The sequence below is a fragment of the Pedobacter sp. NJ-S-72 genome, assembly GCF_053890575.1.
In genome coordinates, this window is record NZ_CM132681.1 from 2688430 (window position 1) to 2799660 (window position 111231).

The window sequence follows — 111231 nt, forward strand, 5'->3', positions numbered from 1 at the left end:
CCTCTGTGCTTTAAGTGCAGAGGTTATTTTTTTTTGTTTGAATCGTCTACATTCAGACGTTTCTCTATCTTTGCAGCAATATGAGTGATAACAGGTACAACCAGCGTGGCGTTTCGGCTTCGAAAGAAGATGTGCATCAAGCCATCAAAAACATAGAGACAAGGGTATTTTCCCACAAGCATTTTGTAAAATCATTCCGGATATACTGGGTAATGATGATGCCTTTTGTAATATAATGCACGCTGATGGTGCAGGTACAAAATCCTCTTTAGCTTACGTTTACTGGAAAGAAACCGGTGATCTTTCCGTATGGAAAGGTATTGCACAGGATGCTATCATTATGAATCTTGATGATTTAATCTGCGTAGGTGCTACTGATCATATTTTACTATCATCTACTATCGGTAGAAATAAAAACCTGATCACAGGAGAAGTTATCGCTGCCATTATCAACGGAACAGAAGAAATTCTTGCTGAACTGAGAGAAATGGGTATTTCTATTTATTCTACTGGTGGTGAAACTGCTGACGTAGGTGATCTGGTACGTACAATTATTGTGGATTCAACTGTTACCTGCCGTATCAAACGCGACGAAGTAATCAGCAATCACAATATTCAAAAAGGCGACGTTATTGTTGGTCTGTCGTCATCAGGTCAGTCAGGCAACTTATGAAACAGAATATAATGGCGGAATGGGCTCTAACGGCTTAACTTCGGCACGCCATGATGTATTTGATAAATCTGTAGCAGACAGTTATCCGGAAAGCTTTGATCCGGCAGTACCTTACGATCTTGTTTTCTCAGGCGGAAAAAAACTAACTGATAAAATCAGTATCGATGAGCATACTGAAATTACTATTGGAAAATTAGTACTCTCTCCTACCCGTACCTATGCACCGGTAATCAAAAAAGTATTAGAGAAACACAGAAGCCAGATTCATGGATTAGTACATTGCAGTGGTGGTGCACAGACTAAAGTACTTCACTTTATCAATGATAACATCCATGTTATTAAAGATAACCTATTCCCTGTTCCCCCTCTTTTCGAATTGATTCAGGAACAATCAGGAACAGCCTGGAAAGAAATGTACAAAGTATTCAATATGGGGCATAGAATGGAATTATATGTACCTCAGGAAATCGCTAATGATATCATTGCGCGATCTCTAAAAGCTTCAATATCGACGCACAGATTATTGGTCGTGTTGAAGAATCGGCTCATAAACAAGTAACCATTACCAGTGAAAAAGGGCAGTTTAATTACGAATAGACCTTGAAAAAATATCTACGAAAAGGAGCTTGTAAAACAAGCTCTTTTTTTATGCCTTTTAAATCATCATCAAACCCATAATAAAACTGAAAATGTCAGTGACGCTGTATTCCTCAAAGATGATGGAGAGAAGCTGAATTTTTTCTTAAAAGCAGCAGAAAAATGGTTTCCGCAGCTGTAACCTACCACAGCAGCAATCTGCTTCAGGCTATATCCCGGCTTATTAATCAATAGTGTTTTGGCTTTCTGCATTTTCAATTCAGAAGTATAGCTATTAATCGTCAGTCCTATTATTTCCTTAAAACCTGCCTGGAGTTTTGTACGGTTCATCCCGGCTCTTTCAGCTAATCCAGCTATAGAAATACTCTTAGAGAGATTCTGACTGATCTTTTTTTGATATCATTTCAAATACGGCAATATCATTTTTACTCCACTTATTTACATCTTCAACAGCCTTTTCTTTCGCTTCAATGATTATAACCATCAGCTCACAGATCTTAATTTTAGTATAAAAGTTAGCATATTTACCCAGGCTCCTTCCGGTCAGTTCATCCAAAATTTTCCGGGTATCATAAGCAATCTTATACAACTGCTGCCCACTAAGTTCAAGAGGTAAATTCGCAGAGAAATTTGTATCAAAAGTAGTATCCGGAAGGAACAACACCACTCCTGAATCTATTGATTTGATACCAGCTTTATTAACGGCATAATTCGCACGTCTTATAACACTTATAGATTCAATAAGAATCTCTTCCCCCTTTTTAATATAAATTTCTACCATCCAGATTGCTGATTCCGTATACTTTGCTGCAAAACTCGTAGTTCCAATACGCTATTTTTGCACTCAATTAATAACAAGTCTAAATAAACACAAAAGAAATAACACATGCAAATTTTTACCAAACAACCTTTTGCTTTTTTTATTTTGCTCTTACTTACCTTATCCAGTTTCAATACTATCGCCCAACAAAAACACAGCTTTGAAGGAACAGTAAAAGACATTAATGGCCGGCCACTTGAGGGCGCAGGTATTACAGCAATAGAGGTTAACAAATCATCAGTTACCAATGCATCGGGAGAATTTAGCTTTAAAGACCTTCCTGCAGGCATCTACAAAATACGCGTCAGACATATGGGATATAAAGAGCAGACTATTAAAATTACCCTCCCTTTACCTGAGACAAAAAAAAAAAACACTATTTACTTTACAAACAGATGAGAACAATCTTTCAGAAGTAGCAGTAATTGGCCGTACAGCTAATCAGGAAGTAAACAGACAGGCTTTTAATGTAACTTCTATAGATGCCAAAAAAAACTACACAACTCTACGCTTGATATTTCACATGCATTAGACCGGGTTTCGGGCATAAGAGTGCGCGAAGCTGGCGTGTGGTTCCCAGATCTGAACTTTCCCTAAATGGGTTTTCAGGTAAACAGGTGAAGTTTTTTTTAGATGGCGTACCGATGGATAATTTCGGATCATCGTTTCAGCTCAATAATATCCCAATCAATCTGGCACAAAGAGTCGAAGTATATAAAGGTGTAGTGCCTGTATGGCTAGGTTCAGATGCACTGGGCGGAGCGATTAATATTGTGACTGCCAATGATCTTAAAAGCTATGCAGATGTTTCCTATTCTTACGGATCGTTTAATACCCACAAAACTTCGATCAATACAGGATACACCACGGCATCTGGCTTTAAGTTTCAATTAAATGCCTTCCAGAATTATTCAGACAATGATTACACCATAACAACAGATGTTGCATCCTTTTCAGGAAAGTACTACCGAAACCAAAAAGTTAAAAGATTCAACGATACTTATCATAATGAAACTATTATTGCCAGTGCCGGTATCGTTAACAAATCTTATGCTGATCAGCTGATGTTTGGAATTACAATGGGCCAGAATTATGCAGAAATACAGACAGGTGCACGCATGGCTACCGTTTTTGGTAAACTGCATAAAAGAGGTAGTACAATAATGCCAACAGTCGTTTACTCCAAGAAAGACCTGTTCACTAAAGGCCTTGATCTGAGAGTTAACGGAAATTTCAATCTTGGATACGAGCAAAATATCGATACTGTTTATCGCCGCTACAATTGGTTTCAGGAATACAAACAATATGAAGGTGCAGGAAGCGAACGTTCACGCTCTATGTATAAATTCAACGATAACAATGGTATGGGTGCAATAAACCTGACTTACACTTTGAATGACAAACATTCATTTGCATTGAATAATGTTTACAATACATTTAACAGAAAAGGATCAGATGAGCTTTATCCGGAGAGTAATGACTATGAGCAACCTCGTAAAAACATTAAAAACATTTTAGGATTTGGGTATAAATATAGTCCATCTGAAAAGTGGAACACATCTTTTTTCACCAAATACTTTTCTCAGCACACTACCTATTCTCAAAGTTACAATCCAAGTGGTAACTGGGGAGATATAGCTTATCTGGTCGAAAAAAGAGGATTCAATACGCTTGGATATGGCTTTGCAACAACCTACTTTCTAAACTCAAATCTGCAGCTTAAAGGTTCTTATGAAAAAAGTTACAGATTACCTGAAAGTGACGAATTGTTTGGCGATATATTGACCTACGAAGCAAACATAGGGCTAAAACCCGAACATAGTCACAACTTTAATCTGGGTATAAACTATCAGACCCAGATCAACCAAATACATAAGTTCAGTTTTGATGGAACTTTACTTTACCGGAATGCAAAGGATTTTATTCGTGCCAGACCTAACAATAATCAAACTAAACTCGTCATGGATAATGTCCCTGGGGTGACTAACACTGGTATAGAAGGAGAAATCAGATACTCATTTAAACAGTTATTTACCACTGGAGTAAATTTCACTTACCAGAATCTGCGTAATAATAGTACCAGGTTTGAACCAAACCAAATGATAGAGAGCCCGCTATACAAAGACAGAATTCCAAATATCCCTTATATGTTCGGTAATGCCGACGCTTCACTTTTTTTTAAGAACGTAGGCAAAAAGGGGAATAACCTAACAATGGGCTATAATGTTCTATATGTTCACCATTCCTATTTATCATGGCCAAGTCAGGGTACTACTGAAACCAAATCTATTATTCCAAGACAGTGGATGCAAGACGTAAATATTGTATATACCCTTGGAAACGGCAAATATAACATTGCATTAGAGTGTAAAAACCTAACTGATAACAGAATTTACGACAATTTTTCACTGCAAAAGCCAGGAAGAGCATTCTACGCCAAAGTGAGATATTTCATCAGCAATAACAGATAATCCGAACAGATATGAAACCATCATGATTTATTCAAACCACACAGTGGGATGAATAAATCTGATAGCTTCATCACAAATAAAAAACAAATTATAAACAGATGAAAAATATATACTTACTACTTACTTTAGGAATAATCAGCCTTTTAACAGCCTGCGATCCGCCATTGGATTTTTCAGAGGTAAAAGATACAGATACTGAGTTAACCGGTGCAACGAAATATATTATCACCGCCACGCCAGTAGGCACAACAGGCATCGCCGATTATCTTTTAACTGCGAATAACCTGGACGAAGGAATGATTACCACAAAAGGCAACGGAATTGAACAAGATGGATCATACAGGTATTACGTCACCAATAAAAACAGGTTCTTCAGTTTACTGTATGGCCAGGGTAATCCCGGAGCAGTAACTACTTACCGTTTGGATGGTACTGGTAAGCTAACTAAGCTGACTAACTTCCAAACTGAAACTGTGCAGGTTTCTGCTGCTGTAAAAGATGATATTTTCCTGATCAAGGTACCAAGATCCGGAAATGAATCGGCCAGTATGTTTCGTGTTGATGCGCGTAAATATGAGATTGTCGGTGAACAACAGGTAAACATAGTAAGCTTGCGGGAAATGGAGAACGTGCTCACATTAATGGGGCAACACAAGTTGGTGACAAAGTATTTTTGCCTTACATGAGTATCAAAGGTGCGCAACCCGATGTATTTGGAACCGCATACCCGGATAGTACATGGGTAGCAGTATTCTCTTATCCAGAACTTAAACTTGAAAAGATCATCAGAGATAACCGCACCAGTTTTATTGGTGCATATTTCAATAACGGTTTAGTAGAAATCGAAAATGGGGATACTTACGGCTTTTCAGGAGCATCTGCCACCAGAAATAGCCAACCAGTATCTACAAACCCTTCCGCTATCGTCCGTATTAATAAAGGAACAACAGAATTCGATAAAAGCTACTTCTTCAACATAGAAAAAGAATCAGGAGGGCATCATATTTCCAATCAAACCTATGTTGGTCAGGGCAATTTCATTGTACGACTTTACACAACTCCTGATACATCAACGGGGCTGGCCGGGAAATTTGCTATTGTAAAAGTAGTAAATAAGACATTTAGATGGGTAACGGGTCTTCCTGCTGATATTACCCAGGTTACCAGTACAAATTATTCTCCTAAAGATGGCACAAAAGGATACATCGGAATTACAACTGCCAGCGAAGGAAGTTACGTCTATGTATTTGATGCAAATCTTGCTATCGCCAAACGCGGACTAAAGGTAGAAGGCGGAACTATTACTGCTATTAGCGCACTGAGCTACTAAATTGGAAAAAGAGTATCATAACAAAACACAGAATACAATGATCACCGGAACAAAACAAACCCTGCAAAAAAAGAAAAAAACTGACTCCCTTTTCACAAGGATAAACAAGTGGCTGCATCTTTGGTTGGGGCTTGTTTCTGGCGTCGTTGTTTTAATCGTCTGTATCACAGCCTGCATATGGGTATTTAACGAAGAAATAACAGGTCTGTTAGAGCCAGAAACTAAAGTAGAAAAACAAGATAAAGCCGTTTTTACCCCTTCTCAACTGAGTATAATCGGTAAACATCTCTATCCCGGCAAGGTGGTTTCATACGCTACCTATCAGCAAGGACGCGTAATAAGCCTGGGTTTAAAAGATCCTAATGAGAAAGAGCGCAGAAGCGGTGGAGTAACCTTAAAGATAAACCCTTACACTGGGAAAGTTATCAGCGCGGTAGAACGAAAAAAAGGAGAAACAGATTTTTTTTTTTAGATTTATACTCAACGGACACAGATTTCTGTGGATGCCTTATAAAATCGGAAGACCTATTGTAAACTATGGTACAATGGTATTTGTTGTATTGCTGATTACCGGACTGATCTGGTGGTACCCTAAAAAATGGAATAAATCTACACGGGATAAAAGCTTCAAAATTAAATGGGGAGCATCCTTTAAAAGACTGAATCTCGATCTTCATAATGTATTAGGTTTTTACTCTTTGCTCTTTCTGCTGGCAATTGCGCTTACAGGAATGGTATATGGCATTAACTGGTACAGTGAAGGTCTATACTGGGTGACTACCGGAGGAGATAAAATCACAGAGTCCAAACGACTTGAGTCTGATTCCCTGCAGGCTAAAAAATTCTATACGCCAGAACAGGCCATAGATGCAGCATGGCAGAAAGTTATCGTCAGACATCAAAAATCAGTGGGATTCTATTATAGCTTTCCTGACACTTCTGAGGCGAAGTCAACCATAAACATCAGAGTATATCCCAGTCAGGGCCAATTTTACAATAGCCTGAGTTATACCTTTGACCAGCACACCTTAAAAGAACTAAAATCGAAAGACATCTATTCCACTTCTTATGAGGAGGCCGGAGTTGGTGGTAAAATCCGCAAAATGAATTATGACATTCATGTCGGAAGTATTCTTGGTTTCCCCGGCAAAGTCCTGGCATTCCTTGCTTCATTAATAGGAGCCTCTCTCCCTATCACAGGATTTCTTATTTGGTATGGCCGTAAATTCAAGAAGAAAGGTACTAAGAATACTAAACCAGAACAATCAGGTCCCATTAAAGCCCCAAAGTCCACTCAAACACAAAAAACCGAATTGCAGGAAGTCCTGCATTAATATGAATTATCAGAAAGACTAAATAAACACTAAATCAAAAATAATGAAGAAACTAGCATTTTTAACACTGAGCATCTTATTTTGCTTTATCACAACTAACCTGTCTGCACATGCGCTTTGGATAGAAACTGGTACTACCGGAAAAATTGGTCAGCAGCAAACCGTAAAAGTCTATTACGGTGAATATGCTGCGAATGAAAGAGAAAATATCTCTAAATGGTATTCTGATGTAAAAGAGTTCACCTTATGGCTTGTTGGTCCGGATCAGCAAAGAACACAGCTGAAGTTAACTTCAGATAGCAACGCATTTACAAGTAGCTTTACCCCGGATAAAAATGGCTTATATGCATTGGAAGTAAGTCACGAGGCAAAAGAACTTGGCGGTACGACAAAGTATCATTTTCTGGCCAGTACAAATGTTACTGTAGGAAAATCTATTTCAACTGCAACAACAACCAATGTCTTGAATTTAAAACTTGATAATACTTCACCATTAAAAGTTAATCAAACAGTTAAGTTAACTGCTTCCTTAAATAAAGAGGCCGCTAAAGCTAAAACAGTTTCAATATTTTCTCCTTCAGGATGGGCTAAAGAAACCAAAACAGATGAAAACGGCTTGGTTCAGTTTACTCCGATCTGGCCAGGAATATATGTAATCGAAGTAGCCGAATTCCAAAAAGTAAAAGGTGAACATCAGGGTAAAGCCTATGAAGCCATCTGGCAAGGTGCTACTTACAGCTTTGAGGTAAAATAAAGAAAGCTATCTTCTTAAAAAAAGGCTGTGCCATAAGTCGGGATTCTCAAATAATTTCAACTTATGGTACAACCTCTTTTTTGTATTTAAAGCCTTTCTATTTCTTCAATTGAAAGTGCAGTAAACGCGGAAATTTTAACAAGGTCAAAATTCTCTTCTTTCATTTTTCTGGCTATGGCTAAAGAAGTTTCATATTTTTCCCTTGCTCTAAGCCTTGTTCTAAACCTTGCTCTAAACCTTGCTCTAAACCTTGCTCTAAACCTTGTTTCATCCCCTGCTCTAATCCTTTTTCCGCTGCTCTGTTTTTTGCATATTCCATGATGCTTTCATCGTCAGCTTGCTTCTGTAAATACGATTCGTATAAAAATTGTTGTTCTGGTGATAGTCTGCCCATTTCAGCGATATTAAATATTTTTTGAAAAATACGTTTATCCAGATATTTAGGAATCTGATTCAAACTGTGCATGTGTTTAAGCATATAAACCCATTTATCCAGCTCATTTTCCAGTTCATCTTCTTTTTTATCAAATTTAGGCAGTTCCAAAAATTTAAATCCCAGTCCATTGTGGAATTTTTCACCAGTACCCGTATTCACCAGTGAAATACTTTGCAAATAGTGATCACTTAAACAGTTTTTCATATTAAAATCCAGAATTGCAATCAGGAAAACCTCTTTTAGTTTAACTCTCCAGCTACCCTTGCCCATTAATTTTTGCTGGTGAATAAGCCTGCTCAGGTAAAAGATGCACCGGTCTTCAAAATTATCATGCGCTGCGCGCTGCATCTCCACGATAAACTGCTCGCCCTGGTCTCCCGTACACAATAAATCGAAGCAGACCTTTTTATGATCCTTGTCGTCACCAGCAAATTCAGTTGGGTTGTACACAATATCAATAATTTGTTTTTCTCCCTCAAACAGCGCGTTTAAAAAGTCAATCATCACCTCTTTATTAGGTTCACCCCCAAAAAGATGTTTAAAACCGAAATCTGATAATGGATCAATGTATTTATTTGTTCTAGCTGACATAATTCAAATGATTTATCCCAAGCTACTCCTGTTTTATATTTAAAAGGTAATAAATATCTCTATTATTAAATAACAGTTCAATATAGCAAAATATTGCAAAAAAAAAAAAAGCCGTCTCGCAATGAAGATGAGACGGCTTTTTTATGATTATAATTAACGCTTAATCTGCATGCAGCGTATCAGTATGTTCTTCTGGTTTATAATTCGCTTCTAACTCAGCCAGCTTTTTCTTACCATAAGCCAGTTTAGTGATCAGTACAAAAAGTACCGGAACAATAAACAAGGCAAGGATAGTCGCTGAAAGCATACCCGCAGCTACTGTCCATCCAATAGTCATACGGGAAACTGCACCTGCACCTGAAGAGATAATTAAAGGAATAACTCCCAGAATAAACGCTAAAGATGTCATAATGATCGGACGTAACCTTAATTTAACCGCTTCAATAGTTGCTGCAATTAACTCCATCCCCCAGTCAACACGCTCTTTCGCAAACTCGACAATCAGAATCGCATTCTTGGCAGATAGACCAATCAGTGTAATCAAACCAACCTGTGCGTAAATATTATTATCCAGTTTCGGCAGGAATATCAAGGCAAGAATCGCCCCAAACAAACCAAGCGGAACCGCTAATAAGATAGAGAAAGGAACAGACCAGCTTTCATATAATGCAGCCAGTAACAAGAATACAAAGACAATGATCAAACCGAAGATCAATGTTGTACTGCTTCCAGCCTCCGTTTCTTCCAAACTCAAACCAGAGAAGTTATAAGTATAACCCTGTGGTAACGTCTGCGCGGCAACTTCTCTTAAAGCCTGTAGCGCATCCCCAGAACTTCTTCCAGGTCTCGCAGCCCCCCACCGATCTCAATTGACCTGAACATATTATAGTGATTAATAATAGAAGCATTTTCAGTCATCTTATAAGTAACAAATGAACTTAACGGAACAGGTGTTCCCACACTATTATTTACATAAATCTGGTTCAGATTTTCGATGCTGCTTCTGAAATTCGTATCAGCCTGTGAAACTACACGGAAACTACGTCCGTATTTAGTGAAATCATTGATATAGCTACTACCAAGATAAGCAGAAATTGTGCTATATACAGCTCCAATAGAAACACCCATCCTCTTCACTTTATCACGATCTACATGAAGTTGATAATTTGGTGTTCTTGCATTGCATTAAACAAAGTATAGGCAAATCCGATTTCAGGCCGCTGATTTGCAGCTGCAAGAAACTTACCAACTATACCTTCAAACTTCTTGATATCACCAGCCTGTTTTTCCTGGATCTGCATCGAGAAACCACCACTGATACCTAATCCCGGAATTGGCGGCGGTGTAACTGCTAACACACTTCCATCCTTATCACCCGCAAACGTTTTAGATACACTCGCTAAAACTGTAGCCACATCCTTTTTACGGTCATCCCAGTTCTTTAACTGTACGAAGAACGTACCTGCATTAGACTTGAATGATCTGTTCAGAATATTAATACCACTTACCGAAGTGATATTTTCCACTTCAGGAATATTTTTCTGTATCGAATCCGTAATACGTTTAATAAACGCATTGGTACGAACTGCGGATGCACCTTCTGGTAAGGTTACCCCCATAATAAAGATACCAGCATCCTCATTCGGAATAAACCCTGATGGTTTTTTCGCAAAAATAAACCAACCGTACCTACATAAATACAGGCAAGAATAATCATTACTAAAGGCGCTTTTTTCAATGCCCATCTCACTCCATTAGAATATCCAAGAGTTACCCTAGCAAACCAGCCATTGAATTTATAGAAGAACTTATTCAATCCTTTTGAATCTTTTGTCAGATTCATTGGCGTTAATAACAATGAACATAATGCCGGAGTAAGTGATAAAGCGATAAATGCCGAGATCAATACCGATACAGCAATTGTAATCGCAAACTGCTGATACAACTGACCAACCATACCCGGTATAAACCCTACTGGTATAAATACCGCAGCAAGGATCAATGCAATCGCAATTACAGGAGCAGTAATATCCTTCATCGCTTTGCGGGTAGCATCAGGTGCTGAAAGCCCCTCATGGTCCATATAATGCTGGACCGCTTCCACGACCACAATCGCATCATCCACCACAATACCGATGGCGAGGACAAATCCAAACATCGTCAATACGTTGATAGAGATCCTAATAACGTAAAAAAGATAAAAGTACCAATAATAGAAACCGGAATCGCTAATACAGGAATCAATGTCGCTCTCCAGCTCTGTAAGAAGAAGAATACCACGATTGTTACCAGGATAAGCGCTTCAACAAGCGTATGGATTACCTCACTGATAGAAACTTTAATAATAGAAACCGTTTCATAACTGATTTTAAAATCTAAATCTTTAGGAAATGATTTTTTTAATTCAGCCATTGTTTGATCAATACCGGCAGCAGTTTGAACCGCGTTTCCACCCGGAGTCTGATTGACAGCCATTAACGAAGCAACTTTACCATTAACCTTTGCAGTAGTAGAATAAGCAAACTCACCTAATTCTACACGTGCCACATCTTTAAGATACACCGGAGAACCATCCTGACCAGTCTTAACAACAATATTTTTAAACTGCTCTACAGAGTTCAAATCACCATCCATTACTACAGAGAATTCAAAAGTCTGTGAATTTTGCTGCGGTGGCCCACCTACACACTACCACCGGGAGCACGTGTATTCTGTTCAGCAATTGCAGCAGAAACCTGTGCTGGTGTTAAACCTAACCTTGCCAGTTTACCTGCATCAAGCCAAACCCTCATACTAAATGGCTGACTGAATACCTGTACATCCCCTACACCTTTGATACGCAATAACGCATCTTTTACGTATAGGTTGACATAGTTAGAGATAAATTTCTGGTCATAAGTCCCATTCGGAGAATAAAGACCAATAACCATCAGGATATCATTATTCGCTTTTTTAGTGGTAATACCTAAACGCTGAACAGCCTCAGGTAATCCAGGTTGTGCGATACCTACCCTATTCTGCACATCAAGTGCAGCAATATCGATATTCGTACCTACATCAAAAGTTACAGTAATCGCCGAACGACCATCTGATGTACTATTTGATGACAAGTACTTCATTCCTGGCGTACCGTTAATCTGACTCTCAATTTGCGTAGTTACCGTTTGTTCTACCGTTTGCGCATCAGCTCCGGTATAGGTACCAGTAACGGTAACTGTAGGCGGGGCAATACTCGGATACTGACTGATCGGCAATGTGGTGATCACAATCGCTCCTATCAGTACAATTAATATGGAAATGACGATCGCCGTGACCGGTCGTTTTATAAATACTTCTGATATCATATTCTTGAAATTCTTATAATAACTATTTCTTTGGTGCACCCGCCGCCGGCTGCTGTCCATTTGCTTCTGCTGCCGATCCTGCGTGTACTACTGCACCTGGTCTCACGTTCTGAACACCATCAACTACAATAACTTCACCTTTTTTCAGACCGCTTTTCACTACGATATTCTGATCTACCTGTGTACCCACCTTAATTACTCTTGGCGCGGCTTTACTGCTGTCACCAACAACATACACGTTGAATTCACCCAATTGCTCTGTAACCGCTTTATAAGGGATCACTAATTGGTTACCAACCGCTTTGTTTAACACCTGCAGATTAACGTTCATACAGAAAATAAGTCTGCCGCCTTCATTAGGATAGCTGATCCTTACTTTGATTGTACCTGTTTGAGGATCAACCGCACGGTCAATCGCTATAATTCTACCCTGACGTTTGTAGATACTGTTATCCTGCAATTGAATACTGAATAAAGAATCTTTAACCGCAGCTGTATTTTTCTCTAACTGGATAAAACGAGGGATTTCAGCCTGGTTAACAGGAATGTCTACAGCGATCGGATCGTTCGTAGAAACAGTATTCAAAAGTGTAGTACCCGGAGATGCTAAAGCACCCAGTTTTACCTGTGAAATACCAATTGTTCCGGTCAAAGGAGAAACAATAATTGAACGCTGTAAATCATTCGCAGCAGAAGCAAGATTTGCCTTTGCAGCAGCAATTTGTGATTCAGCGTTAGCTAAGTCAGTCAATGCATAATCTACACGTTGCTTAGCGATAGCTTCCTGCTGCGCTAACTTAGTATAACGATCAGCATCTTTCTTTGCTTTATCACAGTTCGCTTTCGCAACCGCCACATTAGCCTGAGCTGAGTTATAGGCCGCCTGATATTTTGTGCGGTCAATTTCATATAATTTCTGTCCCTTGGTTACACGCTGACCATCCTTTACATAGATCGCAGTAATATAACCGCCAACCTGTGCACGAAGTTCAACTTCGTTCAACGCGATAACCACACCAGGATAAGTATCCACCGTAATTACAGGTTGTTCATCAACCGTATAAGTTGTTACCGGAGTAGCCGGAGGAGGTCCTTGCGCAGGTGCAGGTTTACCACCGCAAGATGCTAATGTTACTGAACCAAGGATTAAGATGCCTAATTTTATGTATTTAATGTCCATGTCTTTTATTGGTTTACGGTGATTATTCCTAATGCTTGTTTTACGTCTAATTTTGACGAAAGGAGGTTATATAATGAATTCAGATAATTAATTTGTGCAGTACGAAGGTCAGTTTCTGAAGTAGTCAGATCCAGGTAAGTTTTAATTCCTTCATCATTGAGCTTATTGAAGCTTAATCGTATTGTAAACCTGTTTTGAGATGTCAACATTCGATTTATTCGTATGCAAATCATTCAGATTAGCTTTATAAGTAGCGATGGCCTGTTCGTATTGCGTGTTGATCTTGTTTTTAGTATTGATTAAATCAAGATCAATCTTTCTCTCCTGCAACTGAGATTTTTTAATTTCCTGTGTACGTTTTCCTCCAAGGAAGATCGGCATCGTCAATTTCAATCCTACTACAGAACTTGGGAAAGTCTGGTCATATAAATTGCTCAGCGTATTATTCTGATAATTCCATCCGTAATTGATAAAACCAGAAAGTGTAGGTGAATAACTCCATTTGTTATAACTGGTTGTAATTTTCTGCAATTGTTTCTGCGTTTCCAGTAAACGGTATTCAATACGGTTCTGATAGTTTAACAATTGAGCAGTATCAATCATGACATCTTTCTCCATATCACTTGAAGTAAAAGACAGACCAAATGGCTTTTCCGCACTGTACCAATTAACTCTCTCTCAGATAAGCATATTTATACTTTAATAATTCATCAGTTCTTTTTCTATCTGCCTGAGAATTGCTCAAACTGATCTGTGCTCTTTGATAATCTGTTTTGTCAACAAGGCCGGCATCATACTGAGCTTTCGCATCTTTCAATTGTTTTTCCTGTCTGGCGATATTTTCTGCAATGATATTCAATTGCTCTTTGCTGGTCAGGACATCATAAAAGGCCTTACTAACATCAACTATAGTATTGATTTTGGTATTCTCTGTACTTTGTTTATACTGCTGTCTGTAAAACTTTGCCGATTTAGATGCCTGGATCAATCCTGCATTTAAGAACTGCTGATCTGCCTGTAAAACAAAAGAAGAAGTATTCTTACCACCAAAGGTCAGTAAAGAAGACTGCCCGTTTGTAGTCAGAATCTGTGATTGCTGCTTAAAGTTATGGTTCACTGTTCCTGTACCATTAATTTGAGGCAGCCAGCCTGACAGTGCTGATTTGATATCTCTTTCACCTATCTCTTCGTCAATCAGTGATTGTTGTACCCCAGGCTTATTGCCTAAAGCGTAATCAATACATTCCTGCAAGGTAGCATTGCTTAGCGTAGGCTGTTCTCTAACTGTCGTCTGGGCATATAAGAATCCCGGCAGAAGGGCGGGTATGCTGACGAGCATAATTAAAATCAATTTGTGAGGTTTCATATATATATTAAGGGTATTTGTTTTACAAATCATATTATTGCCTTTTAATTCCATCCCATATTATACTCACTACTTCAAGAATATCCTCCTTAGAGAACACGATTTGCTCAGATAACTGGAATGTTGCAGCAGCAACAAGTGTCCCTTTTATAGTAGGGGCCAGTAGTCTTGAGTCAATATTTCTGAAGTGAGCATTTTCTATGCCATACTGAAACAATGTAATTACCTTGTCTGCAAATAGTTGACTATCCTTCTCAGGGAAATTCTTCGCAAAAGGAGAGCTCATATATTGTTCAAGAAAAACAGTGAGTTTTCGTTTTCCACATAGAAATTAAACTGGTTGATCATAAAGTTAAAAAAACGGTCTTTATATGGCTTTTCAGGGTCATCCCCTGCTGATATAGCCAATGCCAGTTTATCTTTCACATGAACATAAAGCTCTAGTATGAGAGTTTCTTTAGAATCGAAATAGTGGTATATAGTGCCTGCTGCAACGCCGGCATGTTTTGCAATGAGACTCATGGGCGCACCATGAAATCCGTGCTCTTTAATCAAAGCAAGTGTGCTGTTTAGGACAGCTACACGTTTTCCTGTATTATCTTCTAATTGAACGTTCATTCGGTTGCAAATAAACAGAAAATTAAAACAAGAAAATATCGTTTAACCTAAAATGACAGAAAAGTGATAGGGTTATGTAAAGATCATAGTTGCAAAAAACATCAAAGAAATACCAACAATTATAGATCTTGGTCAATAAATCTAAATAGTATATATGCAATATAACTCTCCTCAGAATTATCAATTCCAATTCTATTATTATTCATATGAATCAGGCTTTTAAATATAGACAGATTAAGAAATTCCTTCGGCGAATCCATTTTTTCCTTAAATAACTTTTTCTGATTAATTTCTAACATACAAAGCTTTTCTAAGATTATCTTATTATTCACAAACCATTTATTGTAAACATTATTAATTTTTAATCTGTTATATTGAATATCATCGGAAACCATCCTAAGAGCAGCAATAATTGAATCACTGTCACGATTATAAGATTTCGAGAATAATTCAATACAATATTTTCCATCCTCTGAATTACACAAACTTCTTAAGTTAGTAAAAGAACCGACTTTTTTCAGAGTTGCAAAAATCCAATCGTTAATAATATTTAACAAAATTCCTTTTAAAATCTCCTTATCATTACTCCAAGAATAAAGAGCTAATAGTTGCAATTGTAATATTAAGAGAATTTTAGACGAATAATTTTTAAAATCATAAATTTTAGCTAAATCTGCTTGTGTCTGAGAAGATAAATAAAAATAATCTTCAGCGATTGAAATACACTTGTCTCCTCCGTATCTTTCAACTTCAGGTTCATAATCCGTATATCTAATTATATTATTAAAATTTGAATACTTTACGCCTAAGAATCTTTTAAGAAAGTCTATATATTCATTCTCTATATTTGGTTTTATGATACGCTCAATTTTTTTGCCCTCTACAAACATTCTTAGACGTACATGATCCCCGTATTCATCATTATACCTAATAAAAAAATATTTGCTGAAATTGTATTTTTTTTTAAAAATTCTAATCTTCTTAAAAAGAAAAAGGATCAAAACATCGTCCACTGATACCTCAGAGCAGTATAAATAAACAAAAAAACCATCTTCTATCCGACATAAACTAATTATCAAATTGAACATAGTATTCACTCACATAACGAGAGTTTCTGATTTTCAATAACTTATCCTTATCAGGTAACATTTCATCGATTTGAAAATAATCACCGGCTTTTAATAATAAGGTTCTCAAAAAGTATAACTAATAATAAAGAATTAAGGTTTACAAACTGAGGCTTGTAGTCATCTTTCCCGACAGACTTGGGATATTCAAAATTTATTTGTACTGATCTCACTACTAAACGGACAAAAAAATGATCTGGAATAAGAAATGTATTTTTCCATTCTGTAATTCTGAAAAAATAAGATACCTCATCTTCATCGACCTTTCTAATAGGAACACATTTCTTTGAAATAATCCATGTTTTTCGCTGAAAACAAATATCGTTCCCATACATTATCCTTGGAAGGATTATCACATTTCTGGCCCCCTTATGTTTATATATTTTATTGCTAATATAGTTCACCAGGGAAATTGGGGAATTAAAATCTGCATAAGTGAATACATTCATCAATTTAAATAATTCAGATCTCCCAGCACTTCCTTGAAACCCTAGGTCAAAAGGATATATAATTTTACCCGTCTTATTATGAATCAATTTCAGTGATTTTTCTGACCTATTAATCAACACATTGATATCCGATAACAAAATCTGTTTATCTCCAGCTAGTGATTTATGTCCCCCAGGTATTCTTATTTCATAATCTAATAAATTGGGATGCAAGTTTGCATTATGAAATGATGAATCCTGTAACTCAGCAAACACAGAGTTTTTAGGCTGAATTCTAATATTATTTTCCTTTAATTTCCTAGTTACTGATTTTGGGAAAAGATGTAAGAATCTAGAATACATTTTTCCATATCCAGAAAACAAAGAATTAACAACTATTAATTTTTCATTACTATCCTTTGAATAATCTATTGAGATTTGAATGTACCCAGCAATAGATCTTTTCTTCTTTAAATCTGGCTTAAAATTAATATCTTGATTAGCCTTTTTTACAAATTCCAGGTCAATAATAATATCTTTATCTGATTCGAGATCCAGATTTAGATTTTTTTCATAAATATATCTTTCCATCTACACAATACCTTATTATATATACTTTCGTTGATAAACATATTATTCTGATCAATCTCTGTGTGATCAAAATGTCCCGAATTTTCATGAGTGTCACTATCAGATCTATCTAAGATTTTTTTTTTTTTTTTCCCTATAATAATCTTCATAAAAATCAATAATTGATATTCTATCAACTCCTATATATTTCTTATCAAAAAACTCAAAAAAACTTGCCTTTTTATGATTATTAAGATCTAAAATATCTAGGTTCTGACTAAATTCAAATAATTTTTCGCCTGCTCTAAATAAGTTATCTTTCGAGATTTCAATGTTTATTTGGGCTTTTGAATCTTCATAAAAAACATTTCCTAATTTCGTCGGGTCTGAGACATCAATTTCGTGAAATGTATCATCTTTTAATTGTTCATTATTAGTTTTATGATCATTAAATGAGGTAATCGTCTGACTAATCTGTTTTTGGATAATTGATAATATTTCAGATCGCTGTTGAAAATTCTTCTTCCCATAATGAAGAATTGATTTATCCAGCAAAAGAAGTGTTTTTATCATTTGCTCAATACTTTCAGAAGCATTATCTTTGAAGTTCTCACATAGATAATTAGACATTGACAAAATCCAATCCGGATCAATTCCGGAAACACCTAACTCTACTTCTAAAAGACCGGAACTAATACAATCACTCAAATAACGACCTAATAGGTTTATATCAGAATCAATAAAGTTCCTCATTTTCTCAATTAAGCATTCAAATTTAATAGAGTTTTCGTTTTTAAAAAAAGAAATCAATAGATCAATAACGTCATCGGTTTGTACAACCTGGAAAGATTCAACGTTATTTCTATTTATCAGAAACGATAATGATCCCTCATTATATCTACACGTAGAATTAAGTGTTATATTAAAATTCCCAATAATTGTTAAATCCGTTAATAATAATCGTTTAAAAAGTTGTTGAATAGAGTTATTAACCCTAAATACACTTATAGGTTCTCGATTACCTTTACATTTAACTTTTATGAAAGGGCTTTCTAAATTTCTATTATTTAAAGCCGCAATAGATAGACTTGTAAGTGTACTAAAGGGCGAAGTTTTGGCGGCTGTTCTAGATAAATATTTGAGTATGCTTTTTTCAATTTTAAAATGTTTTTTATTAAACTCGCTAATATCAGCTTCGTGATATTTAATTGTAGAATTTAACAATGACTGACTAGCCATGAATAAACCATTTAGCAAAATATCGTTTCTAGAGTGGTTTTGAAGTGCCCTTCTTTCTGAATTAAGGAGAATCAGGTATTCATTTTTGAATTCTAAAAACAATTCGTTGCTAACAATTTCTTTTTTTTTCATCAATGAAACATTATCCTGAATTTCTTTCGGAAGAAACTTCATGAATACAACATCATCTCCTATACCTTTATTATTAAATAATAAACGCCTGTAGTTTTGAATCTCTATTTGTAATGCCTTATTCTCTGCTACTTGATTAAAAACATGAAGTTGATTAAGAATTTCATCAATTAACTCTTTTTGATCAGACTTTGGAGAGTAAGTATATTTTTTAATTTTGTAATTGATATATTTTCAATATTGATTAGATCAAAGGATAATCCTGCGGTGCGTGCTAGTACGTTTTTATGTATTTTCATTTTATTTATTCAAGAAAACAGACCTAATTCCATTAAAGATCCGATCGATAAGTTTTAAATCGGACGTCACTATATTTGCGGTTCCATTCATCTCCTGCTGACCAGTAATTTTCTTATTATAAGTACTAAGCAGCCCATCTGGCATATTAATTTTAATTAAATAAGCTCCTTTATACTGCACGGATGATATCGAACTTACTTTACCTACTACGGAGCCAAATTCATTTTGTGGGTATCCATCAAATGTGATAAATACCTTCTGACCTTTTTTAACTTTTCCAATTCCCGTGGAAGGCATTGTAGCAATGCCATAATTACCTGAGAAATCAGGTATTATACTCATCAGCTCATCCCCTGAATTAATATTATCACCATTTTGCCAAACTCTACTAAACTCACCTCCCCTTTTATATTCGATTTAAACAGATTTCGGTCTTCCCACGCCAATATATTTCCTATTAACACATTTGACTTTATTAAAATATCTGTTTTTAAATTTTCATTATCCTTATTCTTATTAATAAATAAATCATTGATCTGTTTCATTAACTGAGCTATAGACAATTCATTTTGGAAAGCATTTTGTTTAACCTGTGTTATTGCTTTTTCATAAGGGACGATATCTTGACGAGATTTATCATATTCTGAACTGGATATAATTTTTTTATTAAATAGAATGGAATCAGTATTCAATTTTTTCCTCTTATAGTTGTACTCAATTCCTGACAACTCCTCCTGAACAATCAATTTGCTACTAACTTTCTTTAATAAAACAACCTGTTTTTCTAAAAATGAAATCTGCGATTCTCCTTCTTTTAATGAACTCAGTAATCTATATGAATTCAAACTCTTTAATAGATCCTCATAAGAAGGTTGTAATTCACCCCCAATATATATGCATTATTTATATCACTTAATTTAACATAATCAGTTGTCCTTTTACCTAAATCATTAAGTAATAATTTAACTTTCTTTTTCACCTCAAACACATCATTTAGATTAGCTGAGCTACTCAATGCCCCAAGAATATCGCCACTATTTATCGTTTGCCCATTGCGAACAAATAATTTTAATTTACCAGATGTATTTACGACAATTCTTTGCGGAGTTTGATTCGATGACAGGATAAATTGTCCCTTAACTAAATCAGGGTATTTTACAATAAAACTAAAGGCAATTAATAATCCGACAATCAATGTCATTATTATTACACCATATTTTATAAGCCAAGAAGGCTGCTCTCCCAACATCTGGTACATGGCAAAACTTCTTTCATTACTTTTAATATACTTAGTATCATACACTTCCATAATCACTTAACCTGCTGCGTGTTAACTAAATCAAAATAATACCCTCTTTTATTCATTAATTCAGCATGATTTCCGATTTCAGTAATCCTGCCTTTATCTAAAACAATTATACTATCCGAATTTTTAATTGTGCTTAGTTTATGAGCCACTATTACAACTGTTCGATTTTTAAAAAATGTATCCAGATTATTTAGTATTACATTCTCATTCAAAGAATCCAAAGAATTGGTTGCCTCATCCAAAAATAAAATTTTAGGCAATTTATAAACTGCTCTTGCTATTAAAATTCTTTGTTTCTGTCCTTGGCTAAGACCATGTCCTTCATGACCAATTTTGGTTTCGTATCTTAGAGGCAAGGAATCTACAAAATCTCTTATATTCGCAATTTCTAATGCTTGAAAGAATCTATGATGATCAATATTATGCTTATCAAAAACAATATTATTAATTATAGTTTCTGAAAATATATAGCTGTCTTGCAATACTGCACCACATTCACTTCGCCAAGTTTTGGGGCTAATATTATTCAAATTCGAATTACCAATTCTTATCTCACCAGAATTAATATCATAAAATTTAAAATTTCAATAGTAATTTTATGATTGTAGTTTTACCACTACCACTAGCTCCTACTATTGAAGTAATTTTTCCTTCAGAAATTTTAAAATTCAGATTACTTAAGGTAGCATGAGATGAATCAGCATACGTGAAATTGACATTCTTAAATTCAATATCCATTGCAGTCTGAATTTCATAAATTTTAGCTTCTACAAGCTCATCTTCCTGAGAGTGTATTTCCGTGAGCCTTTCTAAGCTAATCTTCGCGTCTTGATATGAATTCGACAATGCCAATATCTGTCCAATAGGAGAACTTAATTGACCAATCATATACTGAACTGCAAGCATCATACCTAGAGTCATTTCACCATTTATAACGGCTTTTGCAGATAAATATGAAATAATTATATTTTTAACCTGATCAATAACCTGAGAACCTATTGATTGAATTTGATTTACTCTAACCTGGGCTATACTGATCTGATAAGTTTCGGCTTGTAAATCCTCCCAATCCCATCTTTTTTCCTTTTCAGCATTATTTAATTTGATATCTTTTATTCCCGTTATAATCTGGATCAAAAGAGATTGATTCCTTGAGTTACGAGCAAAGGATTTGTAATCCAACTCTTTTCTTTTATAAAGAAAAATTGTAATCCATCCAAAATACAAACTACTTCCTACAAAAAAAAAAACGACTAAAATAGTAAGATTATACCACGCCAATACTATTGAATATATCACTAATGAAACGAGGGAAAATAAAGCTCCAAATGTTGATGAGGATATAAATGTTTGAATTCTGCTATGATCTCCTATTCTTTGAATAAGATCTCCAATTAGCCTATTTTCAAAAAATGACATCTTAAGTCTCATAAGTTTATTCAAGAAATCGGATACAATATAAATATTGACTCTGGTACTAATACTTAAGAAAATCCAGGTTCTAATTACCTCAATAGACATTTTGCTAAAGAATAACATAAGCTGAGCTAGCAATATAACATTAACAAATCCAATATTCTGGTTAGCAATGCAATATTCTGGTTAGCAATGCCATAATCTCTACAATTGACTGTGTTAATACAGGAAATATCATCTGTAAGACACTGCCTAAAAGTAAACTCAAAAACAATTGAAAGTAATACTTCTTATATGGGTACAAGTACTGCAGAAAGAAAGAAAAGGACAGTTTTTTTCTTTCAGTTGCTAGATGGTCATGTTTGAGATTAAATGAAGAATTTGGCTCTAAAAGTATAGCTATACCTTTTCCATCTAAGTCGTTGCGACTAGTCCAGCCAATCATAAATTCAGCAATAGAATATTTTAATTTACCAAATGCAGGGTCGGATACGTGTACTTTGCCCGATTTCACCTTATAGATTACTACAAAATGACCTTGTTTCCAATGTATGATACATGGAAGGGGAGCTAAATTGGATAGTGTATGAAAATTAATATTACCAGTAATAACATTAAATCCCAATTTAATACCCGCATCTTCTATATTCTTCACACTCACACCCTCTCTGCTATTTGGCATAATACTATCTACGTATTGAGGATGATGAATCTCTTTACCATGAAATTTACAAATCATCCTTAAGCAGGATGAACCACAGTCAGTTAAATTCAACTGTTTATAAAAAGGGAAGTTATTGAATAATTTCATTGAAGATAAAAAGATACTATGTTATTTTTACTTATTCAAAGCTAGATCAGCCCTGCTTTTATGAAAATTTTAATGATTTTGTATCATTATTTATAAATGCATATGTGTAGTTTATACCTCCGATGAAACATCTAACAAATTATATAGAAATTAAAGGCAGCATCTAATTAAACACTAAAAATGCTGCCTTAATTTCATGTTAACACCCATTTAAGCCAGGGGTACATGTTGCTGTACCATCATTTGTACATGATTGGATTTGAGTTGCACAATGGACAGTATCACAAGTTGAATCCGTGCCACACTCATAGGCATTATAAGTGTTCTGACAACACTCAGCCGTTATAGAGGTATTATTACCCTGGGTACAACGCATATCGGCGACCCACGTGCCCTGACCTTTTTCCTGTCCTCCATTTTCCACAGAAGTAATAAAACTCTGTATTTTCAACTCACTCAGTTTCAATTTTTCATTTGCCATAGCTCATTTTTTTAAAAAAAAATTTAAATAATAATAAAATTAAACATAAAAAAAAAACTATATATTTATTAAAAAAAAAAAAAACATATAATTCAAAAAAAATACCAATTAATTCTATTAATTAAAATATACTTAACAATAAGATTACATTAAAAAAATGAGGCAGAATATAATTGATGAAATTGATCTTATCTATAATAAAATATTAAAAGACTCTAAACTGGATAGTAATGGCATCTATTGGGAAATACTTAATTATGATAATTTAAAAAAGGAATATTACCCCATGATTTCAGAAAACTTATACAGCGGAAATGCAGGTGTTCTGTTGTTTCTTATAGAGTATTATAGGATATTCAAAAAACCAGAGACTCTTCCAATTATAAAGAAGTCATGTGATTGGCTAATTAATCATTGTGAAGAAAATGTAAAATGTAACAAATAATTATGGCTTCTATATAGGAAGGGGTGGCGTCAGCTATACCTTAGCTAAGGCATCAAAAGTACTCAACCATGATTATTACTTATTTAAGGCTATTTCGTTAATGGATAATTGCCCAGACACAGTTACTAAAGATTCAAACTTTGATTTATTAGGCGGAACCGCAGGAATAATTTTATCATTTCTACACCTTTTATCTCACCATGATGATCATAAGATAATTACAAAAATTAATAATCTTACAAACATTCTTATAAAGAACTTCAAATTCAGCAGAAATAGTGGGATCTCATGGGGAAGGTCGGCACGTTCAAAAAAAATAGTTTATGTGGCCTCTCCCATGGTGCTTCAGGCATCGCTTGGATATTATATGAAATTGCTGTTTTCTTTTCCAATAAGGATCTAATGAGCATTGCTAAACAGGCCTTCTTATATGAAACATCTCATTATAATACAAAAATTAAGAATTGGCCAGATTTTAGAGCCAGTATCCAAGATAATGAAAGTGATACATTAAAGTATCCTGAAGAGGATGTTCCATCGTATTCATCTGCTTGGTGCCATGGCGCTCCTGGTATTGGAATATCAAGACTAAGAATGTATGAATTGACACAAGATAAAGTTTTTCTAAACGAGGCTAGAGCAGCACTTCGAACTACCATTGATTTTCAACCTAATACATCTACAAACTTTTCTTTATGCCACGGCACCGGAGGAAATTCTTATATAATTTCTTATTTTAACAAATTAGAAAACAATAAAGATCTAACAAAAATAATCGATTCCAATTTAAGACTTGCTTTGGAACAAAAAGAAATAAATGGTAAATACAGATCAAGTTTACATATAAAAACGGATCAAGAAGACCTGAGTCTTTTTAATGGATTTACTGGAGTAGCCTATTTCTATCTTACAAGCATTAATGAAAATGCAGAAACATTAGATATATTATGTCCTGGAATTCGCAAACCATCTACAATAAATAAAAACGCTTTCAAAATAGCCAACATATATAAGGCTATCTATGAGAATAAGTATCCCATGACGATGAAGGTCATCGAAAATTTAGATCTAAAACTATATCATCACATCACCTCTATTCAAATAGATTTAGAACAATCAAAATTAAAATCTGCAATAAAAACAAATATTGAACTAAACATAAAAAAAAGCACTTTCAGGACAGAGTTAATTGATGTTTTCAACTTTGAAAATACTACAATAAAATATGATAATGCTTCAAGAGGAGATTCATTTACTTATAGACAGGATTCATATAACAAGAAAAACAATCAACTAAATAAACTTAATCCAACAACAATAATTCAATTTAATAAAGATTATCTCATCACTAAGTCCAAGTGGCCATGGAGTGACAAAACTTTAGCAAACGGCTCTAATTTTAATGAAATCATAAAAAAAAAAGGGGAACATTACACACTAATAAGGCGCATACCTGGTGGAACAGAACAATTCCTTTTAACAAAATTAAATATGGTTATTATTAGAAACCTAAAGATACCTAAGACACTGAATAAAATAATCAATATAATATCAGAGCATTTTGATGAGCAAGATGTGGTAAACCTATTAACAACCCAAATTAATATATTATACAATACAAATATCTTAATACGTGGAAGAGAACAATGAATATAAATAACTTAACACTTAATATTCGAATAGTAAGTTTAGGAAATAATAAGGGTATCGACCATATTCATAAGAGGCTTAGAAATACTTTAAATAATAATCAAGAAAAATGTAGTTTATTCACATTTAGAAGGGATTATGACTGTTTAATCATTGTTATTACTACTCAAAACCATAATTACCTTGATGGTCTTTTTGATATCATTACAACATACTACAAAAAAATATTAAAATCACTCTACAATAGCACAAAAGAGCTATTTTTTTATGAAGAGTACTCTTTATCAATAGAAATACCTACATTTTTAACGGAAAGACATCTTTTTATCAGTTTAATGAGAATTAACAATATCGGATATTCATTTGAATTTGAACCTAGCTATATAAAATCGTATACCCATAACCTCATTAAGGTTACTCAACACAACAGGCTTCACGTTTTTTTATTAAATAACTCATTTAATCTCCTTTTACTAATAATAGGAGTATCAAGCCCACATCATGTAAGGCATCAGATGGTAATATTGGAACTAAAAATGCACGAATGTCAAGAAATTATCGATATAGGATGTGGAAATGGGTCTTTCCTTTTTAATTGTGCGCTAAATTTCCCAAAAGCTAAATTAACAGGAATAGATAGTGACACTAATGAAATTAATACTGCAAAAAAAGCAACAAAAAAAAATCACAAAAACGCAAACATTCTTTTTAAGGATAATGATATTCTTGACACAAGAAATATAAAAAGCGATATCGTAACATTAATCGAAGTAATTGAGCATTTCAATTTGAATGAAGTAGATATGCTTTTTGAGACAATATTCAAAACAATTAAAGCACAAATACTTGTATTAACAACACCAAACTACGAATACAATGATTATTTAAAAACTAATTTAAACTCCTTTCGTCATGAAGATCATAAATTTGAATTTACTAATCAAGAACTCATAAGTTTCACAAATACAATAGGTAAAAAGTACAATTTAAAAACACTGGTTTTACCAATAGGATTTATCAAGGGTAATGGATCTTCAATTTCACAAATGGCCATATTCTATAAAAGTACAACATGAAAAGAACCTTTTGAAAACATGAATAAAATCCCTTTACTTTTCAATCAACTGACATTATCGACTTTGACCAATTGAAAATCTCTGTGGAGAAATACCTCTATTCCTTTTAAGAATTAAATATCAATCCAATTATAATAGCATAAATATCACCCAACAATAGCCTTAAGATATGATAATCGATGACTTCGTATTACAAATAATTGAGAATTATTTTAACGGTGCTGACTCCGTAATGATATTCGGTAGTCAAGCTAATAGAGAAAATATATAGACAGCTCTAAAGACATAGATATAATAGTTATTAAAGATGTAGCAGTTCAAAAAGGGTTCCAAAATTTGATACTCGAGGGTATAAGAATAGATATTATAATGATTCCGTCCTCTAATTTTGATTATTTTCTAATCAAAGAAATTTGTGTAGATGGTATAAGTCCAACAATCCATGCTCTTTCTCACGGCAAAAAATTATAAAAGATAAGTATGGACAATTAGCCTATTATAAAGACTTTGCCAGATTCCTATATTCAAATAAAAACTACTTCCAAGTATATTCAACATCTAAATTTGTTTATTCAATACAAGTTTTAAATAAGCTATCCTCAAATTATCATGATTCAACATATGACTCACTAGAAGCTTTTATGATTCTATCACAAATAATTAACACTATAATTGATTTAGAATTGGTGTTTAATTTAGGCTATTCTATTAATGGCACTAACAGTAAATTAAAAACCAGAATACTAAAAAAAATTAATCCTGAGTTGTCAGATGAGTTAGAACTATTGTTTAAAAAAAAAACCATACAGCCGAAGCTAAAAAAAAATCACAGAAAACATAATCTCAAATATCCTAACAAAGAGGTATAATGAAATTAACTTAAACAACAAGTTTCCATCATTAAAATACAATTACTTCTGGAATAAAAAAATCGCAATTAAAATCAACGAAAAACAAAAACTTTCAGATTTAGTACAGTTACTGATCCCATATATTAGAGCAGGAAAGTGTCACATCTATTTCCAATATTCACCATTCATTAAATACAAGGATTTCCTTCATTTATTGATAATTAAAGGAGAATATGATTTTTTAACAAAATCAATAATTCCATTATTAAAAATAGATCGTTTGAAAGATGCACTAATTGAAGCCTCCAACTTCCCTCTTTTGGAGATATTTAATGGCGGTCCAGATGTTCTTAACTTTAGTGAAGTCTTTTATGCTTATTTAACTGAATCAATATTAAATATTTCAGGAAAGGATCGTTGCCAGAAATTACATCATATTGAGAAGAATAACCTCATGATTAGTATTATATTAATTTATTCAAATATATCAATAGTAGATCCCATTCAATTAAATACTTTTTTCCATTACTTATTCGATCAATGGCTCCCCTATTCTTATCATAAAGAGGATCATAGTTTTGATGAAATAAAGGGTTCAAAAGCAAATGCTATTCAAAATTTCAATAGACTATATACGTTGCAAAAAGAACAATTACAGTTAATATTGAAAGAGGTTAAATTAACTTCAAAACAGAAGAAAAATAGTGAGAGTAAATACCTTCAGCATTTATTTATCAAACTTAGTAAACTACATGCAGAAACTCTTTCTTGTAAAAATTACATACCAGAGTTTGAGTGCGAAATTATAAAGTTATATTCAACTTCAGAATCATCACGCCTTTGGTATATTTATAGAAAACAACTTGAATCAGTGTTATCTTTACTTGATATTGAAACGATTAATTGGGGTTACTTAGCCTTCTTATCGAAAAACGTTGTACATGATTGCAGTTTGGTCTTATAATTTACATTCTATTTAGGATTAAAAAAGATGGACTTATCATGAACATTGTAAAATTGAAAAACCCACTTTGAGCAATCAAAGCGGGTTTTTCAATTAAAAATTAAAAAGCTTAGTTGAAGCTATATCTTGCACCAATCATAATCTGGTATCTTGAAGCAATACTTAAGTTGTCTCTGAATGTTGAAGCTGGTATATTTTTGTCAACTGTATAAGAAGGAACCCCTGCAGAATTAATAGAACGATATTGCAGGAAGTTATTCTGCGCAGGAACTTGAGTAGTACCCCAGCTCTTGTTTAACATATTACCAATGTTCACAAAATCAACAGAAAGTTGGAAACGACTCTTGTCTTTATCACCAAATCTAGTAAAAATGTCTTGAGTAATCTTTACATCAAAACGGTTAGCCCATGGGTACTGAGCACCATTTCTTTCAGTTACTTTACCTCTCATTGATTTAAATACTTATCCTGACTAATATAAGCATCTAATCTTGCCCATTGAGAATCAGCACTCTCTGCTGCAAATAGGATTTTTCCCTTACTATCCTTAATATCATTAACTACAAAATTGATATCATTTTTATCTTTTGGAACATACATCAAATCATTTGACGTACTGTTATCACCATTCAGGTTACCAGAAGTTATATAAGAAAAACGAGTATCACCAAAGGCATCACCATAAGGAGAACCTTCATAAATAACGCCAATTGTAGTAGGTAGTTTTGCTGATAATGCAAAGTTGAAGTTAACTGCTGCAACGATGCGGTTTTTAACAACGTAACTGCTGTAAGCGAGAACTGGTTTGTTTGGATCATTAACAATCTGGTTTCCAGTAAAAGCAGAGTTAGCCTGAGAACCTGGAGTCGAAGTAATGTCGCGTGCATCGCTATAAGTATAAGCAATCATTGCATCCAGATGTTTTCCAAAACGTTTCTGTAATTGAGCAGTTAGGTTATATGCATAACCTTTATTTGTATTATCTAATATAACAGCGTTCGTAAGGAATGGATTTATGCGGTTAGCACTACCGCCTGGGAATAGATCACGTGTATCACCAGTACCAGTTAACGTCTTTGTGGGCGTAACTAAATTCGCATCACGGTGATAGATTTCATTAATTGATTTTGTATAAATACCTTCTAATGTTGCTGTAATACCACCTGGTAAAACAAAATCAGCAGCTAAGTTAGATCTCCAGATTTGTGGGATTTTGAAATCCTGTGAAGTAGCGTTGATTGCATAAGTAGCAGGAACGCCACCGTTTGCTGGAACATAAGTCGAAGGATCACCACTAAATGGGCGATTAGTTGGATTATTTGAAAATTCATTTCCAAACATTAATCCTGTCTGACCCGCCTGGTTCACTAAATAAACACCCGGCATACCACCTGTAAAGATTCCGGTTCCACCTCTGATTTGAAGCGTCTGGTTACCATTCACGTCCCAGTTAACCTACACGTGGAGAAAGTAAAATTTGTGTTTTAGGTAATTTACCTACATCTAATTTCTCTCCATCACGGAAATTAGCAGCAGTTATTGCTGGATTAGAAGGGATTTTTGAAGTATAAATTGGAATATCTGCGCGGATGCCATAAGTCAGTTTAAAGTTATCTTTAACTGCCCATTCATCCTGTAAATAAACAGCAATTGGCGCTAAAGATAATTTCGCCATTGGATTTGCTTCTCCATTAATTGGATAGGTTAACTGATATAAGCTAGGGTTAGCTGGTTTAACACCAGGTACTTGGGTACCGGCAGCGCTCATAAAGTCAGACAAAGAATTGTAACGGAACTGACCATAATAAAATTGCGCAAATCCATTAGCATATTTTTGATATTGTCCCGAAGCACCAATAGTAATATTGTGGTTTCCTGCGTAAATATTAAAGTTATCAGTGAAGGAGTAAATATCCTGATTCAATACGTTTAGTCCACTAAATGGTTCAGTCAAACCAAATGAAATATAATTTGAACCAGCTCCATTTTCGATATCAACAACTGGGAATGGGTTTCCATAAGTTTTTCTATAATCGCGGAAAGCTGAATAACTTACCTGTAGATTATTTGAGAATTTATTTCCAAATCTAGAGTTCAATTCGGCAGCTATCGATTTTGTATTGTTATAGAAGCGATAACGCATGTTAGAGAAAATAGCAGAATTGATATTCGGTCCGCGAGAAGGATTTGAATTTGAACCACTTGGGTTAATGTCCTTAAATGAATTTAAATAGTTATAACGAACAGTCAGTTTATTGCTTGAATTAATATTCCAGTCTAAACGAGCTGTTAAGTTATTTGCCTGCTGATCATTTGAAAACCCCTCATAAACACCAGGGTCATATCCGTATTTAGAAACTAATAAGTTCTTTACTGCATCCAGATCTGAAGCAAGTACGTTAGAATAAGAACCACCTTTAATACCTCTGTTAGCATTTAAAGTAGTACTAGGGGCAACACTTCTGTTAATTTCCCCATTCACAAAGAAGAATAATTTATCCTTTATCAATGCACCACCTAAACGTACACCGAATGTTTTTGTAGTAAAAGCATTTGCAGGAGTTTTATCTAATTTAGTATCCCCAACATTGTAACCTTGCAAATTCTGATCTTTATAGAAGGTATAAGCAGATCCTGAAAACTGATTTGTACCACTTTTAGTTACCGCATTTACACTACCACCAGTAAAACCACCTTGTTTAACATCATAAGGAGCAATATTTACTGTAATTTGATCCAAAGCATCTAAAGATATAGGTTGTGCACCTGTACCACCACCTGGCATTGCAGTTAAACCGAATGAGTTATTGAACTGTGATCCATCGATGGTAAATGAGTTAAATTTATTGTTACGACCAGCAAAAGAGAAACCATCACCAGCAGAGTTAGACTGTGGGGTAAGTTTAGTTAAGTCAGTAATACTTCTGTTAAAAGTAGGTGCTCTCTCTAATTGTTCACGAGAAATACTCGTTTGCGCTCCTGTACGGGAACTATTAATGATTTTATTCTGCTTTGAAACAATAGTAACCTCAGAAAGAGATTGAGAAGACTCTTCTAAAGTAAAGTTTGCTTTAAAATTCTGACCAAGACCTAATGTTACATCAGAAATAACAGATGGCTTATAACCGATCATTGTAGCAGTGATCGTATAAGGACCACCAACAGTAATGTTTGAAAAGTTAAAACGCCCGTCAGCTCTCGTAATTGTCTTGTAAGTAGATCCAGTTGGCTTATGAATAGCCACGACAGTTGCTCCTGGTAATGCACCTTTGATATCTTTTACAAGACCATTCATTGATGAGGTAGTTACCTGTGCATTTGCAGAGAACATTGTTCCCACAAAAGCTAACATAATAACTACAATTTTAAATAGTAAAGATTTCTTCATACTTTCTTTTTTAATGAATTTAATTTTTTGAAACGCAGGGCGCTCAGGTAAGAAAACGTTTATAATGTTTACAGCTACAAAAGTATGGATAAAAAATACAACGTTTTAGCTTTCAATGTTAATAAATCATTAATTATATATGTTTTTTATCCACATTTAACATTTATAATACATGCTTAACCCACAGCTTATCAGTGAATTATTTGGAATAACACTAAATAACAGTATTTCCTGAAAAGCGGATATGGACAAGAGACACTTACGAATTCATGTCACAAAAATCAAACCCGCTGTTTAACGAACAATTTTTTTTAATTTTGGGCCTTTACTATTAAAGTCCCCTATTAAAAGATATGAACTACGATGTAATTATAATAGGTAGCGGTCCCGGCGGATACGTTGCTGCAATCAGAGCGTCACAATTAGGTTTAAAAACTGCAATTGTAGAACGTGAATCCTTAGGTGGAATTTGCCTTAACTGGGGCTGTATTCCAACTAAAGCTTTATTAAAAAGTGCGCAGGTATTTGAATATATCAATCATGCAGCAGAATACGGTATCAAAACTGCCGAAGCTGAAGCTGATTTCGCAGCTGTTATTAAACGTAGCCGTGGTGTAGCTGAAGGAATGAGCAAAGGCGTTCAGTTTTTAATGAAAAAGAACAAAATTGACGTAGTAATGGGTACCGGTAAAGTTAAACCGGGTAATAAGGTTGAAGTTAAAGGAGCAGATGGTTCTACAACAGAATTAACTGCAAAAAATATTATCCTTGCTACAGGCGGACGTTCAAAAGAATTGCCAAGTGTAAAACAAGATGGTAAAAAAATCATCGGCTACAGACAAGCAATGGTTTTACCTGAAATGCCTAAATCAATGGTTATCGTTGGTTCTGGAGCTATCGGAGTAGAATTTGCTTATTTCTATGCAACAATGGGAACGAAAGTAACTGTAGTTGAATTCATGGAAAACATTGTTCCTGTAGAAGACGAAGATGTTTCAAAACAATTACTACGCAGCTTCAAAAAAGCAGGTATCGAAGTAATGACTTCATCAAGCGTTGAATCAGTTGATACACAACTGGTGCAGGCTGTAAAGTTCAGGTTAAAACTGCTGCTGGTATGCAAACTATTGAATGTGATATCGTTCTTTCTGCTGCTGGTGTTGTTGCCAACCTTGAAAATATAGGTCTGGAAGAAACAGGTATTAAAACTGAAAAAGGTAAAGTAGTGGTGGACGAATTCTATAATACTTCTGTAAAAGGATATTATGCAATTGGTGATATCGTTGGCGGACAGGCTTTAGCACACGTTGCTTCAGCAGAAGGAATTATTTGTGTAGAGAAAATCGCTGGTCAGTCTCCTGAGCCTTTAGATTACAATAACATTCCTGGATGTACTTACTGCTCACCAGAAATCGCCTCTGTAGGTTATACTGAAAAAGCAGCTAAAGCAGCAGGTTATGAACTAAAAATCGGTAAATTCCCATTCTCTGCTTCAGGTAAAGCTAGTGCTGCAGGTGCAAAAGATGGTTTCATCAAAATGATCTATGACGCAAAATACGGTGAACTATTAGGCGCGCACATGATTGGTGCAAATGTAACTGAACTAATCGCAGAAATCGTTGTTGCCCGTAAGTTAGAAACTACTGGTCACGAAATGTTAAAAGCTGTCCACCCTCACCCAACAATGAGTGAAGCAATTATGGAAGCTACTGCTGATGCTTACGGTGAGGTAATTCACTTAAAAAAAAGCATCATATATATTACATTAAGAAACCTGCTGATAACTCAGCGGGTTTCTTAATTTTACGGCATACCAAATTTTCATATCATGAACTTACATACTATAGATACCGGATTATTTAAATTGGATGGCGGCGCAATGTTTGGCGTTGTCCCAAAATCTATCTGGCAGAAAAGCAATCCGGCAGATGCAAATAATATGTGTACCTGGGCTATGCGCTGCTTATTAATAGAAGACGGCAACCGCCTGATTTTAATTGATACTGGTATCGGTAATAAACAGGATGAAAAGTTTCTAAGCCATTATTATTTGCATGGCGATGATACCATGGAGAAATCACTGGCAGCAAAGGGGTTCAGTAAAGATGACATTACAGATGTGTTTCTTACCCATCTGCACTTTGACCATTGTGGAGGTGCAATTGTCCGCGAAGGTGAAAAGCTAGTCCCTGCATTTAAACAGGCAACTTACTGGAGCAACGAAAAGCACTGGAACTGGGCGGTTCATCCAAATGACCGGGAAAAAGCATCTTTTCTAAAAGATAATATTCTTCCATTACAAGAAAGTGGTCAGCTGAAATTCATTGACGATCAGGAAGGAATCGAATTCCAGCCAGGCTTTAACGTACGCTTTGCATTTGGACATACCGATGCAATGATGTTACCTCAACTAACCTATAAAGATCATACAATCATTTACGCAGCAGATTTACTGCCATCAACAGGCCATATTCCCCTACCCTATGTCATGGCTTATGACATGTTTCCGTTACAGACCTTAAAAGAAAAGAAAGCATTCCTGGAAGAAGCAGCATCAAAAAACTACATTCTGTATTTAGAGCATGATGCCGTTAATGAGTGCTGCACAGTACAGCAAACGGAAAAAGGGATCAGGCTGAAAGATACTTTGAAACTGACAGATTTATAAGACACTGATTTTTAAGGGATATATTCTAAGATATCACCCGGCTGACAGTCCAGCGCCTTGCAAATGGCTTCTAAAGTTTCCAGCCGGATAGCTTTTGCTTTACCGGTTTTTAGGATAGAAAGATTAGATAGGGTGATATCAACCTTCAGACTCAATTCAGTAAGAGATACTTTGCGTTTCGCGAGCATTACATCCAGATTTATAACTATAGGCATATGCAGATCTTTTATGAAAAATAAGAAAACCATAAATTCATATCCTGAATTCAGAATTATAAAAATCGGTAAAATTGTCGGCTTTTATAGACATCTTTTTCCAAAATAAAAGAATTTTAAGAAAAAATAATAAAATATGATGACGGCAATATTAAATAATGACATGTGACATATGTAAATTAAGAAACATATTTTTTTCATTTAATTATCATATAAATTCAATAAAACACCCTTATTTGCACCTGAATAATTGATACTCCTAAAAGATGAATTATTAAAAAGCAAGCATTTATCATTGAAACACGATAAATAATGTACATTTATCAATATAAGACAACCCGACTGTCAAAAGTACTTTGGAATAATTTTTGCTACTAAATTATCGTATATAATAAGCGGTGCAAAAGTAACATTTTCAGGAATTTAAGTTTTTAAATTGCCTTTTAATCCTTACTTTTGCACGTTCTAACACATAAAGAGCACCAAAGCACATAAATGAGACAACTCAAAATCACCCAATCCATAACCAATCGCGAGAGTCAATCTCTAGACAAATATCTTCATGAGATTGGTAAAGTAGATTTAATCACCGCAGAAGAAGAAGTAATACTAGCAAGAAAGATACGTGAGGGTGATCAGGCCGCTCTGGAGCGTCTGACAAAGACAAATTTACGTTTCGTAGTTTTTGTAGCTAAACAGTATCAGAATCAGGGATTAACTTTAGGTGATTTAATTAATGAGGGTAACCTTGGACTGATCAAAGCAGCTAAGCGTTTTGATGAGACTAAAGGTTTCAAATTCATCTCTTATGCTGTATGGTGGATCCGTCAGTCAATTTTACAGGCTATTGCTGAACAAAGTCGTATTGTTCGTCTTCCGTTAAACCAGGTTGGTTCATTGAGCAAGATCAGTAAAGCATTCTCTAAATTAGAGCAGGAATTTGAGCGCGAGCCATCTCCTGAAGAATTAGCTGATATCCTTGAAACAACTGTTGATAAGATCTCTGATACGCTAAGTAACTCCGGAAGACACGTGTCTATGGATGCTCCTTTTGTTCAGGGTGAAGAAAATACATTGCTGGATGTTTTAGAAAATCACGAACCGAATACTGACAGTAGTTTAATTAATGAATCACTTTCTGAAGAAATCAAACGTTCTCTTTCTACGTTAACTGAGCGTGAACGTGAAATCATCGTTCTTTTCTTTGGTTTAAGTACTAACCACCCTCTTTCTCTGGAAGAAATCGGTGAGAAATTTAACTTAACCCGTGAGCGTGTACGTCAGATTAAAGACAAAGCATTACAACGCCTGCGTCATACTTCACGTAGTAAAATATTAAAATCATACTTAGGTTAATCTCTTAAAGTCTATTTAAAATTTAAATAGACTCTTAAATAAATAATCGGATAGAAAAAGATTGGGTTTCCCCCAATCTTTTTTACTTTTGTGGCACTCTAACCAAATAACCCCGATATGTTTAATAAATACCAATCCGAATTTCAGAACTGGATTGAAAAAGAGAAAAAAGCAGTTGAATTACTAAATGTTGTTGGCCAGCTCTGGTTTGACAGATCTATTGAATTAGTGCTTTTTCGCAAACCATTATTCGATGTAGGTAGCAGTGAAATCCTTGCTCACCACCAATACGCTAAAGAAATTTCAGGCAAAGACATCAACATCTATGAAACGCTGGAATTAGCAAATGAACTTGCAAAATGTAATCTTGCCCCTTCTCGTGTTGATATAGGAAGACTTGCAGCAGAGTGGCTGGATGAAAACAATGATTTTGCAACCATGCATGATTTTGTGATCAGCAAACTGAGCCGTCATATCGGCAAAGACAAAATCAGCCTGTTACCAAAGGATGTAGTTTTGTTTGGATTTGGAAGAATTGGAAGACTAGCTGCCAGAGAATTAATTCTTCAGGCCGGTAAAGGTGAACAGCTCAGACTGCGCGCTATTGTGACCAGAACTTACAGTGATGAGGAACTGATCAAACGTGCAGAATTATTACGTACAGACTCCGTTCATGGTACTTTTAATGGAATTATTATTGAAGATTTCATCAATAAAGCATTAATTATCAATGGACAAACAATCTATTTCATTGTAGCAAACAACCCCGAAGACGTAGACTATACGGCCTATGGTATTGAAGATGCATTATTAATTGACAATACAGGCGTATTCCGTGACCGTGAAGGCCTTAGCCGTCACCTTGCAGCTAATGGTATCGCTAAAGTATTATTAACAGCACCCGCTAAAGGAGACATTCCTAATGTAGTTGCCGGAATCAATGATACCGACTTTGATTTTAATAAAGAGACAATCGTTTCAAATGCTTCCTGTACAACGAATGCTATTGTTCCTGTATTGAAAGTCATGGATGATGCTTTCGGTATAGAGAAAGGTCATATAGAAACTATTCACTCTTATACAAACGATCAGAACTTATTAGATAATTACCATAAAAAATATCGTCGTGGCAGATCTGCAGCTTTAAACATGGTTATTACTGAAACTGGCGCTGATAAAGCAGTAGCAAAAGTTATCCCTCATCTTGGTGGAAAACTAACAGGAAACGCAGTACGTGTTCCCACACCTAATGTTTCACTGGCTATTCTGAATTTATCATTGAACAAAGTTACTTCAAGAGATGAAGTAATTGATATCATCAAACAAGCCTCACTTTTCGGTAATTTATCTGAGCAGATAGAATTCTCGATATCAAATGAGTTGGTTAGCTCTGATTTAATTGGAAACAGTCATGCTTCTATTATTGACGGCCCCGCTACAATTATGGCAAAAGATAACAAATCAGTAGTCATCTATACCTGGTATGATAACGAATATGGCTATACAAGACAGGTAATCCGTCTGGCTAAAAAACTAGCTGGTGTAGTACGTCTTACTTACTATTAAACTTATCTGAATCAGATAAAAAAATTGGGAATTAATCCCTGTTATGGCCGGAAGAAATTCCGGCCATTTTTGATTCAGGTAAAGTCCCGATTTCCCATTCACCTGCATTCCTAACCTTTTTATTTTACTGTATTCATTGCCAGGCTTAATTCTCCGGATAAATTATCAGTTTTCAGCGCAGCTAACTTTTTCATGTTCAAACTCCCTATTCCTGAATTCCTGATGGTATGATGCTCAGTTGTTCCTGCTAAATCCAGATCTGTCCCCCATCCATATCTGTATAAATACTCTCTGTTTTAGCATTAATATGAGCAGCTGCATGATCTCTTAGAATTACCTGAAGATATGGTAAGCTAAATTTACCAGCGGTTCTGACATCTGCATTATTTAAAGCAGAGATCCTGTACAAATTCTTCACATAGATTGTTACTGTCACGGGTACATCTTCTTTCGAGCTCACAGTCAGGACATCTCCCATCTGCTCAACCGATACCTTATCCATCCTGCCTTCCTCAATCGAAACCCGATCGTTATTACTTTGTACAAGGAGTACCTGAGTATTACCCAGTACTACAACTTTTTTAATATCTGCTTTTGCAGGTCTTTTTTCAGTTGGCACTATGGTTTCAGCAGCGATTGAGCTAAATACTGTGGCCGACAAAACGATGGCAGTCATTGCCGATGCTACTAATGTTTTCAATGAATTTTTCATGTCTTTATTTTTAATATTTTTCTAAAAATCTGTCTTCTGGTTGTTTGTAATTAAGACACAAACCTCCATCGGATGTTGCAAAGTTTTTCGCCTTTTATACCATGTATCTTTCAAATCCGACAAACGCCATTAATTTCCCGACAAACACAGGGATTAATTCCAGCTTTTCTATTGAAACCCATTTTTAAACAGCCGAAAAACGATCAAAAAAACATCCTCCACAAGCAACTGATAATAAGGCAGGTAGCCCTACCTTGTTCAGACATCATTCACAGCTCCTGTACAGGTTCTTCAAAGCTCATTTGATTCTTATCAAACAACATTTGAACTACTTGTAAATTATTTTTCTAAAATAAATTACAAACGACACTTATTCTTATTAATTTAACTATATTAGTAAGAGTAACCAACCAGATATAATTATGGCAATTTTACAGGAAGGCACCGTATTAGCAGGTATCAGAGGAAAAATCGGAAACATTGTGATTTATCAGTGGAAGAATAAGGTATGTGCCCGTTCTAAGCCCAAAAAAGGACGTAAAAAAGCAGTCAGAACTGTTGCACAGCAAGCTCAATCCAATAAAATGAAGGTTTTGAGTCCCTTTTTAAACCCCATTTCCGAGTTCCTTCAAATAGGTTTTAAGCAAATAGCCACGGATCAGGATATCTCTGCCAACAATGCTGCTAAGTCCTTCAATATGAAAAATGCCATTAAAGGAGAATTCCCTCAGCAGGAGATCAACTGGGATAAGATATTGGTTGCAGACGGAGAACTGGTTAAACCCGAAAACGTGGTGGTCACACTATCAGAAGACACTTTTAATTTCGTATGGGACGAAGATCAAACAGGCATAGGGTCTCCAAACGACCGTGCTATTATTCTATTATATGATAAAACTTTCGGGAATGTACATGCCAATTATAGTGGCGCGCGCAGAGACGAATTAAAAGATACTTTCCGCCTTAATCCCCTTTATAGTAAACAGAGGACTTATGAAGTATTTATAGCCTTTAAAGATGTGATGAGTGATCAGGTTTCCAGAAGCGTATATTTGCGGAAGGTTTATAAATTAATTTCATGAAAATCATTTACAAGGCATGCCATTTTATTCAACATCACATTCTCGTTTTTAATTTCGTATTTATCCTTCTAATGATCACCAATATGCAGCCAGGTGTTGCACAATCACGAAATGCTATAGGATTTAGATATGGTGTAAATAAACCCTATGCAGATGCTTACAAGTTTGGTACTGGCGGAGCTGTACAGCTCAATTTAGCCTTCAACAAAAAATGGGGATTTGATGCATCATTTAATTTCGACAGAATCAACGGTGATCAGTCAACTTTTTATTCGCCAGTAGAAGGAGGACTAATAACGCTTAATGAGGCTAAATCATGGGATCTGTTTCACCTGGATTTAGCTGCCAGATATTACATCATTCCCAATTTTTTCGCTAAGCTTGGTCCGACACTTTACTATGCCGGTGGTAATAATGATCTGGGGGGCTTAGGAATCGGGGGGACAGCGGCATTAGGTTATCAGTTAATATTAGAGACAAACGTAATAAACTGGAATTTGTGTTCAATACTGATCTGATCAGTATACAGCGTAATGCTGGCTCTCCAAATGACATGACTCCAATTGCGGGTTTAAAAGTAGCATATGCGTTTAACTTCGGAAGGCGTTAAATATGAAAAAAGAGCCGGAATTTCTTCCGGCCCTGAGGCACTAAAGCCAATTCTTTATTTTAATGTAATTTCGCGTTAAAACTGAGGCAATACAGGTTTAGTTTGCATAATTCCTTCAATATTCCCCATTACTTCATCAGTCAATAAAGGCAATACATCCAAAGTAGTCAGGTTTTCTTTCAATTGTTCTGTTTTTGAAGCACCCAATATTACTGTACTTACATTTGGATTTTTCAAGCACCATGCTAATGAGAGTTTAGCCAATGGCACATTCAATTCATCAGCAAGCGATTGCAAATTCTTAACTTTTGCCAATTTTTCTTCTGCCAGTGCGGATTCTTTCAGCCATTCCATCCCTTTCATGTCCAGACGTGTATTTTTAGCTTCGCCTGCTGTATATTTACCCGAAAGCAGTCCTGATGCTAAAGGTGACCAGATGGTAGTTCCCAAACCATATTCTTTGAACAGCAACAGATATTCATTTTCAAGCTTATTTCGCTCGATCAGGTTATATTGAGGCTGCTCCATTGTCGGGCCAATTAAATTGTACTGACGCGCTACACGAATAGCTTCCATAATTTCTGCTGCACTCCACTCTGAAGTTCCCCAGTATAAGATTTTACCTTGCTGCAATAAAGTATTCATTGCCCAAACCGTTTCTTCAACAGGCGTTTGTTTATCAGGGCGGTGACAAAAATATAGATCCAGATAGTCAACCTGTAATCTTTTTAAAGCTGCGTGACAGGCTTCGATTACATGTTTTCTTGACAACCCAATCCGGTTAGGTCCTTTATTTTCTGTACCAAAAAAAACTTTACTGGAAACTACGTATGATTCACGCTCCCACTGATGTGCTTTAATGATCTTACCCTTACCCATTACTTCTTCTGACTTTCCTTCGGCATAACCTTCTGCATTATCAAAAAAGTTTACACCAGCATCGTAAGCAATACCCATCAGTTCATCCGCAACTTTATCACTGATTTGCTGACCAAATGTTAACCAGCTTCCCAAAGAAAGTGCACTAAGTTGTAATCCTGATTTCCCTAAACGTCTGTATTCCATTTTTATATGATTTTGTTTTATTATAATCGCTTGTTTTAGCCATCAGCAAAATTGCTGCTTGATCAATTATCTCCGTAATTAATAAGCTAAATGTATTAAATAAGAACATGAGCGCTTTACTTAAGTTTTTCGGATAGCGCATTGATGTGTCACTATTTTGTAATATATTAGGGATATTCAACACCATAATCTATTCACAAAAAGCTAGCGCTATGAAATTATATTTGCTATTACCCCTGGCATTTACTCTGGGCTGCAATGCAGTAAAAACATCAAATCAACCAGCACACGCTGATCAATTAATAAATGACGTAAAAATTCTTTCTTCAGACGCCTATGAAGGCCGGAAGACAGGAACCAAAGGTGCCGAATTAGCCAGGACATATCTGTCAAAACGATTCAAGGAAATCGGTCTTAGATCTTATCCATCATGCAGTGGCTATCAGCAATCATTTAATTTTTCGGGCATAGATGATCCTAAGATCAATGGCAAAAACATGATTGGCTATATCAAAGGTACAACCAGTAAGGTTATTGTGATTTCTGCGCATTATGATCATTTGGGAATAATTAACGGAAAACTTTATAATGGTGCAGATGATAATGCTTCAGGGGTCGCCGGACTTCTAAAAATAGCGACACATTACGCAAGAAACAAACCAATGTACACCATGATCTTTGCTGCTTTTGATGCAGAAGAATTTGGGAGAAAAGGCTCTGAATACTTTGTTAATCACCCTCCGGTTGATCTTAAAAAAATAAAACTCAATCTAAACCTAGATATGATCAGTCATAACGACAAGGGGTGAATTATACGCCGCTGGTACTTACAAGTATCCTCAGCTTAAAAACTACATTGCAACAACCAATCCTGATTTAAAGATTCTTTTTGGACATGATAATTCAAAATTAGCCGCTGATGACTGGACAAACCAAAGTGATCAGTCGGCATTTAATGCTAAGAATATCCCTTTTATCTATTTTGGAGTAGAAGATCACAAAGATTATCACAAGGCTTCTGATAAATTTGAGAATATCAACCAGACATTCTTTATTAATGCTGCAAATGGTATCCTGGAGATCACAGATAATTTTGATAAAGAGCGTACCGTAGAGAAAGTGTTACGCGACAGGCTGCAATCCAAAAGAAGATAATTCCCTGATACAGCGATCAGCCAAAGAAATAAACATAAAAAAAACACGCTTTGCAGCGTTTTTTTTTTTATGTTTATTTCTTTGGTAAACGTCTTCGTTCAATCATTCCGACAAATTCACTATTTGGATTAACCGGCCTGATCTGCTGGTTTTAAAACTCTCTGTACTCGCTCTTCTCATACCGGTACTCGCTACCCCCTGGGTAGCAGTGGCACCCGGAGCCAATACATTCAATGCTCTTGACAGGTAGTTCTCTCTTTCATCACCAAAAACGTATTCAGGGTCATCGTATTCATCCAATACATCCGGTACTATACCAGTATAATATCCACCTTCGTTTCTTGCATTTCTGGTTTCAAATATTGGCATAAAAACTTCATATCTGTTTTCGAGCGTGACAGGAAAAAACCCAACTGGTTTTCCATAAGTCGTATCCCCTACCAGCTTGACATTCATATAGGGTTTAAGACTGTTAATCACAATCTCACTTGCAGAAGCTGTATTTCTTGAAACAATGAATACTATATTACTTACTCCGGCAAGGCTCCCTTTTTTGCTGAATGCAGTTTTATTTGCAGCTGTTGTATAATTATCATCTGCAGCAGTCAGCATTCTGCCGTTTTGATATAAGATCTTTCCATCAACTCCTCAATGGCTGATTTGCAAGAATTGTTGCCTTACCGGCCTGCATTGTTGCATTATAAATCTCAGTAAACATGACTTGTCCTGAAGTACTGGATGGAGCAATCAAATTGGTCAGATAGGCTGCTGAATTCACGTATCCGCCACCATTATATCTTAAATCTATAACCAGATCAGTAACGCCCTGTGCACTAAAATCAGCAAATACGGGATCCAGGTAGGAATCACTTCCTCCGTCCCTGCCAGTTAGTGAAGAAAATCTTGCAAATGCTAAATAACCTATTTTTTTACCACCTCTGGAAATAACTTTAGCCGCATAAACAGGACTGCTTTTATAAGAGGTTCTGTTTAATGTTACACTAAACGGAACCTTATCAACAGCATTGAAACCTTCTATTTTTATAGAAGCCGCCGAGAATGAATTAAATACCGATTCAGACTCTTTGGTATAGCTCGCACCTACGGTACTTCCATTAACTTTTGTAATTAACCAGCCCCTTTTTACACCAGCAGCAGTTTCGGCCGGTGATCCCGGATAAACGGCGGTTACAAATAATTCATACTTATCAGAATTAGTGAATGTGTAAAAAACTGGCCTGATGCCTACGTCATAACCATTATTATCTATATCAACATTGGCAGACTTTAATGCAGCACTGGCGCTCGGATTAGCTTGAGTAAGATCATCTATCCTTGAATACTTTGGATAGCCAAGACCGTTATATTCATAAGATTTACCAGTTAGAGGATTTTCATTCTTATGATTTTCATTAGCCTGAGTGATTGCAAACAGCTCATCATCATAGTTATCTATTGATTGTGATTTACCCGAAAACTGTCTTGGATTAAACTTACTATATTCAGGAAGTGCATCATTCCAGTAGTAAATCTGTGCAGCATACAGATATAGAGAATCAAGGGTCAGCTGGGTTCTTGTCCCGCCTGGTGCTCCTCCTCTGGATGTGCTGTTAGTATTATCAGTAATTTCTGGTTTAGGGCTCTTTTTGCATGAACTGAAAATCACAACAAAAAGAAACAGCGCACAAACCGTTAAACGATTGCTTAGCAAATGAATCCTCATAAATAGGTAATATGAATTATGCCGTTAAGGTAAATAAAGAATGTGGATCAAAGTTGATCCACAGACAAAAATTCAATTTTATCTACACTGTCATACAGACTTTTACCAATTACTAAAACTTCTTTCTTTTTTAAATCATGCTTCAGAATAATCATATCAAGCGTCTGTTCAAAGGTTCCTGTTTCAGCACTAAAATAGACGATCAGGAATTTCTCCAGCCCATTCCATTCCATTTGCCTGATTTTATTTAACTGTTGTACAGGATCTCCATCTACCAATAGAAAGATAGGTTTCCCTGCTGCATGGACTTCTTTTAAAAAGTCAAGTACAGGAGCAAAAAGCAATAGTTTTAAAGGCAGCTTCGCATTTTGCTGCAACAAATCAAAATTGATTATATATTTCTGTGGCAAATCAAATTTCACAGCAGTTTTTTAGCAAAGATATCTTCAGTACCATCTGCTAAATAGGTTTCATTCATAAAACGAATGATCTCCTGCGCATCAATCTGCTCTCCATACTCTATAAACTGTGCAAACAGATAGTAAACCTGCAACTGGTAATCCTTTACGGGATATAAAACATCATCCAGACCAAAAACAAAAGCCTGTTTAGTATTAATATGTTCCTGATACTTCATTATGCAATAGTAAATAAGGATTGTTCGTCTGAGGCTTCATTCATATAGAATACGCCATTCAATACTTTTTCTTTTCCCAAAACAGCAAAATTGCCAGCTGGCATAGTTGCGTAAAGCAGTTCACCTTTATCAAATACAGCCCAGTTCTGTTTGTCACTAACCGTTTCAGACAAATAAAGCGGAAAACCGGTTAAATCAGGCAATAAAACATGGATATTGAATTCTTCGAATAAGATAGCAGACCTCATTACAGCTTCCAGTTCAAATTGGTAAAGAGGCAATAAACGGTCAGCATCCCTAAGCTAAGCAAGCATTAAGCAGCGTATGCGCAATAGTCTCCTCATTTTTATCCCCAAGACTTACAAACTGATATTGAGCTGAGGCAAAAGAAGGCATATCGCCATAATCTCCTAATAGAACCTGGTCGTTAGTAAATGCCTTTAATATTTTTAATGCCTGGGCAGATTTGCCTCCGGTAATTAGTGTTTTCAAATTTTATACAATTAAACCATCTTTCATGGTGACAACCCTATCGCTGATCTCAGCCAGGTCTTTATTATGGGTAACAATTACGAATGTCTGCTTAAAGTTATCACGCAGTGTGATAAAAAACTGGTGTAATGACTCAGCATTTGCTGAATCGAGGTTTCCGGAAGGCTCATCGGCCAATATAATAGCAGGATTATTAATCAAGGCCCTTGCCACTGCTATACGCTGCTGCTCACCGCCCGAAAGTTGATTAGGCTTATGCCATGCACGCTCTTCCAAACCAAGGAGATCTAAAAGCTCCCACGCACGGCTTTCTGCTTCCTTCTTGCTTTTTTTAGCAATAAAAGCAGGAATACATATATTTTCGAGTGCTGTAAATTCAGGCAGCAAATGGTGGAACTGAAAAATAAAACCAATATTCTGATTTCTGAAAATACTCATAGGCTCACCTGAGAGCTGGGCTAGTTTAGTCCCATTTAATTCAACAGTACCTTCATCTGGTTTATCCAGTGTACCTAAAATATGCAATAGTGTACTCTTACCTGCACCAGAGGCCCCAATGATACTGACAATTTCTCCTTTGGCAACTTCAAAATCTACTCCTTTTAAGATCGGCAGATTCCCATAAGCTTTTCTGATACCCGTGGCTTTTAGCATGGAGCAAACTTACAAAATTTGAGATTAATTTCATTTAACGTTAAAATTGAGGTATAAGAAAATGCTGCTGCTACAAGATTTGCCATCTTTCATTCAAGAATAAGGTAAAAACAAGGTTATTTTATAAATTTAAACTGGCTCTAAGTTTTTAAAACCAATATGAAATTGTAGATTTGGATCAAATTTTTTCAGCAAATGAATATACACGAATATCAAGGTAAAGAAATACTTAAAAGTTTTGGTGTTGCCGTACAAGAAGGCATAGTTGCCGAAACTGTTGAGCAAGCTGTAGAAGCTGCTAAAAAAATGAAAGCAGACTACAACTCTGACTGGGTAGTAATTAAAGCACAAGTGCATGCTGGTGGAAGAGGTAAAGGTGGTGGTGTTAAGTTAGCTAAAAACCTTGACGAGGTTAAACAAAGAGCTACCGATATTTTAGGTATGCAATTGATCACACCTCAAACTAGTGCAGAAGGTAAAAAAGTTCATAAAATTCTTGTTGCTCAGGATGTATACTATCCAGGAGCTTCTGAAACAAAAGAATTCTATGTAAGCGTTTTATTAAACCGTGCTAACGGAAGAAACATCATCATGTATTCTACCGAAGGTGGTATGGATATCGAAGAAGTTGCAGAACACACTCCTCATAATTTTCAAAGAAGAGATTGACCCAAAAGTTGGTCTTCAAGGATTCCAGGCACGTAAAATTGCTTTCAACCTTGGATTAAGCGGTGGTGCTTTTAAAGAAATGGTGAAATTTGTTACTGCGCTTTACAAAGCTTATGACAACACTGATTCTGCAATGTTTGAAATCAACCCGGTTTTAAAAACATCAGACGATAAAATTATTGCTGTTGATGCGAAAGTAGATTTAGACGAGAATGCTTTATTCCGTCATCCTGATTATGCAGCAATGCGTGATAAACTGGAAGAAGATCCAACTGACGTTGAAGCTAGTGAATCAAACTTAAACTATGTAAAATTAGACGGAAACGTTGGTTGCATGGTTAACGGTGCTGGTTTAGCGATGGCAACTATGGATATTATCAAAATTGCAGGTGGTGAGCCAGCTAACTTCCTTGATGTAGGTGGAACAGCTAACGCACAAACTGTAAAAGCTGGTTTTAACATCATCTTAAAAAAGATCCTAATGTTAAAGCTATCTTAATTAACATTTTCGGTGGTATCGTTCGTTGTGACCGTGTTGCTCAAGGTGTTATTGACGCTTATAAAGAAATAGGTGATATACCTGTTCCAATTATCTGCCGTCTACAAGGTACAAACGCTGTTGAAGCGAAAAAACTAATTGATGAGTCTGGTTTGAAAGTATTCTCAGCAATTGCTTTGAAAGATGCTGCTGCCTTAGTTACTAAAGTTTTAGCTTAATCAATACAGAAAGAGGAAAACTTAGAGATTTTAAATTTTTCTAAAATATAAGGAATGCCAATTGTGTAAAAGCAGTTGGCATTTTTTTGTGCCTTTAAGATTTCAAGTTGTTTAAACTCAAATTTTTCTTAAAATAAAAAAACCTCCAGCAATTACGCCAGAGGTTTTTAACCAAATATAATTTAAACGAGCAATACAAACATAGGGTATATTTTGATTAAAAAAAAGTTTTATCAATTTATTTTATCATTTAATTAAAAAAAAAAAAAAAAACAAAAAAACAAATCAAAATAAAAAAAAACAGATAAATAATAATACATAAATTAAAATTAACTCAACAAAAATACACAAAAATACCATAACAAAAACAACAAAAACATTAAAAATGACAATAAAATAAATTATCAACCCAATTAATCAAATTAAATACACATAAATAACAAAAATCAAGAAAAATAAATATAAAATAATCAAAATAAAAGATCAAAACAGAGTATTAATCAATTTCAGATTATGCTCTTCAAAAACAATTCTCATTCTCTTCTTTAAAAAAACAAATCTCCCTCCCCTAACCCTGTTATTTCTAAATGGAAATCATTATTTTTGAGCGCTCCACAGAAAAATCATGATTAAAAGAGAAAAAATAAAAAGCCTGTTAGAAACAACTGATTTTAACAGAGAAGTGACCGTAATGGGTTGGGTAAGAACGTTCCGTAACAACCAGTTTATTGCCATCAATGATGGTTCCTGCATGGGAAATATTCAGATAGTTGTTGATTTTGAAAATACAGCGGAAGAATTATTAAAAAGAATCACCACAGGCGCGGCAATTGCTGTAACTGGCCAATTAGTAGAGTCTTTAGGTAAAGGTCAGCGTGTTGACGTAAAAGCTACCTCTATTGAGATTCTTGGAGACAGTGATGCAGAAAAATTTCCTTTGCAACCAAAAAAACACAGTCTTGAGTTCCTTAGAGAAATTGCTCACCTGCGTTTCCGTACCAATACTTTTAATGCCGTTTTTAAAGTGCGTCATGCATTGGCATTTGCTATACACCAATTTTATAATGAAAGAGGGTTTGTTTATATGCACACGCCTGTAATCACAGCTTCTGATGCTGAGGGTGCAGGAGAAATGTTTAAGGTAACAACTCTTGATTTTGATAATACACCGAGAACTGAAGATGGAAAAGTAGATTTTTCAGAAGATTTCTTTGGCCGTGCAACCAATCTTACAGTTTCTGGTCAGCTGGAAGGTGAATTAGCAGCTATGGCTTTCGGTCAGATTTATACATTCGGCCCTACTTTCAGAGCTGAAAATTCAAATACTACACGTCACCTTGCAGAGTTCTGGATGGTTGAACCAGAAATCGCTTTTGCTGACCTGGAAGATAACATGCAGCTTGCTGAAGATATGATGAAATATATCATCACTTATGCACTGGAAAACTGTAAAGAAGAAATTGATTTCTTAAATAACCGTTTATTAGAGGACGAAAAAACTAAGCCGCAGCAAGAACGCAGTGAATTATCACTGATAGAGAAACTAAACTTCTGTGTAGGCAACGACTTTGTACGCTTAACTTATACAGAAGCAATTGCTATTCTGCGTTCGTCGAAGCCTAACCAGAAAAAACAGTTTAAATACCTGATCAATGAATGGGGTGCTGACCTGCAATCGGAACATGAACGATTTTTAGTAGAAAAACACTTTAAAAAACCAGTAATCCTTACAGATTACCCGGCAGATATTAAATCTTTCTACATGCGTCAGAATGAGCCGGATGCTGAAGGCAGAAAAACTGTTGCAGCGATGGATGTTTTATTCCCTGGAATTGGCGAAATGATCGGTGGTTCACAAAGAGAAGAAAGATTAGACAAGCTAACACAGCGTATGCACGAAATGAATATCCCTCAGGAAGAGTTATGGTGGTATTTAGACACCAGAAGATTCGGTTCTGCTCCTCATGCTGGTTTCGGATTAGGTTTTGAGCGTTTAGTATTATTTGTGACAGGTATGACTAACATCAGAGACGTCATTGCTTTCCCTCGTTTCCCAAAAAATGCAGAGTTTTAAGCAACATAAATTATAAAAAAAGAGGATGCCAGAAATGACATCCTCTTTTTTTATACCGCAATATTTAATTATACCTGCCTATTTTCTTAGTTTTAGATATATATTTCAAATATGAAAGCAAAAATAATTTTACCATTAGCAGGATTGGCACTGCTTGCTGCTTGTCAGAATAAAGACAAAGGCAGCACCGCTAATAAAGAAGTCCGGACAGAATTCTTTGATAAGTCTGGGATGGATACCACAGTTACACCGGGAGATAACTTCTTCCAGTACGCCAATGGTAAATGGATGAAAAACACAGAGATCCCGAAGACAGAAACTGGCTGGGGTTCTTTCTATACCTTATATAATGATAATATAAAAAATCTGGAACAGATCCTGACTAATGCTGCTAAAGAAGAGCATAGCAAAGGTAGTCTGGAACAAAAAGTGGGTGATTTCTATGCAAGTGGAATGGACACTGTTACCATTGAAAAATTAGGCTACGCACCATTGAAGCCATTACTTGCACAGATTGATGGGCTTAAAGATTATAAAGAAGTAATCAATTTTATTGCCGACGGTTATAAAAATGGTAACGGAGATTTATTAGATTTCCATGTAGGACCTGATGACAAAATCAGTAATAAAAATGCAGTTAACTTTGGTCAGTCAGGCATTACATTACCTGAGCGCAGTTACTACTACTAATAACGATGCAGAAACCAAAAAAATCAGAGCAGGTTTTTTTTAAACTACATCACACAGCTTTTTATCCTAACTGGTTCAAAAAAAGAAAATGCAGCAAAATCTGCTGACCACATCCTTAAACTGGAAACAAGTATTGCAAATTCACACTCTACTCCTGTTGAGTTACGTGATATCCCTAAAAACTACAACAAGTATTACCTGGCCGACTTTCAGAAACTGACTCCGGACATCGACTGGAAATCAGTATTAGGTAAATTAGAGCTTAAAACTGATACAATCATAGTAGGTCAGCCAAAATATTATCAGGCGCTGAATAACTTATTAAAATCAGAGCCAATTGCTATCTGGAAAGAAAAATTAAAGTTTGACGCGATCAATAATGCGACAGGTGCATTAAGCAAAGATTTCCGTACCGCCAAATTTGATTTCTTTGGTAAAACTATACAAGGATTAAAAGAACCAAAAGAGCGCTGGAAAGCTATTGTAAGCAGCACAGACGGAAACAACATCGGTGAATTGCTTGGACAATTGTATGTAAAGGAGCATTTCACCCCGGAATCAAAGAAAAGAATGCTTGAACTGGTAGATAATCTTCAAAAGGTTTATAAATCAAGAATCGAGAAATTGGACTGGATGTCTCCAGTTACTAAACAAAAAGCACTGGAGAAACTAAATGCCTTCATTAAAAAGATCGGTTATCCTGATAAATGGAAAAAATATGATGACGTAGAGATCTCAAAAAATACCTATTTCGCAAACCTTCAGTCGGCAGATAAACATGCTTATAAGGAAATGATAGAAAAAATGGGTAAACCTGTAGACAAAACTGAATGGGAAATGACCCCGCCAACGGTAAATGCATACTACAACCCATCCATTAATGAGATTGTTTTTCCAGCCGGAATTCTGCAGTTCCCTTTCTTTGATTCTGGTGCGGATGACGCGATCAATTACGGTGCTATTGGTGCTGTTATTGGCCATGAAATGACTCATGGTTTTGACATCAGGGCAAACAATATGATAAAGATGGAAATCTTAGAGATTGGTGGACTGCTACAGATGCTACCAAATTTAAAGAGAAAGCGAAAAAGGTTGTAGACTTATATAATGGCTTTACGCTACTTGACAATCAACATGTAAATGGTGAATTGACTTTAGGTGAAAACCTTGCAGACATTGGTGGTTTAGCAATCGCTTACCAGGCATTCAAATTAACTCCTGGTGGCAAAAGCGACAAGAAAATTGATGGATTCACTCCCGATCAGCGTTTCTTTTTAAGCTTTGCGCAGGTTTGGCGTATCAAAAGCAGAGATGAGTCTATGCGCGTACGTTTAAAAACTGATCCGCATTCTCCTGAGATGTTCAGGGTTAATGGTGCTGTTTACAGCATGGAGGCTTTCTACAAAGCTTTTAATGTACCAGCTACTGCAAAGATGTATGTTGCTCCTGCTAATCGTGTAGGCGTTTGGTAGCACACAAATTTTAATACAGGAAAAGGGGATGTATCTGTAAAGACACATCCCCTTTTTATATTCAGAGCCTGCTTAGAATTAAAGCCAGCTGATTAGTTATTTGATTGCTGTGTATCAGTGAATGAATTTGCATGTGCATAATCAATCGCAGTCACTCTGTAATCTGTAGGTGCAAAACTAGAAGAAGTGCTTAAAGCCATTCCTAATTCAAATCTCAACGGATACGGAGTCTTCAACAAACATCCTTCCGGGATGTATGGGAAAGTTTCCATATAAGACTGCATCACATTTGGTGCGATCCTTCTATTGATATAAGCCCGGGTTAATTGATAAGTGTGACGTAAACCAGCTGCACCCAAAAGCTCAACCGCGCTCGCCACTGTCAAACGGTGATAATTGAAAACACGCACTTTTTTATCATCCACAACCAAACCTTTCATCAAACTAGGATCTTGTGTAGCTACACCTGTAGGACAGGTATTACTGTTACATTCCAATGCCTGGATACAGCCTAAGGCAAACATCATTCTCTTGCAGAATTACATAAATCAGCACCAAGTGCAATGTTTTTAACCAGGTCAAAACCCGAGGAAACTTTACCTGAAGCAATAATTTTAATATGTTTCTTTAAGTCGAAACCTGAAAGCACATCATAAACAAAAGCTACGCCCTCTCTTAACGGCATACCTACTGCGTTAGAGAATTCCTGTGGTGCTGCTCCTGTACCACCCTCACCACCATCAACGGTAATAAAGTCTACATATATACCTGTTTCTACCATCGCCTTGCAAATAGCGAAGAATTCACTCTTACGGCCAATACATAGTTTAAAACCAATAGGTTTTCCACCCGATAATTCTCTTAATCTTTTCACGAAAGCAAGCATTTCCAAAGGTGTTGAGAATGCAGAGTGTGCAGGTGGAGAAATGACATCAAAGCCTTCTTTCACTAACCTGATTCTTGCAATTTCAGGTGTTACCTTTTTTGCAGGTAAAATACCACCATGACCAGGTTTTGCACCTTGAGAAAGTTTAATCTCAATCATTTTAACCTGTTCAGTTTTTGATCGTACGCCAAAAGCATCATAGTTAAATGTGCCATCATCGTTACGGCAACCGAAATAACCGGTTCCGATTTGCCAGATCAAATCTCCTTTTGGAGCAGCATGGTAATCACTAATCCCTCCTTCGCCGGTGTTATGTGCAAAATTGCCCATAAAAGCACCTCCGTTTAAAGCAAGAATGGCATTCTGGCTCAATGAACCAAAACTCATTGCCGAGATATTTAATACGCTGGCAGAATAAGGTTGTGCACAATCAGGGCCTCCTACCAATACTCTTGGATCTTCATTTAATTCATGGTGACTGATCGCAGCGATACTATGGCTTAACCACTCATATCCGTTTTCATAAACGTCAAGCTGCGTACCAAATGGGATCGTATCATTATCTTTCTTAGCACGCTGATAAATCAGGGAACGGTTTAACCTGCTGAAAGGTTTTCCGTTGGTATCGCTCTCTACAAAATACTGGTATACTTTAGGGCGCAAATCTTCTGCAAGATACCTTAAGCGACCTAAAACCGGGTAGTTTCGAACAATACTATGTTTTGGCTGGTAAAGGTCATAAATGCCCAATAAAATGACAGGACCTATAAAAATAAATGCCCAATAAAACGGTGGCCAAGCCAGGCTAATCATCAAAGTTGCCGTGACTAAAAATGCGGCAATCGCAATAAATGCTTTTCTCATACTGTTGTAATTACTAAATCAGGGGCAATACTACGAACATTTATCAACGACTCAACAAAATTATCCGTAAATTTACATATGTTAATCAAAATATACCCGGAAAATCCGAATCCGAAGGCGATTGAACAAGTGGTTGAAGTCCTTAAAAAGGGCGGAATTATCATATATCCCACTGATACTGTGTATGGATTAGGATGCGATATCACCAACCAGAAGGCGATTGAGCGAATTTGTCAAATCAGAGGCATAAAACCTGAGAAAGCTAACTTTTCATTTACTGTTTCTGATCTGAGACACATCTCTGATTTTGTAAAGCCAATTGATACGACTGTTTTCCGTCTGTTAAAGAAAGCTCTTCCAGGCCCTTTCACATTTATATTTAATGCGAACAATAATGTTCCGAAATTACTGAGCTCAAACAAAAAAACGGTAGGAATCAGGGTACCGGATAATAGCATTGCCAGGGAAATTGTTGAAATGTTAGGGAACCCGATTTTATCAACGTCCATTAAAGATGATGATGAACTGGTTGAATATTCTACAGATCCTGAATTGATCTATGAGAAATATGAAGCGCTGGTTGATGCAGTGATTGATGGTGGCTACGGAGATAATGAACCTTCTACAGTAGTAGATTGTACACAGGGCGACTTTGAAATCATCCGTCAGGGAAAAGGAATACTGGAAAACTATCTGTAGTTAACCAGTATCCTTATGAGGTAATTGTCAGGTATTATTACCTGAAACCTGCCATAAATGCTTCTATGTTCTCTTCGGGTTACCTGATGCAATAGATTTCACAAATGCAGTACCGATAATCCCTCCGTTTGCATATTTACATGCTTTGTCAAAAGTTTCTTTACTGCTGATTCCAAATCCAATCATCGTTGGGTTGTTTAACTCCATGGCAGCAAGTCTGGAGAAATAAGCCTCTGTGGTATCAGATACCTGTAAGTTCTGCCCTGTAGTTGCCGATGAAGACAATAAGTAGATAAATCCATTGCTCAATGAGTCAATTTTATGGATACGCTCAACAGAAGTCTGTGGCGTAACTAAAAATATATTACTCAATCCGTATTTCAGAAACGTGTCTTTGTAGAACTCTTCATATTCTACCATTGGTAAATCGGGTACAATACAACCGTCAACACCAACCTCAGCACAAGCTTTACAAAAACGCTCCACTCCGTACTGTAATACCGGATTCACATAACCCATCAGTAAAACCGGAATGGTTACCGTCTTACGCAGTTCTTTCAACTGTTCAAACAACAGTAAATAAATCCATTCCCTGATCTAATGAGAGTTTACTGCTGGCTTGTATGACCGGGCCGTCTGCTACCGGATCTGAGTAAGGAAATCCAATTTCCAGCATATCCGCCCCTGCTTTTTCCAGCGCAGCTGCAATAGTAACCGTATCTCCTAGTCCCGGATAACCTGCTGTATAATATATAGATAGTATATTGTTCTTTTTTTCTTTGAATACTTTATTAATCCTGTTCATTTGATCTGTATGCTATAATATGTACTAAAAACCGAAATGCTTCATGTAAGTATCCATGTCTTTATCTCCCCTTCCGGACAAACAAACCACTACGTTTTCTCCACCTGTAAATTTCATTTTCTCTAAATAAGCCAGTGCATGTGCACTTTCAATAGCAGGAATAATCCCTTCCATTTGTGTACAAAGTAATCCTGCATCCAATGCTTCATCATCAGTGATGGAAACATATTCTGCCCTTGTTGTTTTGAAAAGATGTGCATGCTGAGGGCCAATTCCAGGATAATCCAATCCCGCAGAAACTGAATGCGGCTCCACCACTTGTCCATCTGCTGTTTGCATCAGGATACTTCTGCTTCCATGCAATACACCTTCTTTACCGAGAAAAGTAGTCGCTGCTGAGAATCCGGTATCTACGCCTTTACCCCCTGCTTCTATCGCTATCAGTTTTACATTTTCATCATTGAAAAAATGATAAAACATACCCATTGCGTTACTTCCGCCACCCACACAAGCTAATACATAATCAGGCTGGTCGTTCCCGGTTTGTTCTATTAATTGCTTTTTAGTTTCTTCTGAAATAATGGATTGAAAGATCGATACCATATCAGGATATGGATGCGGGCCAACTACAGATCCTATAATATAATGTGTGTCTACAGGATTATTAATCCAGTCACGCATAGCTTCATTGGTTGCGTCTTTCAGTGTTTTACTCCCTGAAACTGCCGAAACTACTTTAGCACCCAGCATTTTCATCCTGGCTACATTTGGTGCCTGACGCGCTGAATATCAATCTCACCCATATAAACTACACATTCCAGGCCACGCAGTGCGCATACAGTTGCTGTAGCTACACCATGCTGGCCTGCACCGGTTTCAGCGATAATTCTCTTTTTACCTAATTTTTCAGCTAATAAGATCTGACCAATAGTGTTGTTTATTTTATGCGCCCCGGTATGGTTCAGGTCTTCTCTTTTAAGGAAGATATTCGCATTATATTTTTTTGATAACCGCTGAGCAAGGTAAAGCGGGGATGGCCTGCCTACATAATCCTTCAGCAAATGATGAAATTCCTTTTGAAAATCTGCATCACCAATGATTTTTAGATAATTTTGTCTCAGTTCTTCGACATTCGGGTAAAGCATTTCTGGAATGTATGCACCTCCAAAATCTCCGTAATAACCTTTTTCATTTACAAAATAATTCATAGTCTTATCTTTTAACAGCCTGCCTCATCAGCTGGCCTGACATTTTTAAATTTTAGCAAGTGTTAGTTACAGGCACTAAGCAGGGCGATATCTTTTAAACCGGGTGAAATCTCAAACCGGCTATTGACATCTATGGCGTATAAACGTTCATCTTTAATATTTTCCAGACCAGCAAGCTGCTCTATTCCTATTCCCCCGCTTAAGAAATATGGTGTCTTATTTTTATAGTGCTCCAGGAGTTGCCAGCTAAAAGTTTTGCCCGAGCCTCCATAGTCTGGGGTTTGCGTATCAAAAAGGAAATAGTCTACATGTGGCACATACTCATCTAAAGTATTGAAATCAAAACCGGCATCAATACCAAAAGCTTTAATCACTTCTGCAAGCCCTTTCAGCTGTGCGCAATAGGCGGCACTTTCCTGACCATGTAACTGTACGGCCTTCAGGTTATACTGAGCAATTGCATTTTTCACAACTTCCAGCTCCTCATTCACAAATACGCCCGTAGTTTTTATCGTTACAGGGATGTTTTTAAGGAGTAAGGGATCCAAATCACCAATAAACCTTTTAGAACCAGGGTAAAAAATAAAACCGATATAAGCTGGCTGTAAAACAACAACCTCAGCAATATTGCCCGGTATTTTCATTCCGCAGATTTTCAGTTTTGTGCTCATCTGATTAGATTCCGGAAACTTTTCAAAGCCAAACCTCCTACCAGAGACGATTCCGCTTCATAAAAACAATCCGCAAAAGATTGTTCTGGTTTAATAGTCTGGATCGCAATCGCGGCATTACATAAGACTACATTATTCTGTGGATCAGTACCTGTACCTTGTAATACACTTGTAAAGATATGAGCGGATGACTGAATGGTATCTCCACCCGCAATCTCATTTTCATCAATCTCTTCAAAACCCAGATCGCTTACTTTAAGCAGGGCTTCTCCATATTTACTGAAGGTTTTGAAATCGCAGGTCAATGAAACTTCATCAAAGCCGTCTACTGCATGTATAATTGTATAGTTCTTGTCTGTATCCTGGTAAAGATAAGCATACAAACGCGCCAGCTCTAGACTAAATACCCCTACGATCTGGTTTTTCGGCTGCGCCGGATTAACCATTGGCCCCAGCATATTGAAAAAGGTTTTAACACCTAAATCTTTACGGATGGGAGCAACAATTTTCATCGCAGGATTGAACAGAGGGGCATGTATAAAACATATCCCTGCCCTATCCAGACTTCTTTTCAATTCATCCTGATTGTCTGTAAATTTATAGCCCAGGTACTCCATTACATTGGATGACCCGCAGCCAGAAGAGACTCCGTAGTTACCATGTTTTGCTACTTTATATCCTGCTCCGGCCACTACAAAAGAAGCTAGTGTAGAGATATTAAAGGTGTCTTTTCCATCACCGCCAGTACCAGCCAGATCTACCAGTTCATAACTGGATAAGTCTACCTTTACACAGAGATCAAGCATTGCATCCCGAAATCCCTGAAGTTCTGCGACTGTAATATTACGCATCCCAAAGGCCGTAATAAACGCTGCAATCTGCGAAGTATTAAATTCCGGAGGCAATTGCTGTAAGGATACGCCGGGCTTCTGCCCTGCTGAAAGATTTGTTTTCGAATAAGTGATTAAGTATTTTCTTCATGGGGAGTCAAAAAAAAAGGGCTGCTTAAAAAGCAACCCTCAAAATATTGTATATAAAATAAAACGTACAAAATAGGGTTACACTACGCTATCGCGTTGTGCCACCACCAAATGTTAAGTCCGTTTGTTTGTATCATTGTAAAGCAAATATGGAATTGTTTTTGGAAAAGAACAACTATTTATTGAATTATTTTTTGACTGATTGATTTCATCAGCTACCTGAACTCATAATCTATTCCTTTAACCTGTGTGAGCAACGTATCCGGTTCATCGGTAGCTGTTGCCCTTCCTTCTAATTTCGGTGCAACTGTCCCTTTTTCTGCCAGATATTCTTCAATAATGGTATGCATAGTATAACCAGTTTTTGTGGTATCCATTACCCCTGTAACCCGGCAAAGCTCTGTATCAGCATCTCTTCACGCTCACAGGCGATAATTCTATATGTTTTTTGCAGATCAATAGGTTCACCACCAATTTTAACCCAGTTTAATTTTTCACCCGATCCTTTACCAATGGTAAAATTCACCTGCATACCTTTAAAACGTACAAACCAGCCTCCAAAACGTTTCGAAAAATCTTTGGCAAAGGCATTCTCCAGTTCCTTTTCTAACCACGCCCATAATTGCTGTCCGGTAACTGATCCCATTTTCGCTTCACTGTTAACCGGAAGCATATTCCATAAAAACTCTTTATCTATGGCCCTTTTTCCTTCTAATAGATTCACTGCAAGTGGCTGGCAAAAGCGAAAACCATTTGACAAGGCTATATCTGGTTTAAATTTCCAATAGATGGCATCAGTAATCAAATTGTCCATTGGAGTTTCCTTCACAAAATAACGTACCAGAGAGGTACTTGTATAACCAATTATTTTAGAAAGATCCTTTTTAAAAGGCTTGTAAAGCTGATCAATAATCTCATTCATCTTCTTGTCAGCAGGGAATTTTTCAGGATCAACATCAAGGAGTACATATTTTATATCTTTTAATTTTCCCTCTTCAATCGTGAAATCTATCTTTCCCAGAAAAGAACCAAAGGCCCCGCATTCTATAACATCAGTATATTTCCCCTTAATAATTTCCCTGACCCTTTCATGCGTATCGGCTCCCAAAATGAGGTCGACTCCCGCTACAGCCGGATCATTAGCTAAACCGACCTCCTGTGCCAGACCAGTGTGTGTAATTAGTAATACAATGGAACAGCCTTCTTCCTCCCTCAATTGTTTGATATAACGGGCGACATTAAAAACCGGATTTGTAAACCGCAGACCTTTACTATAACCAGGGGATTGCCTCTTTGGGATCAAAGGATCAGTGTAACCAATAAAACCGACCTTAATCCCTGCAATGTATTTAATCCAGAATGGTGGATAAATAAGTTCCCCATTAACAACAGACTGTGTGTCATGTATGGTACATATTAGCGCAAAGCTTTGCTGCTGTAACATGCCCCATATCATAGAGCATTTTCTCTTTTTTATAAACGACCTCCCAGTTTCCCGGCAGGATAAGATCGTAGTTCAGCCAGTTCATCACTGGAATAAGTGCTTTGCCTTCAGTCAGTGAAGCTACAGCACTGCCATGAATAAAGTCCCCGCCGTCAATCAGTATCGTATTTTCTGGATTTTGACTACGATAATGTTCAATCATAGTTTTAAGATGTGCCATCCCTCCCCGTTTGCGATAAACAGCCCTGTCATTTTCCCAGAAAAATTCATCATGGGGGTTTAATTGTGCGTGAATATCACTGGTATATAAGATGGTAAATTTACGAACGCCTTCCGCATCGTTTTTATTCAGGACATTTTCCGGAGCCTGATCATCTTTTATACTACCTATAGCTATTACAGGAGCAAAAACGGTAGCCAGGCCAAAAAATGATCCCTCTTTTAAAAAACTGCGTCTCGTATTTCATAAATTGGTTTTTTATTAATGTGGTAACTTCTCTTTAAACCTTCCATATACCCAGGTTCCTCCAATAGCACTGATCAGGGTAATCAAAATCACAGTTGCCCCTCCACCTACCTGAGCAAACAATGGCCCCGGGCATGCTCCGGTTATCGCCCAGCCAAAACCAAAGATCAAACCTCCGTATATCTGTCCTTTACTAAATTTCTTTGCATTAATATGAACTGTTTCACCAGCTATAGTCTTCACATTAAATTTTTTAATCAACCATACTGAGAGCATGGCCACTGCTATTGCACTGCCAATTACCCCATACATATGGAAAGATTGCAAACGGAACATTTCCTGTATACGGAACCAGCTGATGATCTCGGCTTTGACGAATACGATACCAAATGCGATACCTACTAAAAGATATTTTATATTATTCTTCATATTAGTTCAGTAAAAGGATGTAAGGAAGGATTAAATTAGCCATGATAAAACCACCAGCCATAAAACAACAGGTAGTAGCCACTAATGAAGGCCATTGTAAAGTTGAAATCCCCATAATGGCATGACCACTGGTACAACCACCTGCATATCTGGTACCAAAACCAACCAGGAAACCTCCACCAACTATCATGATCAGACCACGCAGACTTAAAAGCGAAGACCAATTGAATAATTGAACAGGAATCATTGAATGATAATCATTAATTCCGTAGCCTGATAACTCAGTTATCAATTTAGGATTAAGGACAATCTCTGATGGGTTAGAGAGTGATGCTGTAGCAACAAAACCACCCAAAAATATTCCGGTTACAAAGAACAGGTTCCATGCTTCTTTTTTCCAGTCATACTGAAAAAACGGGATTTTAGCTGGAATACACGCAGCACAAATATGGCGCAGTGAAGAGCTGATTCCAAAAGCTTTATTACCGAGCAGCAGCAGTACAGGTACTGTAAGTCCAATCAATGGGCCAGCAACGTACCATGGCCAGGGTTGTTTAATAAATTCAAGAATATTCATGCTTCTATGGTTTCAATGAGGTAATAGCTTGAGCACCTTCCCATAATCAGTATTGACAGACAATATCTGTTCCTAAACTATTCAGATTGTAGTTTATTACACCAAAGGGGTTAATAGTGAGGTGAATGCTGGTTTTAGAAAAAACAAAATGGCCTGATACTATCCTCATCGGGGATATGACCAGGCCATTTCTATTAATATGATATAGAATTACTCGCTTACTTTGATTTCAACCCTGCGATTCAATTCTTTACCTTCTTCAGTTGTGTTCGGCTTAATAGGTTCGGTTGCACCAAAACCTTTGATCGACAAATTACCACCGTTTATACCTGCATTCACTAAATAAGATTTTACTGAATTCGCTCTGTCTACTGATAAAGACATATTGTGTTCAACTGTACCTTCTGCTGAAGAGTGTCCGTTTAAAACGAATTTAGCTGAAGGGTCTTTTTTCATTTCTTTAGCAACGTTGTCTAATATTTGAAACGAAGCAGTTTTCAAGACACGAGTTAAATTCAAACTGAACATTGGTAAAGTTAAAGTTTGGTTTTTCTGGTGCCGGAGCAGTTTCTGTTTTTTCTTCAACAGGGGCTTTCTCTACTGGTTTTTCTACAGGTTTTTCAACTGCTACCTGTGGGTTTGGTTTTGCAATAATCTTCTTTGTTTTACATGCCTGAAGAGAAAGGGCAAAAACCCCGATACCAGCTAATACTAAATGTGCTTTTTGTAGTTTCATGTTTGTGTGTTTGTGTTTATTTGTGGTTTTCGATTAATGCGTTCTTTTCTTTTGTAAAGTGATTAAATACCAGTTTATCGGCTAATGCCGGAAACAATTTATTAATCCATACTGTTAATTTCCCCTGTCCGGTCATAACCAGCGTACGCTTACGTGCGGCAATCCCATTCACTATATTCACGGCAACTTCTTCTGATGACATCATTTTCCCTTCTTCCATACTGGTCTCTCCATGAGATTTACCGTCTTTTGCTAATGCAGCAACACGGATATTAGAAGTTGTAAAACCCGGGCATGCTACCATGACATGAACTCCAGTGTGTAATATTTCTGTTCTTAGCGCTTCCATAAAGCCATTCATCGCAAATTTCGATGCTGAATAACCTGTTCTACCGGGCAAACCACGATAGCCTGCAATAGAAGAAACGCCAATTATACTCCCTTTAGTCTTCAAAATTTCAGGTAATGCATATTTAGTACAATATACTGTACCCCAGAAATTGACATCCATCAGGTTTTTAAGAACTGATAAATCAAGCTCATTGAATAGTGCACGCATAGATAATCCTGCATTATTAACCATAATATCGATTTGATTAAAAGTCAGTAAAGCTTGTTTAATCAGCTCCTGGCAATCGGCTTCTTTACTTACATCTGCCCGCACTGCGAGAGCTTTGATCCCATATCTTTTTTCCAGATCTGCTGTTACCTCACATAAAGTCACAAATTGTCTGGCCGCCAGTACTAAGTTTGCACCGCGCGCGCTTAGCAAATTCTTCTGCACATGATTTTCCTATACCCGATGATGCACCGGTAATAATGACTACTTTATTCTTAAAATCCATCGTGATTATTTGATTATTGAGTTGGCATAAGGTACTCTTGTTACGATCGAGCGGCCTAATGTGATTTCATCTGCATATTCCAATTCCCCGCCAAAAGCTATTCCGCGGGCAATAGTTGTAATTGGTATCTGAAAATCTTTAAGTCTTTTATAAAGATAGAATAGTGTAGTATCCCCCTCCATGGTTGCACTCAGTGCTAAAATAATCTCTTTCACAGGAGTAGTTGCAACCCGCTGTACCAGTGAATCTATGAACAGATCGGATGGCCCGATTCCGTCCATTGGAGAGATTAAACCACCTAATACATGGTAAACACCAAAATACTGAGAAGTATTTTCAACGGCCATCACATCACGCGTATCCTCGACTACACAAATTATTTCTTTTTCCCGTTTAGGGGCAGAACAGATACCACAAATGGGCAGATCTGATATATTATGACAAATACTACAGTGCTTTATATCTTTTCTCAACCTGATGATGGAATTACCAAAAGTATCTACTTCCTCTTGTTCCTTGTTCAGTAAATGCAAAACCAGACGCAACGCGGTCTTTTGTCCTACACCAGGTAATTTAGAAAATTCGTTAACAGCATCTTCGAGTAGCTTGGAAGAAAAATTCATCTTACAAATTTATATTTTATTTCACTAATCTTGCATCTACAGCTAACTCTTCAATTAATCTGATCATAACAAGATCATGATATCCGGAAAATAATGGATTAAGCAAATAATTGTATTCTAATTTATTAATGGCAGACCTGGTTTTAACAGCTAGAAATTTTCGCCGATCCATCAGTTCATCTCCTATACTTTTATTTTGAAGATTACCTATTTCCCGCCAGCTTTTAGGGTAAACCTTATCGGGGAGTGTATAAATCAGCGTATCATCAACCTTTAGTTCAATACTCATGATATAAAGATTTGGGAGGGGTATTTTCTGCTTCAAAATGAACCAGGTTTTCAAGATAAGCTAAAGAACTGTTTTCACTAGTATATAACATATAGGTCCCAGTATTATTCCAGCGACCTCCTTCTTTGTAAGCTCCCATACCAGAAAGGTCTGTAGCTCTTTTTTTCGATTTTGCGATCCGGTATACAATCATAAGAACAGGCGTCAGGAGTAAACTCCTTCTTCAATTCTGCCTAAAACATTATCAACCATCGCAAGTCCTGTAGGAATGTAAAACAGATCCAGAGGCTTTATTTGATTCAGTGCTCTATTGGGAGTGTTTAACCATTTCTGCATCTTTTCTTCATCTTCAAAAACTTCAAAAGCATGGGCTACAACTTTTGTTACTTCTATCACATGTGAGGAAGTGTATTTATCCAATACGTCATCTGCTTTTTTTCTTTCCAGGGTTTTGACCGATAGATTCAATATATCTTCAGCAAAATTCTTCTTAGTCATTCCCATATGGCTAACCAATGCATCCAAAGAAGCTTTCTTTATCCCTTTATTACTTAAAGTAATTAAATCAAATGCAGATTTAATCTTTTCCCTTATCAAATCTGTCCCGCCTAATAAGTAGACCACACTATTTTCATGCAACATAACCGACATTTTGACTAAAGATAAGGATAATATGTCGCATTAATTTGAGGCTCATTTTAAATTTATCCAATAATTTTTAAACAGGCTTTTGATTTTTAGAGGATGAATTTCTTACATTTAGCTCCTAAAGTATAATTATATATGACTCCCGCCATACTTTTATCCTTTCTATTAGGATATTTTGCCCTTTTAATAGGAGTAGCCTATTTCACCTCCAGAAATTCATCGGACAACGCTACATTTTTTATTGCGAACCGTAATTCGAAATGGTACCTCGTGGCCTTTGGAATGATTGGAACAGCGCTTTCGGGGGTAACTTTCATCTCTGTACCCGGCGCAGTTGGTAAAAGTGAATTTGGCTATTTCCAGTTTGTATTAGGAAATGCGGTGGGTTTTATTATCGTGGCAACGGTACTTTTACCGCTTTACTACCGGATGAATCTGATATCCATTTACACCTATCTGGAAAAAAGACTGGGTGCTTACAGTTATAAAACGGGTGCGGTAATCTTCCTGATTTCCAGGACGATCGGATCTTCTTTCAGACTATACCTGGTTGCTATCGTTTTACAAAAATTCATTTTTGATGCCTGGAATATTCCTTTCTGGTTAACGATTGTGCTTTGTCTGGTATTAATCTGGGTTTACACACATAAAGGCGGTCTTAAAACTATTATTATCACAGATACCTTACAAACCGTCTTTCTGCTCTTGTCAGTAGTCCTGTCTATTATATTCATTGCAAAATCACTGCATTTGGATATTGCAGGTACTTTTGAAGCCGTAAAGAACAGCAGCTATTCAAAAATATTCTTCTGGGAAGATTTTATGGGCAGCAAATCCCACTTCCTGAAACAGTTTTTAGGCGGTATTTTTGTCACCATTGCAATGGTAGGACTGGATCAGGATCTGATGCAAAAGAACCTGAGCATGAAAAGTATTGGTGAAGCACAGAAAAATATGTTCACCTTTACAGGTGTATTTGTGGTTATGAATATCTTCTTCCTAAGCGTAGGTGCCTTGTTATACCTTTATGCGGCAAAAAATGGCATAGTGGTTGCTGACTTAAAAACACCAGATCACCTTTACCCTGAAATTGCTTTAAATCATTTAAATATTATTCCCGGAATTATTTTCATGCTGGGTTTAACAGCTGCAACATTCGCGACTACGGATTCTGCACTGACAGCATTGACAACTTCCTTTTGTATGGATTTTCTTCATTTTGATAAAAAAGAAGATCAGAGCGACCCTAAACTGGTTACACAGCGACACTGGGTACACATTGGGTTTTCGGTAATTATGGTTGCCGTTATCCTGATTTTTAAAGCTATTAATGATGATTCTGTTGTCAATTCAATATTTACCGCAGCGGGATATATACTTATGGCCCGCTATTAGGTTTATTTGCATTTGGGATGCTGACTAAGAAAGCAGTTGCAGATAAATTAGTACCTTATCTGTGTATCTCATCCCCTGTGTTGTGTTTTGTAATCAATACACACAGTATAAAATGGTTTGGCTATGCAATGAGCTTTGAGCTGATTGTGCTAAACGGTTTGATTACATTTTTACTACTTTGGGTTACCGGAAGAAATAGCGTTAACCAGACTAAATTTTAAAATATAAATATCAATATAATGACGAGTGAAGAGAAAATAAGAAGCGCGTTTGAAAACAAAAACTGGCAGGAAATCAAAGTAACTGATTCATGGCAGATCTTTAAAATAATGGCCGAGTTTGTAGACGGCTTTGAAAAGTTGGCTAAAATTGGCCCATGTGTATCAATTTTTGGCTCTGCAAGAACTGCTGAAACCAACAAGTATTACCAAATGGCGGTAGATTGCGGTAAATTACTTACTGACCGTGGATATGGTGTAATTACTGGTGGTGGCCCGGGTATTATGGAAGCTGGTAATAAAGGTGCACATACGAATGGTGGAAAGTCTGTAGGACTTAACATTGACCTTCCTTTTGAGCAGTTCCACAATAAATATGTAGATCACAATAAATTACTGCAATTTGATTACTTCTTTGTAAGAAAAGTAATGTTCATGAAATACTCACAGGGTTTTATCGTATTACCTGGTGGAATGGGAACTATGGATGAATTATTCGAGGCGATTACCCTGATTCAAACTGGCAAAATTGCCCGTTTCCCTATCGTATTATTGGGTAAAGATTACTGGGGCGGATTAATTGACTGGATCAAAAATACAATGCTGGAGAAAGAGCATAATATCCATGCAGAAGATTTAAACCTGTTCAGATTAGCAGATACTGCTGAAGAAGCAACAGAGCATATCTTCAGGTTCTACGATAAATACGTTCTGAAACCGAATTTCTAATTATTGAAATCTATAGGGGTTAGATATGACTAACCCCCCCTCCTGATACAACTAATTTCATTGCATCAGCAGCATTCATATCCAATTCTTTGATCTTGTCTTTAGAGACGACACAAACCTGTCCGGCAAAAGAGTAAGAGAAAGGAAAATACACGACACAATCTCCGGGTAAACCAATTGAAGACAAGTCGTTCTGTGTTAAAAATCCAATTCTTTTAATATCCGCAGTCATCTCCACCAAAACAGGATGGTTAAATTTCTTTTCATCCCCAACAAATGCTTCGGTAAGATCTTTAATAGAAGAATAAATAAAGTTCAGGCCTGGTAATCTGTTCATCCAGCGGTTGAACCAGTTATACATCGGTTCAGTTACAAAATTGGTCACAAATATTCCTGCGGTCAGGATTAATGCGACAACCAGCGCAAGCCCTAAACCCGGAATATTTCTACTCTCTCCTGTTCTTGGATCAACGCCTAAAATATTATTCACATTCAGCCAGCTGTCAACTGTTGTCACAGCCCAGATCACAATATAAATACTTAACGCTATAGGCAATACTATCAGTAACCCTTTAATCAGGTAATTTAACAGCGCGCCTTCCCAATCCTATTCATAACACAAAACTACTCATAAAAATAGATGCGTTTTACCCTTTGAGAGATATTTGTTAAAATCTCATATGGAATCGTATCAATCTGTTTGGCTAAATCGGCAACAGTCAGCTCATTATTAAAAATAATAACCTCATCGCCGGTTTTAGCATCGAGTCCTGTCACGTCCAGCATACACATGTCCATTGCAATCGTACCAATCACCGGAGCCAGTTTACCGTTGACAAGCATCTTCCCTACCCCATTGCCAAATGACCTGCGGTATCCATCAGCATAACCGATTTTTATGGTTGCAGTTGTTCCACCTTCGGGCAAAACTCCCCAGCGTCCGTAACCGATTGTATCTTTTGGGCCAACAGTTTTAATTTGCGTAATCGTAGTTTTTAAAACAGCCACCGTACGCAGTCCTGTTTGATCTTTTAACCACTGTGTCATAACCATACAAACCTATACCGATCCTGACCATGTCCAACTGGGCTTCGGGATGCCTGGTAATCGCTGAGGTATTGGAAATATGACGTATAAAATCATAACCAATATTTTTCCTGATCTCTGTACTGAGATAAAGATAGGTTTCAAGCTGATAGCCTGTAAATTCATCATGCTGCTCATCTTCACTGGCTGCAAGATGAGAGAAAAAGCAGAAACTACTTTTATTTTATTTGTCTGGGTCAACAAGGGTAACAATTCTGGTAAATCCGGTTCTTCAAATCCCAGACGGTGCATACCACTATCAATTTTAATATGCACAGGATAAGCTTCAGTGATATCGGGCAGGAAAGCAATAAATGCTTTCAGGATATCAATATTATAAAGCTCAGGTTCCAGTTTATATTTCAAAATCGCCTCAAAAGCAAAAGGTTCAGGGCTCATCACCATAATAGGTAAGGTAATCCCGGCTTTTCTTAGCGCAATTCCTTCATCTGTATAAGCTACAGCAAGATAATCTACTTTATGATACTGTAGCAAATTTGCAATCTCAAAACTTCCGCTTCCGTAAGAGAAAGCTTTGACCATGGCCATGACCTTTACCCCTGGTTCCAGTTTTGATTTGTAAAATTTCAGGTTACTGGCCAATGCATTTAAATCAATTTCCATCACCGTTCCATGAACTTTTTGGGTCAGTAGTTTACTGATCCGTTCAAATTCAAATCGTCTCGCCCCTTTAACTAAGATAGTTTCATTGGCAAAAGTGATAGCAGCAAATTGCTGAATAAATTCTTCTGTACTTTCATAAAATGCCTTTGGCAGATCAAACAACGCTGCAAAAGATGAGATATGTGTACCGATACCAATCAGTCTGTTCACCTGCTTCTGTTTGATTAAAGCTGCAATCTCAGTATATAGTTCTTCATCAGTTTTACCAGTCTGTAATAAGTCTGATAAAATCAGGGTTTTTACAGGATGCTGATTTTGCTGATTTAAAAATCAAGGGCTATGGCAAGTGAAGAAGTGTCAGCACTATAAGAATCATCAATAATAGAGCATTGATTGATTCCGTTTTTTAATTCCAGACGCATATTTACGGCCGTCAACCGTTCTAAACGGAGGTCAGCCTGCTCTGGTGTGTACCCCAGAGCTAATAAAGCGGCCCAGCAGATAATTCCGTTTTCTACAGATGCTCTGTCACCAAAGGGCAGCAGGCATTCTATTTCTTCATTTTTATAAAGTGCTTTTATATAGCTTTTCCCATTTATAGGTTCTACAAAAAGGATAGCTAAATCTGCGTTGGTTTTTGTACTCCAGGAGAACTTATTCTCCCCAGGCAAATCTTTCTGAGCTATTGCCCCGGTATATTCCGGAGAATAAATAAAAAGATCTACCCCTGCGAATAGTTTCAGCTTCTCTTTCAGTTTTTCTGCTGATGAAGTAAAACCTTCTGCATGTGCTTCTCCTATATTGGTCAGGATACCTATGGTGGGTTGTATAATAATTGCTGCGAGATTTTGCATTTCTCCTTGTTTGGAAATACCTGCTTCGAAGATCCCAAGATTGTGTTCCTGATCGATCTGCCAGACAGACAAGGGAACTCCAAGCTGAGAATTAAAACTTTTTGGACTTCTGACAATATTAAAATCTGCCGAGAGTAACTGGTATAACCATTCTTTAACAATAGTTTTTCCATTACTGCCTGTGATGGCGATAACTTCAAGGTCAAATTTTGCGCGGTGAGCTACTGCTATATTTTGTAAGGCTGCCTGTACATCGGTCACTAAAAGAAAATTAGCATCAGGGAATTTTTGCTGATAATGATCAGGTTTACTGATCACAAAGTTTTTAATCCCATTAGCATAGGCCTCGGTTATAAACTCATGGCCGTCTCTTAACGCGGATATCGCAAAAAACAAAGAGGTTTCAGGGCTGATGACAATACGGCTGTCTATCAACAGGCTGTTAATTAAAGCAGGATGTTTTAATTCGAAGGATCTTCTATTTTAAAATTTCAGCGATCTGCTGAATCGTGTAGCTAATTTCACTCATTGATCCGGTACTAATAATTGGGTCCTAAGTTAAGCTTTTCCAGGAGCAGCTCTAAATTTAAGCCGGTAAAATTTAACAGGCTCTGATAATAATGCGGATATTTACAGCAGCAGATATTTAGCTTTGCTACTATATACACCATTGGAAAAAGAATATTCAAAACCAGCACTGGACAAAAGATCGGCTTTAGTGAAAGCAGAGAGTTATTGTGCTTACCAGGAACGTGCGCAACAAGAAGTCAGAAATAAACTTTATGACTGGGGATTGAGGCATGATGATGTCGAAGAAGTAATCACCGAATTAATCCTGAATAACTTCCTGAACGAAGAAAGGTTTGCCAATGCTTATGTCTCTGGCAAGTTCAACATCAAGAAATGGGGCAAAATTAAGATCAAACAGGGACTTAAATTAAAAAAGATCCCGGAAAAAATGATCACAAAGGCATTAACACGATCGATCGATATGATGATTATAAAAAAACTATCCTCGCAGCAGCAGAAAAAAAATCAGCAGTTTTAGTTGAGAAAGATGTCTATAAAAGGAAATACAAGCTAATTACCTATCTTATGGGGAAGGGCTTTGAAAATAATTTGATTTCTGAAGTACTGAATGACAATAACTTAAGCTAATACCTGTTTTTTTTATTAAAAATAACTTGACAGTAATATAAAAGTCCTTATATTTGCAATCCCAAACGGAAACAAGGTATACAGTTTTAAACCTTATGAAAGTGACGGAAACATCGGATGATGTTATTAAAACCAATGCGAAAGTAGCTCAGTTGGTAGAGCACGACCTTGCCAAGGTCGGGGTCGCGAGTTCGAATCTCGTCTTTCGCTCTAAGTATCTTCTTTACCAGAAGGTATTTATTTAAAAGGTTAACACCTGCTCAGATGGTGGAACTGGTAGACACGCAGGACTTAAAATCCTGTGACCTTAAAAGTCGTGCGGGTTCGTTCGATTCCCGCTCTGAGTACTAAACTGTATAAAGTTATGCAGAACCAATAATACCAATGCGAAAGTAGCTCAGTTGGTAGAGCACGACCTTGCCAAGGTCGGGGTCGCGAGTTCGAATCTCGTCTTTCGCTCTAAAACCTTCTTTACCAGAAGGTTTTTATTTTTAAAAGGTTTAACACCTGCTCAGATGGTGGAACTGGTAGACACGCAGGACTTAAAATCCTGTGACCTTAAAAGTCGTGCGGGTTCGATTCCCGCTCTGAGTACTGCTGAAAGGCTTTCGTAAATTACGGAAGCCTTTTTTGTTTTTTTTAAGACCTGATAAAGTTTTCAAGAACAAGTAAGATCTCTGTTTCAAATATTTTTCCCGTTGCTCCCTGCTCTTGCGGTTACTGCCAAAAGGCTGACTAATCGCATAGCTTTTACCAAATTTGTTTTGTTTATAAGATAGCGCATAATGCAGCAAACAATCTTCTTCTACACGTATAATGTACAACTCGTCAAAAAAAGACATGAGCGCGTAAGTATACAAACCAGGAATCTTACGGTAAACTTCCCTTGTCCCCTGATTAAATACATAAGTAATGTTGAAATTGAACAAGAAATCGTAAACCGCAGCAATAGCTGAGACCAATCCAATAGTGAACACGCCCAATAGCGTATCGTGGTGTAAACTGAGCATAGGGGCTACACTAAATATTACCATGGCGACAATACCAAAAAAAAGGACTTTACTTTTGTAATCTCTTTTAGGCTGAAAGCTTAATTGCCCGCCCTCTATTTTCAAATTATAACCTGCCATATTATCTTATATCTTTTCCTGTGCTTTTATTCTTCTCCATAATGGAAATTGACAATGCCAGCTATGACGAAGAATAGTCCAAAAACCAGGTAACTGATAACTTTGATATAGGGTTCATTTCTATTGCCACTATAGATATGATCTTGTGCGAAATGATCATCGTTTTTATAGCTTTGGTTATTCATGTTTTTGATTTTAAATCCTGCTTCTATTTAAATAGTTCAATCCTGCTGAAATGCCTTTATCGTACCATTCGTATTGAAATCAATGGAATACCGCCCCCGGGTACCATTGATTGTACCTGGAAACCATCGCATACGATTATCCCAGATGGATATATAAACATAATTAGTTGGTTTAGCCCCTTCTACCTGAGTAACCTTCTCGTTGTACTCCTTCAAAACATTAACTGCACAGGGAAAACTGAGATCATTCAGGGGCATTAATCTGCTTTCTATATTACGGGCAACTGCCTGTACAGGTTTTGGTACCGACCATTTATCATTTTCATAAACATATTCGTCAAGATATTTAGGGTTTTCAGGATGTTGCAAGGTCAGCCTGATTCTTCCATCTTCATCAAAGTGAACAGATTGATAGACCATAATGTCTTTTCCTGCATATTGTGGTAAATCTCTAAGCTTCATTTCTGCCTTTTCTAATTGGGCAGCAGTTAGAAAAACTTGTTTATTCTTTTGTTTACCACCGCCGCGGCAGAAATATGGGTATCCCTTATTTGTTTCAGGTTTATACTTTTCAGGAATTGATCTACTCTTTCTTGAATCTCCTTATTGTTTCCGGGTGTTTTATTTTTCTCCAGCTTTTCCAGATCACTGAAAAACTCCTTTGCTTTTCCCTGCATTTCTTTAGTATTCAGCGTATCACCGTTAACAATTACTTGTTGATCCTGTACATGTGTCGTATGAGTTGTAGTATTTTTCACAGTAGTGACATTTGCACCCGGTTTTTGGTTATGGCGTTCTACAGAAGCCCGATCGGGCTTCAGCGTTTCGTTTACACTTTTAGTAATTTCCTTACAGGCTGGTAAAAGCAAAATGCTAGCGGTTACCAGGCGAAATATTCTTTTTAACGCTTTCATAAATTACAGTTAATACTTTTAAATCACTCAAAAAGGCGATCTGTCTGGGATCTTCCTTCAGATAAAAAATGTCCACTTCCTTTTGTCGGGTCCTGTCAAGATCTAATAAGCCAATTTTTTTTTTGATACTCACATGATGCCGTTGATTTCTATAGTCTGCAAACTCTAATACAAACTCAATCATAGGTTGTTCGTTGATATAAGTACCTGTTTCGCTAGCTTTCAATAGTTTTGCAGTCGCAGGTAATCCTTTATATTTGATTAAAAAGTCATTTTTGTAATTTTCATTGGCAAGTTTGGAGATTATTTTCCCAAGGACCCTGATATTACCAAGCATGAATATCAGCGCACAGATGATAAGCGGGTGATAAAAAACCATAAAACGCCAGCCCATCCCCTCGTTTTCTGTTTGGTAGCTAAAGTAATAATAGCCTGCTATGATTGCCGCAACCCCCAGCAAGGCAAGATGAAGCCATACCAGCATCTTTATTTTAAGACTCACCTGGAAACTGGAAAGAACTATATAGGGATAGTCCTTTGGGTTTTGGTCCATAACGACTTCGACCTTATTTCCCGCCTGAAATCTGCGTTCGTAGGCTTTGGTATCATCATTTACTATTAATTTCTCCTCTATTTCAGCTCCTGCAAGGTTTTTAAAGGACAAATTCAATTCGTAGGTACTATATCCGACACCAGGAATGGATTGATCAGTGCTTGTAAGTATCCTGGCTTCGCGTTTTACCCCGTTATCCTTAAGCCATTCTATTTTCCGCTTTAAAGACAGGGTTTGTAATATCCATTTGTTGTAATAGCCAACCAAAACGAGGAGCCAAAGGATAACGGACAAAGCCACCAAACCCAGAGCTATCCTGGGATCCGCGTTTACCAGATCCGGAGGATTATCACCCTTGATCCCATAATACATAATCATAGGAAAAGGTATCGCATAAAATAAGGTAAACAATTTCCAGAATATAGAGAAGCCTCCTCTTGTCATAAGTCGGATTTAAGATGTCCATAAATGTAAAGTCCAGCCAGCAGTAAAAATATTGCTCCGAAAAATATAGCTGCTATCCACAGCAGTATCTTGCCTTTTGTACCTATTTTAAAGGAGGTTATTACTTTGATGTCTCTTTTCTCCGTTTTGTGAAAATCTTCAAGTTCGTTGTTCCACCGTATAAGCGGCACATCCTGTTCGCAATGGCTGCAACTAACAGAAGCAGTAATTTTCTTTGTGTTGTGTATATTATCTGTTTCTATCTGCAACTGATAAAAGCTCATTTCCATCTTATTAGCAGTAAGGCACAACGGGCAATCAAGCACAGGCACATGCAAAGTTTTAAGATAAAGGTGGTTTTTGTTTATCTGAATCATCTGCTTATAATTTATTGTGGCAAACCCATAATATCATATAACTCATCACTAAGCCTTTGTAACGGCCTTGAGGTAAAAAAGCATTGATAAAGCAAAATATTTATCATTTTGCCGTTTCTTTCCATAACCAAAATACCCGATATGCCTAATGTGATAAAAGCACTTTTAAGTTTAGATACAAGAAAGTGATCAAAATTATCAAAACTATAAGTGACTGGCGAGCTGAAATAAAAAGATTTCCGTTGTATTTCCCGGGTTTTAACGTCAAATTGCATACTTGCAGTACTGCGCAAAATAGCCATCACAACAATAAAAGCTAATATTGCAGCCCCCGCATAACTGCCTTTTGTCGTACCATATATCAAAGTGGCTATCATCGCACAGAAAGCGATGATAGCCATGGCATAGAAATAGCTCTTCTGCACTTTGAAGTGGTAAATGTTGTCTTCCTGTTCAAAAAATTTAAATGTTTGCATTTCTGATTAGAGTTTAAATGGCATCCTTTTCAATTTAGACTTACCCGATAAAGGAAAATTTGTTTTCGAACATTTTACCTACAAGCGGTACTGGCTTTTGGGCTTCATTAGCTGCATTAATAATCCCCAGAACCCAAAGCACCAGAATGATATAACCTGCTAAGCCCAGAAAAGCAAGAGAAGGTATAATGGAGGCTACAATGGTTAAGACCACATTAAAAATAATACTGATAATAGCTAGTCCCAATGCCTGCCTTAAAAATGATATTTAAGCAGAGGATCATTATTGTCTTTTCCACTGAAATAGGCTACCAGCCAGCCAATAATAGTAATGTACGATACGATAGATAATGTTTTGCTGTTCATGTTTTGATTTCGTTTAATTAAAAAATTATTTGATAACAAAATTGCAGTCCCGTATAGCTTTTTCCAAATACAGAGCTACTACAAAATGGCTACATCCAGGTAAAATGAGTGTCTACAATATGTCTACATCAAAAACAAACAACTGAATACCAACAAAATGCAGGCAAAAAAAATATTAAAAACTAAGACATAACCTGTAGTCATCAGTACATATTTATGTTATTTTTACTTTATGAATTATCTAAAGCAAATATTGTTTTGCATAGTTGCGTGTTTCTCATTTTATGTAACAGTAGCGCAAACCCATGGTAATGGACATCAGGATGGGGCCGGAAAAGAGAAATCTGCCCGGCTTATACGTTTGGCTGAATGGTACCGGATTAATGAAAATTATAAGTCTGGTATTACCAGCGCACAGGAGGCCGCCACCATTGCACTAAAACTGCGCGATTTTACCACCGCGACAAAAGCTTATGTGGTACTTGCCGTTATTTATGCTAATCAGCAACGGCTCTCATTACTAAAAAAAACAGTTGATTCGGCATCACTTACCGCGCAACGGGCACATAGCCCTGTAGCTATGGCCTATGGTTATTATGCCCAGGCTTCTTTTTATAAGAATATTGATAATCCAGAACTGGCAGTTAAATATGGCCAGATGGGGCTTAAAGAATTAAAAAACACATCCGACCATTATATTTCTGCCAAAAAATAAATTATCTCCTGTATGCTATAAATTCCAATTGGGATAATGTCGCCAGTGTAAACCGCTATGCCAGGCAGGCTACAGAAAACGCCTTATTTTCTACAGATTACAATCTGCTGGGCAACTGTTATACGGCCTTATCTGTTGCAGCAGATTATAACTACAATGCTACTAAAAGTACAGCACAGCGGGATAGCATTCTTTATTTCTTAAAAAAAGTGGAGGAGATCTACCAGCAGCATCCAAAGGAAATCGCTCCAAAAACCTATGGTATTGCCTGTATTAATATAGCCAGTTATTATTTAAAAAATTTCGAAGAAACTGATAAAGATGCCAAAGCAAACGCTATTCAATATGCCAACATAGCTCAGATAGTAATGAAAGGTGCGGTTAATGGTGAAGAAATTATAGCCAGTGGCCTGGGAGTCCTAAGCGAATACGCTATGCGTGAAAAAAACTTCCCTTTGGCAGAAAGCTATCTGCTGCAGGCCTATACGATGATGCAGACCGAAGAAAAACCTTACTACTATACTTTAGTCAACGTGGTACGTTCTCTTGCTCAGTTCTATGAACAAATGGAAAACTATCCCATGGCATTGAAATTTCAGAAAAAATTAACGGAATACAATGCTAAACTTTTTGACCAGAAGCGGGCCCTTAATGTGCAAAAGCTGGAAATACAATATGAAGTGAAAAAAAAAAAAACAATGAAGTGATGTTATTACGACAAAAGGAAAAGTACAACAGTACACAAAAGAATCTCTACATTGGTATTGCTGCAGCTCTTTTACTTGGCCTCATTTTTATGTTTCGTTCCTACCACTTCCGTCTGCGCTATTCATTACAACGTGAAAAACAATTGCATTTAGAAAAAAACACGAAGCAGAATTACAGACAAAACTGGGGGAAGAAGAACAGTTAAGATTAAAAGCAGAACAACAATTACTGGAAACCCAGCAACAACAACTGCAAAAAGAAATGATGGCCAATGTCCTGCAACTGGAGCATAAAAAGGATATGCTTTCAAAAATCAGGGAAAAACTAAATGATAACCATGAATTGAATATCAATAAAATATGGAATGAAGAATTATTACTGGACACTGATTTTGAAAACACAAAGCTTCACATTCAACAGGTACATCCCGATTTCTTTTCCATTCTAAACGAAAAAGCTCAGCAAAAACTCACACCGCTTGATCTCAAACTTTGCGCTTATCTATACCTGAAACTGGATACCAAAAAAATAGCTTCTATCCTGCATATAGAACCTAAAAGCGTACGCATGAGCCGTTACCGGATTAAACAAAAACTGGAACTCGACAAAGAAGAAGACCTGAATATCTTTCTGCAGAACCTGGGATAAATTATCAGGTCGCGCAGACTTTACCTCTTTAAGCTCATATAATCTAAAGCCAGGTTACTCAAAGTATTAACTCCCAATACAAAACCACTCTCATCAATAAAAAAGTCAGGTGTATGATGTGAAGGGGCTTTCATGGGGTCCTGATCTTTTGGCATTCCACCCAGAAAAATGAATAAACCAGGAACCTTCTCCTGGTAGAAAGAAAAATCTTCCGCCCCTGTTACCGGAGGTCTTAGTTTCACATGAGCTGAACCAGCACTCTGCTGTAAACTTGGCAGCATCTTTTCTGTTAAAGTGATATCATTAAAAGTCACCGGATAATGTGTGTGATATGGGATTTCAACCTTGGCAGTCCCACCCCCAGCTTCAGCAGTTTTAGTCGCTATTGTGGTTATCCGCTCAACGAACATAGCCTCATCCTTTTGACTTAAAGTACGGACAGTCCCAAACATCTCTACCGTTTCTGGTATTATGTTAGACCTGACACCTCCGTTAATCATCCCTATAGTAACAACTCCTGGATTTTCAGTTACGTTCAGGTTCCTGCTGACTATAGTTTGCAGGTTATTTATAATCTGTGCGGATATCACTATAGGATCAACACTACTCCATGGATAACCACCATGTGCCTGTTTTCCGGTTACAGTAATTTTCAAACCATTACTACCTGCCATTTCCCCCCGGGCGATAGGCAATATCACCCACAGCAGTTTGAGAGTTGATGTGTAAGCCAAAAATAACATCCACTTTCGGGTTTTCCAATACACCTTCCTTAACCATCAGCTCAGCTCCCCCCTGCTCTCCCTCAGGTGCTCCTTCTTCAGCTGGCTGAAATATGAATTTTATTGTTCCGGATATATCTTTTCTTATGGAAGCCAAAACCTCAGCCACCCCCATAAGAATAGCTACATGGGAATCATGGCCACAGGCATGCATGACTCCTACCTCTTTTCCATTGTAAATGGCTTTCACCTTTGAAGCAAAAGGCAAATTAACACGTTCCGTAACCGGAAGTCCGTCCATATCTGCTCTCAGTGCCACTACTGGCCCGGGTTTTCCACCTTTCAGAATTCCTACCACACCTGTTTTGGCAACACCAGTCTGTACCTCAATACCTAATGATTTCAAATGTTTTGCCACAATACCAGCTGTTCTTACTTCACTATTTCCAAGTTCCGGATGTTCATGAAAATCACGACGCCAATCAATTACCTTCTTTTCAATACTAAGGGCTTTTTTAGAGACCTCCATTCTTAAGCTGTTTTTTTTGTGCCACCGCACCTGACGAAATCAAAACCAGCAACGCAAAGTAATATTTTTTCATAGGTCGTATTTTCCATTAAAAATAAGATTTTAAAGGAACTAAATCCGGAAAATAAATAGAACTCTTATCTGCTATTCCTTTTCGTACTGTAAACAAACTACCCCTGAGGAAAAAGTATTGCTATTTACCAATTTGAGCTTAATTGATTCTTTTACAGCACTGAATACCGGGATACCCTGCCCCAATATGATCGGATTGATGAATATCCAAAAGACATCGATTAAGTTGTCCTTCAAAAGTGAATGTACCGCTGTCGGGCTTCCCAGCATCAGGATATTTCTTCCCTCCTGCTCTTTTAATATTTTAATCTGCTCAGATACCTGATCACTGATGATCGTGGTATTATGAATTTGCTGTCCCCGTAAAGTTTCTGATAAAACAACTTTAGCAACTTTATTATACCAGGCAGAATGTTCAATATCGTGCTTGGAAGCATCGGGCTGATCAGCTGCATTTGGCCAATAGTTATCCATCATATCATAAGTCACCCGCCCATATAAAGCGGTGTGTCTGCTAGATTTGTTTGTTCATTTGCATAATCGAACAATTCATCACTGACATTAATCCAGCTCATTTCGCCATTCGGCCCCGCAGCAAAACCATCTAATGAGGCATGCATGAATAAAACTAATTTTCTCATCGCAAGTATTTTTTTAATAAACTTACGAAGGAATATCAAATCAAAAAGGGTGTAAACAAGCCATTTAAGCGGGGCACTTATAATTATATTTTTGAAGGTGCCATTCCGTATTTCTTCTTAAAAGCGAAAGAAAAATGTGACAGATCTTCAAATCCTACTTCCAGATAAACATCAGAAACAGTTTTACCCTTTTCCCTGATCAAGTGATAGGCTTCCTGTAATCTTCGTTGCTGTAGCCATCTGTTTGGAGAAGTTTGATAAATTTTTTCAAAATCTCTTTTAAAAGTGGCAAGGCTTCTGCCTGTTAAGTATGCAAATCTTTTCATTTCCACATTGAAATGAAAATTCTTATTCATAAAAGCTTCCAGGTCAATCAATTTTACCCGGTTCCGCAAAGTCAAACAAAGTACCAGCCAACTCTGGATTGGTTTGAAGCAGGATCAAAATTGCTTCTCTCAATTTTAAGGATAGTAACTTTTCATTTTCCGGTTGCCCCAGCTGATAGGGAACAAGAGAATCCATAAAGCTCTTATAGAGTGGCTCAGGCTTTAAGGATTGAATAACATCAATATCCTGTTTTTTCACTCCTTCATAACCATATTCTATACTGAAATCACGAAGTGTTTGCTGATCAAGACGAATGGATATAGATTTAAACTCCCCGTTTTCTGGTGGTATTTTAGTGAATTTAACCAGATGATTCCTTTTAAAAAAGCGAAAATCCCCTTCCCCGAAAATATGCGATTGATTGCCATCATAGATATGGAGTGCCCCGAATATCTGATAACTAAAGACATGTTCAGGAACAAACTGCTCTCCTTCTCTGCTTTTAGTTGTATAGCAGGAATAAAGTATACTCGCCAATTTCTTATCTTCTTCTCGTTTGAACATATCAATATCAAATATAAAGCTTAAGCACCATCAATTGGAGCCGGTGCTTAAATTTTAATATTACCCTTTGGCTAACCACTCTTTTCCTTCTTTAGTTTCCAGAAAATTTACGGCATCTGTATGATCTGTAGAAATAGATACTGGTATCCATTTTTCAAATTCTTCTGCTTTTAGAGCTTCAGCATGCTTAACAAGGCCTACTGCTTCACTTCCTAAGATCAGGTGTATTGGCGGGTGGGGATGTTCAACCAGTTCAATCATTACTTTTGCAGCTTTGTCAGGATCTCCCATCGGGACAAATGCCCCTCCTTTAAACATTTCAATTCTCTGATCAACCGTTTCATATCCTTCTACCTGTTTAGCATAAGTCATAGAATCACCTGCCCAATCGGTACGGAACCCACCCGGCTCAACGCTGGTTACATATATCCCTAAAGAAACGACTTCTTTAGCTAGTGCCTCACTAAAACCTCCTAAACAAAAATTTAGCAGCCTGATAGATGGATAGCCCGATACTTCCCACTCTGCCACCTACTGAACTGATTTGCAGGATACGGCCTGATCCTTGTTTACGCATATAAGGCAATACTGTCCGTGTAATTGCTATAGGTGCATATAAGTTTGTTTCCAGCTGGTTACGCACCTGCTGAGCTGTAAAAGCTTCTGTAGCCCCGGTAATACCAAATCCCGCATTGTTCACCAAAACATCAATACGTCCAAAATGTTCAATTGCGAGACTAACTGCCTGATCGATTTGTTTCTGGTCGTTCACATCCAGTTGTACCGGGTAAAGCTGATCTGGATATGCTGTTAAAAGTTCTTTTAATTGTGTTGTATCTCTGGCAGTTGCTACTACTTTATCACCATTGGTTAAAACACTTTCTGTCAGGTTTCTTCCCAATCCACGGGAACTTCCGGTAATAAACCAAACCTTTGTTATTGTTTCTGAATTCGTCATTGTCTGTGTTTTTTAATTCTGATAAAGCTCTCGGTAGTATTCAGCCGGTTTGTTTTGTTGGTAAGCTCATAATTATTTGTTGAAAAGCTCATTAATGACCAGATAAGGAATTGCCTGCCCGGGAATAGTAAATGACACCGGCCTCCATAATTTGTGACTTTAACCTGATAGTGGCTTAAGAGAATGATCTGCATCTACTTATCTGTAAAAATCCTTAAATTCCTGAGATCAATGCCAGACAGGTTCTTTAGCTCATATCTTTTTAAATACAATTAATATATATTCGCATTCCTGATAATTAATTAACATATATATGTCATTCGAAAAAATAACTATTATAGACAATTGTGGTTTGACTAAAGAAATCATAGATCAAATCGCCAGACTGTCAAAAAATGAGATTACCATATACAATGATTATCCAAACGATGATGATGAAACGCTTGCCCGCATTGGAGTGGCCGATTGTGTGCTGGTCAGCTGGCAGACAAAAATCACCGCAGAGATTATAGCAAAAACTACGCATTTAAAATATATTGGCATGTGCTGCAGTTTATATGATGAGGCCTCAGCAAATGTTAATATCATAGCTGCCCGCGAGAAAGGTATACAGGTCAAAGGAGTTAAAGATTATGGAGATGAAGGAGCAGTAGAGTTTATATTTGCACAACTGATTTTCTTATTGAAAGGCTTGCTGAAGGCGAGGTGGAAAGACGAACCTGTAGAATTAAAAAATAAAAGCATAGGTATTATCGGCCTTGGTACATTGGGACTGATGGTTGCACAAACTGCATTGCATTTTGGAATGCAGGTGTTTTATTTTAGCCGGAGCAGGAAACAGGAGCAGGAAGAAAATGGGATTACCTATTTACCTCTTGATGAATTAATGAAAACGTGTGATATTATTTCGTCACATTTGCCTAAAAACACGGTTCTCCTTTCAGAAAGAGAATTTATGCTGAAGAAACCGAATTCAATCTTTGTCAATACATCATTAGGTGTACCTTTTGAAAAAGAAGCATTTTTGAATTGGATTGCTGATCAAAAAAACTTCGCCATCTTTGATGCTGATGGAGTTGGAGATTTTACAGCCGAATTTACCGGTCGTGATAATATCATTTTATCGGATCAGTTCGGAGGTTTTACTTTTGAAGCGAAACAGCGACTATCAGAAAAGGTACTTGCTAACCTGACTAACTTTCTGAGCAGCAAATAGAATTATAATGAAATTACTGAACAAGTTCATCTTCTGGGTTTCAATTGCGATAATTATAACCTGGATGATTATCTCTCTTTTTGGCAAAGTTATCCCTCTGGAGATCAAAATTGGAAAAAGTGGAGGTGCGTACCAGGTTTTCTTATTTTATGCATTCCAAACTGCAGTAATGTTTACCTTATTTGGTACGCTAAAACAAAAAGACAGTAAAAAACGATTGATCATCAAGGTGATCCTGACCTGTGTCGTTGCTGTAACAGCATGTTTTTTAACTATTGTCACTGTCTTTTCCGGAATGTGTTCCTGGATATATACTGAACGCATTTTGTTTGAGAAAAAAGATGCTCCGGATACTCAGATCGTATTAAGACGAAAGGGCTGTGGTCAAGGAAAAGATATTTATCCTCTATACAAAACCTGCAAAGTAAAATATATCATCTCAGACCTGTACTGGATAAAAGATATTGATACCACTTACCTAGATAAGAAACAATGGAAAAGGGTTAGTTCTGATAACTAATAGTAAATCCTTATAGTACAACCTCAATAATTTCCGGAATAATATAAACCTCTCTGTTAATATCTTTGTTTGATTTATAAGTTTCTTTACCCAGCTTTCTTAGTGTACGGTAATGAGATTGTAAAGCAGCTGTAAATGTAATACTCTCTATATAAGGGAGGTTAAATTCCTCTGCGGTTTCTTTAACAATTTTTCCTATTGCAGGATAATGAATATGGCAGATCTTTGGAAAAAGATGATGTTCTATCTGACGGTTTAAACCACCACATAAAAATGCAGCCATTTTACTTCCCCTGCAAAATTAGCTGTAGTTCGCATCTGATGCGCGGCCCATGCCTCTTCCATATTCCCCTGCTCATTTGGCATAGGAAAGTCTGTTCCTTCTACCACATGCGCTAGCTGAAAAACAAGCCCAAGTACTAAACCCTGAGAGAGCTGCATCGCCATAAAGCCAATGAAAAACTGCCCCCATGTGATTGGCATAACCAGTAAGGGTAATGCGATAAAAAGAAAATAATATATCGCTTTGTAGAAAAAAAGCCTGAAGTATTCAATCCTGGGATGAATAACATGGTGCTCTCCAATTTTATGCTGAAAAAACTTCTTGTAATCCTTTCTGAATACCCATGATAACATAGAAAAAAACTATACAATACGAATGCATAGAAATGCTGATAGCGCTGTAATTTGTTCACTGTTTCTGTATCTGAAAAACGGATAAGTCCTGGTGCAACGTCAATATCTTCATCATGCCCTGCAATATTTGTATAAGTATGATGAACAATATTATGAATATTCCATACGTATGGACTGGCACCAATCAGGTTAAAAACAAAGCTAAAGAGCTGATTGACCCTGGCATTGCCCGAAAATGCTTTATGAATCGCGTCGTGACAGATATTAAAACCTACAAATGCACCAAATACACCTAGCAGAATAGCTAACAAAAGTAAAACTGACAGACTGAGACTGGCAAATAGAATTGACGTGTATAATACCGTTAATCCTGTTAAGAAGAATACGGTTTTAAACCACATTGCACCATTTGCATGAATAGAAATATTGTTTTCTGTAAAATAAGCATCAACCCTTTTCCGTACCGTAATATAAAATGTAGACTGATTGGTATTAATAAACTTGACTTTTTTAGTCATCCTTTGTGTTTTCCCCGTTGCGACTAAATAAGAGTCTGTTTAAATCAATGCTGTAAATATAGTGTATAGATAATACACCCCCTGTTAAGGAAGCTTTATCTTTAGGTACAATAAAATTATATTGTTTTATAATCTGGCCCGGCAGATCCCCTTCACGACATTATAACGGCAAAGCGACTATACAAGTATATCTTCCCTGATTTTCTCCCGGTGATTCAGTCCCCATTGCACTAATATATCAGTAACGGGAATGATGCTTTTACCATATTCAGTAATTGAATAGTTAACAGTGATAGGCCGGGTATCCTGAATGGTCCTGGTAACCATCAGATTAAGTTCAAGATCTTTTAACTCCTTTGATAACATCTTTGCAGAAATCCCTTCAATCCCCCGCTGGATCTTTTTGAAATGATTAGGCTCTGAAGTTCTATTATTCAGATAGCGCACAATTAGTAGTTTCCATTTCCCACCCAATATATCAATACTGTCACGCATGGCAGTAAGTTCTTCCTGACAGCTTGCTTCGCGTACATTTCCTTTGTTTTTCACAGTGCCCATATGCTCATGGTTTATTTGAGGTAACTGGTTACCTAAAGTTAACTAATAGCAAATATAAACTATTGACCATTGACCATTTAATTTTAGTGCTCTCATTTAAACTGTTTGTAAGCATCAATTAAAAATCGAAACACATGAAAGCAATTATATTAAAAGACTTCGGGAGTACTGATAATTTTATTCTGGAAGACAATTATGCTGTACCTGAGCCTGGCGATCATGAGGTACTGATCAGGATAAAAGCGACTGCATTTAATCCTATCGATTATCAAATGAGACAAGGAAAAACCGAAAGAAAACGGATGCACTCTCCTATTCTGGGACGCGAATTTTCCGGAATAATCGTTAAAACAGGCAGGTCAGCTCATCAATTCAAAATCGGCGATGTTGTATTCGCAGCTTCGGGAAGCATGGGTTCAAATGGTACTTACACAGAATATATCAGTGCTCCGGAGCTTATACTAGCTCGTAAACCCGAAAATATAACCTTTGAAGAGGCTGCTGCTATCCCGAGCGCTTCTCTTACGGCTCTTCAATGTTTTAACCGGCTGGCCATTAAAGAAAGTGACTCAGTTTTTGTTAGTGGTGCGGCTGGTGGTGTAGGAATGGCACTGATCAAAATATTGATAGCTAAAGGATATAAAAAAGTAATTGTTACCACAGGCAACGAAGAAAGTAAAAACCAATTGCTCAAAACCGGGCTGAAAAAAGAACAGCTTATTGATTATAAAATAGAGAATCTTTCAGAAGTTATCATTGATAGGAATGAAGGACAATTATTTAATCATTGTATAGATCTTGTCGGAGGTCAAATGTCGTTGATCTGTGCGCAGGTCATCATTACAAATGGTACTTATGCTGACGTTACTGCACTGACTACAGCCAGTGCAAGAGAAGGCCTTTTCCATAAAGGAGCGGTAATTGTGAATATTTCCAATTATGCCTATTCACTGGAAAAGAACTACCGTTATTATGGTGAAAGTCTGAATGAGTTTATGCAATTAATGAAACACCTGTCCCTTGCTCCACCAGCTATATTAAACGTGGGCCCGTTAGCTGTTGAAACCGTCCAAAAGGCACACCAGATCTTAGAAGACAACCTTACAAAAGGCAGAAAGTTAGTGATGCAAATAGATTAAAAATAGCAGAAAAATGTCACAGATACCCAAAATACCCCGCCGTATAGTCACAGGTCTTAAAAACGGCAAATCAATAATTGCTGAAGATGCTGTTGTGACTAATGTCTCAGAATATTTCCCTGGTCTGATCATCTCAGATATCTGGGTTACAAACCAAATGCCTGTAGATTTATCCAAAGAGATTCATATAGAAAATACGGCTATGCCTGTAACCCCTGTTAATGGATCTTATTTCCGTTATGTCAGTATCCCACCAGATAAAGACCTGGGAATTAAACCGCTGGAAAAAGGACAAGTACACCCTTTAATGCACAAAACTGATACACTGGATTACATTATAATTCTATCGGGAGAAATTTACATGATCCTGGATGAAGAAGAAACGCTTTTAAAAGCTGGAGATCTTGTCGTACAACGGGGCACAAATCATGCATGGAGTAATCGTTCAGACACACATTGTATTCAACTGGCAGTTTTGTTGGATGCTAAATAAACCTATATTTAAGCTAATTAATGAGCTACTGGCCCGAATTATGATAAGGTAGCTCATATTATACCTGAATATATGTCTATACATCCTGTTCCTTCCATAGTCTCCATCCTTGATAATGACTTTTATAAGTTCACCATGCAGCAGGGTGTGATACGCTTATTCCCTTATGCTAAAGTCCGCTATAAATTCATAAATCGTGGTAAACACTCTTTTCCTCCGGGATTTGGCGACGCACTACGTAAGGCGGTAACTGAGATGCCATCGTTAAGGTTAACCAGGGAAGAGAAAAAATTCCTCCAGGTAAACTGTCCATATCTTGATCCTTTGTATCTTGATTTTCTTGAAGGTTACCGTTACCAGCCGGATGAAGTGCACATTGAACAGCAGGGTGATCAGTTAGAAGTACATGTTGAAGGACTTTGGTATCGTGCTATTTTATGGGAAGTACCGAGTATGTCGCTCGCTCATCTGCGAATTATTTTATGAAATGACACATGCGGTTAGAATAAGCAATGAAGAGGTTATTGAGCGGACAAAGAAAAAGATTGAAAATTACCGCGAACTGGGTGTTACGATTGCTGAATTCGGCACACGCCGGAGGTATTCTTATGAGATTCATCGTTTAGTACTACAAACACTCCAAAAATATGGAGAAGGGTCATTTATCGGTACTAGTAATGTGCACATGGCAATGGTTCATCAGACCAAACCAATCGGTACTCATGCCCATGAATGGTTTATGTTTCATGCTGCCAGATATGGATTTAAAATGGCCAATTCTTTGGGATTAGAACACTGGGTACAGGTTTTCCGCGGGGATCTGGGGATTGCTTTATCGGACACCTACACGACCGAAGTGTTCTTCAGACAATTCGATAAAATGTTCTCTAAACTATTTGATGGGGTGAGACATGACAGCGGAGATCCGCTTTTGTTTGCTGATAAAGTAATTGCGCATTATCAGCGTATGGGCATCAATCCTCAGACTAAAACAATTATATTTTCTGACGGACTAAATTATGAGAAAGTTTCCCGTATTGCCGGGCATTGCCGCAATAAGATAGGTATATCTTTCGGTATAGGAACCAATCTGACCAATGATGCGGGCCCTGTGCCAATGAATATCGTGATTAAAATGACACAGGCAAACCCCCCCAGCACGAGGAATGGACAGATGTAGTTAAACTATCAGATGAACACGGTAAATATACCGGAAGTGAAAAAATGATTAAGCTTGCTAAAGAGATCCTGGATATAAACCCCTGATTTATTTAAGCTTTAAACTATAGATCAGCCCTTTGCCACCGGCAAGTAAAACCAGCTTGCCATTTTTAGCTTTTTGAATCACATTGAAACTTTCTTCGGAGATATGATACCAGTTCATTCCTCCATCTCTGGAAACATCTGTACCTGAAGTTCCTGTGGCAAAACAAGTCTTATCATCATACCAGATTACTCGGAACGAAACCCAAAAACAGGTCTGGAAGGCTTAATCCATGACTTTCCACCATCACTGGTTAGCAATACATTATTTGCATTTTCTTTATCTTTCTCATAATCACCACCAACTACAATTCCCTGGCTTTCATTATAGAAGTCGATAGAAAATGCTCCTGTGGTACTTTTCCCATGTAAAATAGGACAGTCATATTTTTTCCAGCTCAGACCATAATTATCAGAAGCATAAATATTTGATTTAGTACCTCCTGTGGCTATCCAGACTTTTCCACCGGAAATAGTCTTAATTCCGCTGCCACTTGCAGCAAAACCAGCCTCACCGGTTGCCATAGTCTGTTTTAACCTTGTGGATACATTTTTCCATGTACACCCTCCGTCATCAGTAATGAGCAGTTGCAAATGGTTTTGAATGGGATCACCAAAGATGATCCCATGTTTTTTGTCCCAGAATGACATTCCATCGAGGAATATCGCAGAGTCCAGGTTTTTATAAGTTTCAGTCCAGCTTTTTTCCCTCCATCTTCGGTACGAAGAATATAGGCAGGAGAGCCTGCATTTACGATTACAGCATGGTTTTTATCAAAGGCTTCAATATCTCTGAAATCGAGCGTTTCATAGCCTTTGGGTTTTGTCCATGTCCACTCCTTACCTCCATTTATACTTTTCCCAATAAATCCGTTGTTTCCACTTACCCAGGCAACACTGTCAGATACAACAGACATTCCTCTGATACTGGTATTAGTTCCAATATTAACGGTACTCAGTTCATAGGTTTGTGAAAATACAGTAAAGGGCGTCAGCAATAAAAGGTACAGGAGTATTCGCATTATTTAACTTTTTTCCAGACTTCAGATCTTCCAATAATTGAGATACCGATATAACCGCGCATATTCAAATCACCGTTGTCTTTAAGATTCATATTACAGCTATAAGTTTTACCAGATTTAGGATCATAGATTTTACCATCGGTCCATTTACCATCTTCGAAAACAAAATTCTTAAGCATTTCCAATCCCAAAATAGGTCTTGTCTTCAAGCTTGCTTCAGGGTTTTTCACGTCCAGTTTTGCAACGCCTTTTTCGTCTTTGGGATTTTTCAGCCATACAATTTTACCGAAATATTTAGACTCTTTTTTAAAAATCTCTACGTGTGCCTCTCCTGTAGCGTTAACCCATTGACCAAGAATAGCATCTTTGTTCTGCGCAAAACCTGTAAAGGAAATTGCTGTGAAAAGTAATAGCAGTGAAATATATCTCATAAGTTTATATTTAGTTTAGGCTAATTTACAAATTACCGCTATTAAACAACCATGGTTTTGATTGGTTTTTTCTTTTTCTTCATTTTATTGAGCCATATCAAAGTTCCCGTAACGGGTAAACTGGTTGCAATCAGACAGGCCAGAAAGTAAATAAGTTTCGTGAACATCCCATATACATCACCAAGATGCAGAGACTTCAGAGAGCCTGAAATTCTTTCGTTAAACGGGAGATCACTAAATTTCACTACCTCCAATCCAATATCTTTCCGGAATACTGATCCATTGTTAGTTTATCGGCCGCTGCTGGCGCAAAAAAAAAAAAAACCATTTTTATATTTCATCACATTTACCGTACCCACAGAATCCTTTGGTAAGTTAATTGAATACTCGCCACTGTAGCCAAATACTTTATTTGCAACAGCAAGATACTCTGCGACCGTAAGCCTGCCTGAACGGCGTTCTGTAAGTTTTGAAGCAAGTACTTTCTCCTCTTCTTTTCCTTTAGCTTTATAGGTCCCCAACGTCTTCCTTAAGCCTTCCCTGTACCAGTTAAAAGAAAAAAGAGGACCTGTAATCCCCATAAAGAGTAAAAAGATACAAGAGTAAAATCCTAGTGTATTATGCAGATCATGATTTGTTCGCTTCCAGCTTCCGCTCCATTTCACTTTAAGGCCTTGTTTCCATGATTTCATTTTACGTGGAAACCAAATTGCAATTCCAGTGATTACCCCTATGGTAAAGATGATAGTGTAGTGGTAGTGCCTGCCTGTAATGTAACTACCTAGTTTACGGTTCTCTAATTCACCAAAAATCGGTTTTTCAATTTTATCCAGTAATAACCATCGGTGAAGGCTAAACATATAGCCCATAAAATTGACAGCTGCTGATTTAAGGGTTGCCGAATTTCCAAGAATTTCACCGGTATAAGGATTTACATAATAAATGGTCGGCCTCCCTCCTTTTTCAACGTCTTTTTCTTTCCCTTTGTCAGAGTCCTTCTTACCATGACCATGTTTTTCTTTTTGGCCTTCTTTATGATTTCCCCGCCCGCCTTCTCTATCCGTTTCTACCTGATTTTTTTTATCCCCTTTTGATTTACGTACACTAAATTGCCACGTACGTTGAGGATCGGCCGGAATTTTCATGCCGACTACTTTTCCAAGACTGGCCTGCTCCACTTTAGCTGCAAGAGATTCAGGAGTCAGCTTCATATGTTTTACTATGTTGACTTTAAAAAGCTCAGGATTAGCTGCCTCCCTGATTTCCGTATATTAAAAACATAAATTGTTCCACTGAAACAGACCAATAATACAATTAAACCACTAGCCAGTCCAATCCACAAATGGATATCATTTAATAGCTTACGGATTACATTCCAGGGTGTCCTTCTCTTTTTTACCATAAAAATAATGTGATCTTTTTAAAAGGGAAAACCAGACTCCACATGTGCGGGGCCTGGTTTTTGTTATATTGATGATTTAATTCTAAAATTTATAAGATAATGTTGTCATAAACTGGCGTGGTGGAATAGGGTTTATACTATAGTTTTCATGCACGTAATAGTTATAAGTGTTTCCTATGTTTGATAGTTTAGCAAGGATTGAGAAATTACTAAAGCTATACCCGGCAGAAAAATCAACAGTAGTAAATGCTTTAAGAGGGATTGTACCTGTAGTTGTTCCGTTTTTGTTATTATCACGACCACCATTACGGGTACCTACATAAAATACAGATGTCCCTAATTTTAGTCCTTTCAAATCTCCATCCATAAAAGTATAAAACACTGTTCCATTTGCCGTATTTTTTGTAGTTCCAACTAATCGCTGCCCTTCAATTATACCAATTCCAGGTGCGGTTTCAGTATAGCGCATATAGTTATAGCTATATCCGGCAAGAAAACTCAAACCTTCTGCAATCCTTCCGGTAATATCAACTTCAACCCCGTCACTTGCAGTCTTTCCTGTAAATTCTTTAATGTTCGTATCCGAATTCGGTGAACCATCAGCACCCAATAGTGCTACAGTTGCATATTTATTGTTGTTAATTCTATAGGCTGTAATACTCGCTGACAACTTACCATCCAAAAAGTCATTCTTAATTCCTGCTTCATACTGATCAAGGATAGAAGCACTAAGTGGAGATTTATTGATATCTGTTCCTGCATTAGGAACAAAATTATTAGAGTAGCTGACATATACTGAAGCCGTTTTAACCGGCTGATAGATAAAAGCAAATTTTGGTGAAAAAGCCTTGTCTGTCTTTGTTGCCCGTTGCACCTCTCGACTCGGCACCAGTTGCCAGCGTATTAATCTGCGTTACAGGAGTTTTCTGAAAAGACCAGCGCACACCTGCCAAAACTTTAAACTTATCTGTTATTTCAATTAAGTCCTGAACAAAGGTTCCCATCCGATAAGTAAGACCTGTTGTTTCATCTCTTACAATAGTATTTGGAATATCAGTACGCGCAATATATTTATTTGGATCCAGCAAATTGATTCTGTCATAAAATGCAGTTTTCACAAGTGCCGCTGTAGGTGCGTCTGCAAATTTTGTATCATTAGGATCAAAGAAACCATAAGCCAGATTATTAGTCTGATCAGCATCTGCTCCGGCTAATAAATTGTGTTTTATAGTACCTGTATAAAAAGTCCCTGTCAGATTAATCTGCTCATTATAGGACTTTTCATTATTTTTCGATCTGGTCAATGAACGGTACCAATCTCCATTTACCGTTCCATTTGCAACATCAGTCCCTAATGCAGCTGGTTTTCTGTAGAAAAATAGTCTCTTTTAAAGTTACCGAATGTAGCCAAAGCATTCAATTTCCAGTTTTCATTGAACTTATGGTTCACATTAATCTGAGCACTGGTTTGTTTTACTTTATTGTATGCCCATGGTGTATTGATAAATTTAGAACGTGGTGTATTCTCCTGAATCACATTCCCTACGGTACCGAATCCAAAATCAGGTGTAAAATCTGTATTCAGATAATCTGCTTGCAGTAAAATCTCTGTTTTATCTCCTATTTTATATAACAATGATGGATTCACGTAAAAACGATTTGATTTTACGTTGTCACGGAAGCTACCAGCATTCTCATAAGTACCTATTACGCGGAAAGCAAGATCTTTAGTTATAGGACCATATAAATCAACAGCAGGCTTGTAAAAATCATAACTTCCTGCACGCATAGAAACCTCACCACCATATTCAAACTTAGGCTTTTTAGTAACCATATTGACTACAGCACCTGCGCTTACCCCACCATACATTAATGCAGAACTACCTTTTAAGATTTCAACAGACTCTAAAGTAGAGGCTTCGGGCATTGCCCCAGTATTTGATCTGGCTCCATTCTTAAATATGTTGTTAGCGCCAAGACTATATCCACGAGAGTAAAAGTTATCTGATGTTGAACCCCTGGTTGAACCAACAGCAATTCCATTTGCATTTTTCAATGCATCACTTAAACGGTTGATTTGCTGATCTGCAATAACCTGGGCACCAATAACCTGAACACTTTGTGGCAGATCCATTGGCTTAATATTTGATTTACCAATTGAAAGTGGCTTCTTTCCTGCTGTATAACCGGATATCTGTACTTCATTAAGCTGATCCGCACTTTCTTTTAATGTAAAGTCTATTTTCAGTACTTGTCCTGCCAAAACACTTACTTTTTGTTCCTGTGGTTTTGAACCAACGAAAGAAACTTTAAGTGTATAGTTTCCTGCAGGAATGTTCTTCAGCAAAAATGAACCATCCTCACCAGAAAATAGTTGATTTAGAGATTTCCTTCAATCCAACATTTACAAATGGTGCTATCTGGCCATCACTAGAACGGGTTATACCTTTGATAGATCCTGATTTTGACTGGGCAATTCCAGCTCCTGAAATCAGCATCAGTAACATAAGGGTGAAATAAAAAGATCGGGTAAAAATTACTCTCATACTATTTAGATTGGTTTTAAAGAATCGCAAATATACAAGACAATTCCATCTCCACAATATCAATTTAGAATAAATAAAAATAATATTTTACACAAACAAGGCTCTGCATACAATTAAGCAAGGTTCATTGATAATTATATAGATTGTCCAGCAGATTTACAGTTATCATTTGATAACAACCATAAATCAGAAAAATCCGTATACTCAAATAAACAGGGCATAAAAAAGCCGGCTTCCAATTAAGAAAGCCGGTTTTTTTTCATGAAAATCCAATAATACTGGAAAATATATTATCCTTTATAAAACACAGGCAGAGGGTTTAACTCTTCACTTTGTCTTTGATGCCAGTAAGGATAGATTGGCTCCAGCTTACTTGCATCATCCAGTTTTTTAACCTGTTCAGTAGTCAGATTCCACCCCACTGCTTCCAGATTTTGTTTCAGTTGCTCTTCATTTCTCGCTCCTATCACAATGTTTGAAACTGTAGGGCGCTGTAATAACCAGTTCAATGAGATCTGCGCTACAGATTTTCCCGTTTCGGCCGAAACTTCGTCAAGTGCATCTATTATGGTATATAAACGTTCTTCATCCAAAGCTGGTCCATGACCACCACCCTGTTGTACACGGTTATTTTCAGGGAGTGGCTGGTTACGCCTGTATTTTCCTGACAGACGGCCAGAAGCCAATGGGCTCCAAACGATAGTTCCTACTTTCTGATCTATTCCAAGCGGCATTAATTCCCATTCAAACTCACGGTCAAGCAGAGAATAATAAGCCTGATGAGCGATATATCTTGACCATCCATATCTTTCAGAAACTGAAAGGGGGATTTCATTAAATGCCATCCCGAAAAATTAGAGCAGGCGATATAACGCACTTTACCACTCTCAACAAGATTTTCGAGTGTTTTCAGCGTTTCTTCTACTGGTGTGTTTCCATCAAAACCGTGCATATGATAAATATCAATATGATCGGTGTTTAACCTTTTCAAACTATCTTCACATTGTTTAATCAGATGAAACCTGGAAGACCCCAGATCATTTGGCCCGTCACCCATCGAAAATGTAGCTTTAGTAGATATCAGTACCTTATTCCGAAGTCCATTCAGGGCCTGCCCCAGAATTTCTTCTGAAAGCCCATTCGAATATACGTTTGCGGTATCAAACAAATTAACACCGGCATCCAGACAAAGGTTAATCAACCTGCCTGCCTCTTCTACCTGGGTACTTCCCCAGGCTTTAAAAAATTCATTTCCACCACCAAAAGTAGCGGTACCAAAACTTAATACGGGTACTTTAAGACCTGAAGCGCCTAATTGTCTGTATTCCCATGTTATGTTATTTTAAAATCTAATTCCCTTATGTTTCTAAAGTACAAACAGAGTGTTTAATCAATTGTTTCCCTGCAAGATTAACCTTTCATGATATCTGCAAAAAGCCTGTAAGAATGAACTCTTGCCTGATGATCAAAAATGTGGGAGGTAACCATGATTTCATCAACCTGTGTCTGTTTGATAAAGGACTCCATGTCTTCTTTAATAGTTTCCGGCCCGCCAAAGAAAGAACAGGCTATCATTTGATTAACGGCCTCTTCTTCATAATCAGTCCATACGCCATTCATATTCTCAACCGGTGGTTGTAGTAATTCAAGTTTGCCAGTCACTACTCCCATAAAAAACCGCTTTAAAGAAGTTGACAGTCTGTTAGCCTCAGCATCGGTATCCGCAGCGATTACATTTATACAGGATATCACATAAGGTGTTTTTAAATGTGCTGAAGGCTTAAAATTCTGACGGTACAGATTAATTGCTGTCAAAAACTGAGCGCTGGCGCAAAGTGACTTGCAAAAGCATAAGGAAGTCCCATAGCCGCAGCCAAACGGGCACTATCAGTACTGGAACCTAGTACCCAAATTGGAATATCTAAACCTTCACCGGGAATTGCTCTTACCCGGCTGTTAGCATTATCCGCTGAAAAAAAAGCTTGCAATTTGATAATATCCTGTGGAAAATCATGTACCGCGCTAAATCTTTCTCCCCTGATCGCCATTGCCGTGGTCTGATCTGTACCCGGTGCACGACCAAGTCCCAGATCTATTCTTCCTGGAAATAAGGAGGCTAAGGTTCCAAACTGTTCGGCAACAATTAAAGGAGAATGATTAGGTAGCATAATACCTCCGGAACCTACCCGAATAGTCTGAGTACCACCTGCGATATGTCCGATCAGCAGAGAAGTTGCAGAACTTGCCACACTGATCATATTATGATGTTCTGCCAGCCAATACCTGGTATACCCAAATTTTTCTACGTTTTGTGCCAGATCAAGGCTATTGCGAAAAGTATCAGAAGGGGTTTTTCCTGCTACAACAGTAGCTAAATCTAATACTGAATAAGGAATAGTTGATAATTTCTTTTGATGTGTTTCATTTACCATTACGGAGCTCTCTATAATGCAGAACTATCTGCTTGTTTATAAAATTAGAGATTCGTAATGGTAAAAATATCTTGTCCCGGAAGATTTGACTTTACATACAGATGTGCGGTCAGTGCAATGTAAAAAGCCTGTAAAATTCGGTTTTACAGGCTCTGATTATTTCCGTTTCATGCGGCCATCATTGGTTTTAATCCATTCAATAGCAGCGCTAACTGGTTCTTGTGATTTCGGGGAAGAAGTGTTATGGCCCAACTCTGGAAACAACCGGTATTCATAAGGTTTGCCTTGTGCTTTAAGTACATCAAGGCGTTCCATTGATAAACCTACCGGAGCTTGTATATCTTTGCCTCCAAAAAGCCAAAGTCCCCGAATCCGGAGCGAGGCGAGGGCATCGCGTGGATCAGTGCCGGCAAATTGATACCGATCAGCATCACTGCGTATGTGCTCACGCGCTTCAGCTTCAGTGTGCGTCTCCCAAAACCTGGAATTTCCTTGCGTATAAAACTGAAAGCGCAGCTGTTCGAGAGTTGTAACAACTGGTCCGCTAAACAATATCATAAAGCTCACCTGACGATTTTTTTTTGCAGCCATAGGAATTACCCAGCCAGCCTGACTAAAACCCATTAAGCCCAACGGCCCATGATTGGCTGGCAAACGCGCCAGCAGTGTGTTAGAGGCTGCACTTACATCTAAAGCCAGTAGGTTGAGATTGGAAGAGTCAATGTTGTTAGTTCCAACTTCCGGTCCGGCATAAACCCCTTCCGATTCACCCACTCCGCGTTTATCATAGGTTAATACAGTGATGCCATTTCCTGCCAGAAGTGACGCCATTTCCACCATTCTTTTTTCCTGACCAGACCCATGTACAAGGACTACCGCCGCATACGGATCCCTGGCTTTAAAGATAGTACCTGCCAGAGTGACCCCAACGCTATTGAACTTAACATTTTCCATGGTGAAGTCCGAAGCAGGCTCAGGTGCAGTTTGTCCAAACGAGCTAAAATTGAAGCAGCAGAGCAAAAGAAGTAAATAGAGTTTCATTTTTTTTAATTTAAGAGATTTTATTTATCGATTATAAAATTATTATATAAATATAAAGCAATATCAGCCTGGTATTAATAAATGTGACGAAAGGTGGGAAAAATGTGACGAAAGGCGGTTTTAGCTAAAAAGGCCGGCTTGTCAGATTGAATCGCAGATATTTTTGACATAAAAAAAGGAAACACCGTTAATACGATGTTTCCTTCATTGTGCCCGAAGAGAGACTCGAACTCTCAAGGATCTTACTCCAACGGCTTCTGAGACCGCAACGTTTACCAATTTCGCCATCCGGGCATTAAAACTATGGATATTGGCGCTGTGGCGACAAATGTAGCATTATTTCCGAAATGATATAAAATATTTAAACATTTTTGTTTAGGTTTTAAAGAACATTCTGAAACAAAATAAATAAAGCCCTTGTTAACCAAGGGCTTTATTCGCAATTTTCTTTAAAAATATTTGTTGGCTTATAATTTAATTTTCACAAAGTATAGTCTGTTGCGGTCAACCTTATTAGTAGAGGGCAAAATTTTAGCCGCAAATGAACCATTAGCACCTGGAATTACGCCAAAATCATCATCATTAGAGATCACAAGTGTATTTCCATTCACTAAGGCCATCCCCTCAGCTTTATCATGCGGATAAATAGCTGGTAAATCTTTTAAAAGGTCAAGTACAACCGTTTTGGTTACTGGTACTATCCCAGCTGTCTGAATACCGGCAAGATCCTTTAATTGTTCAGGTGTTTTATCATTAAATAACTTCCCTGTTGCTCCGTTTGCAGAGTCAGAGATGTCTGTAGCACTAGAAAGATCGATCTTAAATACTTTTTTAAAGGTAGCAGGAGTAGTTTGGGGCTCCTCCATAATCTCCATCTCTTTCCAGTGTTAGAAAGGTGGTACTGTTTATGGCCAGAATTTCGCTTACCCCTGTCAGGGATGGATTATCCATCAGATAAACATATTGTTTAGTTGCACCAGTAGCAATTTCAAAAGTCAGAATACGTAATACTACAGAGTTTTTCACCTCTGCTTTTGATGGATTGAACATTGGAGATTGCATAATTCCTACTAAAGTCTTTCCATCAGGAGTTATCGTTAACCCTTCCATTCCACGATTTGGCTTGCGTTTGGCAAATACAGCAGGGATTTTACGGCCACCAGTACCATCGCCAAAGGGATTTATACGTTCAATAGTTTTTCCAGTTGGGTCGAAATGCACCAGGTGCGGGCCATACTCGTCACTTACCCAAAAGCTACCATCCGCAGCACGAACTAAGCCTTCAGAATCCAGTCCATCCTTACCAGGAGCCAAAACTGTTCCATTCAAATCGACTGCTGTTTCTTCGCTCGTCCGGCACCTGCAAGATTAGGCAGACCATTTAAATTAGTACCTGCAGCATTTTTCAATAAGATGGTCTGTTCTAATACCAGTTTTCCATCTTTCAGCCCGAATTTACCGATCTGAGGTGTAAAATCGGGCTTACCAAATACTTTAACATTATCAGTTGGCCCATCTGCATTTGGACCACGGTCGGTTAACATATAAAAAACAGCCGGATCATTCGGGTCGGCTGCTACGGCAGAGCCAAAGCCACCATTATAGACAGTCACTCCATTTGAAGCAGTAAAAAGAATCGCAGGATCCGAAGCCTCTGCCATATCCGGATAGGTTATGTTTCCAATAATTGTTTCTTCTTTATTCTTCTTACAGGAGTACAACGTTGTAATAGCAATAAGAAAGGAAGATAGTATAACTCTTTTCATAAAAGATGTTTAGATAAGTTTTTACAAAAAAAGGGTTGTGCTGTCAATTCAATGTTAACTCTATATTGTTTAATAGCACCAGAATTATTTTTCAAAATAGTATAAGTATTTGATTATTAATAGTAGTATATTACATTTGCAGTAGAAACGACGAACAACAAATTACCATGATATTCTTTTTCGGAACCAGAAGCAAAGCCATCCTTACTATTCTTTTAAATAATTTAGAGTGCTCTTATTGCAAACAAAGAGATACCATATTTCTGAGCATCGTTTCAACGTATGCGCATTTATTCTGGATTCCACTGTTTCCCGTTGGGAAAAAGAAATTCACTGTTTGCAGTCATTGCAGACAGACTCTGGCAGAAAAACAAATGCCAGCAGAGTATATAACAGCTATATTTCAAGAAAACATAGTGGCAAAAACACCGGTATGGCAGTTTACAGGATTGATTATAATAGGCTGCCTGATCATTATTCCATTTATTTTTTCAATCATTTCAATGCTCATTTATAAAATATAAAAGAGAGAATTCAAATTAATAAACCGAATATTAAAACTGAAACTATGGCAAAATTTGCAACAGGTACTATTTTTTTAGTGCTGAAATCAGATGGTCCGAATATAACAGCTGGAATTTTAAAGGAAGATGGTTACGTGAACTGTTTCTGGTTTGATAATAACCAGGTTCTTCAGGATGTAACTATACATGAAGATCTTCTTATTGAAGCTGCGATCTAACAAGAGAAACACCAATTGACCTCAGGCAGGTCAATTGGTGTTTTATTTTAAAATTCTATTTAAAATTTATAAGAGACACTACCTACAACACTGCGCAATTTTTGAGCATTCATAGTGGTGTAGCCAATCCAGTATTGTTTGTTAGTCAGGTTATCGACCTTGGCACCAATACGGAATTTTGGGTGATCATAAAAAACGCTTGCATTCAAAACAGTATAAGCTGGTAAGGTAAAAACACTCGTTGTTGTGTTGACAATTCTGTTGTCACTTGCATAATTACCACCAAAACCTATACCCAATCCTTTTAAATTACCTGATGGAAATTTATAACTCAACCAAAGATTGGCGGAGTAAGGTGACATAGAAGCACCATCACGACGTCCTTCAATACCAGCGCTGGCATCTGTATTTACAAAATGGTTCTCATTGTAAGCAAATCCTGTCAGGATATTGAATCCTTTAATAGGATTGGCTATAAGTTCAAACTCTATACCTTTACTGATTTTACCACCGTCCTGGATTTGAAAATTAGAATTCGTCGGGTTCTGCCTTAAAACATCTTTTACTTTAATGTAATAATAAGAAATTGTACCACTTAACTTACCTTTAAAAGCATCGAGCTTGACCCCACCTTCCAGTTGATTAGCCTGTTCTGGTTTAAATGTATTTCCATCGATGTCAGTACCTGGCCTATTGGTAAAACTGTTCTGATAATTTCCGAAAATTGAAACCTGATCTTTTACAGGCTGGAATACCAAACCAAATTTCGGAGAAAACGCAGTCTGTTTGTAGGGAGGGTTATTACCTTTATCTGCACCTGGAGCTTTGTTTATATTTTCAAAACGATCTACCCTTAATGCAGCTAATGCACTTAAACGATCCGTAACATTGATTACGTCCGATACATAGGCACTGTAAATATTGTTTAATGAAATAGAAGGATAAGTTGAAACAAGAGCCGCATTTCCTCTGTTTAATGCATAATACGCCGCTACAGTAGCTTCGTTAAAATTGGAATAATTAGGAATCGCTCCCTTGTAGTTGATCAAATCAATATGATCAGTAGAATAAAACAGGATGTTAGAGTTGCTTCTCAGGTAATCTAAGCCAACAACGATCTTGTTTTTAATGTTAAAAATATTAAATTCACCATTAAAGTTTTGCTGAATCTCAGTGACGCTAGCTTTACCGTTATCAGTAGACTGGTCAGCCCTGGATAAGTAATTAGCTGTTGGAGAAGCCGGTAACCCCATCAGCGTCTTATCATCAGGAACCAAAAAGAAATATGGGCTCCGGCCGTTAGAATAACTATAAGTATGCGTAATATTGGTTTGTGAAGTCCATTTGCTGCTAATCTTATAAGTAGCCTGAGCAAAGATATTTGCATTGTTATATACTTGCTGCAAGTCATTGTTCGCATAGGATTTTTTATAGTCCAGTCCAACCTGATCAGCCCGGTTATAACCCAATTCCGAAGTTGGGAAATAAAAGAAAATTATCTGTTTTGGCGAATTCTTTCCACTCGATATTTCTGCATCAAAGTTCAAGTCGAGACGGTTATTTACTTTATATGATAAGCTGGGTGCGATAAAAAAATTCTTATCAAAACCACTATCCTGGAAATTCCCTTCATAATTATAAGCCGCATTGACACGCATATAAACCTGGTCAGCTTTAGCAATTGGTGCGTTAAAATCTATCGCCACACGTTCAAAATCATAGCTTCCTCTGCTATACGATACCTCACCTCCTGTACCTTCATAAGGTTTTTTGGTCACTCTATTGATTAACCCGCCATAAGAAGTCAATGAACTACCAAATAACGTTGCAGAAGGCCCCTTAAGAACTTCCCAGGCAGTTCCAGGTTAGCCGCATCAATTCGTGAACTCACATTACCAGCAACACCGTTTCTCAGCTTGCTCTGCACTATAAAACCGCGGGAACTGTAATAAGCCCCTCCATCTCCACCTCGTGAAGTCGCCTCCCACATTTTTTGCAGTCCGGGTACATTTCTGGTTGCATCATCTACAGAAAAGATCAGCTGATCCGAAATTAATTCCTTGGAAACCGTTGTATAAACCTGTGGATTTTCCAGATTAGTCAGCTGCATCTTTGCCACATATTCACTTTTCTTTGTCGCGAATTTGTTCGTTACATTACTCTTGATGTTAATTTCTTTCAGTTCACTTGAACTTTGTACAATTACAAAGTCAACATTCAGTTCTTCGCCCGCCTGTACCCTGATCTCTTTTTCAACAGACTTAGCACCAACTGCGGAAGCCTTTAAAGTATAAAAACCTGGTTTAATAGCAGTTATAATATAAAATCCAGCCTCATTACTAGTGGTTCCCTGATTTTTTTTTTTTAAACCAACAGAAACATAAGCTGCCGGATGACCATCGGAGGTCGAAATTTTTCCACTTATTTTCCCACCCGGTTGCTGTGCATTTGCTTTAAAAACGCCAAAAACCAACACAACTATGATTAGTAGTTTTTTTCTTTCATATTGTTTAGATCAATTATAAATATGGCGCAAAGAAAGTATCTGAGATTCGATTTTCAAAATTTATTTAGAATTAATCTACCTAAAAACACAATCACTCCCCATTTATAATCAAACAGTTAAGACTATTTTCGATCTTAACAGTTGGATTTCATCTAAAGAAAACCTACAAATATCAACAGTTCTATAAATTCTGTATATGGACCTTTACAATGCGTTTTTATTTATATTAGTTTACCTCTACCGGGGAAAGCCATCTTTAATATCCCACCTATGACAAAAATTCTAAATGCGATTTCCTCGCTGATGTTTATTGCAATCATTTCATCCTGCGGTACAGCAAAAAAAAACAGTATCTGATTCAAAGCTGCAAGGGTTCAAGTATAATTACTGTGCGCCCGGTGTCCCCTATATCTGCAAAATGATATACCATGGAGAGATTCAGTCAAAGTTGATTTATCAAAAACAAATATCACTGTACATGATCAGCTGCTCTGCCGGATTTTGGGTATAAGTAATTATATAAATGACCTCTGGATACTGAATCACGATCGCTCACAGGAATCTGTTTCCCGGCAGGTGATGCTGAAACAAAAAATAACAAACAGATTATTACTTGCTCAAACACAATTACAGGCAGTAGCCGCCGAACTGGATTGTGAAGGAGAACGATCAGATATGGCAGCAGCTTATCTGGATGGGATTAACAGTAAAAGGAACACAAAATTGACAGTAGGATCCGTGATTATAGGTGCATTAACAACTGTTGCTACGGCTGTTATTACTAAAAACAGTGTGCAAACGGGCGTAGGTATAGGTGGTGGCCTGCTAAGTGCGGGTTTAGGTGCAATGACGATTAATCCGAAAGGAAAACAACTTGAATTTTATCACGAACGTAATTTGTTGCGTACGATATGGACTGAACCAAAAGCAAATACAGATTATCCTGAATTTGTATGGGAAATGATGCATGAAAAAAGCTTTAGCAACAAAGGAGATGTGACTCTTTCTGAAAGTATTAAAAACAGATGGCTTCAATTTGAGTTTGATGGCAATATTGATAAAGATCAGGAAGCTTTATTATTTGGCAAAGGCGGATATTACCGCTCTGATGATTTACATACAAGAGCAACTATGATTAATCAGCTCCAGTCTACAATTCGTTCTCTTAATCAGGATTTGACAAGTCTGATTGCATTTATTGCAAGAATGGAGTAATCAATATATACAATAGGAATGTTTCTGCATAAATCCTGATATCCCGGTCACTCCACTTTTTGATGAGAGATGATATCTATTACGCGATTTCTGACAGCTTGATAAAGATAACCAGAGAGATGCGTCTTTAAGAACAATTATCCCTTTTAGTCCAGAGGGAAGCAAATAACTCATGTACAACATCATCTGCTTCCTGTTGATTTCTTAGCCGATTATAGGCATGAATATATAATAGCCCTTTATAACGATTGTATATTTCGGTAAAAGCAGCCTTGTCGCCATCCTTTAGAAAAGCGACCGGATCGTTATCAGGTAAAGTTATATAAGAGACCATAATTAGAATCGCTCCTGTCTTTTATGGAAGATCCCGGTCAATATTAAATAAATTTTCCGTAAAAGCTTTAAGGTCTCAATGTAATCAAATTGTTAACACTACGATAAGATACTGAAACAGAATAACATTAGCATTATTTGAAAAATGGATTCAGCCTGAAATACTTTCCACCTTCAAAACTTATCACATAATCAGATTTAAAATGGGTACTCTTCAAATAATAGTCAGTTGTGATGATCTGCGCTCCGGAAGCACATGCTGCATCAAAATTAGAACGGTCGTTGATGCGGGCTTCGCGGGTATCAGAATCTGCACGGGTACGGATAATATATCCCTTTTTAATCAATTGAGGGATCGCCGGATCTTTAGCGTCATTGATAATCATCATTCCTGCTTCGGGTCTTCCGGCTTCCGCATTAACAAATAAGACTCTTCCTTTTAGCGAAGGGTGCCCTTTGATATAAAGTTCCATCTTCTCCTCTTTCTGATCAAGAATGAAAAGGAATTTCCCTCTTGCTTTTTTCAGCGCCGGCCAGTTATCTTTTAAAACTGCTGCCTCCAGTGTTCTATATTCCCCCCTTACTTCATCAGGCATAATGATCTTATCCTTGCCAAGTCCATCTATTAAAGCCCGGTCAAGCTGATCGAATGTTTTTCCTGCAAATTTTTCAGGGTCACTATAGCCCTCTCCTTTCATTTTGTTGTCTTTAGCTTCTAGCGTGACAAACACAGGCGTATGATCAGGATGAGCATCAGACCACTTTTTCAGTTTCTCCAATCCCCCCTTCAGCGTCAGGAAGTCACTTCTAAAATCCAGGTCCTGAATATGAAAAACCTTAAAACCTGGTGCATCCATCTCTTTGTTCACATCATAAGGAGCCTGATCTTTTACCCAGTCCAAACCTCTTGGATGCGCATATTTACCTCCTTTTGAATCTGCATACACATCAATTTCGAGATTTCTCAACCCCATATCAAGCTGCGAGGTCACACCAATATGTTCATAATCGATCTTACTTGAGGATACGGAATCATTTAATTTAAATCTTTCAAACAAATGAGAATCAATCGCTTTTTTATAACTGTTATGTGATCCGATTACCTGAATCTTGTTAATTGGTAAATCATCCCCATCTTTTGGCATTAATAATGGAAACACGAATAATAACAAAGCAGTGGAAAGTGTTTTTGTCATAGCTGTAAAATAAAAACAGCCGGTATAAACCGGCTGCTTAAAGAGAATTAATAACCTGGATTTTGTCTTAAATTAGAATTCAATTGTAATTCTGTTGCAGGAATAGGATAATAAAGTCTCCTGTTCACATCTTTATTCATCGATAACACATCATTTTGTAAAGGATATTCTTTTTCAAATAAACCATAACGGATCAAATCATTTCTTCTCCATGCTTCCCAGCTTAATTCCCTTGCTCTTTCATCAAGCAAAACATCTAAATCAACACTAGTGGCTGCATCTGCACCAGCCCTTACACGTATTTTATTCACTAAAAAAAGTGGAGTCTGCATTTCTCCATTCACTACTGTTGGTGAAGCACCGCGTAAAAAATAGCTTCTGCTTTCATCAGCATCACATCTGCCAAACGTAAGAAAGGCATGTCGTTACCATTCAGCCTCGTTGCCTGTATAGCATTTACGTCCGGCCAGTATTTTACTGAACGAATACCCTTTGCCTGATCGGCCACCGTATTTCCAACATCCATAGGTTTTCCCGGTTTTAAGATAATGTCTGGCGTAATTACAATTTGGTCTGTTGTACCTGCAATATAAACTGGTTTTGTTTGATCTGGTTTTTTTCTGTTCGCATCTGGCGCGAATTGCGGACCAACCAGCCAGAAAGTTTTCCTGACATCATTATTAAGATTAAACCTGTTATAATATTCAGGCGTGGTACTCATTGAAATACTAAACCCAACTCCCGGAATACCATAAGCTGCAGCAAGTGCAGGATAGAAACCAAACCTGGTCATTTGATTACCTGGGATCTGCTGATCATATGGAACAGCAAATATTGTTTCACTAATCTGGGGGCCATTATTTACATCAAATATATCTGAATATTTAGCATCCAGCTTATAGGTTGTGTTTTTCATCACACTATCTGCCATCGCTACAGCATCAGTATATCTGGGTTTCCCAGTATACACCTGAGCATTCAGGTACATTTTTGCCAGCAAGGCAAAAGCCATTCCACGAGTTGGCTTACCATAAAATGATATCTGATTGGCTCCCGTTTTTTCTGGTAAACTGGGAATAACCGCCAATAGTTCCTTTTCAATGAATTCAAACACCTTATCTCTGCTGGCCGTACCAGGCAAAGCACCAGCTTCTACCGGAAATTTATCGATGATTGGAATATTACCATAAATATCCATCATCAAAAAGTAGTACAATGCCCGCATGGTCCTAATTTCTATGATCCCCGAAGCTTTCTTCAAATCAGAAACTGAAGAGGCATTGGTTACCGAGATCAACCGGTTACAATTGTTGATCCCACCAAATCCCCACTCCCAAACAGTTTTCACGTTAGGGTGATCAAATGTCCAGGTATGATAATGTAATTGTCTGTATTGTCCTCCGTCATCGAAATTACCATCTCTGGCTGGCAGAATTGCAGCATCAGTAGACATTTCCTGCATTCTGAAATAAGGCACTCCGAACTGCGAAGAAAGGTTAGAATACATAGTGCCATATAATGCGGCGTAATCTGCATCGGTTGTTGGAAAATTGTCCTTTACATATTGTGATTCCACCTTAACATCCAGTTTTGTACAAGATGTGATGGTTAACAGTGCAGCCAATGCTGCCGTTAATAAAAATATCTTTTTCATTTCGTTGAATTTAGAGTGACAGCTTAAAATGATGCGTTAATACCAAGACTAAATGTGCGGGTTTTGGGGTAAAAGTTGTTGTTATCAATACCCGGCGTTAGCCCTCCAATATTAATCTCTGGGTCCAGCCCCGTATATTTAGTGATCACAAACAAGTTATTTGCTGTCACATAGAGACGTATAGCTTTAATAGATTGCACTTTTGGTTTGATCGTGTAACCTAGTGTAGCATTATCCAGGCGTAAATAAGAGCCGCTTTCCAGATATCGGTCAGAAATCAGGTAAGCATTTCCGTCATTGAAAGACTCACCCAAAGTAAATCTGGGAATATTCTGCAATTTAGCATCTGCCGGATTATTCAATCCTGCCGCAGTCGCGTTTAAAATTTTATTACCTAACACACCGCGGATAAGAAAACTAAAGTCTAATTTTTTATAGGTAAAAGTGTTGCTCCAGCCATAGATATATTTTGGTTGTGCGTTGCCGGCAACTTTAGCATCAGAAGTTAAAGGCTGTGTTGCAATCGTTTGTCCGGCAGCATTAACATAGGTACTTACACCTGCTTCGTTTTTACCAGCATAATTCCAAAGATTGAAAGTTCCTAAAGGCTGTCCTGGTTGTACGATCTGGCTATAATTTCCCGATTGTCCCTTACCTCCCAATTGTGCAGTCTGGATATAAGAGATTTTATAAAAGTCATCGGACAAAGTCTCCACAACATTCTTATTATGGGCAATATTTGGTGAAGTGTTCCAGCTAAAGTCATTCGTTTTCACTACCAGGGCATTTAACGATAACTCAATACCAGTGTTTTTTACCTTTCCCACATTGGCTGTAATAGTCGGTAAGAAATACTGGGTGGTAGAAACTGCATACTCAGAATAGATCAGGTCAGATGTTTTCTTGATGTAATAATCTACTGAACCCGTAACCCTATTACCAAATAAACCGAAATCTAATCCAATGTTAGTTGTTGAAGTACTTTCCCACTTCAAATCAGGGTTTTCATTTCTTACAGGGCCAATCGCATTGCTGATTACACCATTGTTCAGATATTTACTACTGGTTGGAGGTGTTCCATAAACTAATAAAGCAGAAAATGCATCAAAACCAAGGCTGTTTCCTGATTTACCATAACCTACTCTCAATTTCAAATCACTGATAACAGGGACACTTTTCATAAAATCTTCTCCAATAACTCTCCATCCGGCAGATACAGCAGGGAATAATCCCCAACGGTTATTCCGGCCGAAAGCAGAAGAACCATCCTTTCTCAATGATGCCTGAAACAGATATTTCTCATTATAATTATACTGGGCCCTTCCATAAAAAGAAATTAACCTTAAAGTTGAGATCGGTGTATTGGCAAATGTAATTTGAGAAAGTAATGAGGGATTAGATAAAAATATATTATTTGCTCCAAGGTTATCATTTGAAAAACCCTGGGTAGTTACGCCAAAACCATCGTTAGTACGGTCTTCCTGCCATGAATATCCACCAAGTAATTTCAGGTTATGTTTACCAAATATTTTATCATAATTGAAATATCCTTCTAACACTTCTGATTTATTCAGCACATCCAGTTTAATGGCCTGTCCACTTAATTTTCTGGCAAGTCCTGATTGACTATTTAAATAAGAACTCGTATTATTCTGATCTTTTTGCGTGGATACACTAGCTGTGAATTTCAAACCAGATAGGATGTTTACCTGCGCCATTCCATTGATCAGCGTTTTATTATTTACACTTTTGACCTCATTGTTATCAACAATAGAAAGTGGATTACGGGTTCCACTGCCTGTCCTGTCATAATTTTCCTTATAGGTACCATCAGCATTGAAAGGACTCACTGTAGGCAAATAAAATAACATATTTGAAAGTGCCTGGTTCTGATAGATATCATTACCACTAGAAGCACTATTAGTTATAGTCACCCCTAATTTCAACCTGTCATTAAAGAACTTCTGGTTTATATATGCACGGACAATAGTTCTTTTCAAGGATGTATTTTTCAGAATTCCCTGGTTATTAAAGTAATTGACACTTGCACCATAATCTGAGGATTGTCCTGATCCACCGTAAGAAAGGTTATGATTCTGCGAATAACCTGTTCTTTCCAGCAGTTTTTGCCAGTTAGTATCTGATCCATCATCGTCAATAGGATTCAATTTCTGTTTGTTATCTGTCAGATACTGGCGTAATTCTGGCGCAGTTAGCATATCATACTTTTTAGATACACTTTCCACTGCTCCATAGCCACTGTAAGAGAGCCTGGATTGCCCGCCTTTAGATCTTTTTGTAGTTACAATGATTACACCATTTGCAGCTCTCGACCCATAGATGGCTGTAGAAGAGGCATCTTTCAAGATATCTATACTTTCTATATCAGCTGGTGCCAAAAGGTCTATTGATGCGCCAGGAACACCGTCAATTACATAAAAAGGTTCTTGTGCAGCACCTCACGCAAGGTAGAAGGCCCTCTTAAGATAGTAGATGGTTTAGCATTTGGGTCACCACTTTTAGTCACGTTCAATCCCGCAACCTTACCTTGCAGCAATTGGGCAGGACTGGTCATCACTCCCTGGTTAAATTCTTCAGAATTCACAGAGGTTACTGCTCCGGTCAAATCCTTTTTACTTGAAGTACCATAACCAATCACAACTACATCTTTCAGTAATTTACTATCAGTAACTAATGAGATGTTTAAATTTGAACTGTTTCCAACTGCTGATTCCTTAGTTACAGTTCCCAGCATAGTGAATACAAGAATATCCTGCGGACTGCTTACCTGTATAGAAAAATCACCATTCTGATTAGTAGATGTGGCCACTTTAGTGCCCTTTAACCTTACAGTAACACCTGGCAAACCACCGTTACTTTCGTCAGTCACTTTTCCCTTAATAACTCTGCTCTGTTGCTGCGCAAAAGTACAGACTGAGATGGCCAGCATGAATAACAACAGAAGGGAAAATTTCTGTTGCAAACAATCGATAACCACTAAAATAATTTTGTAGTTTTTTCTCATAAATCGTTTTATTTAAACACTAAAATTCCGACAAAGATGTGGGTCTCAGTTTAATACGGATCTACATTGAAGTTATCAAATTGTTAACAACAATCATAGATCTTATTATTCTGATAACATCAGAGTACCTTTTAAGTCTTAATAAAATCCGATAAATATTTATGATAATGAAGAAAGAATAACGTAAAGAGTGGACCTGACTATTAGGCCCTCTCTTTTTAGGATTACTTGAAACTAAATACTGACACCTCTATTAGTATGTTTATTCAATAAACCTTTTAGCTCATTCATTTGCTGTTCAAGAATACGGCACTTCAATAAATTTGTCATATACTCCAGCGACAAGCGACCATTTTGCTCTTTTATAAGTGCATTAAGTTCCTCTGAAACGAATTGCGATTTAGCTTTGAACTCAACTATGTCGAGGAATAAGTCATTCTTTGATTCCATTGTTTGTGATTTATATTATTTTCATCTACCTGTTGGGAAAGCTAATCCAATAATATCTATGATATTATATTATTACGGCAACCATTGTTATAATTACGTGAAGTACTAAAAAAAACAACAAAAATTGAAATCTACGCTGGTACATTTCACCAGATATTATTTCTTTAAATTACATTAAACTCAATTGCTTTATAATAGTAACTATCTTCCCATTTAAACACATAACGTTGAGCGAGGGAAATAGGGTGCAACAAAAATTAAAAATATAATTACCAGGTTGATAAAAATCCATAAACAGCTATTGCGAATTGATTAATTACATGTGCCCTGGAATTACACAAATTCACACAGAAACATTATTTTTTTCATGTAAAAACCACATAAATTCACATTTAATGTATTATAATTGATGGCGATAAAGTCATTTAATTTATACATTATTTTATCTCTTTATTATATTGAGGCTTGTACCTCATCCTAAAATAAAACGATATTATTACCAAAACATTGGATTGAAAGGATGTTTCAAAAAATAAAATTTAAAAATTGAAGGCAATGATCAGTTATTCTAAGATCAGCGACAGTGAATTGTTTAACAAACTGCAAACAGGAGATAGAAATGCTTATACTGAGATTTATCATCGATATAAAGGTCTTCTGTTCATATTTGCATGTAAAAAAACTGGAAACGAAGAAGAGGCACAAGATCTTATTCATGAGGTTTTTATTATATTGTGGGAGAAAAGAGCAGAGCTCAAGGTTTCATCAGAGCTCTCAGCATACTTGTTTTTTATACTAAAGAATAAAATCTTCGACCTTTTTAGAAGAAAAAAAGTTTCAGACCGTTACATAGAGCACTTTTCAAGTTACCTGATAGCTCATCAAAAAGAATCAGATTACTTAATACGTCACAATAATATGTCGGAATTAATCGAATCAGAAATTGCAGCTCTCCCTGTAAAAATGCGTCAGGTTTTTGAATTAAGCAGAAAAACCAATCTCAACAGAAAACAAATAGCGACACAGCTTGGCCTTTCGGAACAGACCGTTAAAAGCCATATGCATCGTGCCTTGACCATATTGAAGACGCGACTAGGTTCTGTTTCGTTTCTAATCTTATTTATTGGGCTGTAATAATTTTTATTGCACCCCTATCCCCCACTTAAACGTTATTCATTTGAATGAAGCATAATATGTCATATCGCCAAGCTAAAGAACTATTGTTAAAATATCAGATTGGACAATGTACGGCTGAGGAACAGTCAATTGTTGAAGACTGGATTACTTTTGGAAAAGTAACCGACTTCAAACTTAATGAGTTGGACCTTACAAGGAATCTAAATGACCTTGATAATCGGTTAGGTATTGCAGCACCAAAGATAAAAAGATATCATATCAATAATAATATTGCAGCTGCTGCAATATTATTATTTTTGGGCATTGGATTTTATTTTTATAGTTCAAAACCACCTTTCACCGATGAAAACACCAAATTTACAACAAAAAAACAGATGATATCAAACCTGGAAGTAATCGTGCCACTTTAACTCTTGCAGATAACAAAACATTTGATCTGGAAAAAACAACTGATCAAACTCTGTTAAAGAAGGAATACTTCACAATATTCAATACAAAACAGGGACAACTGATATATCATCCCTTAGCATCTGATTTACCCAACGAAATAAAGTCTAAAAATCTCCTGTCAATTAATACTGTTAGTACACCACGTGGTGGACAATATCGGATTATACTTCCTGATGGTACAAAAGTTTGGCTCAATTCATCTTCATCTTTAAAGTTTCCTGAGCAATTCACTTCAAATGAGCGGAATGTTGAGCTCAAAGGAGAAGCTTACTTCGAAGTAGCAAAAAATGCTTCTAAACCCTTCAAAGTAACAGTGAATTCTACTGTAGTAAAAGTTTTAGGGACACATTTCAATATAATGGCATATAATGACGACCCTTTCATCAAAACAACTTTATTAGAAGGCTCCGTTCAATTAAGCAACATAACAACATTGGATATCTTAAAACCAGGTCAACAGGCAGTTATTAATAAAAGTGGCTTTGTCAAAGTTATCAATACTGATACAGAGCAATCGATCGCGTGGAAAAATGGTTATTTCTTTTTCAATCGGGCGAATCTAAAAGATATCATGAAACAACTATCAAGATGGTATAATATCGATGTGATTTATAAAGGAAAAATGCCAGTTGAAGAAGAGTTTGTAGGTAAAATTAAACGGGATTCTGAACTTTCTAAAACTCTGAAAATATTAGAATTTAGTGGTGTTAATTTCAAAATAATAGGTAATCAACTTATTGTAACATCCAAATAACCTACCAATTCTCTTTTTACTACTACAATTTTCAAAAACATGTACTTAACCTCTTTTTCTAAGTATTTTCATAAGTTCATCTACAAACTTCTTCTCATTTCGGTAATTCTCATTAGTTGTTCCCTGATTTTGAGTGTAAAAAGTTATGCTCAAACCATTACTTTAAATGCAACAAAAGCCAACATCGAAAACATATTTAATGAAATAGAAAAACAAAGCGGATACGATTTCTTTTATAAGTATAAGGATATCAATAAGAGCTCACCAGTAAATGTAAAGTTAAAAAACGTTTCTATTGAGGAAGCATTAATACAATGCCTTCAAAATACAACGCTAACTTATAAAATAATTGATAAGACTATTATTATAAGTAATAACGCTAAAAATATAACATCTAATCCTTCTCATTTAAAACAAAATATAATTACAGGATCTGTTAAAGATGAAACAAATCAGCCTATACCCGGCGTAGGCATACATGTCAAAGGAAATTCTTCAGGAACCATAACTGACAGTGATGGTAAATTTAATATCTCTGCAAGTCCGGAAGCGGTTTTGATAATCACTTCTATTGGTTATAAAACAAAACAAGAAGTTATAAATAACCAGGATATCATCAATATAATACTCGAGCAGAATAATAATGAGGAGCTTAGTAGTGAAGTTATAGTAGTTGGTTATGGAAATCTTGAGCGGCGCAATCTTACCAGCTCAGTAAGCACGGTCAGGATGAGTAATATAAATACGATTAAAAAGCCAAGTGCAGACCTGTTACTCGCTGGTCAATTAGCAGGAGTAACAGTAAATCAGGTTACTGGAACCCCGGGGGGAGGCGTCGTAGTACGTGTTCGGGGATCTGCTTCAACTGGCGCAGGTGATGACCCCTTGTATGTAATTGATGGTTTTCCAATTTCTGCAAAGTTTGATCAAAAAAAGCCAATCCACTAAGTACAATTAATCCTGAT

Annotated in this window: 139 protein-coding genes, 5 tRNA genes and 12 pseudogenes; 51 read left to right on the top strand and 105 right to left on the bottom strand. The window is 37.0% G+C overall.

What is annotated here, in order from left to right; genetic code table 11:
* The first annotated feature begins 80 nt into the window (after positions 1–80).
* A pseudogene (locus ACWYN3_RS17985) lies at positions 81–1270 on the top strand (AIR synthase related protein).
* Positions 1271–1339: 69 nt separating this feature from the next.
* On the opposite strand, the gene ACWYN3_RS17990 reads toward ACWYN3_RS17985, so the two are convergent.
* Positions 1340–1657, bottom strand: coding sequence for a helix-turn-helix domain-containing protein (locus ACWYN3_RS17990; RefSeq protein WP_456223061.1), 318 nt, complete (start codon positions 1655–1657; stop codon positions 1340–1342).
* On the bottom strand, positions 1638–2051 hold the full coding sequence (locus ACWYN3_RS17995) for a hypothetical protein (protein ID WP_456222363.1): 414 nt from the start codon (positions 2049–2051) through the stop codon (positions 1638–1640). Before ACWYN3_RS17995 ends, ACWYN3_RS17990 begins: the two co-directional genes overlap by 20 nt.
* Before the next feature lie 105 nt (positions 2052–2156).
* Between ACWYN3_RS17995 and ACWYN3_RS18000 the strand changes: the two genes are divergently transcribed.
* The 7 genes from ACWYN3_RS18000 (at position 2157) to ACWYN3_RS18030 (ending at position 7979) form a co-directional block, all read left to right on the top strand.
* Positions 2157–2489, top strand: coding sequence for a carboxypeptidase-like regulatory domain-containing protein (locus ACWYN3_RS18000; RefSeq protein WP_456222364.1), 333 nt, complete (start codon positions 2157–2159; stop codon positions 2487–2489).
* A gap of 218 nt (positions 2490–2707) precedes the next feature.
* Positions 2708–4561, top strand: a complete 1854-nt coding sequence (locus ACWYN3_RS18005) for a TonB-dependent receptor domain-containing protein (protein WP_456222365.1) — start codon at positions 2708–2710, stop codon at positions 4559–4561.
* Between the two features lie 98 nt (positions 4562–4659).
* A complete protein-coding gene (locus ACWYN3_RS18010; protein ID WP_456222366.1) occupies positions 4660–5247 on the top strand; it encodes a DUF4374 domain-containing protein in 588 nt (195 codons plus the stop codon).
* Positions 5244–5891, top strand: coding sequence for a DUF4374 domain-containing protein (locus ACWYN3_RS18015; RefSeq protein WP_456222367.1), 648 nt, complete (start codon positions 5244–5246; stop codon positions 5889–5891). The genes ACWYN3_RS18010 and ACWYN3_RS18015 overlap by 4 nt, the downstream gene beginning before the upstream one ends.
* Before the next feature lie 37 nt (positions 5892–5928).
* Entirely contained in the window at positions 5929–6363 is a 435-nt protein-coding gene (locus ACWYN3_RS18020) for a PepSY domain-containing protein (RefSeq protein ID WP_456222368.1), read from the top strand.
* Positions 6364–6394: 31 nt separating this feature from the next.
* On the top strand, positions 6395–7225 hold the full coding sequence (locus ACWYN3_RS18025; protein WP_456222369.1) for a PepSY-associated TM helix domain-containing protein: 831 nt from the start codon (positions 6395–6397) through the stop codon (positions 7223–7225).
* Positions 7226–7268: 43 nt separating this feature from the next.
* Positions 7269–7979: a DUF4198 domain-containing protein gene (locus ACWYN3_RS18030; protein WP_456222370.1), complete on the top strand. Its 711-nt coding sequence runs from the start codon at positions 7269–7271 to the stop codon at positions 7977–7979.
* Between the two features lie 178 nt (positions 7980–8157).
* On the opposite strand, the gene ACWYN3_RS18035 is transcribed toward ACWYN3_RS18030, so the two are convergent.
* The 21 genes and pseudogenes from ACWYN3_RS18035 to ACWYN3_RS18135 form a co-directional block, all read right to left on the bottom strand.
* Positions 8158–9006: an Rpn family recombination-promoting nuclease/putative transposase gene (locus ACWYN3_RS18035; protein WP_456222371.1), complete on the bottom strand. Its 849-nt coding sequence runs from the start codon at positions 9004–9006 to the stop codon at positions 8158–8160.
* A 160-nt stretch (positions 9007–9166) separates the two neighbouring features.
* Positions 9167–9793 (bottom strand): annotated as a pseudogene (locus ACWYN3_RS18040) (efflux RND transporter permease subunit); the annotation flags it as partial.
* Positions 9794–9813: 20 nt separating this feature from the next.
* Positions 9814–10134 carry an efflux RND transporter permease subunit gene (locus ACWYN3_RS18045; protein WP_456223062.1) on the bottom strand — a complete coding sequence of 107 codons (321 nt, stop codon included), beginning with the start codon at positions 10132–10134 and terminating at the stop codon, positions 9814–9816.
* A 20-nt stretch (positions 10135–10154) separates the two neighbouring features.
* A complete protein-coding gene (locus ACWYN3_RS18050; protein WP_456222372.1) occupies positions 10155–10625 on the bottom strand; it encodes an efflux RND transporter permease subunit in 471 nt (156 codons plus the stop codon).
* A pseudogene (locus ACWYN3_RS18055) lies at positions 10616–11640 on the bottom strand (efflux RND transporter permease subunit). Before ACWYN3_RS18055 ends, ACWYN3_RS18050 begins: the two are co-directional and overlap by 10 nt.
* Positions 11641–11687: 47 nt before the next feature.
* Positions 11688–12350, bottom strand: a complete 663-nt coding sequence (locus ACWYN3_RS18060) for an efflux RND transporter permease subunit (RefSeq protein ID WP_456222373.1) — start codon at positions 12348–12350, stop codon at positions 11688–11690.
* A gap of 22 nt (positions 12351–12372) precedes the next feature.
* Positions 12373–13530 carry an efflux RND transporter periplasmic adaptor subunit gene (locus ACWYN3_RS18065; RefSeq protein ID WP_456222374.1) on the bottom strand — a complete coding sequence of 386 codons (1158 nt, stop codon included), beginning with the start codon at positions 13528–13530 and terminating at the stop codon, positions 12373–12375.
* Positions 13531–13692: 162 nt separating this feature from the next.
* Positions 13693–14148 carry a TolC family protein gene (locus ACWYN3_RS18070; RefSeq protein WP_456222375.1) on the bottom strand — a complete coding sequence of 152 codons (456 nt, stop codon included), beginning with the start codon at positions 14146–14148 and terminating at the stop codon, positions 13693–13695.
* A gap of 49 nt (positions 14149–14197) precedes the next feature.
* On the bottom strand, positions 14198–14896 hold the full coding sequence (locus tag ACWYN3_RS18075) for a TolC family protein (protein ID WP_456222376.1): 699 nt from the start codon (positions 14894–14896) through the stop codon (positions 14198–14200).
* A 34-nt stretch (positions 14897–14930) separates the two neighbouring features.
* The gene (locus ACWYN3_RS18080) at positions 14931–15182 is read right to left on the bottom strand and encodes a hypothetical protein (protein ID WP_456222377.1); all 252 of its coding nucleotides are present in this window, start codon (positions 15180–15182) and stop codon (positions 14931–14933) included.
* Positions 15179–15514, bottom strand: coding sequence for a TetR/AcrR family transcriptional regulator (locus ACWYN3_RS18085; RefSeq protein ID WP_456222378.1), 336 nt, complete (start codon positions 15512–15514; stop codon positions 15179–15181). Before ACWYN3_RS18085 ends, ACWYN3_RS18080 begins: the two co-directional genes overlap by 4 nt.
* A 119-nt stretch (positions 15515–15633) precedes the next feature.
* Positions 15634–16602: a thiopeptide-type bacteriocin biosynthesis protein gene (locus ACWYN3_RS18090; RefSeq protein ID WP_456223063.1), complete on the bottom strand. Its 969-nt coding sequence runs from the start codon at positions 16600–16602 to the stop codon at positions 15634–15636.
* 80 nt (positions 16603–16682) lie between these two features.
* Positions 16683–17660 carry a lantibiotic dehydratase gene (locus ACWYN3_RS18095; protein WP_456222379.1) on the bottom strand — a complete coding sequence of 326 codons (978 nt, stop codon included), beginning with the start codon at positions 17658–17660 and terminating at the stop codon, positions 16683–16685.
* Between the two features lie 105 nt (positions 17661–17765).
* The gene (locus ACWYN3_RS18100) at positions 17766–19010 is read right to left on the bottom strand and encodes a hypothetical protein (protein ID WP_456222380.1); all 1245 of its coding nucleotides are present in this window, start codon (positions 19008–19010) and stop codon (positions 17766–17768) included.
* A 300-nt stretch (positions 19011–19310) separates the two neighbouring features.
* Entirely contained in the window at positions 19311–19652 is a 342-nt protein-coding gene (locus tag ACWYN3_RS18105) for an HlyD family efflux transporter periplasmic adaptor subunit (RefSeq protein WP_456222381.1), read from the bottom strand.
* A complete protein-coding gene (locus ACWYN3_RS18110; protein ID WP_456222382.1) occupies positions 19652–20155 on the bottom strand; it encodes a hypothetical protein in 504 nt (167 codons plus the stop codon). The genes ACWYN3_RS18105 and ACWYN3_RS18110 overlap by 1 nt, the downstream gene beginning before the upstream one ends.
* A gap of 5 nt (positions 20156–20160) precedes the next feature.
* Positions 20161–20619: a hypothetical protein gene (locus ACWYN3_RS18115; protein WP_456222383.1), complete on the bottom strand. Its 459-nt coding sequence runs from the start codon at positions 20617–20619 to the stop codon at positions 20161–20163.
* Between the two features lie 2 nt (positions 20620–20621).
* Positions 20622–21185, bottom strand: coding sequence for an ATP-binding cassette domain-containing protein (locus ACWYN3_RS18120; RefSeq protein WP_456223064.1), 564 nt, complete (start codon positions 21183–21185; stop codon positions 20622–20624).
* A gap of 10 nt (positions 21186–21195) precedes the next feature.
* The gene (locus tag ACWYN3_RS18125) at positions 21196–22209 is read right to left on the bottom strand and encodes an ABC transporter transmembrane domain-containing protein (protein ID WP_456223065.1); all 1014 of its coding nucleotides are present in this window, start codon (positions 22207–22209) and stop codon (positions 21196–21198) included.
* Positions 22202–22846, bottom strand: a complete 645-nt coding sequence (locus ACWYN3_RS18130) for a cysteine peptidase family C39 domain-containing protein (protein ID WP_456222384.1) — start codon at positions 22844–22846, stop codon at positions 22202–22204. The genes ACWYN3_RS18125 and ACWYN3_RS18130 overlap by 8 nt, the downstream gene beginning before the upstream one ends.
* 199 nt (positions 22847–23045) lie before the next feature.
* On the bottom strand, positions 23046–23327 hold the full coding sequence (locus tag ACWYN3_RS18135) for a pinensin family lanthipeptide (RefSeq protein ID WP_456222385.1): 282 nt from the start codon (positions 23325–23327) through the stop codon (positions 23046–23048).
* Between the two features lie 157 nt (positions 23328–23484).
* On the opposite strand from ACWYN3_RS18135, the gene ACWYN3_RS18140 reads away from it, so the two are divergent.
* From ACWYN3_RS18140 to ACWYN3_RS18160, 5 genes are all read left to right on the top strand, one after another.
* Positions 23485–23772, top strand: coding sequence for a hypothetical protein (locus tag ACWYN3_RS18140; RefSeq protein ID WP_456222386.1), 288 nt, complete (start codon positions 23485–23487; stop codon positions 23770–23772).
* A 13-nt stretch (positions 23773–23785) separates the two neighbouring features.
* Positions 23786–24175 carry a lanthionine synthetase LanC family protein gene (locus ACWYN3_RS18145; RefSeq protein ID WP_456223066.1) on the top strand — a complete coding sequence of 130 codons (390 nt, stop codon included), beginning with the start codon at positions 23786–23788 and terminating at the stop codon, positions 24173–24175.
* Positions 24061–25422, top strand: a complete 1362-nt coding sequence (locus ACWYN3_RS18150) for a lanthionine synthetase LanC family protein (RefSeq protein ID WP_456222387.1) — start codon at positions 24061–24063, stop codon at positions 25420–25422. The genes ACWYN3_RS18145 and ACWYN3_RS18150 overlap by 115 nt, the downstream gene beginning before the upstream one ends.
* Positions 25419–26498, top strand: coding sequence for a methyltransferase domain-containing protein (locus tag ACWYN3_RS18155; protein WP_456222388.1), 1080 nt, complete (start codon positions 25419–25421; stop codon positions 26496–26498). The genes ACWYN3_RS18150 and ACWYN3_RS18155 overlap by 4 nt, the downstream gene beginning before the upstream one ends.
* 1131 nt (positions 26499–27629) lie before the next feature.
* Positions 27630–28313, top strand: a complete 684-nt coding sequence (locus tag ACWYN3_RS18160; protein ID WP_456222389.1) for a hypothetical protein — start codon at positions 27630–27632, stop codon at positions 28311–28313.
* A 109-nt stretch (positions 28314–28422) separates the two neighbouring features.
* On the opposite strand, the gene ACWYN3_RS18165 is transcribed toward ACWYN3_RS18160, so the two are convergent.
* The 3 genes from ACWYN3_RS18165 to ACWYN3_RS18175 are packed head-to-tail and all read right to left on the bottom strand — an operon-like array spanning position 28423 to position 31701.
* Positions 28423–28764 carry a hypothetical protein gene (locus ACWYN3_RS18165; protein ID WP_456222390.1) on the bottom strand — a complete coding sequence of 114 codons (342 nt, stop codon included), beginning with the start codon at positions 28762–28764 and terminating at the stop codon, positions 28423–28425.
* Positions 28761–29756: an outer membrane beta-barrel protein gene (locus ACWYN3_RS18170; RefSeq protein WP_456222391.1), complete on the bottom strand. Its 996-nt coding sequence runs from the start codon at positions 29754–29756 to the stop codon at positions 28761–28763. The genes ACWYN3_RS18165 and ACWYN3_RS18170 overlap by 4 nt, the downstream gene beginning before the upstream one ends.
* A gap of 7 nt (positions 29757–29763) precedes the next feature.
* Entirely contained in the window at positions 29764–31701 is a 1938-nt protein-coding gene (locus tag ACWYN3_RS18175) for a TonB-dependent receptor (protein ID WP_456222392.1), read from the bottom strand.
* Between the two features lie 353 nt (positions 31702–32054).
* On the opposite strand from ACWYN3_RS18175, the gene ACWYN3_RS18180 reads away from it, so the two are divergent.
* The 3 genes from ACWYN3_RS18180 to ACWYN3_RS18190 are packed head-to-tail and all read left to right on the top strand — an operon-like array spanning position 32055 to position 34369.
* Entirely contained in the window at positions 32055–32885 is an 831-nt protein-coding gene (locus ACWYN3_RS18180) for an FAD-dependent oxidoreductase (RefSeq protein ID WP_456222393.1), read from the top strand.
* Positions 32819–33502, top strand: a complete 684-nt coding sequence (locus tag ACWYN3_RS18185) for an FAD-dependent oxidoreductase (RefSeq protein ID WP_456222394.1) — start codon at positions 32819–32821, stop codon at positions 33500–33502. Before ACWYN3_RS18180 ends, ACWYN3_RS18185 begins: the two co-directional genes overlap by 67 nt.
* A gap of 27 nt (positions 33503–33529) precedes the next feature.
* Positions 33530–34369, top strand: coding sequence for an MBL fold metallo-hydrolase (locus ACWYN3_RS18190; RefSeq protein WP_456222395.1), 840 nt, complete (start codon positions 33530–33532; stop codon positions 34367–34369).
* An 11-nt stretch (positions 34370–34380) separates the two neighbouring features.
* Here the strand turns inward: ACWYN3_RS18190 and ACWYN3_RS18195 are convergent, their stop codons facing one another.
* Entirely contained in the window at positions 34381–34584 is a 204-nt protein-coding gene (locus ACWYN3_RS18195; protein WP_456222396.1) for a helix-turn-helix domain-containing protein, read from the bottom strand.
* A 495-nt stretch (positions 34585–35079) separates the two neighbouring features.
* Between ACWYN3_RS18195 and ACWYN3_RS18200 the strand changes: the two genes are divergently transcribed.
* Entirely contained in the window at positions 35080–35940 is an 861-nt protein-coding gene (locus ACWYN3_RS18200; protein WP_456222397.1) for a sigma-70 family RNA polymerase sigma factor, read from the top strand.
* Between the two features lie 117 nt (positions 35941–36057).
* A complete protein-coding gene (locus ACWYN3_RS18205; RefSeq protein WP_456222398.1) occupies positions 36058–37506 on the top strand; it encodes a glyceraldehyde-3-phosphate dehydrogenase in 1449 nt (482 codons plus the stop codon).
* Between the two features lie 247 nt (positions 37507–37753).
* Here ACWYN3_RS18205 and ACWYN3_RS18210 read toward each other — a convergent pair whose 3' ends face one another.
* Complete coding sequence (locus tag ACWYN3_RS18210) at positions 37754–38218, bottom strand: GIN domain-containing protein (RefSeq protein ID WP_456222399.1); 465 nt, start codon at positions 38216–38218, stop codon at positions 37754–37756.
* Between the two features lie 422 nt (positions 38219–38640).
* On the opposite strand from ACWYN3_RS18210, the gene ACWYN3_RS18215 reads away from it, so the two are divergent.
* Together ACWYN3_RS18215 and ACWYN3_RS18220 are read left to right on the top strand one after the other, a co-directional pair.
* Entirely contained in the window at positions 38641–39300 is a 660-nt protein-coding gene (locus tag ACWYN3_RS18215) for a DUF6266 family protein (RefSeq protein ID WP_456222400.1), read from the top strand.
* Between the two features lie 71 nt (positions 39301–39371).
* On the top strand, positions 39372–39818 hold the full coding sequence (locus tag ACWYN3_RS18220) for a hypothetical protein (protein ID WP_456222401.1): 447 nt from the start codon (positions 39372–39374) through the stop codon (positions 39816–39818).
* Positions 39819–39985: 167 nt separating this feature from the next.
* Here ACWYN3_RS18220 and ACWYN3_RS18225 read toward each other — a convergent pair whose 3' ends face one another.
* Positions 39986–40975 (bottom strand): potassium channel beta subunit family protein, encoded by a 990-nt coding sequence (locus ACWYN3_RS18225; protein ID WP_456222402.1) that lies wholly within the window; start codon positions 40973–40975, stop codon positions 39986–39988.
* Positions 40976–41187: 212 nt separating this feature from the next.
* On the opposite strand from ACWYN3_RS18225, the gene ACWYN3_RS18230 reads away from it, so the two are divergent.
* Both ACWYN3_RS18230 and ACWYN3_RS18235 read left to right on the top strand, forming a co-directional pair.
* The gene (locus ACWYN3_RS18230) at positions 41188–41784 is read left to right on the top strand and encodes a M28 family peptidase (RefSeq protein WP_456222403.1); all 597 of its coding nucleotides are present in this window, start codon (positions 41188–41190) and stop codon (positions 41782–41784) included.
* Between the two features lie 166 nt (positions 41785–41950).
* Entirely contained in the window at positions 41951–42130 is a 180-nt protein-coding gene (locus tag ACWYN3_RS18235) for a hypothetical protein (RefSeq protein ID WP_456223067.1), read from the top strand.
* A gap of 102 nt (positions 42131–42232) precedes the next feature.
* Here the strand turns inward: ACWYN3_RS18235 and ACWYN3_RS18240 are convergent, their stop codons facing one another.
* The 7 genes from ACWYN3_RS18240 to ACWYN3_RS18270 are packed head-to-tail and all read right to left on the bottom strand — an operon-like array spanning position 42233 to position 45636.
* Positions 42233–42742, bottom strand: coding sequence for a S41 family peptidase (locus tag ACWYN3_RS18240; RefSeq protein WP_456222404.1), 510 nt, complete (start codon positions 42740–42742; stop codon positions 42233–42235).
* Between the two features lie 28 nt (positions 42743–42770).
* Complete coding sequence (locus tag ACWYN3_RS18245; protein WP_456222405.1) at positions 42771–43853, bottom strand: S41 family peptidase; 1083 nt, start codon at positions 43851–43853, stop codon at positions 42771–42773.
* Positions 43854–43900: 47 nt separating this feature from the next.
* Positions 43901–44275, bottom strand: a complete 375-nt coding sequence (locus ACWYN3_RS18250; RefSeq protein WP_456222406.1) for a hypothetical protein — start codon at positions 44273–44275, stop codon at positions 43901–43903.
* On the bottom strand, positions 44272–44490 hold the full coding sequence (locus tag ACWYN3_RS18255) for a hypothetical protein (RefSeq protein WP_456222407.1): 219 nt from the start codon (positions 44488–44490) through the stop codon (positions 44272–44274). Before ACWYN3_RS18255 ends, ACWYN3_RS18250 begins: the two co-directional genes overlap by 4 nt.
* Positions 44490–44771, bottom strand: coding sequence for a hypothetical protein (locus tag ACWYN3_RS18260; protein WP_456222408.1), 282 nt, complete (start codon positions 44769–44771; stop codon positions 44490–44492). Before ACWYN3_RS18260 ends, ACWYN3_RS18255 begins: the two co-directional genes overlap by 1 nt.
* A 16-nt stretch (positions 44772–44787) precedes the next feature.
* Complete coding sequence (locus ACWYN3_RS18265; protein WP_456222409.1) at positions 44788–44982, bottom strand: hypothetical protein; 195 nt, start codon at positions 44980–44982, stop codon at positions 44788–44790.
* Positions 44983–44985: 3 nt separating this feature from the next.
* Positions 44986–45636, bottom strand: coding sequence for an ABC transporter ATP-binding protein (locus ACWYN3_RS18270; RefSeq protein WP_456222410.1), 651 nt, complete (start codon positions 45634–45636; stop codon positions 44986–44988).
* A 195-nt stretch (positions 45637–45831) separates the two neighbouring features.
* Here ACWYN3_RS18270 and sucC point away from each other — a divergent pair.
* The 3 genes and pseudogenes from sucC to ACWYN3_RS18285 all read left to right on the top strand — a co-directional run bounded on the left by sucC (position 45832) and on the right by ACWYN3_RS18285 (position 51258).
* Positions 45832–47022, top strand: a pseudogene (gene sucC, locus ACWYN3_RS18275) (ADP-forming succinate--CoA ligase subunit beta).
* A 625-nt stretch (positions 47023–47647) separates the two neighbouring features.
* On the top strand, positions 47648–49096 hold the full coding sequence (asnS, locus tag ACWYN3_RS18280) for an asparagine--tRNA ligase (protein WP_456222411.1): 1449 nt from the start codon (positions 47648–47650) through the stop codon (positions 49094–49096).
* Positions 49097–49384: 288 nt separating this feature from the next.
* Positions 49385–51258: pseudogene (locus tag ACWYN3_RS18285) on the top strand (M13 family metallopeptidase).
* Positions 51259–51350: 92 nt separating this feature from the next.
* Here the strand turns inward: ACWYN3_RS18285 and ACWYN3_RS18290 are convergent.
* Positions 51351–53008, bottom strand: a pseudogene (locus ACWYN3_RS18290) (FMN-binding glutamate synthase family protein).
* Positions 53009–53086: 78 nt separating this feature from the next.
* Here ACWYN3_RS18290 and ACWYN3_RS18295 point away from each other — a divergent pair.
* Complete coding sequence (locus tag ACWYN3_RS18295; RefSeq protein WP_456222412.1) at positions 53087–53707, top strand: L-threonylcarbamoyladenylate synthase; 621 nt, start codon at positions 53087–53089, stop codon at positions 53705–53707.
* 63 nt (positions 53708–53770) lie between these two features.
* Here the strand turns inward: ACWYN3_RS18295 and trpA are convergent, their stop codons facing one another.
* The 17 genes and pseudogenes from trpA to parS all read right to left on the bottom strand — a co-directional run bounded on the left by trpA (position 53771) and on the right by parS (position 63431).
* The gene (trpA, locus tag ACWYN3_RS18300; RefSeq protein ID WP_456222413.1) at positions 53771–54268 is read right to left on the bottom strand and encodes a tryptophan synthase subunit alpha; all 498 of its coding nucleotides are present in this window, start codon (positions 54266–54268) and stop codon (positions 53771–53773) included.
* A gap of 4 nt (positions 54269–54272) precedes the next feature.
* Positions 54273–54512 (bottom strand): tryptophan synthase subunit alpha, encoded by a 240-nt coding sequence (locus ACWYN3_RS18305; RefSeq protein WP_456222414.1) that lies wholly within the window; start codon positions 54510–54512, stop codon positions 54273–54275.
* 24 nt (positions 54513–54536) lie between these two features.
* A pseudogene (gene trpB, locus ACWYN3_RS18310) lies at positions 54537–55720 on the bottom strand (tryptophan synthase subunit beta).
* Positions 55721–55782: 62 nt separating this feature from the next.
* Positions 55783–56391 (bottom strand): phosphoribosylanthranilate isomerase, encoded by a 609-nt coding sequence (locus tag ACWYN3_RS18315; RefSeq protein WP_456222415.1) that lies wholly within the window; start codon positions 56389–56391, stop codon positions 55783–55785.
* Positions 56388–57372, bottom strand: a pseudogene (gene trpD, locus ACWYN3_RS18320) (anthranilate phosphoribosyltransferase). The gene ACWYN3_RS18315 and the pseudogene trpD overlap by 4 nt, the downstream one beginning before the upstream one ends.
* 214 nt (positions 57373–57586) lie before the next feature.
* Complete coding sequence (locus tag ACWYN3_RS18325; RefSeq protein ID WP_456222416.1) at positions 57587–57748, bottom strand: hypothetical protein; 162 nt, start codon at positions 57746–57748, stop codon at positions 57587–57589.
* Positions 57748–58827: a bifunctional metallophosphatase/5'-nucleotidase gene (locus ACWYN3_RS18330; RefSeq protein WP_456222417.1), complete on the bottom strand. Its 1080-nt coding sequence runs from the start codon at positions 58825–58827 to the stop codon at positions 57748–57750. The genes ACWYN3_RS18325 and ACWYN3_RS18330 overlap by 1 nt, the downstream gene beginning before the upstream one ends.
* Complete coding sequence (locus tag ACWYN3_RS18335; protein ID WP_456223068.1) at positions 58772–59236, bottom strand: metallophosphoesterase; 465 nt, start codon at positions 59234–59236, stop codon at positions 58772–58774. The genes ACWYN3_RS18330 and ACWYN3_RS18335 overlap by 56 nt, the downstream gene beginning before the upstream one ends.
* Positions 59237–59296: 60 nt before the next feature.
* Positions 59297–59710: a DUF6691 family protein gene (locus tag ACWYN3_RS18340; protein ID WP_456222418.1), complete on the bottom strand. Its 414-nt coding sequence runs from the start codon at positions 59708–59710 to the stop codon at positions 59297–59299.
* Position 59711: 1 nt separating this feature from the next.
* Complete coding sequence (locus ACWYN3_RS18345; protein ID WP_456222419.1) at positions 59712–60287, bottom strand: YeeE/YedE family protein; 576 nt, start codon at positions 60285–60287, stop codon at positions 59712–59714.
* 210 nt (positions 60288–60497) lie between these two features.
* Positions 60498–60743, bottom strand: a complete 246-nt coding sequence (locus tag ACWYN3_RS18350; RefSeq protein WP_456222420.1) for an OmpA family protein — start codon at positions 60741–60743, stop codon at positions 60498–60500.
* 4 nt (positions 60744–60747) lie between these two features.
* The gene (locus tag ACWYN3_RS18355; RefSeq protein ID WP_456222421.1) at positions 60748–61023 is read right to left on the bottom strand and encodes a hypothetical protein; all 276 of its coding nucleotides are present in this window, start codon (positions 61021–61023) and stop codon (positions 60748–60750) included.
* 16 nt (positions 61024–61039) lie between these two features.
* A pseudogene (locus tag ACWYN3_RS18360) lies at positions 61040–61868 on the bottom strand (SDR family oxidoreductase).
* A gap of 5 nt (positions 61869–61873) precedes the next feature.
* Positions 61874–62491, bottom strand: coding sequence for a recombination mediator RecR (gene recR, locus ACWYN3_RS18365; protein ID WP_456222422.1), 618 nt, complete (start codon positions 62489–62491; stop codon positions 61874–61876).
* A gap of 16 nt (positions 62492–62507) precedes the next feature.
* Positions 62508–62780: a hypothetical protein gene (locus ACWYN3_RS18370; RefSeq protein WP_456222423.1), complete on the bottom strand. Its 273-nt coding sequence runs from the start codon at positions 62778–62780 to the stop codon at positions 62508–62510.
* Positions 62770–62973 carry an RES family NAD+ phosphorylase gene (locus tag ACWYN3_RS18375; protein WP_456222424.1) on the bottom strand — a complete coding sequence of 68 codons (204 nt, stop codon included), beginning with the start codon at positions 62971–62973 and terminating at the stop codon, positions 62770–62772. Before ACWYN3_RS18375 ends, ACWYN3_RS18370 begins: the two co-directional genes overlap by 11 nt.
* Positions 62974–62984: 11 nt before the next feature.
* Positions 62985–63431: a type II RES/Xre toxin-antitoxin system antitoxin gene (parS, locus tag ACWYN3_RS18380; RefSeq protein WP_456222425.1), complete on the bottom strand. Its 447-nt coding sequence runs from the start codon at positions 63429–63431 to the stop codon at positions 62985–62987.
* A 132-nt stretch (positions 63432–63563) separates the two neighbouring features.
* Here parS and ACWYN3_RS18385 point away from each other — a divergent pair.
* A pseudogene (locus ACWYN3_RS18385) lies at positions 63564–65044 on the top strand (sodium:solute symporter).
* Between the two features lie 18 nt (positions 65045–65062).
* The gene (locus ACWYN3_RS18390; protein WP_041884462.1) at positions 65063–65770 is read left to right on the top strand and encodes an LOG family protein; all 708 of its coding nucleotides are present in this window, start codon (positions 65063–65065) and stop codon (positions 65768–65770) included.
* A 19-nt stretch (positions 65771–65789) separates the two neighbouring features.
* Here ACWYN3_RS18390 and ACWYN3_RS18395 read toward each other — a convergent pair whose 3' ends face one another.
* From ACWYN3_RS18395 to ACWYN3_RS18415, 5 genes and pseudogenes are all read right to left on the bottom strand, one after another.
* Positions 65790–66299 carry a DUF502 domain-containing protein gene (locus tag ACWYN3_RS18395; protein ID WP_456222426.1) on the bottom strand — a complete coding sequence of 170 codons (510 nt, stop codon included), beginning with the start codon at positions 66297–66299 and terminating at the stop codon, positions 65790–65792.
* 95 nt (positions 66300–66394) lie between these two features.
* The gene (locus tag ACWYN3_RS18400) at positions 66395–66817 is read right to left on the bottom strand and encodes an alanine racemase C-terminal domain-containing protein (RefSeq protein ID WP_456222427.1); all 423 of its coding nucleotides are present in this window, start codon (positions 66815–66817) and stop codon (positions 66395–66397) included.
* A pseudogene (locus tag ACWYN3_RS18405) lies at positions 66744–66953 on the bottom strand (alanine racemase); the annotation flags it as partial. The gene ACWYN3_RS18400 and the pseudogene ACWYN3_RS18405, both read right to left, overlap by 74 nt.
* Before the next feature lie 122 nt (positions 66954–67075).
* A pseudogene (locus tag ACWYN3_RS18410) lies at positions 67076–67480 on the bottom strand (alanine racemase); the annotation flags it as partial.
* A gap of 323 nt (positions 67481–67803) precedes the next feature.
* On the bottom strand, positions 67804–68769 hold the full coding sequence (locus tag ACWYN3_RS18415; RefSeq protein ID WP_456222428.1) for a Mur ligase family protein: 966 nt from the start codon (positions 68767–68769) through the stop codon (positions 67804–67806).
* 217 nt (positions 68770–68986) lie between these two features.
* Between ACWYN3_RS18415 and ACWYN3_RS18420 the strand changes: the two genes are divergently transcribed.
* From ACWYN3_RS18420 to ACWYN3_RS18445, 6 genes are all read left to right on the top strand, one after another.
* Positions 68987–69382, top strand: a complete 396-nt coding sequence (locus ACWYN3_RS18420; RefSeq protein ID WP_456222429.1) for a regulatory protein RecX — start codon at positions 68987–68989, stop codon at positions 69380–69382.
* Positions 69346–69492 (top strand): hypothetical protein, encoded by a 147-nt coding sequence (locus tag ACWYN3_RS18425; protein WP_456223069.1) that lies wholly within the window; start codon positions 69346–69348, stop codon positions 69490–69492. Before ACWYN3_RS18420 ends, ACWYN3_RS18425 begins: the two co-directional genes overlap by 37 nt.
* A gap of 137 nt (positions 69493–69629) precedes the next feature.
* Positions 69630–69702, top strand: a tRNA-Gly gene (locus ACWYN3_RS18430).
* Positions 69703–69750: 48 nt separating this feature from the next.
* Positions 69751–69839 (top strand) — tRNA-Leu (locus tag ACWYN3_RS18435).
* A gap of 39 nt (positions 69840–69878) precedes the next feature.
* Positions 69879–69951: transfer RNA gene (locus ACWYN3_RS18440), tRNA-Gly, on the top strand.
* Positions 69952–70001: 50 nt separating this feature from the next.
* Positions 70002–70086 (top strand) — tRNA-Leu (locus tag ACWYN3_RS18445).
* A gap of 562 nt (positions 70087–70648) precedes the next feature.
* On the opposite strand, the gene ACWYN3_RS18450 is transcribed toward ACWYN3_RS18445, so the two are convergent.
* From ACWYN3_RS18450 to ACWYN3_RS18480, 7 genes are read right to left on the bottom strand one after another with little or no spacing between them, the layout of a single operon-like run.
* Positions 70649–70807 (bottom strand): hypothetical protein, encoded by a 159-nt coding sequence (locus tag ACWYN3_RS18450; protein ID WP_456222430.1) that lies wholly within the window; start codon positions 70805–70807, stop codon positions 70649–70651.
* A gap of 36 nt (positions 70808–70843) precedes the next feature.
* Positions 70844–71269, bottom strand: coding sequence for a hypothetical protein (locus tag ACWYN3_RS18455; protein ID WP_456222431.1), 426 nt, complete (start codon positions 71267–71269; stop codon positions 70844–70846).
* Positions 71270–71295: 26 nt separating this feature from the next.
* Positions 71296–71676 (bottom strand): hypothetical protein, encoded by a 381-nt coding sequence (locus ACWYN3_RS18460; protein WP_456222432.1) that lies wholly within the window; start codon positions 71674–71676, stop codon positions 71296–71298.
* A gap of 4 nt (positions 71677–71680) precedes the next feature.
* On the bottom strand, positions 71681–72718 hold the full coding sequence (locus ACWYN3_RS18465; RefSeq protein WP_456222433.1) for a hypothetical protein: 1038 nt from the start codon (positions 72716–72718) through the stop codon (positions 71681–71683).
* The gene (locus ACWYN3_RS18470) at positions 72715–73095 is read right to left on the bottom strand and encodes a hypothetical protein (RefSeq protein ID WP_456222434.1); all 381 of its coding nucleotides are present in this window, start codon (positions 73093–73095) and stop codon (positions 72715–72717) included. The genes ACWYN3_RS18465 and ACWYN3_RS18470 overlap by 4 nt, the downstream gene beginning before the upstream one ends.
* Positions 73096–73106: 11 nt before the next feature.
* Positions 73107–73571, bottom strand: coding sequence for a hypothetical protein (locus ACWYN3_RS18475; protein ID WP_456222435.1), 465 nt, complete (start codon positions 73569–73571; stop codon positions 73107–73109).
* 40 nt (positions 73572–73611) lie between these two features.
* Entirely contained in the window at positions 73612–73818 is a 207-nt protein-coding gene (locus ACWYN3_RS18480; RefSeq protein WP_456222436.1) for a hypothetical protein, read from the bottom strand.
* A 351-nt stretch (positions 73819–74169) separates the two neighbouring features.
* On the opposite strand from ACWYN3_RS18480, the gene ACWYN3_RS18485 reads away from it, so the two are divergent.
* The 4 genes from ACWYN3_RS18485 (at position 74170) to ACWYN3_RS18500 (ending at position 76008) form a co-directional block, all read left to right on the top strand.
* Complete coding sequence (locus ACWYN3_RS18485; protein ID WP_456222437.1) at positions 74170–74652, top strand: hypothetical protein; 483 nt, start codon at positions 74170–74172, stop codon at positions 74650–74652.
* A 209-nt stretch (positions 74653–74861) separates the two neighbouring features.
* Complete coding sequence (locus tag ACWYN3_RS18490; RefSeq protein ID WP_456222438.1) at positions 74862–75359, top strand: hypothetical protein; 498 nt, start codon at positions 74862–74864, stop codon at positions 75357–75359.
* Positions 75359–75565, top strand: a complete 207-nt coding sequence (locus ACWYN3_RS18495) for a hypothetical protein (RefSeq protein WP_456222439.1) — start codon at positions 75359–75361, stop codon at positions 75563–75565. Before ACWYN3_RS18490 ends, ACWYN3_RS18495 begins: the two co-directional genes overlap by 1 nt.
* Before the next feature lie 56 nt (positions 75566–75621).
* Positions 75622–76008 (top strand): helix-turn-helix transcriptional regulator, encoded by a 387-nt coding sequence (locus ACWYN3_RS18500; protein ID WP_456222440.1) that lies wholly within the window; start codon positions 75622–75624, stop codon positions 76006–76008.
* 20 nt (positions 76009–76028) lie between these two features.
* Here the strand turns inward: ACWYN3_RS18500 and ACWYN3_RS18505 are convergent, their stop codons facing one another.
* The 8 genes from ACWYN3_RS18505 to ACWYN3_RS18540 form a co-directional block, all read right to left on the bottom strand.
* A complete protein-coding gene (locus ACWYN3_RS18505) occupies positions 76029–76703 on the bottom strand; it encodes a M20/M25/M40 family metallo-hydrolase (RefSeq protein WP_456222441.1) in 675 nt (224 codons plus the stop codon).
* Positions 76672–77259, bottom strand: a complete 588-nt coding sequence (locus ACWYN3_RS18510; RefSeq protein ID WP_456222442.1) for an amidohydrolase — start codon at positions 77257–77259, stop codon at positions 76672–76674. The genes ACWYN3_RS18505 and ACWYN3_RS18510 overlap by 32 nt, the downstream gene beginning before the upstream one ends.
* A 144-nt stretch (positions 77260–77403) precedes the next feature.
* Positions 77404–77808 carry a dihydrofolate reductase family protein gene (locus tag ACWYN3_RS18515; protein WP_456222443.1) on the bottom strand — a complete coding sequence of 135 codons (405 nt, stop codon included), beginning with the start codon at positions 77806–77808 and terminating at the stop codon, positions 77404–77406.
* 8 nt (positions 77809–77816) lie between these two features.
* Positions 77817–77972: a hypothetical protein gene (locus ACWYN3_RS18520; RefSeq protein WP_456222444.1), complete on the bottom strand. Its 156-nt coding sequence runs from the start codon at positions 77970–77972 to the stop codon at positions 77817–77819.
* A gap of 83 nt (positions 77973–78055) precedes the next feature.
* On the bottom strand, positions 78056–78328 hold the full coding sequence (locus tag ACWYN3_RS18525; protein WP_456222445.1) for a helix-turn-helix domain-containing protein: 273 nt from the start codon (positions 78326–78328) through the stop codon (positions 78056–78058).
* A gap of 13 nt (positions 78329–78341) precedes the next feature.
* On the bottom strand, positions 78342–78863 hold the full coding sequence (locus tag ACWYN3_RS18530) for a hypothetical protein (protein ID WP_456222446.1): 522 nt from the start codon (positions 78861–78863) through the stop codon (positions 78342–78344).
* Positions 78864–78923: 60 nt separating this feature from the next.
* Entirely contained in the window at positions 78924–79394 is a 471-nt protein-coding gene (locus ACWYN3_RS18535) for a hypothetical protein (RefSeq protein ID WP_456222447.1), read from the bottom strand.
* Complete coding sequence (locus ACWYN3_RS18540; RefSeq protein WP_456222448.1) at positions 79327–79821, bottom strand: SDR family NAD(P)-dependent oxidoreductase; 495 nt, start codon at positions 79819–79821, stop codon at positions 79327–79329. The genes ACWYN3_RS18535 and ACWYN3_RS18540 overlap by 68 nt, the downstream gene beginning before the upstream one ends.
* A gap of 313 nt (positions 79822–80134) precedes the next feature.
* Here ACWYN3_RS18540 and ACWYN3_RS18545 point away from each other — a divergent pair, with 313 nt between their 5' ends.
* Together ACWYN3_RS18545 and ACWYN3_RS18550 are read left to right on the top strand one after the other, a co-directional pair.
* A complete protein-coding gene (locus tag ACWYN3_RS18545) occupies positions 80135–81037 on the top strand; it encodes an NAD(P)-dependent oxidoreductase (protein WP_456222449.1) in 903 nt (300 codons plus the stop codon).
* Positions 81038–81044: 7 nt separating this feature from the next.
* Positions 81045–81557, top strand: a complete 513-nt coding sequence (locus tag ACWYN3_RS18550; RefSeq protein ID WP_456222450.1) for a hypothetical protein — start codon at positions 81045–81047, stop codon at positions 81555–81557.
* Between the two features lie 10 nt (positions 81558–81567).
* Here ACWYN3_RS18550 and ACWYN3_RS18555 read toward each other — a convergent pair whose 3' ends face one another.
* The 4 genes from ACWYN3_RS18555 to ACWYN3_RS18570 all read right to left on the bottom strand — a co-directional run bounded on the left by ACWYN3_RS18555 (position 81568) and on the right by ACWYN3_RS18570 (position 83269).
* Positions 81568–81840: a fatty acid desaturase family protein gene (locus tag ACWYN3_RS18555; protein ID WP_456222451.1), complete on the bottom strand. Its 273-nt coding sequence runs from the start codon at positions 81838–81840 to the stop codon at positions 81568–81570.
* A complete protein-coding gene (locus tag ACWYN3_RS18560; RefSeq protein ID WP_456222452.1) occupies positions 81813–81998 on the bottom strand; it encodes a hypothetical protein in 186 nt (61 codons plus the stop codon). The genes ACWYN3_RS18555 and ACWYN3_RS18560 overlap by 28 nt, the downstream gene beginning before the upstream one ends.
* Positions 81977–82711: a fatty acid desaturase gene (locus tag ACWYN3_RS18565; RefSeq protein ID WP_456222453.1), complete on the bottom strand. Its 735-nt coding sequence runs from the start codon at positions 82709–82711 to the stop codon at positions 81977–81979. Before ACWYN3_RS18565 ends, ACWYN3_RS18560 begins: the two co-directional genes overlap by 22 nt.
* A gap of 177 nt (positions 82712–82888) precedes the next feature.
* The gene (locus ACWYN3_RS18570) at positions 82889–83269 is read right to left on the bottom strand and encodes a winged helix-turn-helix transcriptional regulator (RefSeq protein WP_456222454.1); all 381 of its coding nucleotides are present in this window, start codon (positions 83267–83269) and stop codon (positions 82889–82891) included.
* Between the two features lie 134 nt (positions 83270–83403).
* Between ACWYN3_RS18570 and ACWYN3_RS18575 the strand changes: the two genes are divergently transcribed.
* From ACWYN3_RS18575 to ACWYN3_RS18590, 4 genes are all read left to right on the top strand, one after another.
* The gene (locus ACWYN3_RS18575) at positions 83404–84408 is read left to right on the top strand and encodes an NADP-dependent oxidoreductase (protein ID WP_456222455.1); all 1005 of its coding nucleotides are present in this window, start codon (positions 83404–83406) and stop codon (positions 84406–84408) included.
* 13 nt (positions 84409–84421) lie between these two features.
* Positions 84422–84901 (top strand): cupin domain-containing protein, encoded by a 480-nt coding sequence (locus ACWYN3_RS18580; protein WP_456222456.1) that lies wholly within the window; start codon positions 84422–84424, stop codon positions 84899–84901.
* Between the two features lie 72 nt (positions 84902–84973).
* A complete protein-coding gene (locus tag ACWYN3_RS18585; RefSeq protein WP_456222457.1) occupies positions 84974–85387 on the top strand; it encodes a hypothetical protein in 414 nt (137 codons plus the stop codon).
* Position 85388: 1 nt separating this feature from the next.
* The gene (locus ACWYN3_RS18590) at positions 85389–86081 is read left to right on the top strand and encodes a hypothetical protein (protein WP_456222458.1); all 693 of its coding nucleotides are present in this window, start codon (positions 85389–85391) and stop codon (positions 86079–86081) included.
* A gap of 272 nt (positions 86082–86353) precedes the next feature.
* On the opposite strand, the gene ACWYN3_RS18595 is transcribed toward ACWYN3_RS18590, so the two are convergent.
* The 18 genes from ACWYN3_RS18595 to ACWYN3_RS18680 form a co-directional block, all read right to left on the bottom strand.
* Positions 86354–86689 (bottom strand): hypothetical protein, encoded by a 336-nt coding sequence (locus ACWYN3_RS18595; RefSeq protein ID WP_456222459.1) that lies wholly within the window; start codon positions 86687–86689, stop codon positions 86354–86356.
* Positions 86690–86697: 8 nt separating this feature from the next.
* On the bottom strand, positions 86698–87186 hold the full coding sequence (locus ACWYN3_RS18600) for a WD40/YVTN/BNR-like repeat-containing protein (protein ID WP_456222460.1): 489 nt from the start codon (positions 87184–87186) through the stop codon (positions 86698–86700).
* Positions 87186–87617: a DUF2147 domain-containing protein gene (locus tag ACWYN3_RS18605; protein ID WP_456222461.1), complete on the bottom strand. Its 432-nt coding sequence runs from the start codon at positions 87615–87617 to the stop codon at positions 87186–87188. Before ACWYN3_RS18605 ends, ACWYN3_RS18600 begins: the two co-directional genes overlap by 1 nt.
* Before the next feature lie 41 nt (positions 87618–87658).
* Positions 87659–87862 (bottom strand): PepSY domain-containing protein, encoded by a 204-nt coding sequence (locus tag ACWYN3_RS18610; RefSeq protein ID WP_456223070.1) that lies wholly within the window; start codon positions 87860–87862, stop codon positions 87659–87661.
* A 45-nt stretch (positions 87863–87907) separates the two neighbouring features.
* The gene (locus tag ACWYN3_RS18615) at positions 87908–88828 is read right to left on the bottom strand and encodes a PepSY-associated TM helix domain-containing protein (RefSeq protein ID WP_456222462.1); all 921 of its coding nucleotides are present in this window, start codon (positions 88826–88828) and stop codon (positions 87908–87910) included.
* 273 nt (positions 88829–89101) lie between these two features.
* Complete coding sequence (locus tag ACWYN3_RS18620; protein WP_456222463.1) at positions 89102–89893, bottom strand: TonB-dependent siderophore receptor; 792 nt, start codon at positions 89891–89893, stop codon at positions 89102–89104.
* Complete coding sequence (locus ACWYN3_RS18625) at positions 89826–90323, bottom strand: hypothetical protein (protein WP_456222464.1); 498 nt, start codon at positions 90321–90323, stop codon at positions 89826–89828. The genes ACWYN3_RS18620 and ACWYN3_RS18625 overlap by 68 nt, the downstream gene beginning before the upstream one ends.
* Before the next feature lie 47 nt (positions 90324–90370).
* Entirely contained in the window at positions 90371–91366 is a 996-nt protein-coding gene (locus ACWYN3_RS18630; RefSeq protein ID WP_456222465.1) for a TonB-dependent siderophore receptor, read from the bottom strand.
* Between the two features lie 13 nt (positions 91367–91379).
* A complete protein-coding gene (locus ACWYN3_RS18635; protein ID WP_456222466.1) occupies positions 91380–91565 on the bottom strand; it encodes a hypothetical protein in 186 nt (61 codons plus the stop codon).
* 290 nt (positions 91566–91855) lie between these two features.
* Entirely contained in the window at positions 91856–92410 is a 555-nt protein-coding gene (locus ACWYN3_RS18640) for an aldo/keto reductase (protein WP_456222467.1), read from the bottom strand.
* Entirely contained in the window at positions 92299–92901 is a 603-nt protein-coding gene (locus tag ACWYN3_RS18645; protein ID WP_456223071.1) for an aldo/keto reductase, read from the bottom strand. The genes ACWYN3_RS18640 and ACWYN3_RS18645 overlap by 112 nt, the downstream gene beginning before the upstream one ends.
* A gap of 74 nt (positions 92902–92975) precedes the next feature.
* Complete coding sequence (locus ACWYN3_RS18650; protein WP_456222468.1) at positions 92976–93380, bottom strand: hypothetical protein; 405 nt, start codon at positions 93378–93380, stop codon at positions 92976–92978.
* Entirely contained in the window at positions 93377–93997 is a 621-nt protein-coding gene (locus ACWYN3_RS18655; protein ID WP_456222469.1) for an MsnO8 family LLM class oxidoreductase, read from the bottom strand. Before ACWYN3_RS18655 ends, ACWYN3_RS18650 begins: the two co-directional genes overlap by 4 nt.
* Positions 93998–94153: 156 nt before the next feature.
* Positions 94154–95038 (bottom strand): alpha/beta hydrolase family protein, encoded by an 885-nt coding sequence (locus tag ACWYN3_RS18660; RefSeq protein WP_456222470.1) that lies wholly within the window; start codon positions 95036–95038, stop codon positions 94154–94156.
* A 210-nt stretch (positions 95039–95248) separates the two neighbouring features.
* Positions 95249–95332, bottom strand: a tRNA-Leu gene (locus tag ACWYN3_RS18665).
* A 173-nt stretch (positions 95333–95505) separates the two neighbouring features.
* Positions 95506–95904: an esterase-like activity of phytase family protein gene (locus ACWYN3_RS18670; RefSeq protein ID WP_456222471.1), complete on the bottom strand. Its 399-nt coding sequence runs from the start codon at positions 95902–95904 to the stop codon at positions 95506–95508.
* On the bottom strand, positions 95870–96367 hold the full coding sequence (locus ACWYN3_RS18675; RefSeq protein ID WP_456222472.1) for an esterase-like activity of phytase family protein: 498 nt from the start codon (positions 96365–96367) through the stop codon (positions 95870–95872). The genes ACWYN3_RS18670 and ACWYN3_RS18675 overlap by 35 nt, the downstream gene beginning before the upstream one ends.
* Positions 96364–96804 (bottom strand): hypothetical protein, encoded by a 441-nt coding sequence (locus ACWYN3_RS18680; RefSeq protein ID WP_456222473.1) that lies wholly within the window; start codon positions 96802–96804, stop codon positions 96364–96366. Before ACWYN3_RS18680 ends, ACWYN3_RS18675 begins: the two co-directional genes overlap by 4 nt.
* 167 nt (positions 96805–96971) lie before the next feature.
* On the opposite strand from ACWYN3_RS18680, the gene ACWYN3_RS18685 reads away from it, so the two are divergent.
* Complete coding sequence (locus ACWYN3_RS18685; RefSeq protein WP_456222474.1) at positions 96972–97328, top strand: zinc-ribbon domain-containing protein; 357 nt, start codon at positions 96972–96974, stop codon at positions 97326–97328.
* Between the two features lie 44 nt (positions 97329–97372).
* Positions 97373–97546, top strand: coding sequence for a hypothetical protein (locus ACWYN3_RS18690; RefSeq protein ID WP_456222475.1), 174 nt, complete (start codon positions 97373–97375; stop codon positions 97544–97546).
* A 59-nt stretch (positions 97547–97605) separates the two neighbouring features.
* Here ACWYN3_RS18690 and ACWYN3_RS18695 read toward each other — a convergent pair whose 3' ends face one another.
* Together ACWYN3_RS18695 and ACWYN3_RS18700 are read right to left on the bottom strand one after the other, a co-directional pair.
* Positions 97606–99324, bottom strand: a complete 1719-nt coding sequence (locus tag ACWYN3_RS18695) for a TonB-dependent siderophore receptor (protein WP_456222476.1) — start codon at positions 99322–99324, stop codon at positions 97606–97608.
* A gap of 26 nt (positions 99325–99350) precedes the next feature.
* Complete coding sequence (locus tag ACWYN3_RS18700; RefSeq protein ID WP_456222477.1) at positions 99351–100019, bottom strand: carboxypeptidase-like regulatory domain-containing protein; 669 nt, start codon at positions 100017–100019, stop codon at positions 99351–99353.
* A gap of 612 nt (positions 100020–100631) precedes the next feature.
* Between ACWYN3_RS18700 and ACWYN3_RS18705 the strand changes: the two genes are divergently transcribed.
* Positions 100632–101267 carry a hypothetical protein gene (locus ACWYN3_RS18705; RefSeq protein WP_456222478.1) on the top strand — a complete coding sequence of 212 codons (636 nt, stop codon included), beginning with the start codon at positions 100632–100634 and terminating at the stop codon, positions 101265–101267.
* Positions 101268–101394: 127 nt separating this feature from the next.
* Here ACWYN3_RS18705 and ACWYN3_RS18710 read toward each other — a convergent pair whose 3' ends face one another.
* The 7 genes from ACWYN3_RS18710 to ACWYN3_RS18740 form a co-directional block, all read right to left on the bottom strand.
* Positions 101395–101601, bottom strand: coding sequence for an RNA polymerase sigma factor (locus tag ACWYN3_RS18710; protein WP_456222479.1), 207 nt, complete (start codon positions 101599–101601; stop codon positions 101395–101397).
* 133 nt (positions 101602–101734) lie between these two features.
* Complete coding sequence (locus ACWYN3_RS18715; RefSeq protein ID WP_456222480.1) at positions 101735–102796, bottom strand: phosphatidylinositol-specific phospholipase C1-like protein; 1062 nt, start codon at positions 102794–102796, stop codon at positions 101735–101737.
* 47 nt (positions 102797–102843) lie between these two features.
* Positions 102844–103128 (bottom strand): RagB/SusD family nutrient uptake outer membrane protein, encoded by a 285-nt coding sequence (locus ACWYN3_RS18720; protein ID WP_456222481.1) that lies wholly within the window; start codon positions 103126–103128, stop codon positions 102844–102846.
* An 11-nt stretch (positions 103129–103139) separates the two neighbouring features.
* On the bottom strand, positions 103140–104450 hold the full coding sequence (locus ACWYN3_RS18725; RefSeq protein WP_456222482.1) for a RagB/SusD family nutrient uptake outer membrane protein: 1311 nt from the start codon (positions 104448–104450) through the stop codon (positions 103140–103142).
* A 23-nt stretch (positions 104451–104473) separates the two neighbouring features.
* Complete coding sequence (locus tag ACWYN3_RS18730) at positions 104474–106849, bottom strand: SusC/RagA family TonB-linked outer membrane protein (protein ID WP_456222483.1); 2376 nt, start codon at positions 106847–106849, stop codon at positions 104474–104476.
* 32 nt (positions 106850–106881) lie between these two features.
* Entirely contained in the window at positions 106882–107475 is a 594-nt protein-coding gene (locus ACWYN3_RS18735; RefSeq protein WP_456222484.1) for a carboxypeptidase-like regulatory domain-containing protein, read from the bottom strand.
* Between the two features lie 234 nt (positions 107476–107709).
* A complete protein-coding gene (locus tag ACWYN3_RS18740) occupies positions 107710–107925 on the bottom strand; it encodes a hypothetical protein (protein WP_456222485.1) in 216 nt (71 codons plus the stop codon).
* A 555-nt stretch (positions 107926–108480) separates the two neighbouring features.
* Between ACWYN3_RS18740 and ACWYN3_RS18745 the strand changes: the two genes are divergently transcribed.
* The 4 genes from ACWYN3_RS18745 to ACWYN3_RS18760 all read left to right on the top strand — a co-directional run bounded on the left by ACWYN3_RS18745 (position 108481) and on the right by ACWYN3_RS18760 (position 111214).
* Positions 108481–109059: an RNA polymerase sigma factor gene (locus ACWYN3_RS18745; protein WP_456223072.1), complete on the top strand. Its 579-nt coding sequence runs from the start codon at positions 108481–108483 to the stop codon at positions 109057–109059.
* 47 nt (positions 109060–109106) lie between these two features.
* Entirely contained in the window at positions 109107–109472 is a 366-nt protein-coding gene (locus ACWYN3_RS18750) for a hypothetical protein (protein WP_456222486.1), read from the top strand.
* Between the two features lie 161 nt (positions 109473–109633).
* Positions 109634–110266: a FecR family protein gene (locus ACWYN3_RS18755; protein WP_456223073.1), complete on the top strand. Its 633-nt coding sequence runs from the start codon at positions 109634–109636 to the stop codon at positions 110264–110266.
* A gap of 129 nt (positions 110267–110395) precedes the next feature.
* Complete coding sequence (locus tag ACWYN3_RS18760; RefSeq protein ID WP_456222487.1) at positions 110396–111214, top strand: carboxypeptidase-like regulatory domain-containing protein; 819 nt, start codon at positions 110396–110398, stop codon at positions 111212–111214.
* Positions 111215–111231 lie beyond the last annotated feature (17 nt).

Bases quoted from the DNA above. Each gene is read 5' to 3' on its own strand.
- ACWYN3_RS17995 (WP_456222363.1), bottom strand. From the start codon at position 2,051: ATGGTAGAAATTTATATTAAAAAGGGGGAAGAGATTCTTATTGAATCT.
- ACWYN3_RS18000 (WP_456222364.1), top strand. From the start codon at position 2,157: ATGCAAATTTTTACCAAACAACCTTTTGCTTTTTTTATTTTGCTCTTA.
- ACWYN3_RS18010 (WP_456222366.1), top strand. From the start codon at position 4,660: ATGAAAAATATATACTTACTACTTACTTTAGGAATAATCAGCCTTTTA.
- ACWYN3_RS18015 (WP_456222367.1), top strand. From the start codon at position 5,244: ATGAGTATCAAAGGTGCGCAACCCGATGTATTTGGAACCGCATACCCG.
- ACWYN3_RS18020 (WP_456222368.1), top strand. From the start codon at position 5,929: ATGATCACCGGAACAAAACAAACCCTGCAAAAAAAGAAAAAAACTGAC.
- ACWYN3_RS18025 (WP_456222369.1), top strand. From the start codon at position 6,395: ATGCCTTATAAAATCGGAAGACCTATTGTAAACTATGGTACAATGGTA.
- ACWYN3_RS18030 (WP_456222370.1), top strand. From the start codon at position 7,269: ATGAAGAAACTAGCATTTTTAACACTGAGCATCTTATTTTGCTTTATC.
- ACWYN3_RS18035 (WP_456222371.1), bottom strand. From the start codon at position 9,006: ATGTCAGCTAGAACAAATAAATACATTGATCCATTATCAGATTTCGGT.
- ACWYN3_RS18045 (WP_456223062.1), bottom strand. From the start codon at position 10,134: ATGGGTGTTTCTATTGGAGCTGTATATAGCACAATTTCTGCTTATCTT.
- ACWYN3_RS18050 (WP_456222372.1), bottom strand. From the start codon at position 10,625: ATGGGGGTAACCTTACCAGAAGGTGCATCCGCAGTTCGTACCAATGCG.
- ACWYN3_RS18060 (WP_456222373.1), bottom strand. From the start codon at position 12,350: ATGATATCAGAAGTATTTATAAAACGACCGGTCACGGCGATCGTCATT.
- ACWYN3_RS18065 (WP_456222374.1), bottom strand. From the start codon at position 13,530: ATGGACATTAAATACATAAAATTAGGCATCTTAATCCTTGGTTCAGTA.
- ACWYN3_RS18070 (WP_456222375.1), bottom strand. From the start codon at position 14,148: ATGGAGAAAGATGTCATGATTGATACTGCTCAATTGTTAAACTATCAG.
- ACWYN3_RS18075 (WP_456222376.1), bottom strand. From the start codon at position 14,896: ATGAAACCTCACAAATTGATTTTAATTATGCTCGTCAGCATACCCGCC.
- ACWYN3_RS18080 (WP_456222377.1), bottom strand. From the start codon at position 15,182: ATGAGCTCTCCTTTTGCGAAGAATTTCCCTGAGAAGGATAGTCAACTA.
- ACWYN3_RS18085 (WP_456222378.1), bottom strand. From the start codon at position 15,514: ATGAACGTTCAATTAGAAGATAATACAGGAAAACGTGTAGCTGTCCTA.
- ACWYN3_RS18090 (WP_456223063.1), bottom strand. From the start codon at position 16,602: ATGTTCAATTTGATAATTAGTTTATGTCGGATAGAAGATGGTTTTTTT.
- ACWYN3_RS18095 (WP_456222379.1), bottom strand. From the start codon at position 17,660: ATGGAAAGATATATTTATGAAAAAAATCTAAATCTGGATCTCGAATCA.
- ACWYN3_RS18100 (WP_456222380.1), bottom strand. From the start codon at position 19,010: ATGAAAAAAAAAGAAATTGTTAGCAACGAATTGTTTTTAGAATTCAAA.
- ACWYN3_RS18105 (WP_456222381.1), bottom strand. From the start codon at position 19,652: ATGAGTATAATACCTGATTTCTCAGGTAATTATGGCATTGCTACAATG.
- ACWYN3_RS18115 (WP_456222383.1), bottom strand. From the start codon at position 20,619: ATGGAAGTGTATGATACTAAGTATATTAAAAGTAATGAAAGAAGTTTT.
- ACWYN3_RS18130 (WP_456222384.1), bottom strand. From the start codon at position 22,846: ATGAAATTATTCAATAACTTCCCTTTTTATAAACAGTTGAATTTAACT.
- ACWYN3_RS18135 (WP_456222385.1), bottom strand. From the start codon at position 23,327: ATGGCAAATGAAAAATTGAAACTGAGTGAGTTGAAAATACAGAGTTTT.
- ACWYN3_RS18140 (WP_456222386.1), top strand. From the start codon at position 23,485: ATGAGGCAGAATATAATTGATGAAATTGATCTTATCTATAATAAAATA.
- ACWYN3_RS18150 (WP_456222387.1), top strand. From the start codon at position 24,061: ATGGGGAAGGTCGGCACGTTCAAAAAAAATAGTTTATGTGGCCTCTCC.
- ACWYN3_RS18155 (WP_456222388.1), top strand. From the start codon at position 25,419: ATGAATATAAATAACTTAACACTTAATATTCGAATAGTAAGTTTAGGA.
- ACWYN3_RS18165 (WP_456222390.1), bottom strand. From the start codon at position 28,764: ATGAGAGGTAAAGTAACTGAAAGAAATGGTGCTCAGTACCCATGGGCT.
- ACWYN3_RS18175 (WP_456222392.1), bottom strand. From the start codon at position 31,701: ATGAAGAAATCTTTACTATTTAAAATTGTAGTTATTATGTTAGCTTTT.
- ACWYN3_RS18180 (WP_456222393.1), top strand. From the start codon at position 32,055: ATGAACTACGATGTAATTATAATAGGTAGCGGTCCCGGCGGATACGTT.
- ACWYN3_RS18185 (WP_456222394.1), top strand. From the start codon at position 32,819: ATGCAAACTATTGAATGTGATATCGTTCTTTCTGCTGCTGGTGTTGTT.
- ACWYN3_RS18190 (WP_456222395.1), top strand. From the start codon at position 33,530: ATGAACTTACATACTATAGATACCGGATTATTTAAATTGGATGGCGGC.
- ACWYN3_RS18195 (WP_456222396.1), bottom strand. From the start codon at position 34,584: ATGCCTATAGTTATAAATCTGGATGTAATGCTCGCGAAACGCAAAGTA.
- ACWYN3_RS18200 (WP_456222397.1), top strand. From the start codon at position 35,080: ATGAGACAACTCAAAATCACCCAATCCATAACCAATCGCGAGAGTCAA.
- ACWYN3_RS18205 (WP_456222398.1), top strand. From the start codon at position 36,058: ATGTTTAATAAATACCAATCCGAATTTCAGAACTGGATTGAAAAAGAG.
- ACWYN3_RS18210 (WP_456222399.1), bottom strand. From the start codon at position 38,218: ATGAAAAATTCATTGAAAACATTAGTAGCATCGGCAATGACTGCCATC.
- ACWYN3_RS18215 (WP_456222400.1), top strand. From the start codon at position 38,641: ATGGCAATTTTACAGGAAGGCACCGTATTAGCAGGTATCAGAGGAAAA.
- ACWYN3_RS18220 (WP_456222401.1), top strand. From the start codon at position 39,372: ATGATCACCAATATGCAGCCAGGTGTTGCACAATCACGAAATGCTATA.
- ACWYN3_RS18225 (WP_456222402.1), bottom strand. From the start codon at position 40,975: ATGGAATACAGACGTTTAGGGAAATCAGGATTACAACTTAGTGCACTT.
- ACWYN3_RS18230 (WP_456222403.1), top strand. From the start codon at position 41,188: ATGAAATTATATTTGCTATTACCCCTGGCATTTACTCTGGGCTGCAAT.
- ACWYN3_RS18240 (WP_456222404.1), bottom strand. From the start codon at position 42,742: ATGCTGACTGCTGCAGATGATAATTATACAACAGCTGCAAATAAAACT.
- ACWYN3_RS18245 (WP_456222405.1), bottom strand. From the start codon at position 43,853: ATGAGGATTCATTTGCTAAGCAATCGTTTAACGGTTTGTGCGCTGTTT.
- ACWYN3_RS18255 (WP_456222407.1), bottom strand. From the start codon at position 44,490: ATGAAGTATCAGGAACATATTAATACTAAACAGGCTTTTGTTTTTGGT.
- ACWYN3_RS18270 (WP_456222410.1), bottom strand. From the start codon at position 45,636: ATGCTAAAAGCCACGGGTATCAGAAAAGCTTATGGGAATCTGCCGATC.
- asnS (WP_456222411.1), top strand. From the start codon at position 47,648: ATGATTAAAAGAGAAAAAATAAAAAGCCTGTTAGAAACAACTGATTTT.
- ACWYN3_RS18295 (WP_456222412.1), top strand. From the start codon at position 53,087: ATGTTAATCAAAATATACCCGGAAAATCCGAATCCGAAGGCGATTGAA.
- ACWYN3_RS18305 (WP_456222414.1), bottom strand. From the start codon at position 54,512: ATGAACAGGATTAATAAAGTATTCAAAGAAAAAAAGAACAATATACTA.
- ACWYN3_RS18315 (WP_456222415.1), bottom strand. From the start codon at position 56,391: ATGAGCACAAAACTGAAAATCTGCGGAATGAAAATACCGGGCAATATT.
- ACWYN3_RS18325 (WP_456222416.1), bottom strand. From the start codon at position 57,748: ATGGATACCACAAAAACTGGTTATACTATGCATACCATTATTGAAGAA.
- ACWYN3_RS18330 (WP_456222417.1), bottom strand. From the start codon at position 58,827: ATGATATGGGGCATGTTACAGCAGCAAAGCTTTGCGCTAATATGTACC.
- ACWYN3_RS18340 (WP_456222418.1), bottom strand. From the start codon at position 59,710: ATGAAGAATAATATAAAATATCTTTTAGTAGGTATCGCATTTGGTATC.
- ACWYN3_RS18345 (WP_456222419.1), bottom strand. From the start codon at position 60,287: ATGAATATTCTTGAATTTATTAAACAACCCTGGCCATGGTACGTTGCT.
- ACWYN3_RS18350 (WP_456222420.1), bottom strand. From the start codon at position 60,743: ATGAAAAAAGACCCTTCAGCTAAATTCGTTTTAAACGGACACTCTTCA.
- ACWYN3_RS18355 (WP_456222421.1), bottom strand. From the start codon at position 61,023: ATGAAACTACAAAAAGCACATTTAGTATTAGCTGGTATCGGGGTTTTT.
- recR (WP_456222422.1), bottom strand. From the start codon at position 62,491: ATGAATTTTTCTTCCAAGCTACTCGAAGATGCTGTTAACGAATTTTCT.
- ACWYN3_RS18370 (WP_456222423.1), bottom strand. From the start codon at position 62,780: ATGAGTATTGAACTAAAGGTTGATGATACGCTGATTTATACACTCCCC.
- ACWYN3_RS18375 (WP_456222424.1), bottom strand. From the start codon at position 62,973: ATGATTGTATACCGGATCGCAAAATCGAAAAAAAGAGCTACAGACCTT.
- parS (WP_456222425.1), bottom strand. From the start codon at position 63,431: ATGTCGGTTATGTTGCATGAAAATAGTGTGGTCTACTTATTAGGCGGG.
- ACWYN3_RS18390 (WP_041884462.1), top strand. From the start codon at position 65,063: ATGACGAGTGAAGAGAAAATAAGAAGCGCGTTTGAAAACAAAAACTGG.
- ACWYN3_RS18400 (WP_456222427.1), bottom strand. From the start codon at position 66,817: ATGACACAGTGGTTAAAAGATCAAACAGGACTGCGTACGGTGGCTGTT.
- ACWYN3_RS18450 (WP_456222430.1), bottom strand. From the start codon at position 70,807: ATGAATAACCAAAGCTATAAAAACGATGATCATTTCGCACAAGATCAT.
- ACWYN3_RS18455 (WP_456222431.1), bottom strand. From the start codon at position 71,269: ATGAAGCTTAGAGATTTACCACAATATGCAGGAAAAGACATTATGGTC.
- ACWYN3_RS18465 (WP_456222433.1), bottom strand. From the start codon at position 72,718: ATGACAAGAGGAGGCTTCTCTATATTCTGGAAATTGTTTACCTTATTT.
- ACWYN3_RS18470 (WP_456222434.1), bottom strand. From the start codon at position 73,095: ATGATTCAGATAAACAAAAACCACCTTTATCTTAAAACTTTGCATGTG.
- ACWYN3_RS18475 (WP_456222435.1), bottom strand. From the start codon at position 73,571: ATGCAAACATTTAAATTTTTTGAACAGGAAGACAACATTTACCACTTC.
- ACWYN3_RS18485 (WP_456222437.1), top strand. From the start codon at position 74,170: ATGAATTATCTAAAGCAAATATTGTTTTGCATAGTTGCGTGTTTCTCA.
- ACWYN3_RS18495 (WP_456222439.1), top strand. From the start codon at position 75,359: ATGTTATTACGACAAAAGGAAAAGTACAACAGTACACAAAAGAATCTC.
- ACWYN3_RS18500 (WP_456222440.1), top strand. From the start codon at position 75,622: ATGATGGCCAATGTCCTGCAACTGGAGCATAAAAAGGATATGCTTTCA.
- ACWYN3_RS18510 (WP_456222442.1), bottom strand. From the start codon at position 77,259: ATGGAGGTCTCTAAAAAAGCCCTTAGTATTGAAAAGAAGGTAATTGAT.
- ACWYN3_RS18515 (WP_456222443.1), bottom strand. From the start codon at position 77,808: ATGATGGATAACTATTGGCCAAATGCAGCTGATCAGCCCGATGCTTCC.
- ACWYN3_RS18520 (WP_456222444.1), bottom strand. From the start codon at position 77,972: ATGAGAAAATTAGTTTTATTCATGCATGCCTCATTAGATGGTTTTGCT.
- ACWYN3_RS18525 (WP_456222445.1), bottom strand. From the start codon at position 78,328: ATGAATAAGAATTTTCATTTCAATGTGGAAATGAAAAGATTTGCATAC.
- ACWYN3_RS18530 (WP_456222446.1), bottom strand. From the start codon at position 78,863: ATGTTCAAACGAGAAGAAGATAAGAAATTGGCGAGTATACTTTATTCC.
- ACWYN3_RS18540 (WP_456222448.1), bottom strand. From the start codon at position 79,821: ATGACGAATTCAGAAACAATAACAAAGGTTTGGTTTATTACCGGAAGT.
- ACWYN3_RS18545 (WP_456222449.1), top strand. From the start codon at position 80,135: ATGTCATTCGAAAAAATAACTATTATAGACAATTGTGGTTTGACTAAA.
- ACWYN3_RS18550 (WP_456222450.1), top strand. From the start codon at position 81,045: ATGAAATTACTGAACAAGTTCATCTTCTGGGTTTCAATTGCGATAATT.
- ACWYN3_RS18555 (WP_456222451.1), bottom strand. From the start codon at position 81,840: ATGGCTGCATTTTTATGTGGTGGTTTAAACCGTCAGATAGAACATCAT.
- ACWYN3_RS18560 (WP_456222452.1), bottom strand. From the start codon at position 81,998: ATGCAGCTCTCTCAGGGTTTAGTACTTGGGCTTGTTTTTCAGCTAGCG.
- ACWYN3_RS18565 (WP_456222453.1), bottom strand. From the start codon at position 82,711: ATGACTAAAAAAGTCAAGTTTATTAATACCAATCAGTCTACATTTTAT.
- ACWYN3_RS18570 (WP_456222454.1), bottom strand. From the start codon at position 83,269: ATGGGCACTGTGAAAAACAAAGGAAATGTACGCGAAGCAAGCTGTCAG.
- ACWYN3_RS18575 (WP_456222455.1), top strand. From the start codon at position 83,404: ATGAAAGCAATTATATTAAAAGACTTCGGGAGTACTGATAATTTTATT.
- ACWYN3_RS18580 (WP_456222456.1), top strand. From the start codon at position 84,422: ATGTCACAGATACCCAAAATACCCCGCCGTATAGTCACAGGTCTTAAA.
- ACWYN3_RS18585 (WP_456222457.1), top strand. From the start codon at position 84,974: ATGTCTATACATCCTGTTCCTTCCATAGTCTCCATCCTTGATAATGAC.
- ACWYN3_RS18590 (WP_456222458.1), top strand. From the start codon at position 85,389: ATGACACATGCGGTTAGAATAAGCAATGAAGAGGTTATTGAGCGGACA.
- ACWYN3_RS18595 (WP_456222459.1), bottom strand. From the start codon at position 86,689: ATGGCAACCGGTGAGGCTGGTTTTGCTGCAAGTGGCAGCGGAATTAAG.
- ACWYN3_RS18600 (WP_456222460.1), bottom strand. From the start codon at position 87,186: ATGCGAATACTCCTGTACCTTTTATTGCTGACGCCCTTTACTGTATTT.
- ACWYN3_RS18605 (WP_456222461.1), bottom strand. From the start codon at position 87,617: ATGAGATATATTTCACTGCTATTACTTTTCACAGCAATTTCCTTTACA.
- ACWYN3_RS18615 (WP_456222462.1), bottom strand. From the start codon at position 88,828: ATGAAGCTGACTCCTGAATCTCTTGCAGCTAAAGTGGAGCAGGCCAGT.
- ACWYN3_RS18635 (WP_456222466.1), bottom strand. From the start codon at position 91,565: ATGAGAGTAATTTTTACCCGATCTTTTTATTTCACCCTTATGTTACTG.
- ACWYN3_RS18640 (WP_456222467.1), bottom strand. From the start codon at position 92,410: ATGGCATTTAATGAAATCCCCCTTTCAGTTTCTGAAAGATATGGATGG.
- ACWYN3_RS18655 (WP_456222469.1), bottom strand. From the start codon at position 93,997: ATGGTAAATGAAACACATCAAAAGAAATTATCAACTATTCCTTATTCA.
- ACWYN3_RS18660 (WP_456222470.1), bottom strand. From the start codon at position 95,038: ATGAAACTCTATTTACTTCTTTTGCTCTGCTGCTTCAATTTTAGCTCG.
- ACWYN3_RS18670 (WP_456222471.1), bottom strand. From the start codon at position 95,904: ATGGAGGAGCCCCAAACTACTCCTGCTACCTTTAAAAAAGTATTTAAG.
- ACWYN3_RS18680 (WP_456222473.1), bottom strand. From the start codon at position 96,804: ATGAAAAGAGTTATACTATCTTCCTTTCTTATTGCTATTACAACGTTG.
- ACWYN3_RS18685 (WP_456222474.1), top strand. From the start codon at position 96,972: ATGATATTCTTTTTCGGAACCAGAAGCAAAGCCATCCTTACTATTCTT.
- ACWYN3_RS18690 (WP_456222475.1), top strand. From the start codon at position 97,373: ATGGCAAAATTTGCAACAGGTACTATTTTTTTAGTGCTGAAATCAGAT.
- ACWYN3_RS18705 (WP_456222478.1), top strand. From the start codon at position 100,632: ATGCTGAAACAAAAAATAACAAACAGATTATTACTTGCTCAAACACAA.
- ACWYN3_RS18710 (WP_456222479.1), bottom strand. From the start codon at position 101,601: ATGGTCTCTTATATAACTTTACCTGATAACGATCCGGTCGCTTTTCTA.
- ACWYN3_RS18715 (WP_456222480.1), bottom strand. From the start codon at position 102,796: ATGACAAAAACACTTTCCACTGCTTTGTTATTATTCGTGTTTCCATTA.
- ACWYN3_RS18720 (WP_456222481.1), bottom strand. From the start codon at position 103,128: ATGCAGACTCCACTTTTTTTAGTGAATAAAATACGTGTAAGGGCTGGT.
- ACWYN3_RS18725 (WP_456222482.1), bottom strand. From the start codon at position 104,450: ATGAAAAAGATATTTTTATTAACGGCAGCATTGGCTGCACTGTTAACC.
- ACWYN3_RS18735 (WP_456222484.1), bottom strand. From the start codon at position 107,475: ATGAGAAAAAACTACAAAATTATTTTAGTGGTTATCGATTGTTTGCAA.
- ACWYN3_RS18740 (WP_456222485.1), bottom strand. From the start codon at position 107,925: ATGGAATCAAAGAATGACTTATTCCTCGACATAGTTGAGTTCAAAGCT.
- ACWYN3_RS18745 (WP_456223072.1), top strand. From the start codon at position 108,481: ATGATCAGTTATTCTAAGATCAGCGACAGTGAATTGTTTAACAAACTG.
- ACWYN3_RS18750 (WP_456222486.1), top strand. From the start codon at position 109,107: ATGAAGCATAATATGTCATATCGCCAAGCTAAAGAACTATTGTTAAAA.